At 66.1% G+C, this 113,656-nt stretch carries 98 protein-coding genes, 1 tRNA gene and 1 other annotated feature (2 of these 100 cut by a window edge); of the genes, 59 read left to right on the forward strand and 40 right to left on the reverse strand.

Going from position 1 to position 113,656, the window contains the following annotated elements; genetic code table 11:
• A protein-coding gene (locus C1O66_RS20905) for a YicC/YloC family endoribonuclease (RefSeq protein WP_102769956.1) crosses the window boundary here: on the reverse strand, positions 1 to 301 show its 5' end (the start). It extends 647 nt beyond the left edge of the window; 301 of the gene's 948 nt are visible here — the first part of the coding sequence; the start codon lies at positions 299 to 301; the stop codon falls past the left edge of the window.
• A gap of 30 nt (positions 302 to 331) precedes the next feature.
• On the opposite strand from C1O66_RS20905, the gene C1O66_RS20910 reads away from it, so the two are divergent.
• From C1O66_RS20910 to hemW, 5 genes are read left to right on the forward strand one after another with little or no spacing between them, the layout of a single operon-like run.
• Positions 332 to 1,300, forward strand: a complete 969-nt coding sequence (locus tag C1O66_RS20910) for a serine/threonine protein kinase (RefSeq protein ID WP_102769957.1) — start codon at positions 332 to 334, stop codon at positions 1,298 to 1,300.
• Between the two features lie 10 nt (positions 1,301 to 1,310).
• Positions 1,311 to 2,255, forward strand: a complete 945-nt coding sequence (locus tag C1O66_RS20915; RefSeq protein ID WP_102769958.1) for a PP2C family protein-serine/threonine phosphatase — start codon at positions 1,311 to 1,313, stop codon at positions 2,253 to 2,255.
• An 11-nt stretch (positions 2,256 to 2,266) separates the two neighbouring features.
• Positions 2,267 to 3,004, forward strand: a complete 738-nt coding sequence (rph, locus tag C1O66_RS20920; protein WP_102769959.1) for a ribonuclease PH — start codon at positions 2,267 to 2,269, stop codon at positions 3,002 to 3,004.
• Entirely contained in the window at positions 3,001 to 3,615 is a 615-nt protein-coding gene (rdgB, locus tag C1O66_RS20925) for an RdgB/HAM1 family non-canonical purine NTP pyrophosphatase (protein ID WP_102769960.1), read from the forward strand. The genes rph and rdgB overlap by 4 nt, the downstream gene beginning before the upstream one ends.
• A 13-nt stretch (positions 3,616 to 3,628) precedes the next feature.
• Positions 3,629 to 4,819: a radical SAM family heme chaperone HemW gene (gene hemW / locus C1O66_RS20930; RefSeq protein ID WP_165794754.1), complete on the forward strand. Its 1,191-nt coding sequence runs from the start codon at positions 3,629 to 3,631 to the stop codon at positions 4,817 to 4,819.
• A 35-nt stretch (positions 4,820 to 4,854) separates the two neighbouring features.
• On the opposite strand, the gene C1O66_RS20935 is transcribed toward hemW, so the two are convergent.
• The 4 genes from C1O66_RS20935 to C1O66_RS20950 form a co-directional block, all read right to left on the reverse strand.
• The gene (locus C1O66_RS20935) at positions 4,855 to 6,582 is read right to left on the reverse strand and encodes an EAL domain-containing protein (protein WP_165794722.1); all 1,728 of its coding nucleotides are present in this window, start codon (positions 6,580 to 6,582) and stop codon (positions 4,855 to 4,857) included.
• A gap of 223 nt (positions 6,583 to 6,805) precedes the next feature.
• Complete coding sequence (locus C1O66_RS20940; protein WP_102769963.1) at positions 6,806 to 7,924, reverse strand: protein-glutamate methylesterase/protein-glutamine glutaminase; 1,119 nt, start codon at positions 7,922 to 7,924, stop codon at positions 6,806 to 6,808.
• 27 nt (positions 7,925 to 7,951) lie between these two features.
• The gene (gene cheD, locus C1O66_RS20945; protein WP_223696846.1) at positions 7,952 to 8,584 is read right to left on the reverse strand and encodes a chemoreceptor glutamine deamidase CheD; all 633 of its coding nucleotides are present in this window, start codon (positions 8,582 to 8,584) and stop codon (positions 7,952 to 7,954) included.
• A gap of 95 nt (positions 8,585 to 8,679) precedes the next feature.
• On the reverse strand, positions 8,680 to 9,531 hold the full coding sequence (locus tag C1O66_RS20950; protein WP_102769965.1) for a CheR family methyltransferase: 852 nt from the start codon (positions 9,529 to 9,531) through the stop codon (positions 8,680 to 8,682).
• A 193-nt stretch (positions 9,532 to 9,724) separates the two neighbouring features.
• Here C1O66_RS20950 and C1O66_RS20955 point away from each other — a divergent pair, with 193 nt between their 5' ends.
• From C1O66_RS20955 to C1O66_RS20965, 3 genes are read left to right on the forward strand one after another with little or no spacing between them, the layout of a single operon-like run.
• Complete coding sequence (locus tag C1O66_RS20955) at positions 9,725 to 10,450, forward strand: GGDEF domain-containing protein (protein ID WP_243392908.1); 726 nt, start codon at positions 9,725 to 9,727, stop codon at positions 10,448 to 10,450.
• Positions 10,447 to 11,286, forward strand: a complete 840-nt coding sequence (locus C1O66_RS20960) for a MinD/ParA family protein (RefSeq protein WP_102769966.1) — start codon at positions 10,447 to 10,449, stop codon at positions 11,284 to 11,286. The genes C1O66_RS20955 and C1O66_RS20960 overlap by 4 nt, the downstream gene beginning before the upstream one ends.
• A complete protein-coding gene (locus C1O66_RS20965) occupies positions 11,283 to 11,726 on the forward strand; it encodes a group II truncated hemoglobin (protein ID WP_102769967.1) in 444 nt (147 codons plus the stop codon). Before C1O66_RS20960 ends, C1O66_RS20965 begins: the two co-directional genes overlap by 4 nt.
• A 141-nt stretch (positions 11,727 to 11,867) precedes the next feature.
• Here C1O66_RS20965 and C1O66_RS20970 read toward each other — a convergent pair whose 3' ends face one another.
• Together C1O66_RS20970 and radC are read right to left on the reverse strand one after the other, a co-directional pair.
• Positions 11,868 to 12,545 (reverse strand): Smr/MutS family protein, encoded by a 678-nt coding sequence (locus tag C1O66_RS20970; protein WP_102769968.1) that lies wholly within the window; start codon positions 12,543 to 12,545, stop codon positions 11,868 to 11,870.
• A 25-nt stretch (positions 12,546 to 12,570) separates the two neighbouring features.
• Entirely contained in the window at positions 12,571 to 13,245 is a 675-nt protein-coding gene (radC, locus tag C1O66_RS20975) for a RadC family protein (protein ID WP_102769969.1), read from the reverse strand.
• 128 nt (positions 13,246 to 13,373) lie between these two features.
• On the opposite strand from radC, the gene C1O66_RS20980 reads away from it, so the two are divergent.
• The 4 genes from C1O66_RS20980 (at position 13,374) to C1O66_RS20995 (ending at position 16,349) form a co-directional block, all read left to right on the forward strand.
• Positions 13,374 to 13,817: an FKBP-type peptidyl-prolyl cis-trans isomerase gene (locus tag C1O66_RS20980; protein ID WP_102769970.1), complete on the forward strand. Its 444-nt coding sequence runs from the start codon at positions 13,374 to 13,376 to the stop codon at positions 13,815 to 13,817.
• Position 13,818: 1 nt separating this feature from the next.
• Positions 13,819 to 14,796, forward strand: a complete 978-nt coding sequence (gene ispH, locus C1O66_RS20985) for a 4-hydroxy-3-methylbut-2-enyl diphosphate reductase (protein WP_102769971.1) — start codon at positions 13,819 to 13,821, stop codon at positions 14,794 to 14,796.
• A gap of 88 nt (positions 14,797 to 14,884) precedes the next feature.
• Positions 14,885 to 16,180: a serine--tRNA ligase gene (serS, locus tag C1O66_RS20990; protein ID WP_102769972.1), complete on the forward strand. Its 1,296-nt coding sequence runs from the start codon at positions 14,885 to 14,887 to the stop codon at positions 16,178 to 16,180.
• A gap of 81 nt (positions 16,181 to 16,261) precedes the next feature.
• Positions 16,262 to 16,349 (forward strand) — tRNA-Ser (locus tag C1O66_RS20995).
• Between the two features lie 864 nt (positions 16,350 to 17,213).
• Here C1O66_RS20995 and C1O66_RS21000 read toward each other — a convergent pair.
• The 6 genes from C1O66_RS21000 to C1O66_RS21025 all read right to left on the reverse strand — a co-directional run bounded on the left by C1O66_RS21000 (position 17,214) and on the right by C1O66_RS21025 (position 24,310).
• Positions 17,214 to 18,167, reverse strand: a complete 954-nt coding sequence (locus C1O66_RS21000; protein ID WP_102769973.1) for a CysB family HTH-type transcriptional regulator — start codon at positions 18,165 to 18,167, stop codon at positions 17,214 to 17,216.
• 3 nt (positions 18,168 to 18,170) lie between these two features.
• On the reverse strand, positions 18,171 to 19,268 hold the full coding sequence (locus tag C1O66_RS21005; RefSeq protein WP_102769974.1) for a sulfate/molybdate ABC transporter ATP-binding protein: 1,098 nt from the start codon (positions 19,266 to 19,268) through the stop codon (positions 18,171 to 18,173).
• On the reverse strand, positions 19,265 to 20,161 hold the full coding sequence (gene cysW / locus C1O66_RS21010; RefSeq protein ID WP_102769975.1) for a sulfate ABC transporter permease subunit CysW: 897 nt from the start codon (positions 20,159 to 20,161) through the stop codon (positions 19,265 to 19,267). Before cysW ends, C1O66_RS21005 begins: the two co-directional genes overlap by 4 nt.
• Positions 20,161 to 21,066, reverse strand: coding sequence for a sulfate ABC transporter permease subunit CysT (gene cysT / locus C1O66_RS21015; RefSeq protein WP_102769976.1), 906 nt, complete (start codon positions 21,064 to 21,066; stop codon positions 20,161 to 20,163). The genes cysW and cysT overlap by 1 nt, the downstream gene beginning before the upstream one ends.
• A 70-nt stretch (positions 21,067 to 21,136) precedes the next feature.
• Positions 21,137 to 22,165 (reverse strand): sulfate ABC transporter substrate-binding protein, encoded by a 1,029-nt coding sequence (locus C1O66_RS21020; protein ID WP_102769977.1) that lies wholly within the window; start codon positions 22,163 to 22,165, stop codon positions 21,137 to 21,139.
• Positions 22,166 to 22,726: 561 nt separating this feature from the next.
• Positions 22,727 to 24,310 (reverse strand): ABC transporter substrate-binding protein, encoded by a 1,584-nt coding sequence (locus C1O66_RS21025; protein WP_102769978.1) that lies wholly within the window; start codon positions 24,308 to 24,310, stop codon positions 22,727 to 22,729.
• A gap of 297 nt (positions 24,311 to 24,607) precedes the next feature.
• Between C1O66_RS21025 and C1O66_RS21030 the strand changes: the two genes are divergently transcribed.
• The 5 genes from C1O66_RS21030 (at position 24,608) to C1O66_RS21050 (ending at position 28,925) form a co-directional block, all read left to right on the forward strand.
• Positions 24,608 to 25,495: a dienelactone hydrolase family protein gene (locus tag C1O66_RS21030; protein ID WP_102769979.1), complete on the forward strand. Its 888-nt coding sequence runs from the start codon at positions 24,608 to 24,610 to the stop codon at positions 25,493 to 25,495.
• Between the two features lie 110 nt (positions 25,496 to 25,605).
• On the forward strand, positions 25,606 to 26,322 hold the full coding sequence (locus C1O66_RS21035) for a glutathione S-transferase N-terminal domain-containing protein (RefSeq protein ID WP_102769980.1): 717 nt from the start codon (positions 25,606 to 25,608) through the stop codon (positions 26,320 to 26,322).
• 112 nt (positions 26,323 to 26,434) lie between these two features.
• Complete coding sequence (locus tag C1O66_RS21040) at positions 26,435 to 26,683, forward strand: hypothetical protein (protein ID WP_102770411.1); 249 nt, start codon at positions 26,435 to 26,437, stop codon at positions 26,681 to 26,683.
• 146 nt (positions 26,684 to 26,829) lie between these two features.
• Positions 26,830 to 27,975, forward strand: coding sequence for a sensor histidine kinase (locus tag C1O66_RS21045; RefSeq protein ID WP_207796049.1), 1,146 nt, complete (start codon positions 26,830 to 26,832; stop codon positions 27,973 to 27,975).
• Positions 27,972 to 28,925, forward strand: a complete 954-nt coding sequence (locus C1O66_RS21050) for a LytR/AlgR family response regulator transcription factor (RefSeq protein WP_102769981.1) — start codon at positions 27,972 to 27,974, stop codon at positions 28,923 to 28,925. The genes C1O66_RS21045 and C1O66_RS21050 overlap by 4 nt, the downstream gene beginning before the upstream one ends.
• Before the next feature lie 35 nt (positions 28,926 to 28,960).
• Here the strand turns inward: C1O66_RS21050 and C1O66_RS21055 are convergent, their stop codons facing one another.
• The 7 genes from C1O66_RS21055 to kynB all read right to left on the reverse strand — a co-directional run bounded on the left by C1O66_RS21055 (position 28,961) and on the right by kynB (position 37,774).
• Positions 28,961 to 29,143, reverse strand: coding sequence for a hypothetical protein (locus tag C1O66_RS21055; RefSeq protein WP_102769982.1), 183 nt, complete (start codon positions 29,141 to 29,143; stop codon positions 28,961 to 28,963).
• Positions 29,144 to 29,326: 183 nt separating this feature from the next.
• Positions 29,327 to 31,135 carry an aminopeptidase P family protein gene (locus C1O66_RS21060; protein WP_102769983.1) on the reverse strand — a complete coding sequence of 603 codons (1,809 nt, stop codon included), beginning with the start codon at positions 31,133 to 31,135 and terminating at the stop codon, positions 29,327 to 29,329.
• A 170-nt stretch (positions 31,136 to 31,305) separates the two neighbouring features.
• A complete protein-coding gene (locus tag C1O66_RS21065) occupies positions 31,306 to 33,831 on the reverse strand; it encodes a sensor histidine kinase (protein WP_102769984.1) in 2,526 nt (841 codons plus the stop codon).
• 27 nt (positions 33,832 to 33,858) lie between these two features.
• Positions 33,859 to 34,602, reverse strand: coding sequence for an ABC transporter substrate-binding protein (locus tag C1O66_RS21070; RefSeq protein ID WP_223696827.1), 744 nt, complete (start codon positions 34,600 to 34,602; stop codon positions 33,859 to 33,861).
• A 262-nt stretch (positions 34,603 to 34,864) separates the two neighbouring features.
• Entirely contained in the window at positions 34,865 to 35,809 is a 945-nt protein-coding gene (gene kynA, locus C1O66_RS21075) for a tryptophan 2,3-dioxygenase (protein ID WP_102769986.1), read from the reverse strand.
• Positions 35,806 to 37,104, reverse strand: a complete 1,299-nt coding sequence (gene kynU / locus C1O66_RS21080) for a kynureninase (protein ID WP_102769987.1) — start codon at positions 37,102 to 37,104, stop codon at positions 35,806 to 35,808. The genes kynA and kynU overlap by 4 nt, the downstream gene beginning before the upstream one ends.
• Positions 37,105 to 37,144: 40 nt before the next feature.
• Positions 37,145 to 37,774 carry an arylformamidase gene (gene kynB / locus C1O66_RS21085; protein WP_102769988.1) on the reverse strand — a complete coding sequence of 210 codons (630 nt, stop codon included), beginning with the start codon at positions 37,772 to 37,774 and terminating at the stop codon, positions 37,145 to 37,147.
• Between the two features lie 286 nt (positions 37,775 to 38,060).
• Between kynB and C1O66_RS21090 the strand changes: the two genes are divergently transcribed.
• The 15 genes from C1O66_RS21090 (at position 38,061) to C1O66_RS21160 (ending at position 53,198) form a co-directional block, all read left to right on the forward strand.
• On the forward strand, positions 38,061 to 40,412 hold the full coding sequence (locus C1O66_RS21090; RefSeq protein WP_102769989.1) for a bifunctional salicylyl-CoA 5-hydroxylase/oxidoreductase: 2,352 nt from the start codon (positions 38,061 to 38,063) through the stop codon (positions 40,410 to 40,412).
• Positions 40,413 to 40,415: 3 nt separating this feature from the next.
• Positions 40,416 to 41,213, forward strand: a complete 798-nt coding sequence (locus C1O66_RS21095) for an SDR family NAD(P)-dependent oxidoreductase (protein WP_102769990.1) — start codon at positions 40,416 to 40,418, stop codon at positions 41,211 to 41,213.
• A 5-nt stretch (positions 41,214 to 41,218) separates the two neighbouring features.
• Positions 41,219 to 41,791 (forward strand): MarR family winged helix-turn-helix transcriptional regulator, encoded by a 573-nt coding sequence (locus C1O66_RS21100; protein WP_243392946.1) that lies wholly within the window; start codon positions 41,219 to 41,221, stop codon positions 41,789 to 41,791.
• A complete protein-coding gene (locus C1O66_RS21105) occupies positions 41,788 to 42,642 on the forward strand; it encodes an enoyl-CoA hydratase family protein (RefSeq protein WP_102769992.1) in 855 nt (284 codons plus the stop codon). Before C1O66_RS21100 ends, C1O66_RS21105 begins: the two co-directional genes overlap by 4 nt.
• 15 nt (positions 42,643 to 42,657) lie before the next feature.
• Positions 42,658 to 43,818 (forward strand): acyl-CoA dehydrogenase family protein, encoded by a 1,161-nt coding sequence (locus C1O66_RS21110; RefSeq protein WP_102770413.1) that lies wholly within the window; start codon positions 42,658 to 42,660, stop codon positions 43,816 to 43,818.
• Positions 43,819 to 43,841: 23 nt separating this feature from the next.
• Positions 43,842 to 45,497 (forward strand): AMP-binding protein, encoded by a 1,656-nt coding sequence (locus C1O66_RS21115; RefSeq protein ID WP_102770414.1) that lies wholly within the window; start codon positions 43,842 to 43,844, stop codon positions 45,495 to 45,497.
• A gap of 207 nt (positions 45,498 to 45,704) precedes the next feature.
• Entirely contained in the window at positions 45,705 to 46,913 is a 1,209-nt protein-coding gene (locus C1O66_RS21120; protein WP_394341046.1) for an ABC transporter substrate-binding protein, read from the forward strand.
• Between the two features lie 39 nt (positions 46,914 to 46,952).
• On the forward strand, positions 46,953 to 47,321 hold the full coding sequence (locus C1O66_RS21125; protein ID WP_279305050.1) for a four helix bundle protein: 369 nt from the start codon (positions 46,953 to 46,955) through the stop codon (positions 47,319 to 47,321).
• A 59-nt stretch (positions 47,322 to 47,380) separates the two neighbouring features.
• Positions 47,381 to 48,301, forward strand: coding sequence for a branched-chain amino acid ABC transporter permease (locus tag C1O66_RS21130; RefSeq protein WP_102769993.1), 921 nt, complete (start codon positions 47,381 to 47,383; stop codon positions 48,299 to 48,301).
• A 30-nt stretch (positions 48,302 to 48,331) separates the two neighbouring features.
• Positions 48,332 to 49,321, forward strand: a complete 990-nt coding sequence (locus C1O66_RS21135) for a branched-chain amino acid ABC transporter permease (RefSeq protein ID WP_102769994.1) — start codon at positions 48,332 to 48,334, stop codon at positions 49,319 to 49,321.
• Positions 49,318 to 50,115 carry an ABC transporter ATP-binding protein gene (locus C1O66_RS21140; RefSeq protein WP_102769995.1) on the forward strand — a complete coding sequence of 266 codons (798 nt, stop codon included), beginning with the start codon at positions 49,318 to 49,320 and terminating at the stop codon, positions 50,113 to 50,115. Before C1O66_RS21135 ends, C1O66_RS21140 begins: the two co-directional genes overlap by 4 nt.
• 41 nt (positions 50,116 to 50,156) lie before the next feature.
• The gene (locus tag C1O66_RS21145) at positions 50,157 to 50,855 is read left to right on the forward strand and encodes an ABC transporter ATP-binding protein (RefSeq protein WP_394341054.1); all 699 of its coding nucleotides are present in this window, start codon (positions 50,157 to 50,159) and stop codon (positions 50,853 to 50,855) included.
• A 15-nt stretch (positions 50,856 to 50,870) separates the two neighbouring features.
• Positions 50,871 to 51,392 carry an acyl-CoA thioesterase gene (locus tag C1O66_RS21150; RefSeq protein WP_102769996.1) on the forward strand — a complete coding sequence of 174 codons (522 nt, stop codon included), beginning with the start codon at positions 50,871 to 50,873 and terminating at the stop codon, positions 51,390 to 51,392.
• The gene (locus tag C1O66_RS21155; protein ID WP_102769997.1) at positions 51,389 to 51,817 is read left to right on the forward strand and encodes a RidA family protein; all 429 of its coding nucleotides are present in this window, start codon (positions 51,389 to 51,391) and stop codon (positions 51,815 to 51,817) included. The genes C1O66_RS21150 and C1O66_RS21155 overlap by 4 nt, the downstream gene beginning before the upstream one ends.
• A 187-nt stretch (positions 51,818 to 52,004) precedes the next feature.
• A complete protein-coding gene (locus tag C1O66_RS21160) occupies positions 52,005 to 53,198 on the forward strand; it encodes an acyl-CoA dehydrogenase (protein ID WP_102769998.1) in 1,194 nt (397 codons plus the stop codon).
• Positions 53,199 to 53,284: 86 nt separating this feature from the next.
• On the opposite strand, the gene C1O66_RS21165 is transcribed toward C1O66_RS21160, so the two are convergent.
• On the reverse strand, positions 53,285 to 54,346 hold the full coding sequence (locus C1O66_RS21165; protein WP_102769999.1) for an integron integrase: 1,062 nt from the start codon (positions 54,344 to 54,346) through the stop codon (positions 53,285 to 53,287).
• 380 nt (positions 54,347 to 54,726) lie between these two features.
• Here C1O66_RS21165 and C1O66_RS21170 point away from each other — a divergent pair, with 380 nt between their 5' ends.
• The 5 genes from C1O66_RS21170 to C1O66_RS21185 all read left to right on the forward strand — a co-directional run bounded on the left by C1O66_RS21170 (position 54,727) and on the right by C1O66_RS21185 (position 57,985).
• Positions 54,727 to 55,113 (forward strand): hypothetical protein, encoded by a 387-nt coding sequence (locus C1O66_RS21170; RefSeq protein ID WP_102770000.1) that lies wholly within the window; start codon positions 54,727 to 54,729, stop codon positions 55,111 to 55,113.
• Between the two features lie 68 nt (positions 55,114 to 55,181).
• Positions 55,182 to 55,538 (forward strand): hypothetical protein, encoded by a 357-nt coding sequence (locus C1O66_RS23800; RefSeq protein WP_133155318.1) that lies wholly within the window; start codon positions 55,182 to 55,184, stop codon positions 55,536 to 55,538.
• Between the two features lie 739 nt (positions 55,539 to 56,277).
• Entirely contained in the window at positions 56,278 to 56,577 is a 300-nt protein-coding gene (locus C1O66_RS24000; protein WP_165794723.1) for a hypothetical protein, read from the forward strand.
• Between the two features lie 78 nt (positions 56,578 to 56,655).
• Entirely contained in the window at positions 56,656 to 57,162 is a 507-nt protein-coding gene (locus C1O66_RS21180) for a hypothetical protein (RefSeq protein WP_133155320.1), read from the forward strand.
• Between the two features lie 436 nt (positions 57,163 to 57,598).
• Complete coding sequence (locus C1O66_RS21185) at positions 57,599 to 57,985, forward strand: hypothetical protein (RefSeq protein WP_133155321.1); 387 nt, start codon at positions 57,599 to 57,601, stop codon at positions 57,983 to 57,985.
• A 335-nt stretch (positions 57,986 to 58,320) separates the two neighbouring features.
• Here the strand turns inward: C1O66_RS21185 and C1O66_RS21190 are convergent, their stop codons facing one another.
• Positions 58,321 to 59,400: an IS110 family RNA-guided transposase gene (locus C1O66_RS21190; protein ID WP_102769460.1), complete on the reverse strand. Its 1,080-nt coding sequence runs from the start codon at positions 59,398 to 59,400 to the stop codon at positions 58,321 to 58,323.
• Between the two features lie 203 nt (positions 59,401 to 59,603).
• On the opposite strand from C1O66_RS21190, the gene C1O66_RS21195 reads away from it, so the two are divergent.
• The 3 genes from C1O66_RS21195 (at position 59,604) to C1O66_RS24750 (ending at position 60,952) form a co-directional block, all read left to right on the forward strand.
• Positions 59,604 to 59,966: a hypothetical protein gene (locus C1O66_RS21195; RefSeq protein WP_102766730.1), complete on the forward strand. Its 363-nt coding sequence runs from the start codon at positions 59,604 to 59,606 to the stop codon at positions 59,964 to 59,966.
• Positions 59,967 to 60,048: 82 nt separating this feature from the next.
• Positions 60,049 to 60,462 carry a hypothetical protein gene (locus C1O66_RS21200; RefSeq protein ID WP_102770004.1) on the forward strand — a complete coding sequence of 138 codons (414 nt, stop codon included), beginning with the start codon at positions 60,049 to 60,051 and terminating at the stop codon, positions 60,460 to 60,462.
• Positions 60,463 to 60,598: 136 nt separating this feature from the next.
• Complete coding sequence (locus tag C1O66_RS24750) at positions 60,599 to 60,952, forward strand: biopolymer transporter ExbD (RefSeq protein WP_102770005.1); 354 nt, start codon at positions 60,599 to 60,601, stop codon at positions 60,950 to 60,952.
• Between the two features lie 826 nt (positions 60,953 to 61,778).
• On the opposite strand, the gene C1O66_RS23805 is transcribed toward C1O66_RS24750, so the two are convergent.
• On the reverse strand, positions 61,779 to 62,087 hold the full coding sequence (locus C1O66_RS23805) for a hypothetical protein (RefSeq protein ID WP_133155322.1): 309 nt from the start codon (positions 62,085 to 62,087) through the stop codon (positions 61,779 to 61,781).
• Between the two features lie 57 nt (positions 62,088 to 62,144).
• Between C1O66_RS23805 and C1O66_RS21220 the strand changes: the two genes are divergently transcribed.
• Positions 62,145 to 63,364 (forward strand): IS3 family transposase gene (locus C1O66_RS21220; RefSeq protein WP_102767821.1). Its coding sequence is split into 2 segments (ribosomal slippage): positions 62,145 to 62,433 and positions 62,433 to 63,364, totalling 1,221 coding nucleotides; the frame shifts between segments, so codons are not numbered across the junction.
• Positions 62,423 to 62,539: a sequence feature (AL1L pseudoknot), on the forward strand. (Overlaps the previous gene by 117 nt.)
• A gap of 691 nt (positions 63,365 to 64,055) precedes the next feature.
• Here C1O66_RS21220 and C1O66_RS24520 read toward each other — a convergent pair.
• Positions 64,056 to 64,274 (reverse strand): transposase, encoded by a 219-nt coding sequence (locus tag C1O66_RS24520; protein ID WP_394341055.1) that lies wholly within the window; start codon positions 64,272 to 64,274, stop codon positions 64,056 to 64,058.
• Between the two features lie 78 nt (positions 64,275 to 64,352).
• A complete protein-coding gene (locus C1O66_RS21230) occupies positions 64,353 to 64,553 on the reverse strand; it encodes a hypothetical protein (protein ID WP_243392909.1) in 201 nt (66 codons plus the stop codon).
• A 220-nt stretch (positions 64,554 to 64,773) separates the two neighbouring features.
• On the opposite strand from C1O66_RS21230, the gene C1O66_RS21235 reads away from it, so the two are divergent.
• Both C1O66_RS21235 and gloA2 read left to right on the forward strand, forming a co-directional pair.
• Positions 64,774 to 65,538: an SDR family oxidoreductase gene (locus C1O66_RS21235; RefSeq protein ID WP_102770009.1), complete on the forward strand. Its 765-nt coding sequence runs from the start codon at positions 64,774 to 64,776 to the stop codon at positions 65,536 to 65,538.
• A gap of 231 nt (positions 65,539 to 65,769) precedes the next feature.
• Positions 65,770 to 66,192 (forward strand): SMU1112c/YaeR family gloxylase I-like metalloprotein, encoded by a 423-nt coding sequence (gene gloA2 / locus C1O66_RS21240; RefSeq protein WP_102770010.1) that lies wholly within the window; start codon positions 65,770 to 65,772, stop codon positions 66,190 to 66,192.
• 47 nt (positions 66,193 to 66,239) lie between these two features.
• On the opposite strand, the gene C1O66_RS24680 is transcribed toward gloA2, so the two are convergent.
• On the reverse strand, positions 66,240 to 66,875 hold the full coding sequence (locus C1O66_RS24680; RefSeq protein WP_341476790.1) for a DUF6172 family protein: 636 nt from the start codon (positions 66,873 to 66,875) through the stop codon (positions 66,240 to 66,242).
• Positions 66,876 to 67,013: 138 nt separating this feature from the next.
• On the opposite strand from C1O66_RS24680, the gene C1O66_RS21250 reads away from it, so the two are divergent.
• Complete coding sequence (locus C1O66_RS21250; RefSeq protein ID WP_133155323.1) at positions 67,014 to 69,077, forward strand: diguanylate cyclase domain-containing protein; 2,064 nt, start codon at positions 67,014 to 67,016, stop codon at positions 69,075 to 69,077.
• Positions 69,078 to 69,085: 8 nt separating this feature from the next.
• Positions 69,086 to 71,221: a tetratricopeptide repeat-containing diguanylate cyclase gene (locus C1O66_RS21255; protein ID WP_133155324.1), complete on the forward strand. Its 2,136-nt coding sequence runs from the start codon at positions 69,086 to 69,088 to the stop codon at positions 71,219 to 71,221.
• A gap of 9 nt (positions 71,222 to 71,230) precedes the next feature.
• Here C1O66_RS21255 and C1O66_RS21260 read toward each other — a convergent pair whose 3' ends face one another.
• From C1O66_RS21260 to C1O66_RS21275, 4 genes are all read right to left on the reverse strand, one after another.
• Complete coding sequence (locus C1O66_RS21260) at positions 71,231 to 72,697, reverse strand: sulfatase family protein (protein WP_102770014.1); 1,467 nt, start codon at positions 72,695 to 72,697, stop codon at positions 71,231 to 71,233.
• A 67-nt stretch (positions 72,698 to 72,764) separates the two neighbouring features.
• Positions 72,765 to 73,532 (reverse strand): substrate-binding periplasmic protein, encoded by a 768-nt coding sequence (locus C1O66_RS21265; RefSeq protein ID WP_102770015.1) that lies wholly within the window; start codon positions 73,530 to 73,532, stop codon positions 72,765 to 72,767.
• A gap of 80 nt (positions 73,533 to 73,612) precedes the next feature.
• Complete coding sequence (gene malZ / locus C1O66_RS21270; RefSeq protein ID WP_102770016.1) at positions 73,613 to 75,487, reverse strand: maltodextrin glucosidase; 1,875 nt, start codon at positions 75,485 to 75,487, stop codon at positions 73,613 to 73,615.
• A gap of 137 nt (positions 75,488 to 75,624) precedes the next feature.
• Positions 75,625 to 77,472: a helix-turn-helix transcriptional regulator gene (locus tag C1O66_RS21275; RefSeq protein ID WP_102770017.1), complete on the reverse strand. Its 1,848-nt coding sequence runs from the start codon at positions 77,470 to 77,472 to the stop codon at positions 75,625 to 75,627.
• Between the two features lie 244 nt (positions 77,473 to 77,716).
• Between C1O66_RS21275 and C1O66_RS21280 the strand changes: the two genes are divergently transcribed.
• The 4 genes from C1O66_RS21280 to C1O66_RS24525 all read left to right on the forward strand — a co-directional run bounded on the left by C1O66_RS21280 (position 77,717) and on the right by C1O66_RS24525 (position 83,263).
• Complete coding sequence (locus tag C1O66_RS21280; RefSeq protein WP_243392911.1) at positions 77,717 to 79,084, forward strand: MATE family efflux transporter; 1,368 nt, start codon at positions 77,717 to 77,719, stop codon at positions 79,082 to 79,084.
• 60 nt (positions 79,085 to 79,144) lie between these two features.
• Positions 79,145 to 81,202, forward strand: coding sequence for a TonB-dependent receptor plug domain-containing protein (locus C1O66_RS21285; RefSeq protein ID WP_102770018.1), 2,058 nt, complete (start codon positions 79,145 to 79,147; stop codon positions 81,200 to 81,202).
• Entirely contained in the window at positions 81,202 to 81,753 is a 552-nt protein-coding gene (locus tag C1O66_RS21290) for a YfiR family protein (RefSeq protein WP_102770019.1), read from the forward strand. Before C1O66_RS21285 ends, C1O66_RS21290 begins: the two co-directional genes overlap by 1 nt.
• 142 nt (positions 81,754 to 81,895) lie before the next feature.
• Positions 81,896 to 83,263, forward strand: coding sequence for an esterase-like activity of phytase family protein (locus tag C1O66_RS24525; protein ID WP_102770020.1), 1,368 nt, complete (start codon positions 81,896 to 81,898; stop codon positions 83,261 to 83,263).
• 90 nt (positions 83,264 to 83,353) lie between these two features.
• Here C1O66_RS24525 and C1O66_RS21300 read toward each other — a convergent pair whose 3' ends face one another.
• Positions 83,354 to 83,941, reverse strand: a complete 588-nt coding sequence (locus C1O66_RS21300) for a GGDEF domain-containing protein (protein WP_165794724.1) — start codon at positions 83,939 to 83,941, stop codon at positions 83,354 to 83,356.
• A gap of 114 nt (positions 83,942 to 84,055) precedes the next feature.
• Positions 84,056 to 85,975: a glucokinase gene (locus tag C1O66_RS21305; protein ID WP_243392912.1), complete on the reverse strand. Its 1,920-nt coding sequence runs from the start codon at positions 85,973 to 85,975 to the stop codon at positions 84,056 to 84,058.
• 499 nt (positions 85,976 to 86,474) lie between these two features.
• Between C1O66_RS21305 and glk the strand changes: the two genes are divergently transcribed.
• The 5 genes from glk (at position 86,475) to C1O66_RS21330 (ending at position 94,616) form a co-directional block, all read left to right on the forward strand.
• The gene (glk, locus tag C1O66_RS21310) at positions 86,475 to 87,521 is read left to right on the forward strand and encodes a glucokinase (protein WP_243392913.1); all 1,047 of its coding nucleotides are present in this window, start codon (positions 86,475 to 86,477) and stop codon (positions 87,519 to 87,521) included.
• Between the two features lie 314 nt (positions 87,522 to 87,835).
• Complete coding sequence (locus tag C1O66_RS21315) at positions 87,836 to 90,628, forward strand: TonB-dependent receptor (protein WP_102770023.1); 2,793 nt, start codon at positions 87,836 to 87,838, stop codon at positions 90,626 to 90,628.
• A gap of 100 nt (positions 90,629 to 90,728) precedes the next feature.
• Positions 90,729 to 92,837, forward strand: a complete 2,109-nt coding sequence (locus C1O66_RS21320; RefSeq protein WP_102770024.1) for an alpha/beta hydrolase family protein — start codon at positions 90,729 to 90,731, stop codon at positions 92,835 to 92,837.
• Between the two features lie 43 nt (positions 92,838 to 92,880).
• Positions 92,881 to 93,495 (forward strand): nitroreductase family protein, encoded by a 615-nt coding sequence (locus C1O66_RS21325; RefSeq protein ID WP_165794725.1) that lies wholly within the window; start codon positions 92,881 to 92,883, stop codon positions 93,493 to 93,495.
• Positions 93,496 to 93,698: 203 nt separating this feature from the next.
• Complete coding sequence (locus C1O66_RS21330) at positions 93,699 to 94,616, forward strand: sensor domain-containing diguanylate cyclase (RefSeq protein ID WP_102770026.1); 918 nt, start codon at positions 93,699 to 93,701, stop codon at positions 94,614 to 94,616.
• A gap of 70 nt (positions 94,617 to 94,686) precedes the next feature.
• Here C1O66_RS21330 and C1O66_RS21335 read toward each other — a convergent pair whose 3' ends face one another.
• The 8 genes from C1O66_RS21335 to C1O66_RS21370 all read right to left on the reverse strand — a co-directional run bounded on the left by C1O66_RS21335 (position 94,687) and on the right by C1O66_RS21370 (position 105,211).
• Positions 94,687 to 95,451, reverse strand: coding sequence for a LytR/AlgR family response regulator transcription factor (locus C1O66_RS21335; RefSeq protein ID WP_102770027.1), 765 nt, complete (start codon positions 95,449 to 95,451; stop codon positions 94,687 to 94,689).
• Positions 95,448 to 96,554: a histidine kinase gene (locus tag C1O66_RS21340; RefSeq protein WP_102770028.1), complete on the reverse strand. Its 1,107-nt coding sequence runs from the start codon at positions 96,552 to 96,554 to the stop codon at positions 95,448 to 95,450. Before C1O66_RS21340 ends, C1O66_RS21335 begins: the two co-directional genes overlap by 4 nt.
• Positions 96,551 to 97,753 carry a sensor histidine kinase gene (locus tag C1O66_RS21345; RefSeq protein WP_165794727.1) on the reverse strand — a complete coding sequence of 401 codons (1,203 nt, stop codon included), beginning with the start codon at positions 97,751 to 97,753 and terminating at the stop codon, positions 96,551 to 96,553. The genes C1O66_RS21340 and C1O66_RS21345 overlap by 4 nt, the downstream gene beginning before the upstream one ends.
• A 143-nt stretch (positions 97,754 to 97,896) precedes the next feature.
• Complete coding sequence (locus C1O66_RS21350) at positions 97,897 to 100,329, reverse strand: alpha-amylase family glycosyl hydrolase (protein ID WP_102770030.1); 2,433 nt, start codon at positions 100,327 to 100,329, stop codon at positions 97,897 to 97,899.
• A complete protein-coding gene (gene malG, locus C1O66_RS21355) occupies positions 100,329 to 101,219 on the reverse strand; it encodes a maltose ABC transporter permease MalG (protein WP_102770031.1) in 891 nt (296 codons plus the stop codon). The genes C1O66_RS21350 and malG overlap by 1 nt, the downstream gene beginning before the upstream one ends.
• A gap of 46 nt (positions 101,220 to 101,265) precedes the next feature.
• A complete protein-coding gene (gene malF, locus C1O66_RS21360; protein WP_102770032.1) occupies positions 101,266 to 102,897 on the reverse strand; it encodes a maltose ABC transporter permease MalF in 1,632 nt (543 codons plus the stop codon).
• A gap of 8 nt (positions 102,898 to 102,905) precedes the next feature.
• A complete protein-coding gene (malE, locus tag C1O66_RS21365) occupies positions 102,906 to 104,111 on the reverse strand; it encodes a maltose/maltodextrin ABC transporter substrate-binding protein MalE (RefSeq protein WP_102770033.1) in 1,206 nt (401 codons plus the stop codon).
• Positions 104,108 to 105,211, reverse strand: coding sequence for an ABC transporter ATP-binding protein (locus tag C1O66_RS21370; RefSeq protein ID WP_102770034.1), 1,104 nt, complete (start codon positions 105,209 to 105,211; stop codon positions 104,108 to 104,110). The genes malE and C1O66_RS21370 overlap by 4 nt, the downstream gene beginning before the upstream one ends.
• Before the next feature lie 503 nt (positions 105,212 to 105,714).
• Here C1O66_RS21370 and C1O66_RS21375 point away from each other — a divergent pair.
• The 5 genes in view from C1O66_RS21375 to malQ are tightly spaced (at most 31 nt apart) and all read left to right on the forward strand, a layout consistent with a single transcriptional unit that may run on beyond the window.
• Complete coding sequence (locus tag C1O66_RS21375; RefSeq protein ID WP_102770035.1) at positions 105,715 to 108,186, forward strand: glycogen/starch/alpha-glucan phosphorylase; 2,472 nt, start codon at positions 105,715 to 105,717, stop codon at positions 108,184 to 108,186.
• Between the two features lie 20 nt (positions 108,187 to 108,206).
• Positions 108,207 to 110,108, forward strand: coding sequence for a 1,4-alpha-glucan branching protein GlgB (gene glgB, locus C1O66_RS21380; RefSeq protein WP_102770036.1), 1,902 nt, complete (start codon positions 108,207 to 108,209; stop codon positions 110,106 to 110,108).
• Positions 110,105 to 111,058, forward strand: a complete 954-nt coding sequence (locus tag C1O66_RS21385) for an alpha/beta hydrolase (protein ID WP_207796052.1) — start codon at positions 110,105 to 110,107, stop codon at positions 111,056 to 111,058. The genes glgB and C1O66_RS21385 overlap by 4 nt, the downstream gene beginning before the upstream one ends.
• Before the next feature lie 17 nt (positions 111,059 to 111,075).
• Entirely contained in the window at positions 111,076 to 113,217 is a 2,142-nt protein-coding gene (gene glgX, locus C1O66_RS21390; RefSeq protein ID WP_102770037.1) for a glycogen debranching protein GlgX, read from the forward strand.
• A 31-nt stretch (positions 113,218 to 113,248) separates the two neighbouring features.
• Positions 113,249 to 113,656, forward strand: partial view of a 4-alpha-glucanotransferase gene (gene malQ, locus C1O66_RS21395; protein WP_102770038.1) — the start only. It continues 1,116 nt past the right edge of the window; only the first 408 of its 1,524 coding nucleotides appear in the window; the start codon lies at positions 113,249 to 113,251; the stop codon falls past the right edge of the window.

The raw sequence follows: 113,656 nt of genomic DNA on the forward strand, positions 1-113,656 counted from the left end.
GTGGCTGCGGCCAGTTGCCCTCGCTCTCGCGCTGGGTGTTGATGCGCAGCTCGACCTTGCCGCGCTTGAGCTTGGCCGTCAGCAGCTCGCGCAGGGCGGGTTCCAGGCCTCGCAAATCCTCGGGCATGCGAAAGCCCAGGTCCAGAAATCGGCCGTTGACCGAACGCAGCTCGACCGTCACGCTGGCGCCGCTGGGGCTGGCAGCTGCCGAGGATGTGGCATTGGGGGACCCGGTGTTTTCACTGGGTGCGGTGGGTTGCGAGCTGACGCTGGCATATCCCGTCATGCTGTAGACTGGCATCTAGCGTTCGGTGTGGAATAAAACTCGATTATGTCAAAGCCGAAACCGGCGCCCTTGCCTGCGGGAACGGTGGTTGGGGGCTACCAGATCATCAAGAGGTTGGCAGCAGGCGGATTCGGCGTGGTGTACCTGGCCGAAGACCCGGAACGCCACCTCGTCGCCCTCAAGGAATATCTGCCCTCCAGCCTGGCTGAACGCTCGCCCGGCGAGTTGACGCCGCGCGTCAAACCTGAGAAGCAGCCGCTTTACCGCCTGGGTCTCAAGAGCTTCTTCGAAGAAGGCCGATCGCTCGCGCAGATCTCGCACCCAAGCGTGGTGTCGGTGCTGAACTTCCTGCGCGAGAACGAAACCGTTTACATGGTGATGAACTATCTGCAGGGCGACACCCTGCAGGACTTCATCGTCACCGCGCGCGATATGAAGCGCGACAAGGTCTTCCGAGAATCCACCATCCGCAGTCTCTTCGACGAGATCCTGCGCGGCCTGCGCATCGTGCATCAGCACAAGATGCTGCATCTGGACATCAAGCCGGCCAATATCTTCATCACCAACGAAAACAAGGCGGTGCTGCTGGACTTCGGCGCCGCGCGCGAGGTGCTGAGCAAGGAAGGCAATTTCATCCGCCCCATGTACACGCCCGGTTTTGCCGCGCCCGAGATGTACCGGCGAGATGGTGCTTTAGGTCCATGGACCGACATCTACGCCATCGGCGCTTGCATCTACGCCTGCATGCAGGGCTATCCACCCAATGACGCGCCGCAGCGCCTCGAGAAAGATCGCCTGGCACTCAGCCTCTCGCGCCTGCGCAATGTCTATTCCGACAACCTGATCGAAGTGACCGAGTGGTGCATGTCCCTGGATCCGCTCTCGCGTCCGCAAAGCGTGTTTTCGCTGCAAAAAGAGCTGGCGCGCGAAACCGAGCGCCGCTACACCAAGCTCAGCTTCAGCGAGCGTCTCAAGCTGCAACTGGAGAACCTGAAGACCGGAGCCAAAGCGTGAGGGTTCCAGCGTGAGGTTCAACACCTTCCAGGTGAGCCGCCGCGGCCGGCGGGAGAAGAACGAAGACCGCATGGGTTATTGCTACACCCGCGAGGCCGGTTTGTTTGCTCTGGCCGACGGTTTGGGTGGGCACCCCGAGGGCGAGGTGGCCGCACAGATGGCGCTGCAGACCCTGGCCGCCTTGTTCCAGCGCGATGCCAAGCCGGCGCTAGAAGACCCGGCTGCCTTTTTGCAGGATGCGGTGTTGATTGCGCACCAGCAATTGATCCGTTATGCCGCCGAGAAGGGCATGAGCGACACGCCGCGCACCACCATCGTGGCCTGCGTGCTGCAGGGGCGCCGGGCCTTCTGGGCCCATTGCGGTGATTCGCGCCTCTACATGGTGCGTGCCGGCAAGCTGATCGCCCGCACGCGCGACCATTCCTATCTGGAGCTGCAGAACGCGCTCGGCCGGGTGCCCCAGGACGGCGAGACCTTCAACCGCAATGTGCTCCTGACCTGCCTGGGCAGCCCTGGCAAGCCCATGATCGACACCCATGGCCCCATGCTGCTGGAGGTGGGAGACCGCCTGCTGCTGTGCTCGGACGGGCTCTGGGGCACGGTGCCCGACGACTTCATCACCGAGCAGCTCTCGGCCAGCCCGGTGGCCGATGCGGTGCCGGATCTGGTGGAGCAGGCCCTGCGCAACGGTGGGCCGCGCTGCGACAATGTCACTGCGTTGGCGGTGGAGTGGGAAGGCGAGGCCGATGCCGACGAGGGCCACACCGAGGCCGGCATTTCCACCCGCAGCCTGTCCGATGACGGCTTTGCCACCACCATCCAGGCTGCCGCCCAAGACGGGCGCGGCGGTGCGGACGAGCTGGACGAAGCCGAGATCGAGCGCTCCGTGCGCGAGATCAACGAAGCCATACGCCGCGCCAACGAGCGCCAGACCGGCGTACTCAAGAAATCCTGAAGGACCCCATCATGACTGAAGCCAGCCAGACTCTGCGCGCCAGCGGCCGCGCAGCGGACGCACTCCGCCCGGTGCGGATCACCCGCCACTACACCCGCCATGCAGAGGGCTCGGTGCTGATCGAGTTCGGTGGCACCAAGGTGTTGTGCACCGCCTCGGTGGAAGAGAAAGTGCCGCCGCACAAGCGCGGCTCGGGCGAGGGCTGGGTGACGGCCGAGTACGGCATGCTGCCGCGCGCCACCCACACCCGCAGCGACCGTGAAGCGGCCAAGGGCAAGCAAAGCGGCCGCACGCAGGAGATCCAGCGCCTGATCGGCCGCTCGTTGCGCTGCGTCTTCGATCTCAAGCTGCTGGGCGAGCGCACCATCGCGCTGGACTGCGATGTGATCCAGGCCGATGGCGGCACTCGCACCGCGGCCATCACCGGCGCCTACGTGGCTGCGGCCGATGCGGTCAGCTGGCTGCTGGCTCAGGGCAAGATCAGCGCCAGCCCGATCCGCCAGGCGGTGGCGGCCATCTCGGTGGGCATCGTCGAGGGCACGCCCTTGCTGGACCTGGAATACACCGAAGACTCAGCCTGCGACACCGACATGAATGTGGTGATGACGGCCGACGGCGGCTTTGTCGAGCTGCAAGGCACGGCCGAGGGCGTGGCCTTCAGCCGCGTCGAGATGAATGCGCTGCTTGATCTGGCTGAGAAGGGCATTGGCGAGCTGCTGGCGGCGCAGAAAGCAGCCTTGTCGTCATGAAGATTGTTCTGGCCTCCAACAACGCCAAAAAGCTGCTCGAGCTGCAGGCCCTGTTCGAGCCCTTGGGGGTGGAGCTGGTCACGCAGGGCTCGCTCGGCATCCCCGAAGCCGAGGAGCCTTTTGGTACGTTTGCCGAGAACGCCCTGGCCAAGGCCCGCCACGCGGCCGAGGCCAGTGGCCTGCCTGCCCTGGCCGATGATTCCGGCCTGGCCGTGGAGGCCCTCGGGGGCGCGCCTGGCGTGCTGTCGGCGCGTTATGCCACGCTCTTCGGTCAGCCCAAGTCGGATGCCGACAACAACCGCGTGCTGCTGGAGCAACTGGCCGCCTTCCCGGCGCCCGAGCAGCGCGGCGCGCGCTTTGTCTGCGCCCTGGTGGCTGTGCGCAGCGCCGCTGACCCCGAGCCCTTGATTGCCATGGGGCGTTGGCAGGGTCAGATCTTGGCCGTCGCGCAGGGCGAGGCCGGCTTTGGCTATGACCCGCTGATGTTCATCCCGTCCCTGGGGCGCAGCGTGGCCGAGCTGAGCGCGGCCGAGAAGAATGTGCAGAGCCACCGGGCTTTGGCGGCCGTCCATCTGGCCGCGCAGCTGCGCGAGGTCTGGCATCTTGGCTGATGTCATTCGCCTGATGCGGCCGGGCACGCTGAGCCTGCCGGCGCTGCCGCCGCTGTCGCTCTACGTGCACCTGCCCTGGTGTCTGCGCAAGTGTCCATATTGCGATTTCAACAGCCATGAGTGGCGGGTGGACGGCGCCGCGCGCGAGCTGCCGGTGGACACCGCGCGCGCCTACCTGGCTGCGCTACGCGCCGATCTGGAAGCCTCGCTGCCGCTGATCTGGGGTCGGCCCGTGGTTAGCATCTTCATCGGCGGCGGCACGCCCAGCCTGTTTCCCCCGGAGCAAATCGCCGAGTTGATCTCGGACCTGCGCGCCCGCCTGCCGCTGGAGCCGGGCTGCGAGATCACGCTGGAGGCCAACCCGGGCACGTTTGAGCGCGACCGCTTCAAGGGCTTCCGAGAAGCCGGCGTCACGCGCCTGTCCATCGGCGTGCAGAGCTTTGACGATGCCAAGCTCAAAGCCCTGGGCCGGGTGCACAGCGGCGAGCAGGCGCGCGCTGCCATCGCCGAGGCCGCCCAGGCCTTCGACACCTTCAACATCGACCTGATGTACGCGCTGCCGGGCCAGAGCCTGGACGAGCTGGATCTGGAGCTGCGCACGGCCCTGGACTTTGCGCCGCCGCATCTGTCGGTTTACCACCTGACCATCGAGCCCAACACCCGCTTCGCCAGCGCACCGCCCGAAAACCTGCCCGACCCCGATCTGGCCAGCGAGATGCTGGACCTGATCACCGCCCGCACCGGCGCCGTGGGCATGGATCGTTATGAGGTGTCGGCCTACGCGCGCGCGGGGCACCGCTGCGCCCACAACCTGAACTACTGGCAGTTCGGCGATTACCTCGGCATCGGCGCTGGTGCGCACAGCAAAATTTCCTTTCCGCATCGCGTGCTACGCCAGGTGCGCTGGCGCGAACCGGCGGCTTATATGGCCAAGGCGGGCGAGGGCGCCGCGGTGTCGAACGAGAACGAGGTGGCGCGCAGCGAGCTGCCGTTCGAGTTCATGCTCAATGCCCTGCGTCTGCGCGAAGGCGTGGGCCTTCAGTCCTATCTGGAGCGCACCGGCCTGCCGCCCTCCAGCATCGCGCGGGCCATGGAGCAGGGGCGCCAGCGCGGCCTGCTGGAGGCCGATCTGGCGCGCATCGCGGCGACCGCCAAGGGCTTTGATTTCCTCAGCGACCTGCAGTCACTCTTCCTGGCTGACTGACTGACCGAGCATGGCCCGCACGGGGCCGCTGGCCTTCACAGCGCCATCACGTAAACGCTCAAGGCCTCGTGCTTGGCATGGCGCTTGGCCGTGGCCGCTGCGCTGGCCACCTCTTCGGCCCGGTGCAGGCTGCCGGGGCTGACCCGGACCGCGCCAATGCTGAGCGTGGTGCAGGGGTGGAAGCGCATATCGCCATGGCGGTCTTCGGCCATGATGCCGCCCGCTTGCAAGGCCGCGGCATCAAACAGATTGCGGGCCAGCTCATTGAAGCCCTGAACGATCTGCTCGCAGCGCTGCTCCCAGTCGGCGCTCTGGAACAGCATCACGAAATCATCGCCGCCGACATGGCCCAGGAAGTCGCGCTGGCTGTCGCAGTGGTTGCTGGCCACGCGCGCCACCAGGCGGATCATCTCGTCGCCGCGCCAGTAGCCGTACTCGTCGTTGAAGGGCTTGAAGTGGTTGAGGTCGGCGTAGGCGGCGACGAACTCGCGCCCGCTGGTCAGCAGACGGCCGATGTGCTGGCTGATCGGAATATTGCCGGGCAAGAAGGTCAGCGGGTTGGCGTGGCGCGCTGCTTCAATACGCGCCTCCGTCACCGAGCGCACCAGCTGCTCGCCGGTGCCCAGGCCGAGGTAGCGTCCCTCGCGCACGATGATGAAGCCCTCGCGCAGATAGCGCTGGTCGGCCGAGGTCAGCACGGTGGTCAAGGCCTCGATGCCGGTGTCGGCGTTGACGATCAGCGGCGTCGGGTTGGCGAACAGGGTGCAGGCATGGCGGCCGTACAGGTCCATGAAGAAGGGCTTGGCCCAGCGGTTGATGAACTGCGCCCGGTCGACCAGGGCCACCGGCTCTTGCCGGCTGTTGAGCACGGCGATGGCGTGCAGCTCCTCGTGTTCGTTGAAGACACGGAACAGCTGCTCGTGCGTGGTGTCCTCGTGCACGGTCACGGCTTCCATCATCAGACGCTCGGCGGTGACGCCGTTGCTGGAGGCGCGGCGCAACTCGGGCAGCACGGCGATTTCGCTGCTGGCCAGCACCTCGCGCGCGCCGGCCAGGGGCTCGCGCGCGCCGTCGGGTGTGGGGCGGCCGATCAGCCAGCCTTGGCCAAAGGCCACGCCGAGATCCCGCAGCACGCGCAGTTCCTCGGCGTTTTCGATGCCTTCGGCCACCAGCTGGGCGCCAAAGGTTTCCGCCAGCTGCAGCAGGGCGCGGAAGGTCTGCAGCTTCTCGGCATGGGCCGGCAGGTCGTGGGTGAAGTATTTGTCGATCTTGACCACATCCGGCTGGATCTCGGACCACAGGCGCAGTGAGGAGCGGCCGTCGCCAAAGTCGTCCAGCGCAATGCCCACGCCCTTGCGGCGCAGCACGCCGATGGCGCGGCGCAGGCCCTCGATATCAGCCACGCGCTCATGCTCGGTCAGCTCGATCATCAGCTGGCTGGCGCAGATGCCCAGGTCTTCGCAGATGAACAGCCGGTCCTGCTCCAGGCCCTGGGCCACGGCGCTGGCCAGCGCCGTGGCGCTCATGTTCAGCAGCAGGCGGCCGGGCAGCTTGAGCCGGCTCCACTCGGCCATGGCCAGCAGGGCGCAGTGCACCTCCAGCTCGGTGTTCAGGCCTTCGCGCCGACCGGCGGCGAACAACATATCGGGGTACTCGAGCGGGCTGCCGATCGGGCCACGCACCAGGGCTTCATGGCCGTAGACCAGGCCGCAGTCCAGCTGCACGATGGGCTGGAAGACCGTGCGCAGCTGGCGGCGGTCCATCAGGCGGCGAACCGTCAGTGGCGGAGCTTCATCACCCGGTCTGGAGCCTGTGGCGATCGGGGATGCGGGGGAGGAGGAGAGTGCGGCGCTGCTCATAGCGCCATGGTGCCCAGCGCCGATGACAGGGCCAAGAAAAGCAGGCTCCGTCAGCACAAAGGCCGCATCAGCGTGAGCTATTGCTCGGCTGTGCGGCCTCGGGGTGGGCGTGTTCTGGCGAGGGTGCTTACACGCGATTGAGTGACATGCCCGAGGTGCTGCGCAGTCGCTCGATCAGGCGCGGTGCGATCTGGTTCAGCGGCAGCACTTCGTCGGCGGCGCCGGCATTGATGGCCTCGCGCGGCATGCCGAAGACCACGCAGGTGGCCTCGTCCTGCACGAAGTTGTAGGCGCCGGCGTCCTTCATCACCTTCATGGCCTTGGCGCCATCGGCGCCCATGCCGGTCAGCATGATGCCCAGAGCGTTCGGGCCCACGACGCGCGCGGCCGAGTGAAACAGCACCTCGACCGAGGGCTTGTGGCGGTTCACCGGCTCACCGTCCTGCACGCGGGCGATGTAGTTGGCGCCCGAGCGCTCGACGCTCAGATGCAGGCCGCCCGGGGCGATATAGCCATGGCCCGGCAAGATGCGCTCGCCATCGCTGGCTTCCTTGATGCGGATGCGGCACAGGCCGTCCAGGCGCGCGGCGTAGCTCTTGGTGAAGCCGGGCGGCATGTGCTGGGTGATGACCACGGCCGGGCAGTCGGCCGGCAGATTGACCAGCACATCCTTGGTCGCCTCGGTGCCGCCGGTAGAGGCGCCGATGAAGATGATTTTCTCGGTCGACAGCCGACCCAGGCTGGCCATGGTGACCGGCTTGGCCGGCGCTGCGGGTGGGTGGCCTGCGTGGGCGGCCGCGCCCGTTGCGCCCGAGGCGGGCAGGGCAGCGTGGCTGCGACGGATGTGGGCCTTGGCGGCGATGCGGATCTTGTCGGTGATGTCATCGGCCAGCAGGCGGATGCCATCGGCCACGCCGATCTTGGGCTTGGCGACGAAATCGACAGCGCCCAGTTCCAGCGCCTTGAGCGTGACTTCAGCGCCGCGCTCGGTCAGGGTGGACACCATCACCACCGGCATGGGGCGCAGGCGCATCAGGCGGGACAGGAAATCCAGGCCGTCCATGCGGGGCATTTCAATGTCTAAGGTGATCACGTCCGGGTTTAATGAGCGGATCATTTCGCGGGCGAGCAGCGGGTCGGCGGCAGCGCCGATGCAGACCATATCGGGCTGGCGGTTGATGATCTCGCTCAGGATGCTGCGCACCAGAGCCGAGTCGTCGACCACCACCACAGTTGTCTTGGCCATGTCTTACTTCTCCTCTTGGGGGCGGGCTCAGAACAGATCGACAGAACCGCCGCTGGCCACCACGGGCTGGGCTTTTTGGGCTGCAGAACGGTCTTGTTGCACCAGGGCGTCGGTGTTGGTGGGGGCGAGGCGCTTGACCATGGCCTTGCCACTGAAGGGCAGGAAGCAAACCTTGCGGGGATAGATGTCCATCACGTCCTTGGAGACGATGGGGATGCGCTCGAGCTTGAGGAAGTCGATCACGAAGTTGGTATTGCGTTCGCCGACATTGATGGTGTTCATGCCGGCAATCACGGCGCCACCGCCGAAGATCTTGGCTTCCATGCGGCCTTTGGAGGCGCCGCGCTTCATCATCTCGTTGATCAAGAGTTCCATGGCGTAGGAACCGTAGCGGCCGGAGTCGCCGCTGCCTTCGGGCAGCATGAAATGGTTCATGCCGCCGATCTGGGCGTGGCGGTCCCAGAGGCAGGCGGCGATGCAGGAGCCCAGGGTCGTCATGACCAGCAGGTCCTCGTTGTCCACGAAGTACTCGCCGGGCAGGATCTTGACCGCCGCATTCTTGAAATGGGCGTCGTAGAAGAAGAACGATGCTTCACCAGGCTTGCGCGGCATGGCCTTGAGTTGCGCAACGCGGGCCGCTCCCGCGCCGCTGGTGAACATCGAGCCGGTGCCTGCACCGGAAGTGGGCGGGGGGGTGCTCATGTTTTTTTATCGGTCGCTGGACTGTGAACTTGAGGATTGCGTCGGAGCGGGGCTCAGACGCGCTCGTAAATCGTCTTTCCGCGCAGGCGGAACAGATCGCGCGAGTCGGTGAAGTTCTCCGAATGGCCGACGAAGAGCAGACCATGCGGGCGCATCACACGGTGGATGCGCTCCAGCACCTTGCGCTGGGTCGGCGGGTCGAAATAGATCATCACATTGCGGCAGAACACGATGTGGAAGGGCTCGCCCAGCGACCACTGCGTGTCCATCAGATTGAGCGACTTGAAATCGATCCAGCGCTGCAGCTCGGGCTTGACGCGGATGCGCCCTGAGTTGCCGCCGGTGCCGCGCATGAAGAAGTTCTTCAGCCGGGTTTGGTCCAGGCCTCGGGCATCGGCGTTGTAGACACCGCGGCGGGCCGTGTTCAGCACATTGGTGTCGATGTCGCTGGCGGTGATCTGCACCTGGGCACTGCTGCCCAGCGCTTCGCTGCAGGTGATGGCGATGGAGTAGGGCTCCTCGCCCGTGGAGGCTGCGCAACACCAGATGCGCACCGGCTTGCCAGCCAGCGGCTTCAGGTCGTCGGTCAGGGCGTGGAAATGGTGCTCTTCGCGGAAGAAGGAGGTCAGGTTGGTGGTCAGGCAGTTGACGAACTCCTGCCATTCCTGTGTGCCCTCTACCCCGGTGGCGTGTTCCAGCCACTGCAGGTAGGCGGCGAAAGACTTGTGGCCGGTCTCTCGCAGGCGGCGGGAGAGGCGGCTGTAGACCATGGCGTGCTTGCCATCGTGCAGGCTGATGCCTGCGTGCTTGTAGATCAGTTCCCGAACCCGGTCGAAATCCGCCCGGCTGAAGCTGAATTCATGGTCGATGGCTTCGGCGCCTGGTGCACTTGGAACAGCTGGCATAAGGTGAGCTCGGTTATGTCCCGGCTGCTGGCGCAGTCCAGGCTTTGATTTTGCGTCGTCTTGCAGTCTGGCGGTTCAAGCCTGTCCAGCATAGGCCAAACAAAGCCGCCAACAGGGGCCAGATCGCCAATTGAGCACGAAAACCCACTGCTAGACTGGCTGCGCACTTGCTCCTCCCCCCCTGCACACCATCTTGGATTCCTCAAGCCCCACACCCGCTTTGCTGGATGCCCGACGCCTGCGGCTGGACCTGGCCCTGCAGTTGCTGCAGCAGGCGGGCGCCTTGCTGCCCGAGGCCGAGCCTTACAGCGAGGCTTGGCTGCAAGGCATCATGGACGCGCTGTGCGACCTGTCCAGCAAGGACGCCTTGACCGGACTGGTCAACCGCCGCAGCTTCGAGATGGCGCTGGCCCGCGAAGTGGACCGCGTGGCGCGTTCGGGGGAACCGGCCTTGCTGCTGGTGCTGGACATCGACCATTTCAAGGCGGTCAACGACACCTACGGCCATGCGGCCGGTGACCTGGTGATCCAGGCTGTGGCCGGGGCGCTGAACCAGGTGGTTCGCCCCATGGACACCGTCGCCCGCGTGGGCGGCGAAGAATTTGCCATCGTGCTGCCCAAGTGCGCAGCCGGTTTTGGCGCCACCGTGGCCGAGCGCCTGCGCGAGCGGGTGGCCGAGCTGCGGATCGAGATTGCGTCCGGTCAGACGCTGGCGGTGACGGTCAGCCTGGGTGGTGCCTTTGCGCCGCAGTGGGTGCGTTCCTCGTCCCTGCTCTGGATGGAGCGGGCCGACCGTCAGCTCTACCGCGCCAAGGCCGAGGGCCGCAACCGGGCCTGCCTGGAGAACCAGGTCGATTCCCTGGTGAGCGCCGAGGAAAAAGGCATGTTGTTTGCAGTAACGCAACAGGAAAGTGAATGAGTACGACACCTGATCCTGCTGCATCGTCGCCGGCGTCCCCGCTGGGGGCCGCCCGTCCGGCGCCCAAGACGGGCAGCCGTGCCGGCGCCCGCACCTTGGCCGTCACCAGCGGCAAGGGCGGCGTGGGCAAGACTTTTGTGACGGCCAATCTGGCCGCCGCTCTGGCGCTGCGCGGCCAGCGTGTGCTGGTGCTGGATGCCGACCTGGGCCTGGCCAATCTCGATGTGGTGCTGAACCTGCACCCCAAGCTGACCCTGCACGATGTCTTCACCGAAAAGGCCACGCTGGACCAGGCCATCCTGCCGGCGCCCGGCGGCTTCTCGGTGCTGCTGGCGGGTTCGGGCATGGTGGAGTACTCGCGCCTGACGCCCGAGGTGCGCGACAAGCTGCTGCACATCGTCGAGATGGTGCGGCCACGTTTTGACTGGATCTTGTTCGACACCGGCGCCGGCATCTCCGATGTGGTGCTGTTCTCCATCTCCATGGCTGCCGATGTCCTGGTGGTGGCCACGCCCGAACCGACCTCGCTGACCGATGCCTACGCCACCATCAAGGTACTGGCCACCCAGCAAGACCGCCGCGAGGTGGGCCTGCTGGTTAACCAGGCCAACCGTGTGGGCGAAGGCAAGCTGATCTGCGGCCAGCTGCAGCAGGTGCTGCAGCGCTTTGTCGGCGCCCGCCCGGGCCAGAGCTTCAAGCTGGAGCTGCTGGGCGAGGTCAAGAACGATCTGACCGTGCGCCAGGCCGTGCTCAAGCGCCAGCTGGTGCTGGAACATTACCCCGGCAGCGATGCAGCCCAGGCCATCAAGGCTTTGGCCAATAAACTGCTGGGATGAGCAGTTCAGACACTTCTTCCGATTCTTCCCCTTCAACATCGTCCTCGTCCTCGCCCGAGGCCTCGCCCGCCACCGCCTTTGAGTGGGTGGGCGGCGAGGCGCGGGTGCGCGCCCTGGTCGATCGTTTCTACGATTTGATGGAGCTGGAACCCGCCTTCACCGAGTTGCGCTCGGCCCACGGCCCCAGCCTCGACAGCGCCCGCGACAAGCTGTTCTGGTTCCTCTGCGGCTGGCTGGGCGGCCCCAACCACTACATCGAACGCTTCGGCCACCCGCGTCTGCGCGCCCGCCACCTGCCCTTCAAGATCGGCATCGCCGAGCGCGACCAATGGGTCGCCTGCATGGGCATGGCCATGCAGGATGTGGCGCTGGACCCGGCGCTGCAGGAGCGCTTGCTGGAGAGCTTCATGGGGACGGCGGATTGGATGAGGAACAGTTAGCCCCTCGCCCGCGGGTACGCGGGCGGTCCCCCGGGGGGACTGGACTCAGCGGCCGGCGTGGGCCGGCGGCTGAGTCCTCAAGCCGGCCTTGGGGCGGCCCGGCGGTCGGCTTGAGTTGCAAGCACTGAGGTTGCTCCGAGGTTAAGTGCCGGCCAGCAGGACCATCAGGGCGCCGCTGCCGCCATCGCTGGCGCGGGCCTGCACGAAGGCCAGGACCTGGTTTTTCTGCACCAGCCAGCGGCGCACCCGGGCTTTGAGCACGGGTTCGCGGCCCGGTGAGCCATTGCCCTTGCCGTGGACCACGCGCACGCAGCGCAGGCCGCGGCGGGCGCTTTCCTGGATGAAGTGGCCCAGGGCCTCGCGGGCCTGATCGCGGCGCAGGCCGTGCAGGTCGAGCTGGGCCTGCAGGCTCCAATGGCCGCGGCGAAGCTTGCGCACCACCTCCTGGCTGATCTCGGGGCGGCGGAAGGACAGGCTCTCGTCGGTTTCCAGCAAGGTGTCGACATCGAAGTCGTCCGACAAGGCTTGCAGCAGCACCTGGCGCTCGTCGGCCTCCCGCTGCAAGGGCTCAGGAGCGGGGCGCTGGCGCTGGTGCAGCACTCGGGCCTGCTGGGCAGCCAGCCGTGTCACCGGGCCGACGCTGAGCTCGAAGATGCGCCGCTCCTGCTCGGCCAGGCGCGCGGCCGCCGCTTCGCGCTCGCGCCGCTCTTCCTCGGCGCGGCGCGCCAGGGCCAGCTCGCGCTGCAGCAGCTTGAGGTCTTGCAGGCTGTGGAGGGCGGCGGAGGGGCGCGAGCGTGGCGGGGAGGGCGGGGACGTCATAGCGGGGACTTCATGGCGGGCGCCATCATATTTGCCCGCGCTCCGCCATCGAGATCACCTCGCCCATGCCCACCACGAAATGGTCAAGTACCCGGATGTCGACCAGGTTCAGGGCCGACTGCAAAGCCTGGGTCAGCAACTCGTCGGCGCGCGAGGGTTCGGCCACACCGGAGGGGTGGTTGTGGGCCAGGATCACGGCGGCCGCACCCAGGGCCAGGCCGCGCTTGACCACCTCGCGCGGGTAGACGCTGGTTTGCGTCAGCGTGCCGCGGAACATCTCTTCCAGTGCAATCAGGCGGTGCTGGGCGTCGAGGAAGAGCACGGCAAAAACCTCATGGCCCAGCCCGCCGAGCTGCAGGCTGAGGTAGCGCCGCACGGCCTCGGGTGCGTCGAACACCGGCCGCTGCGCCAGCTCGCTGCGCAGCGAGCGCCGCGCGATTTCGAGCACGGCCGCGATCTCGGCCTGCTTGGCCGGGCCGAGGCCTTTGACACCTTTCAGATCGGCCACCCGGGCGTGGAGCAGGCCGTGCCAGCCCCCGAACTGATCAAGCAACTGCTGCGCCAGTTGCAAGACCGGTGTGCCCTGGATGCCGGTGCGCAGCAGCAGGGCCAGCAGTTCCGCATCGGCCAAGGCCTCCGGGCCGCGCGCCAGCAGCTTTTCTCGCGGGCGGGCTTCGGGCGGCAGGTCGTGCAGCGGCATGGGCTTCTCCGCAGGGCAGCAGGCAGTGGTGCAGGGCCGCAGGGGGCCGGGCAGGGCTTTCTGTCGTCGGTGGCCGGGAGAGGTGGGCTCAGGCCCTAAAATCCGGGCAACTTAGACCTTGCGCTCCCATGAATCTTATCCAAGCCGGTTCTTTCCTGACGCTGCACTACCGCCTCTCCGGGCCAGACGGCACGGACGTCATCAACACCTTCGATGACAAGCCGGCCACCCTGTCCCTGGGCACGGGCGAGCTGTCGCCCGCCATCGAGGCGCGCCTGATCGGCCTGGCCGAAGGCACACGCACCCAGTTCGAGCTGGCGGCCGGTGAGGCCTTTGGCGAGCGCAACGCCGAGATGATGCAACGCGTGAAGCTCAGCCTCTTGCGCCAGCTGGGCGATCCGGACGAGGAGTACCACGTCGGCGATGTGGTGCAGTTCCCCACGCCCGACGGCCAGGCCAGCTACGCCGGCCTGATCCGCGAGATCGGCGAAGACAGCGCCTTGTTCGATTTCAACCATCCGCTGGCCGGTCAGCCGGTGAGCTTTGAAGTGCAAGTGATCGGGGTGCTCTGAGATGCCGAATTCCATCCAGCCCCAGGAAGTGTTGCTGGCCGAGCCGCGCGGCTTTTGCGCCGGCGTGGACCGGGCGATCGAGATCGTCGAGCGCGCGCTGCTCAAGTTTGGCGCGCCCATTTATGTGCGCCATGAGATCGTGCACAACACCTATGTGGTCAACGATCTGAAGGCGCGTGGCGCCATCTTCATCGAGGATCTGGCCGAGGTGCCGCCGGGCGCCACGCTGGTGTTCAGCGCCCACGGCGTGAGCCAGGCGGTGCGCCAGGAGGCGGCACAGCGCGGTTTCCAGGTCTTCGATGCGACCTGCCCGCTGGTGACCAAGGTCCATGTCGAAGTGGCCAAGCTGCACCGCGAAGGTTATGAATTCATCATGATCGGCCACAAGGGACACCCCGAGGTCGAGGGCACCATGGGCCAGCTCAGCGAAGGCATCTACCTGGTCGAAGAGGCCAGCGATGTACCGCATGTGCGAGTCAAGGATCCGTCCAAACTGGCGGTGGTCACGCAGACCACGCTGAGCGTCGACGATGCCGCCGAGATCCTGGCCGCCGTGAAGACGCATTTCCCTCAGGTGCGCGAGCCCAAGAAGCAGGACATCTGCTACGCCACGCAAAACCGCCAGGACGCCGTCAAGGTGCTGGCGCCGCAGGTGGATGTGGTCATCGTCGTGGGCAGCCCGACCAGCTCCAACAGCAACCGCCTGCGTGAGCTGGCCGAGCGCCTGGGCACGCCGGGTTTTATGGTCGATGCGGCCGAGGACCTGCAGCCCGAGTGGCTTGATGGCCGCGCCCGGGTCGGCCTGACCGCCGGCGCCTCGGCCCCCGATGTGCTGGTGCAGGCCGTCATCAACCGTCTGCGCGAACTCGGCGCCACCACGGTGCGCAGCCTGCCGGGCGTGGAGGAGCATGTGCGCTTTCCTCTGCCCATGGGTCTGGGCGACAAGTCCATGGCCGAGGTGAGCAGCTCTCGATCCTGAAGCCGGCGCTCAGGCCTGCCGGCGGCGCCTGCTCTTGGCGCCGTTTTGCTTTCATAGAATCGACCGAATTCCAAGGACACCTCTTCAAATGCTAGACATCAATCTGTTGCGCAAGGACCTGGCCGCCGTGGTGGCCCGTCTGAACACCCGTAAGAACCCCCAAGCCTTCCTGGACGAAGCCCGTTACGCCGCGCTCGAGACCGAGCGCAAGGGCGTGCAGATGCGCACCGAGGAGCTGCAAAGCCGACGTAACAGCCTGTCCAAGCAGATCGGTATGCTGAAGGGCAAGGGCGAAGATGCCTCGGCCGTGATGGCCGAAGTGGGCGGCATCGGCGATGAGCTCAAGGCCGCGGCCGAACGCCTGGAAGCGATCCAGGCCGAGCTCAGCACCATGCTGATGAGCGTGCCCAATTTGCCCGACGAGAGCGTGCCTGTGGGCAGCGACGAAAGCGGCAATGTGGAAGTGCGCCGCTGGGGCACGCCGCGCAGCTTCGATTTCGAGGTGCGTGACCATGTGGACCTGGGTGCACCCTTGGGCCTGGACTTTGAAACCGGCGCCAAGCTCAGCGGCTCGCGCTTCTCTTTCCTGAAGGGCCCTGCGGCTCGCCTGCACCGTGCACTGGCCCAGTTCATGCTGGATGTGCAGACCGAGGAGCATGGCTACACCGAGTGCTACACGCCCTATATCGTCAACCGCGAGGTGCTGGAAGGCACGGGCCAGCTGCCCAAGTTCAAGGAAGACATGTTCTGGGTGCTGCGCGGTGGTGATGACCAGGCGCAAGAGCAGTACCTGATTTCCACCTCGGAAATCTCGCTGACCAACACCGTGCGCGAGCAGGTGCTGGACGCTTCGGCCCTGCCGATCAAGCTGACCGCCCACAGCCCTTGCTTCCGCTCGGAAGCCGGCAGTGCCGGCCGTGACACCCGCGGCCTGATCCGTCAGCATCAGTTCGACAAGGTCGAGATGGTGCGCATCGAGCATCCCGAGCGCAGCATGGCCGCGCTGGAAGAGATGACGCTGCACGCCGAGGCCATTCTGCAGAAGCTGGGCCTGCCTTACCGCACGGTGCTGCTGTGCACCGGCGATATGGGCTTCGGTGCAGCCAAGACCTATGACCTGGAAGTCTGGGTGCCAGCGCAGAACACTTACCGCGAGATCAGCTCCTGCTCGAATATGGGTGCCTTCCAGGCCCGCCGCATGCAAGCGCGTTTCAAGAACGAGCAGGGCAAGAACGACCTGGTCCACACCCTGAACGGCTCCGGCCTGGCGGTAGGCCGCACCCTGGTCGCGGTTCTGGAGAACTACCAGAACGCCGACGGCAGCATCACCGTGCCCGAAGCCCTGCGCCCCTACCTGCGCGGCGCAGAAATTTTGCGGGCCTGAGCGAAAAGTGCTGGCAAACTGAAAAAACCTCGCTATACTAGCGGGCTTACTCGCAGCAACCAACGCGAGCACCAGATTACCGGAGAGGTGGCAGAGTGGTTGAATGTACCTGACTCGAAATCAGGCGGACGGAAACGTCTCGGGGGTTCGAATCCCCCCCTCTCCTCCAAATAGCTTGCTCGGCAAGCACTGCAAAACGGGCCCTTGAGGCCCGTTTTGCTTGTGTGCTTACGAATCGTTGTTCCCAAGCCCTGGGGTTCGTGGGAACAAGAAAAGCTGGTGCAGTGCGATGCTTCAGTCCGGCAAGCCCATCAGCAAGTCACCACCGGCATACAGCCAGCTTTCCCAATCGCACGCTTCGTCATCCTGAAAGGGTGCAGGGGTAGCAGCACATACTGGCGAAAGAGGCTGAGAGCTGGCTTGCGGGCTTTGACGAAGGGCTTGCAGGCTGCGGCGACGTGCAGGGCGGGTAGCTTGAGCGGCAGGCTTGCGGTTCGCCGCGCGCAGCGAAGCCGGGGTGTCGAGACGCAAGACGTGGCTGTGAGGGCGGTGTGTGGACTGCATGGCTGAAGGGCTCCTGTCGATGGATGCAACTGTCCTCCGATGCAGATTGGCCAGATACCCCCGCCAAGGGGTGCCCTCCAATGGGGGGTGAGGGGTGGCTTGACTGCTGCTCCCGGTTTTGATTGTCGGAGCTGTGGGCGCGGGATGCGCAGGCGGCGTGAATCTCACCGGAAAGAGTGGGCACCTGAGCGGCCCTGCTCCGGTGAGCGGGCAAAAAAATGCCCCGGCAGGCATGAAAGCCTGCAGGGGCCGGTTCAATCGCCGAGGGCGGTAAACCAATCGATCGGGCATCCGATCGAGGAGACAAAACTGATTTGAGGGGCCGATTCAGCGCCTTTGGTGCGTCAGATCTGCCAGAAGGCACTCAAACTCGATGAATGCCACTATAAGACCAGTTTGGGTCCTTGGCTTCGAAGGATTCCGGCTTTCTATTGCCGTTTTTCGCAAGAATGAACGAAAGCCGGGGGGTTCAGAGTCCAGCCTGGCTGGCCGATTCATGGGCAGCGGCTTCGACGGCCTCGCGCGTCAGCGGTGCGGCAAAGGTCGACATGAAGGCGTAGACGTAGTCGCGCAGGTAAGCACCACGGCGCACGGCGAGGCGGGTCATGTTGTCGGCGAACAGGTGGCGGGCGTCGATGGCGACCAGGTGCTGGTCGCGTTCCTCGTCGTAAGCGATGGAGGCAACGATGCCCACGCCCAGGCCCAGTTCTACATAGGTCTTGATCACGTCGGCGTCCATGGCGGCCAGCACGATGTTGAGATCCAGGCCGGCCGTGCGGAAGGCATCGTCGATGTGCGAGCGGCCGGTGTAGCCGAGCTCGTAGGTGATGATGGGGAACTGGGACAGGCGCTCCAGGGTCAAGACCTGACCCTCGGCGGCTTCGCGGGCCAGTTCGTGGTCCGGCGGCACCACCACCGAGTGGGTCCAGCGGTAGCAGGGCAGGGCGATCAGCTCATCGAACTGGGCCAGGGCCTCGGTGGCAATGCCGACATCGGCCTCGCCATCGAGCAGCAGGCGTGCCACCTGCTGCGGCGAGCCCTGATGCAGGTGCAGGCTGACATCGGGGTGGGTGGCCCGGAAGTCGCGCACCACCGGCGGCAGGGCATAGCGCGCCTGGCTGTGGGTCGCCGCAATGCGCAGCGTGCCGGTGCCGGCGCGGGCGAAGTCATCGCCGGCGCGGCGCAGATTGTCGGCCTCGTGCAGCATGCGCTCGATGATGGGCAGCACTTGGCGGCCCGGCTCGGTCAGGCCGGTCAGGCGCTTGCCGGCGCGCATGAAGATCTCGATACCGAGCTCATCCTCCAGCTCGCGGATCTGCCGGCTCACGCCGGGCTGCGAGGTGTGCAGGGCATGGGCCACTTCGGTGAGGTTGAAGCCGCGGCGCTGGGCTTCGCGGATGGAGCGCAGTTGCTGGAAGTTCATGCCTCAGGCTGCCTTGGCGGTGCTGGCTGCACGCGGGGTTTCGGTGTTCTGGCCCGCTTCGAACAGGCTCAGGCGGCTGGCGGCCAGGTGCACACGCTGGCCGCTGTACAGGCTCAGGGCCTCGGCGCGTTCGCGGCTCAGCTCGGCCTCGAGGTGCTGGCCCTTGGGGCCGAGCAGCTCGACGCGGGCGCTGGCGCCAAAGCTCAGCACGCGCTCCACCGTGGCGGCCAGGCCTTGCGCATCGGCCGCGGTCAGGATCTGCAGCTCATGCGGGCGGGCATAGGCCTGCACCGGGCCGGTGGTGTTGAAGGTGGCGCCATGCTGCAGCTGGTGTTCGCCGATGTGGACCACGCCGTTCTCGGCATGGCCTTCGAAGCGGTTGACTGCGCCGAGGAAGCCGTAGACAAAGGGCGTGGCCGGCTTCTCGTAGACCTCTTGCGGCGTGCCGATCTGCTCGACGCGGCCATGGTCCATCAGCACCACGCGGTCGGCCACTTCCAGGGCTTCTTCCTGGTCGTGGGTGACGAAGACGCTGGTGATGTGCAGCTCGTCGTGCAGGCGGCGCAGCCAGCGGCGCAACTCCTTGCGCACCTTGGCGTCGAGGGCGCCGAAAGGCTCATCCAGCAGCAGCACGCGCGGCTCCACGGCCAGGGCGCGGGCCAGGGCGATGCGCTGGCGCTGGCCGCCGCTGAGTTGGGGCGGGAAGCGATCGGCCAGCCAGTCCAGCTGCACGAGATTGAGCAGCTCATGCACCTTCTTCTTGATGATGGACTCGCTGGGGCGCTCCTTGCGCGGCTTGACGCGCAGGCCGAAGGCCACGTTCTCGAACACCGTCATGTGGCGGAACAGGGCGTAGTGCTGGAACACAAAACCGACCTGGCGCTCGCGCACATGGGTGTCGGAGGCGTCTTCGCCGTCCAGCAAGACCTGACCCCGATCGGCCGTTTCCAGGCCGGCGATGATGCGCAGCAGCGTGGTCTTGCCGCAGCCCGAGGGGCCCAGCAGGGCCACCAGCTCGCCGGTGGGAAAGTCGAGGCTGACGTCGCCCAGGGCGGTGAAGGCGCCGAAGGACTTGTGGATGTTGCGGACTTGGATGCTCATGTCGATGCTTCCTTGAGGGATCGGTGGGCATTCCACTCGACGAATTGCTTGAGAACCAGAGTGACCAGGGCCAGCAGGGCCAGCAGGGAGGCCACAGCAAAGGCGGCTGCGAACTGGTACTCGTTGTAGAGAATTTCCACGTGCAGGGGCAGGGTGTTGGTGTAGCCGCGGATGTGGCCCGAGACCACCGAGACCGCGCCGAACTCACCCATGGCCCGCGCATTGCACAGGATCACGCCGTAGAGCAGGCCCCACTTCACATTGGGCAGGGTGACGCGCCAGAAGGTCTGCCAGCCCGAGGCGCCCAGCACCGTGGCCGCTTCTTCCTCATCGCGGCCTTGGGCCTGCATCAGCGGGATCAGCTCGCGTGCCACAAAGGGGAAGGTCACGAAGATGGTGGCCAGCACGATGCCGGGCACGGCAAAGATGATCTTCAAATCATGCGCTTGCAGCCAGGGGCCGAACCAGCCCTGGGCACCGAACAGCAGCACATAGACCAGGCCCGCCACCACCGGCGAGACCGAGAAGGGCAGGTCGATGAAGGTGATCAGGAGCTGCTTGCCACGGAAATCATGCTTGGCGATGGCCCAGGCTGCGCTGACGCCGAAGACCAGGTTCAGCGGCACTGAGATGGCAGCGGCGATCAGGGTCAGCTTGACTGCCGAGACCGCATCGGCCTCGACCAGGGAGGCAATGTAGACCTCCCAGCCCTTGCGCAGCGCCTCGTGGAAGACCGCCACCAGCGGCATGATCAGGAACAGGCCGAAGAAGGCCAGGCCCAGGGTCAGCAGGGTGATGCGCACCCAGGGCGCCTCGCGCGTGGCGGGGTTGCGCTCGTAGCGTCCGGCGTTGCCGCTTTGCGGTACGCCCAGGCTTGAAACGATGCCGGCCATTATTTGCGTCCTTCCAGACCGTTGCGGCGCGAGCTCCAGGCTTGCAGGCCATTGATCGCCAGCAGCAGCACGAAGCTGAACACCAGCATCACCGCAGCGATCGAGGTGGCGCCGACATAGTCGTACTGCTCCAGCTTGGAGATGATCATCAGCGGCGTGATTTCGCTGACCATGGGCAGGTTGCCAGCGATGAAGATCACCGAGCCGTATTCACCGACGGCGCGAGCGAAGGCCAGGGCAAAGCCGGTCAGCAGGGCCGGCGTCAGCGTCGGCAGCACCACCAGGCGGAAGGTCTGCCAGCGGTGCGCGCCCAGGGCGGCCGCGGCTTCCTCCAGCTCGGTTTCCATGTCTTCCAGCACCGGTTGCACCGTGCGCACGATGAAAGGCAGACCGATGAAGATCAGCGCCACCAGAATGCCCAGCGGCGTGAACGCCACCTTGATGCCCCAGGGGGCCAGCAGCGAACCCAGCCAGCCATTGCCTGCGTACAGCGCGGTCAGCGCAATGCCGGCCACGGCGGTGGGCAGGGCAAAGGGCAGATCGATCAAGGCATCGACCACCTTCTTGCCGAAGAACTCGTACCGCACCAGGCTCCAGGCCAGGATCAGGCCAAAGACCAGGTTGATGCTGGCCGCCAGCAGCGAGAGGCCAAAGCTCAGCTTGTAGGACGCCACCACCCGCGGCGAGCTGGCCGCGGCCCAGAAGGCCTCAAAGCCATGGCCGGCCGATTTGATGAACACCGCCGAAAGCGGGATCAACACGATCAGCGAGAGATAGAACAAGGTGAAGCCCAGGCTCGGGCCAAAGCCGGGCAGCACCCGGCGTTTGGCCCGGCGCGGGCCGGCATCCGCCGCTGGCAGCGCATGCGGCGCTGCGGCGGGCGAGGGGATCACATGGCTGGTCATGGCAAGGGGTCGGTGTGGAGCGCAGGCTGGAGGGTGGTCAGCGGGACGGGGTCAGTGAGCCAGTCGGGCCTCAGCGCTTGATGCCGGCCACGATCTGGTCGTACTGGCCCCCATCGGCGAAATGGGTCTTGCTGACCTTGGCCCAGCCGCCCAGCAATTGGTCGACGCTGAACAGCTTGATCGGCGCGAAGCGCTTCTCTTCGCGCTTGAACACGGCCGCATCACGCGGGCGGAAGTTGTGGCGGGCGATGATGGCCTGTGCTTCAGGGGTGTAGAGGAAGTCCAGATAGGCCTTGGCGGTGGCGGCGGAGCCCTTTTTGGCGACCACCTTGTCGTTGATGGCCACGGGTGCATCCGCTTCGATGGACACGCTGGGGTTGGCCACCTCGAACAAGCCCTTGCCGAACTCGTTCTCGATCAGCTCGGCTTCCGATTCAAAGGTCAGCAGCACATCGCCGATGCCGCGCTGGGTGAAAGTGGTGGTAGCGCCGCGGCCACCGCCGTCCAGCACCGGCACGTTGGCGAAAATCTTGCTGACCAACTCCTTGGCCTGAGCGTCATTGCCGCCCTTGGCCAGCACGCTGCCCCAGGCAGCCAGATAGCTGTAGCGGCCATTGCCCGTCACCTTGGGGTTGGGGATGATGACTTGCACGCCGGCACGGGCCAGATCGTTCCAGTCCTTGATGCCCTTGGGGTTGCCCTTGCGCACCAGGAACAGGATGGTGGAGCTGTAGGGCGCGGCATTGTTGGGGAAACGGCTGCGCCATTCAGTGGGCGTGAAGCCCTTGTCGGCCAGCACGTCCACATCGGTCGCCTGGTTCATGGTCACCACATCGGCCTCCAGGCCGCCGATCACGGAACCGATCTGTTTGCTGGAGCCGCCGTGCGATTGGTTGATCGTCAAGGCCTTGCCCGTCTTGGCTTGGTGCTGCTTGATGAAGGCCGGGTTGATCTCTTTGTACAGCTCGCGGCTCACGTCGTAGGAGACGTTGAGCAGGGTGTCGGCCGGGCTTTGCGCCATGGCGCTTGCAGGCATCAGGCTCCAGGCCAGCAGGGCAGTGGCGGCCAGGGCGACGGTGCGGCGAGAGGTCTTTTCCATGATGTCAGGCGGGGCAGGGCATGCCCGGTTGGAGAGTCAGGCTCGCACTGTGCCTGCCGCCTCTTATTCATGGAACAACAGTTTTTATATTTGTTTATCCGTGTTTTGAATAAGTGACCGTCTGGAAACGAAGCTTGGGTCATTCCAACCAATGCCAGGGGCGCGCTCGCTGAAGAATCGGTCCGGGCCGTGCGGGCGCTTGCTCACTTTCGCTTTCCCCATGCACCCCATCAGCAAGTGCGCACACGGCCCGGCCTATCCCCTGTGCACGCCGTCGACGCGGCGAGCTGGCTGGCAGCCCCCACGCGCGACCCAGTGGCACAGGTCACCGGTCTTTCCTGCTTCTTCCTCTTCGTCCCTCGGGCCGCGTCTTTGTCGCGGCCTTTTCCTCGTGACGATGTTTCTTGGTGTTCGCCGCCGACGGTTTGTTTGCCGTCCTTGGCGAAGCCCAGTCTAGGTGGCCGCCTGCGCCGCGCCCAAGAAGTTTTGCGCAGGAATATGTCTGCATAACGAATAAGTCAGGCAGCATGGCGCGCCCCGGCTTCGAGATGCCGGGCAGGCTCATTTGGGCCCGACCGTGATCCAGCGCCATTCCAGCCAGTTGTCCGGGCGGTGCACCACCTGGATATGGCTTCGGGCCGCCCAGGGGATGAACTGGCGGTGCAGGGGGATGTAGTGCACCTGCTCGGCCTGGCGCTTGAAGGCCTGCTTGATCAGTTGTTGGCGCTTGGCTTCATCGGGCTCCTTGCTGGAGGCGGCGACCAGGGCATCGAGCTCATCATCCTTGAAATTGCCGCGGTTGTACTCGCCCACGCCCTTCTCGCCGCGGTTGCGGAAATGCGAGGTGAAGATGCTCTCGGGGTCGGTGATGGAGCCGCCCCAGCCGAAGAGATAGGCCGAGGTGTCCAGCTGCTCCAGCTTGCTGAAGATCAGGCCTTTGGGCTGGGCGTTCACGCGGGTCTTGATGCCCAGCTTGGCCCATTGCGAGGCCAGGGTCATGCAGATGCGCTCGTCGTTGACGTAGCGGTTGTTGGGGCAGTCCAGCGTGAACTCGAAGCCATTGGCATAGCCGGCCTCGGCCAGCAGCTTCTTGGCGGCGGCCAGGTCGTAGGGCAGGCGGGCTTCCAGGGCCGGGTCGTTGAAGCTGCCCAGGGGCGAGGGCACCAAGGCACCGGTGGGCGCAGATTGGCCGTTCATCAGCTTGGTCTTGATCGATTCGATGTCGATCGCCTGGTAGAGCGCGCGCCGCACCCGCACATCCTTGAAGGGGTTCTTGCCCTTGACATTGCTGTAGAGCAGCTCGTCGCGGCCTTGGTCCAGGCCGATGAAGATGATGCGGTTCTCGGGGCCGTTGACGATCTTGACGCCGGGCGTGCGGGCCAAGTTCTCCAGGTCGCGCGGCGACGGGTCGAGCACGAAATCCACCTCGCCCGAGACCAGGGCCGCGGTGCGGGTGGCATCGCTCTTGATCGGGGTGTAGATCACCTCCTGCACATTGCCCTCGATCTGGCCCCAGTACTTGGGGTTGCGCTTGAACACCGTCTTGCTGTCGGGCGCGCGGCTGACCAGCATGAAGGGGCCGGTGCCATTGGCGTTGAAGGCGGCGTAGGACTCCTCCTTGGCCGAGAAGTCCTGGGTGCGCGTGGCCTTGTGGGCCTCGGCCCAGCCGCGGCTCATGATGTAGATCGTGGTCAGGTGCTGCAGAAAGATCGGGTTCACCTGGGGCAGGCTGAACTCCACCGTCAAATCGTCCACCTTGCGCGGCTCACCCACCGCATTGGCGTACATGGCGATCTGCGAGCTGGGCTGCTTGGCGCGCTGGATGGAAAAGACGACGTCATCGGCCGTGAAGGGCCGGCCGTCGTGGAACTTCACCCCCGGGCGCAGCTTCAGGCGCCAGCTCTGCGGGCCCAGCTGCTTCCACTCGGTGGCCAGCTGAGGCACCAGCTTGAGCTGCGGGTCACGGGTGACCAGGAACTCATAGATCTGGCCGTTGACGGTGTTGGTCAGGGTTTCATTCTGTGCATAGGGGTCCAGCGTCAGCGGATCACCGGCGCTGGCCCAGCGCAGGGTTTGGGCCTGGGCGGAGGGCAATGTCCAGGTCAGGGCGGCGCCCAACAGGCAGGCCAGCAGGGGCGATTTCATGAGGCAGACTCCGTACAACAAAGCGGGGCGGCCGGGACGGGCGCAGCGTGAGCCCGTCGCCAGCCAGAAAAGGGCGGCAGTGTACGCAAGCGGCGTCCGCGGCGCCTGCGCTCGGCGCAATGGTCGCAGCTTTGCCATTGCCATTGCGTCTATCGTCTTGCGAAAAGCTTCGTAGCCAAGGAGACTGCCTGCCGGCTTGAATGTGCCGCTGCGCCCGGCGTCGTGGCGCTGTTTTCTGCACGGACTACAGGCTGTGTGCCTCGTCACCTTGTCATCCACCTCTATTGGAGCCGCCTCATGACACGTTTGACCGCCCAGGATTTCTCGCCCGAGATCCTCCGGCTCTTTGACCACTATGTCCACGGAGGCCTCAGCCGTCGCGGCTTTCTCGACCAGGCGCAGCGTGCCCTGGGCAGCGCCGCGGCGGCCACGGCCACGCTGGCGGCCCTGTCGCCCCGCTTTGCCGCGGCGCAGCAGGTCAAGCCGGACGATGCGCGCATCAGCACCCGCTGGCTGGAGATCGATTCGCCCCAGGGCAATGGCCGCGTGCGCGGCTACCTGGCTCGGCCTGCCGGCGCCAAGGGCCGCTTGCCCTCGGTCCTGGTGGTGCATGAAAACCGCGGCCTGAACCCGCACATCGAGGACATCACCCGGCGCCTGGCGCTGGACGGCTTTCTCGCCTACGCGCCCGATGCGCTCTTCAACCTGGGCGGCTACCCCGGCGACGAAGACAAGGCGCGCGAGCTCTTCGGTAAGCTCGATGCGGGCAAGACCCGTGCCGATTTCGTGGCCGCAGCCCGTGCGCTGCAGGCCTTGCCCGAGGGCAACGGCCGTGTCGGCGTGGTGGGTTTCTGCTTCGGTGGTGGCATCGCCAACTACCTGGCCACCCAACTGCCCGACCTGGCTGCCGCCGTGCCTTTCTACGGCGGCCAGCCGCCGGTTGAAGAGGTGGCCAAGATCAAGGCCCCGCTCCTGATCCACTATGCCGCCCAGGATGAACGCATCAACGCCGGCTGGCCCAAGTACGAGGCCGCGCTCAAGGCCGCCGGCGTGCCCTTCGAGGCGCACATCTACGCCGGCACCCAGCATGGTTTCAACAACGACACCACGCCGCGATTCGATGCCGAGGCGGCCAAGCTGGCCTGGCAGCGCACCGTGGATTTCTTCAAGGCCAAGCTGGCTTGAGGGTTGGAGGCCCGCCGTGCCCCGGGCAAGAGCCCGGGCCGGCAAGGGCAATCCGCGGCGGCGATGATGCGTGCTCTTGAATCTTGAACGCCTTCTTGCCCACATTGCCCATGTCCGATCTGAGCTCCTTCGCCATCACCCGCAAATGGCCGGCCCGCCACCCCGAGCGTCTGCAGCTCTACTCCCTGCCCACGCCCAATGGCGTCAAGGTGTCGATCGCGCTGGAGGAGCTGGGCCTGCCTTACGAGGCGCATCGCGTCAGCTTTGACAGCCAGGACCAGTTCTCGCCCGAGTTCCTGTCCCTGAACCCCAACAACAAGATTCCGGCCATCCTCGACCCGCAGGGCCCGGGCGGCGTGCCTTTGGCGCTGTGGGAATCGGGCGCCATCCTGGTCTACCTGGCCGAGAAGCCGCAGGCGCAAGCGCTTCAGTTGCTGCCTGCCGATGCGGCTCTGCGTTACGAGACCCTGCAGTGGCTGATGTTCCAGATGGGCGGCGTCGGGCCGATGATGGGTCAGCTGGGTTTCTTCCACAAGTTTGCGGGCAAGGACTACGAGGACAAACGCCCGCGCGACCGCTACGCCGCCGAGACACGCCGCCTGCTGGGCGTGTTGAACCAGCGACTGAGCGGCCGCCGCTGGCTGATGGGCGACGCGTACACGATCGCAGACATCGCCGTCTTCCCCTGGATCAACAACCTCCTGAACTTCTACGGCGCCGGCGAGTTGGTCGGCATCGCCGAGTTCCCCGAAGTGGCGCGGGTGCTGCAGGCCTTTCTCGACCGCCCGGCGGTGCAGCGCGGATTGCAACAACCGGGCCTCGCCTGAGCGCCACCCCCTCCAAAGAGGGCCCTCTTTCGGGTTAGAGCGATTTCCTGTCTGGGCGCGCACAGTGCGCAGCAGCTCGCGGGCTTTTCCGCCGCCACAGCAGGAGATCCACATGCATTTCGAAGAAGTTGACGCCGGGGACTACCGTATCTACGCCGGCGCCATGAATCGCTTGCACAGCTATGGCTATGTGGCCGCCGTCGTGGTGATGCGGGTGCGAGGCGAACTGCCGCGCCAGGAAGCCTACCGGGATGAAGCCCTGGCCGGCGGTTTTGGCTGGTCCTCGCCGGCCGAGGCCCTGCGCTTTGCCATCAATGCCGGGCGCGATTTCGTCATGTGCCGCATCGGCGCCCCGGCCTGAGGCAGCCCTACCGTATGGGGCTTTGTGGCTGAAAAACGCCGCTGCGGGCCTGTTGGGGCAGCCGCCCGAGGTCGATAAACCGCTGTTCGTCGCGCGGCTTGCTTCAAAGCCTTGGAGTCGGGCTTGCCTGCGGCTACGCTGCCGGCATGTCGAAAGTTCCCCCATTGCTGGACGGTCCTGCCGCCAGCACCGGCCGCATGCCGTTTGCGCGGCAAGAGGCTGCAACCGTGTTGAGCCAGGCGGAAGCCTGGAGGGCCTTTCTGGTCTACCTGAATCCCAGCCGGGTGCTGTCCACCCTGGGCCTGGCGGCTTTCGCCGCCGTTCTGCTCTCGCCCATCTTCGCTGTCAGCTTTCCGGTTCTGCTGGGGCGCACCTTGTTTGTCGGCCTGCTGGGCCTGCTGGGCTTTGCCGTGGCCGGCCACTGGCCCCGGCGCTTGCCGCGTTGGCTGGCGCGCTGGTTGCTGCAGGTGCTGGCCGTGGTGGTGATGGTGCCGACGGCCACCCTGGTTGTGTACCTGGTGGCGGTGGGCGGCGATCTCTACCGCCTGCTCAACAGCGAAGGGCGCATGTTCGGCTTTCTCTGGATCGCCGGCTCGGGCCTGCTGGTGGCGCCGCTGCTGGCCATGGGCGCGCTGTACCGGCAGCGCGATGCCGAGGCACGCAGCCAGGCCTTGCGCTTCGAACTGGAGCGCAGCGAGCTGGAGCGCCAAGCCCTCGATGTGCGCCTGCGCCTGCTGCAAGCCCAGGTCGAGCCCCATTTCCTCTTCAACACCCTGGCCAATGTGCGCGCCCTGGTGGAAACCGGCAGCCCGCAAGCGGCACCGGTGCTGCGCAGCCTGATTGCCTATCTGCGCGCCGCCATGCCGCGCCTGCAGAGCGAGGTGGCAACCCTGGGCGACGAGCTGACCCTTGTGCGCGCCTATCTCGAGCTGATGCACCTGCGCATGCCGGACCGGCTCAGCTTTAGCATCCACATTCCGGCCGAGCTGGAGAACCTGCGCTTTCCGCCCATGGCCTTGCTGACCCTGGTGGAGAACGCGGTGCGCCATGGCATCGATCCCAGCGAGGAGGGTGGCCACATCGAGCTCGGTGCCGAGCGCAGCACAGCCGAGGGTGGGGTTCGCCTCTGGGTCAGCGACAGCGGCATGGGCCTGAGCCAGAGCGCGGGCTCGGGCACCGGCCTGCGCAATCTGCGCGAGCGGCTCAAGGTCTTCTACCCCGGCGGGGCCAGCCTGGCCCTGAGTGAGAATCAGCCGCACGGCCTGCGCGCCGAGATCCAGTTCCAGCCATGAGTTCAGACCTGCCCCAAATCGTCGCCTCCGCCGCCGTGCCTACAGCCGCGCCCACGGCCCTGGTCGCCGATGACGAACCTCTGTTGCGCGACAGCCTGGTGCGCGCGCTCGCGCAGGCCTGGCCGGAGCTGCAGGTGCTGGGCCAGGCGCGCAATGGCCGTGAGGCGGTCGAGAAGTTTGAGCAGCTGCGCCCGGACATCGTGTTTCTCGATGTGCACATGCCGGGCCTGAACGGGGTCGAGGCGGCGCGGCAGCTGGCGCGTCGAGCGCACATCGTCTTCGTCACCGCCTACGAGCAGTACGCCGTCCAGGCCTTTGAGCAGGGCGCCTTGGATTACCTGGTCAAGCCCGTCGATGAGGCCCGATTGGCAGACACGGTTGCGAGGCTGAAGCAGCGCCTGGTGGAGCAGCGCTCCGTGCAGGGGCACGCACCGGCGCTTGATCCTGCAGAGCATGCGGCGAGGGATGCCTCGCCTGTGCTGCCGCCAGCCGCGCTGGAGGCCGTGATTCAGCAGCTGTTGACGCGCCTGCAGCAAGCGCCCCGCGCCGAGCCCACGGTGGTGACCGCCGCGCCGGGCGCTTCGACTTTGCCGGCGGGATCAGCCGCCAGCGCCGCTCAGCCGGCCTATCTGCAGTGGATCCGTGCCTCGGTGGGCGCCAGCTTGAAGCTGATTCCGGTGGACGAGATCATCTATCTGCGTTCGGACGAGAAGTACACCCTGGTCGTCTGGCCCGAGGGCGAGGCCTTGATCCGCACGCCCATCCGCGAGCTGATGGAGCAGATCGACCCGCAGCGCTTTGCCCAGGTTCACCGCTCGGTGGTGGTCAATCTGCATGCCATCAGCCATGTCACCCGGGGTCCGAACGAGACCGCCGATGTGCACCTGAAGGAGCGGCCCGAGGTGCTGCCGGTCAGCCGCAGCTACCTGCACCTGTTCCGGCAGATGTAGGCCAAGCCCCGGGGCGGGCTCAGCGGCTCATCGGCTCAGCGGCTTGGCGCCGGCCCGCTGACCACCACCGGGTCCAGGCGCCACAGCACCGGCGTCTTGCCCTCGGGCGTGAAGAACCAGCTGTCGACCAGGCCAACGACGATCAGCAGCAGCAAGGCCGCGAGCAGGGCGCCATGCAAGCCACTTTCCGAAAACACATGGATGCTTTTGCGGGCCATGATGGACTCCTTCCTGGCTCATGAAAACAGCGGGGCGGTCCGAACAACTCTAGGCCGCCGTTCGTGTGAGTTCCAGTGCCGCGAGCCAGTGACAAGCATGAAAAAAGGCGGCCGAAGCCGCCTTGTTCTGGGTGGTCCTGAGACTGCTCAGGCGTTCACTCAAATCATCGCTCAAATATTTGCTCAGATGGCCTCGGTACGGGCCATCAGCCAGGCCAGGCCGGCGCCGCTGAGCAGAGGGGCCAGGCGGCGGCGCACCTCGGCGTGGTACTGGTTCAGCCAGGCGATCTCGTCCGCGCGCATCAGGCTCAGGTCGATGCAGCGGGTTTCGATCGGGCACAGGGTCAGGGTCTCGAAGCGCAGCATCTCGCCGAACTGGCCGCGCTCGGGCGTGTCCAGGCCGGTGTTGAGCACCAGGTTCTCGATGCGCACGCCCCATTGGCCCGGGCGGTAGAGACCCGGTTCGATCGAGGTGATCATGCCGTGCTCCATGGCCATGGTCGCGTCGGGCACAGCCTTGGAGATGCTTTGCGGGCCTTCATGGACGTTCATGAAGTAGCCGACGCCGTGGCCGGTGCCGTGGCTGTAGTCCAGGCCATGCTCCCACAGCGGGCTGCGTGCCAGGGCGTCGAGCATGGGGCTGAGCGTGCCGCGCGGGAAGCAGGCGCGTGAGAGGTTGATCGTGCCCTTGAGCACCAGGGTGTAGTCGCGCTTTTGCGCGGCGCTGACCTCGCCGATGCCCCAGACGCGGGTGATGTCGGTGGTGCCGCCCAGGTACTGGCCGCCCGAGTCGATCAGCAGCAGGCCGTTGCCCTCGATCACGCTGTGCGAAGCCGGCGTGGCGCGGTAGTGCGGCATGGCGCCGTTGGCATTGAAGCCGGCGATCGTGGGGAAGCTCAGGCCCTTGAAGCCGGGGCGGCGCGCGCGTGCGGCCGTCAGCTCCTCGTCGATGGTCAGCTCGGTGATGCGCTGCTGGCCCAGGGCGCTCTCCAGCCAGGCGTAGAACTCGCACATGGCGGCGCCGTCCTGCTCCATGGCCTCGCGCACGAAGGCGGCTTCGGCGGCGGTCTTGCGGCTCTTGGCCAGGGTGCTGGGGTTGATCGCTTCACGGATGCTGGCGCTGGCCGGCACGGCCTGGCGCAGGCCGAAGGTGACGCGCTTGGGGTCCATCAGAACGCGCGCATCGGCCGGCAGGGCGGCCAGGGCGGTGGCGGCCTCAGCGTAGGGGCGCAGGCTCACGCCGTCGGCGGCCAGGCGGGCCTGCAGGGCCGCGTCGATCTTGCCTTCGGCCACAAACAGGGTGGCCGCTTGCGCGTCCAGCAGCACATGGGCCATGAAGACCGGGTTGTAGTCCACGTCCGAGCCGCGCAGGTTCAGCAGCCAGGCCACATCGTCGACGCTGCTGATGAAATGGTGGCTGCAGCCCTGGGTGGCCACGGCGGCGCGGATGGCGGCCAGCTTGTCGGCGCGGCTGACCGTGGCCTGCGGAGCGGTGTGTTCCCAGACGGCGCTGTCGGGCAGACCCGGGCGCTCGGCCCAGACTTCGTCGACCAGGTCGATGTCGGTGCGCAGGGTGATGCGAGCTTCGGCCATGGCCGTGCTCAGCAGGCGGGCCAGGGCCAGGCCCAGCACCTGGCCGTCTACGGCCAGGGTCTGGCCGGCTTGCAGCTGGGCGGCGATCCAGGCGATGTAGTCGGTGGCCGCTCCGCTCATGACCTTGACCAGCTCGATGCCGGTGCCGGCCAGCTCGGTCTCGGCCTGGGTCCAGTAGCGGCTGTCGGCAAAGATGGCGGCGCGCTCGCGCGTCACCACCAGGGTGCCGACCGAGCCGGTGAAGCCCGACAGCCACTGGCGCGCCTGCCAGCGCTCGGGCAGGTATTCGGACAGATGCGGGTCGGCCGAGGGCACCAGCACGGCGTGGACGTCGTTGCGCTTCAGGGCATCGCGCATTTTCTCGATGCGCAGGGTCAGGGTGGATGTGCGAGCGTCCATGGCGGGGTCTCCGGGTCTGTGGTGCGTCTGCGCGGGTCGCGCGTGGGGCGCGGGTGTGCGCCTGAATCGTCTGAAACCGGGCGGAATTGTAGGTGGCTGTGGCCTGGCAGGTCGGCGCGCTGCGCTCGAAGCTGGCGCTTTGCGCCCGAATTTGGCGCGAGAGGTGAGCTTCAAGCCGGCGGCAGCCAGAACTCGAACAGGCAGCCGCCCTGGGCGTGGTTGTGGGCGTTCAGCGTGCCGCCATGGGCATGCATGATCTTGCGCGCGATGGTCAGGCCCAGGCCTGTGCCTCTGCTGCCGGGCTTGTGATTGCTGCCCTGTACAAAAGGCTGGAACACCGATTCCAGTTCGGCCTCCGGAATGCCCGGGCCTTGGTCATGGACAGAGATGCATAGACCGGCAGGCTCTCGTCGCACCTGCACGTCCACCGTGCTGCCGCTGGGGGCGAAGCGCAGGGCGTTGTCCAGCACATTGCGCAGCGCCTGTTGCAGGCGTGGCGGATTGATGGCAGCCATCAGCGGCTGCTCGGGCGGCAGTTGCAAAGCCAGCAGGACTTCGCGCGGCTGGGCCCGGCCCTGCATCTCCTTGTGCAGCTCCAGCAGCAGGGGCCGCAGGTCCTGGATTTCAAGCTTGAGCTGGCCCTGTGTGCTTTCGACATGGGACAGATCCAGCAGCGGATCCACCAGATCCTGCATGCGCTGGCCGGCGGTGTGGATGCGGGCAAACATGTCCTGCAGCTTGGGGTGCTCGCCGCTGCGATTCAGGCCCAGCTCGGAGAAGCCGATGATGCTTTGCAGCGGCGTGCGCAGTTCGTGGCTCATATTGGCGACGAATTCGCTCTTCATCTTGTTGGTGCGCTCGGCCGCGTCGCGCGCCTCGCGGATCTGGCGCTCGGCCTCGACAAAGCGGCTCACATCAATCGCGCTGCCCAGCACACCGGCCGTGCGGCCCTGGGCATCGGTGAACACGGTACGGTGGGTCAGGTAGTCACGGCCGCGCTCGTGGATCTCCAGCTGTTCGCTGCCGCCCTCGCGAAGCAGGCGCGCGTCCAGCTCCTCGGGCTTTCGTGCGACGCCGGCTGGGCGCAGCTCGCTGAGCTTGCGGCCCAGGGCCAGGTTCTTGTCCACGCCCGACATCTCGCTCCAGGCCTGGTTGACCATGACGAAGCGCAGTTGCTGGTCCTTGGCAAAGATGGGGATGGGGCAGACGTCGATCAGGCGGGCCGTGAAGTCGAGCTGGGCCTGCAGGCGTTGGCGGGCGTCCTCGCGTTCGGTCACGTCGATGGCAAAACCGACGAAGCCGTGAATCTGGCCGTTGTCCTGACGCACCGGCGTGACGGTCACCTCGAGCACCCGCTGCCGCCCCTGCTGGGGCAGCAGGCGCAGGGCGATGGGCAGGTTGAGAAAGCCGCTGCCGGTGTGAAAGAGGCTGCGCGCCCGGGCTTGGTCACGCGGGTCGATCAACTCGGAGAAGCGGCGTCCCAGCATCGGGGCTTGGTCCTTGCTGCTGAGGAAATCGGCATGGTTGACGAACTGCAGCAGGCCCTCCGGGTCGGTGCGGAACATCAGCTCCTGAACGTTGTGAATGAGCAGGCTTTGCTCGCGTTCCTTGGTCGCCAGGTGGCGGTGGGCGGTCTGCAGCTCACGCCGAGCGAGGTCGTAAGCGCCCAGGGCGCGCCAGGCCATGGCGCCCAGAGCCGCCATCACGGCCAGGCCGGCCGCCAGGCTCAGGCCGACGACCCGGGCGCTCTGAAACAGCTGGTTCATTAACAGGCTGCTGGGCAGCTCCACCACCACCACCCAGGGGTGGTCGCGGGCCAGTTCGAATGCACCCAGGGCAGGCGACGGGTCCAGCCCTTGCTCGCTCTCGTAGCTGGCGCGTTCACGCCCGGGCAGGTGATCGCGGAACACGGTGTGGCCGGCCAGCATGCTGCCGGGCTCGCGCACAGGCTGGACACGACTGGCGATCAGCTGGCCGCTCAGGCTCAACAGCGCGGCCTGGTGCTGGCCGCTGCCCAACTGGCGTTCAAATAGATTGGCGAAATAGTCCGGGTTCAGCGCTGCCACCAGATGCAGGGGCGCCCGATTGCCGACCAGACTCAGAGTCATGGGCACAAAGTAGCTTGAAGCTCTCGTGGCTGCCGTGATTCCGGGCTTGCCATCGGCCTGGCCGGCAGTCGGATGAGCGGGCAGCTCGTTCAGATCGCGGCCTTGCTGCACATCGCCGAGCCTGGCGCTGCCACTGATGATCTCGGGCTTGTGACTCAGGCGCAGCAGATCCAGTTGCAGGTCCAGATTGGCCGGATTGCTGCTGGCAATCACGCGGCCGTTCTCGTCCAGCAGCGAGAAGCTACGCACAAAGGGCAGGCCAGGCAAGGTCTGGCTCAGCAAGCGGCTGCTGGCCGCGCCCTCGGGGCTGGGCGAATCACTGGCGCCGAGGCTGCGGGCCAGGCCTTGCAGGGCCAAGTTGGCAGTTCCCAGGGTCTGGTTGGTCTGGGCCTCCAGCGTGCGGGCGTAGAGGGCGCAGTGTTCGATTTCGGTATGCCGGTTCTGGCGGTACTCCAGCCACAAGAAACCGCCGGCCAGTGCAAGCAGGGCCAGGCTCAGCAGGGCCGTGCCCCAAATCGCCATGCCGCCGTTGACCCAGGCCGGCAACTGGGCAGGGGGCGGCTGGAAGCCTGGGGCTTGATCGCTCATGGGTCGATCGATCGGCTCGCGGGCCGGTCAGCGCGGCAGCAGAATTTCACTCAGGCCGTGCTTCTTGGCCGCCGCCACCAGGCGGCCGTCTTTCTTGATGGCGGCCACAAAGGTGTTGAGCCGGCCCAGCCACTCCTCATCGCCGGGTTTGACGGCGTAGGCATAGGGCAGAACGGAAAACGGCGTCGGTGAGGACACCAGACGTGCCCAGTCGGCGTTGTCCAGCAGGCGGCGGCTGTAGGGGTAGTCGGTCATGAAGATGTCCACTCGGCCGGCTTCCAGCTCCTGCTCGCGGGTCTGCGGTGGGCGGATCACCACCACCTGGGCCTGTTTGAGCCAGGCGCTGACCACCGGCTCCATGAAGGTGCCGGCCTGCACGGCGACCTTGATGCCGGGCTTGTCGATGTCTGACCAGGCGCGGATGCTGCGGCTGCTGCGCGTGGTGATGCCGTAAATGTCGCTCTGCAGGTAGGGGCTGCTGAAACGCAGCTGCTGCTGGCGCTCCGCCGTCACGCCGATGGCGAACATGGCCACATCGCAGCGATCATGGCTCAGGTCTTCGATCAGCTTGGGAAAAGACGATTCGACATGCTGCAGTTTGACGCCCAGATCCTGGGCCAGGGCCGCGGACAGATCGATGTCGATGCCCTGCAGTTCGCCGGTGCGCGGGCTGCGGAAGGTGACGCCGTAGTAGCCGGGCCAGATGCAGACCTTGAGCTGCTGCTCGCGCTGCACGCGCTTGAGCACGTCGCCGGCCTGGGCCGGGGCCATGCCGGCCGCCAACAAGGTGAAAAGGGCAACACATCCCAGACGGGTCGCGGCAAGCGTCGACCGGCCCGGAATCCACATCAAACTGCGCATGACAAGGACCCCTGTGTGCGGCACGCTTCCTGGCACGATCAGGGGTCCGATCTGGACCCGGTGCTCCCATGGGCGGCCGTCGCAGCCGACTGTATAGCAAAGCCACGGGACTCAAACCGCAGGAATTGGCCGTTTGTACCGCCTTGTCCTGCAGTTTGAGGCTGGGGCGGGCTCAGAGCTCGGTGCGCAGCGCCCACAGCTCGGGGAAGAGCACCGTGTCCAGCATCTTGCGCAGGTAGGACACGCCCGAGGTGCCGCCCGTGCCGCGCTTGAAGCCGATCACCCGCTCGACCGTGGTGACATGGCGGAAGCGCCAGAGCCGGAAGGCATCCTCCAGGTCGACCAGTTCCTCGCCCATCTGGTAGAGGTCCCAGTGCTGCTCGGGGCTGCGGTAGACCTCCAGCCAGGCGGCCTTGACGCCTTCGCTGGCCGCATAGGGCTGGGTCCAGTCGCGTGCCAGCGCCTCGGCCGGCACGGCAATGCCGCGGCGCTGCATCAGGCGGATCGCCTCGTCGTAGAGCGAGGGCGCACGCCAGGCGGCTTCCACCTCGGCCAGCAGATCGGGCCGGTGGGCGTGCGGCTTGAGCATGGCCGCGTTCTTGTTGCCCAACATGAACTCGATGCGGCGGTACTGCGCGCTCTGGAAACCGCTGCTGTTCGAGAGGTAAGGCCGGATGGCCGTGTACTCGGGCGGCGTCATGGTGGCCAGCACATCCCAGGCATGGACCAGCTGCTCCATGATCTTGGACACCCGGGCCAGCATCTTGAAGGCCTCGGGCAAGCGGTCGGCCGCCACACAGGCCACGGCGGCCTGCATCTCATGCAGCATCAGCTTCATCCACAGCTCCGAGGTCTGGTGCTGGACGATGAAGAGCATCTCGTTGTGCTCGGGCGAGAGCGGATGCTGGGCGCTGAGGATCTGGTCGAGATGCAGGTAGTCGCCGTAGCTCATGTCTTTCGAGAAGTCGAGCTGCGCCCCGTGGAATGAAGCCCCCACGTCGCTGCGCTCCTGCCCCCCGAGGGGGCGCCCGCTGCCTTGGGGCGGCCCGGCGTCAGCGGCTTTCACAATCTGCTCGGTCCGACCCGCCTGGCCTTCGTGATGGTGCGGGCAGCTCATGTCACCGCTCCCTGGCGTGCGAACTCGGGGCGCTGCCACTCTTCGGTCTTGAGCACCTGGTAGAGGTGTTCCACGGCGGCATAGACGTCGGCAAAGCCGATGTAGAGCGGCGTGAAGCCGAAGCGCAGGATGTGGGGCACTTCGTCGAGTCGGGCCGGGTCACCGGCGCGGAAGTCGCCGATCACGCCGCGGGCGATCAGGGCCTGGATCACCGCATAGCCGGCATGCTGCAGCGGCGCGGCCAGGCTCAGGCAGACCTGGCTGCCGCGCCGCTCAGGATTGCGGGGCGAGGCCAGGCGCACGCCCAGGGCGCCGCAGCGTTCCTCGGCCAGCTCGATGAAGAGCTCCGTCAGCGCGATGCTCTTCTTGCGCAGCGCGGCCATGCCGCCCAGGCCCTCGGCCGCCAGCACCGTGTCGACCCCGCATTCCAGCGCTGCGGTGGACAGCATGGCCGGCGTGCCGCAGATATAGCGCTTGATGCCGGGGGCGGGCTGGTAGTCCGGCGTGAACTGGAAGGGTGCGGCATGGCCCAGCCAGCCCGAGAGCGGCTGCCAGAAGCGGTCGGCATGGCGCGGGTGGGCCCAGACAAAAGCCGGTGCGCCGGGGCCGCCGTTCAGGTATTTGTAGCCGCAGCCGACGGCGAAGTCGGCATCCGCGCCTTTCAAGTCCACCGGCACGGCGCCGGCCGAGTGGGCCAGGTCCCAGATCACCAGGGCGCCGGCCGCGTGGGCGGCGGCGGTCAAGGCCTTCATATCGTGCTTGTAGCCGGTGCGGTAGTTGACCTCGGTGATCATCAGCACGGCCAGATCGGCGTTCAGCGTGCCCGCGATCTCGTCCACGCTGTCCACCAGGTGCAGGCGCGCGCCATGCTGGCGGGCCAGGCTTTCGGCGATGTAGAGATCGGTCGGGAAGTTGCTGCGTTCGGACACGATCACCTTGCGCGCCGGGGCGTCCGCCTGAGCAATGCGCAAGGCAGCGGACAGCACCTTGTAGAGGTTCAGCGAGGTCGAGTCGGCCACCACCAGCTCGCCCGGGCCGGCGCCCACCAGGCGCGCGATCTTGTCGCCGATCTTGCCGGGCAGCTCCATCCAGCCGGCCGTGTTCCAGCTCTTGATCAGGTCCTGGCCCCATTCGCGCTGGATCACCTCCTGCACGCGGCCCAGGGTGGCGCGCGGCAGCACGCCCAGGGAATTGCCGTCCAGGTAGATGACGCCGGGCGGCAGGTCGAACTGCTGGCGCAGCTCGCGCAAGGGGTCCTCTTGATCGAGGACGTCGCAGTCTTGCAAGGTGGTCATGGTCGTGTCTCCAGGGGAAAGTCGAAATCAGTGGATTCGTTCAGAGCGCGCGCAGCACGGCGCGCACCGGCGAGGCGCAGGCGCCGGCCAGCTTCAGGGGCAGGGCGATCAGCTCGTAGTCGCCTTCGGGCACCTCGTCCAGCACCAGGTTCTCCAGCACGCGCAGGTCCAGGCGCAGCAGCTGCTGGTGGCTGTCCAGGCTCTTGCTGCTGGCCGGGTCCACCGAGGGTGTGTCCAGGCCGATCAGGCGCACGCCGCGCGCGGCCAGCCAGGCCACGGTCTCGGGCGCGAAGGCGCTGAACTCGGGGTTCCAGACCGTGTCGGCGCGCTCGCAGCATCGCACCAGCACGCGCGGCGGCAGGCCATCGGCCGCATGCTGCAAGTGCTCGATGCGGATCAGCGGCCCGCAGCCGATCGCATGGATCACGCGGCAGGGGCCTAGATAGGCGTCGAGCGCCACGCTGGCCGCGTCGGCGGCATTGTTGGCGTAGTGCAGGGGGGCATCGGCATGGGCGCCGACATGGGGCGACATGGTCAGCGCGCTCAGATTGACCGGGCATTCGGGCGAGAGCCGTGCCGTCCAGTTCAGGCGGTAGGGCTCGTCGCCGGGAAAGATCGGGGCCTCGGGTGAGACCGTGGGCGAGATGTCCCAGAGTGTCTTGGGCGGCATGTGTGGGGTGCTCTCAGTGAATCATCAACAGCTCAAACACTGCGGCCAGTCCCCGGGGGAGGGGGCCAAGCTCACAGCGGGCGAGACCTTAACAAGGCCTGAAAGCGCGTGGTGTCGGTTAATTCCAACAGCTTCGCACGCGCATAAGGCGCCCGGTTTGAAACGAAATCGGAAGCCAAATTGAACAGGGTATGTCCCGATTCGGCAAGCTCAGAATAATTGTTGACGCCTAAACTATCAAGGCCTAAAGTGCGTCGCAACACCACGGTTTCAGCGAGAGCCCAGCATGCGCATCACCTGTATCGGCGGCGGCCCAGCCGGCCTGTATTTCGCTCTGCTGATGAAGCAGCAAGACCCCAGCCATGAGATCACCGTGCTGGAGCGCAACCGCCCCGGTGACACCTTCGGCTGGGGCGTGGTCTTCTCCGACCAGACCCTGGGCGCCATGCGCGAAGCCGATGCGCCCACGGCCGAGGCCATCCTGACCGCCTTCAACCACTGGGACGATATCGATGTGCACATCGCCGGCCGCAGCATGCGCTCGGGCGGCCATGGTTTTTGCGGCATCGGCCGCATGAAGCTGCTGAACATCCTGCAGTCGCGCTGTGCCGAGCTGGGTGTGAAGCTGGTCTACGAACACGAGGTGCAAGACGATGAAGGCGTGGATGCCGACCTCATCATCGCCTGTGACGGCCTGAACAGCCGCATCCGCCAGAAGTACAGCGCCACCTACCAGCCCGATATCGATCTGCGCCAATGCCGCTTTGTCTGGCTGGGCACGACCAAGCTCTTTGACGCCTTCACCTTCGATTTTCAGAAGACCGAACATGGCTGGTTCCAGGCCCATGCCTACAAGTTTGACGAGACGCACTCGACCTTCATTGTCGAGACGCCCGAGTCGGTCTGGCAGGCCGCCGGCCTGGAGGCCATGAGCAAGGAAGAGGGCATTGCCTTCTGCGAGCGCCTGTTCGCCAAGGTGCTGGACGGCCACTCGCTCATCAGCAATGCCTCGCATCTGCGCGGCTCGGCGCAGTGGATCCGGTTCCCACGCGTCGTCTGCAAGAACTGGGTGCACCACAACGGCCGTGCGCCGGTGGTGCTGATGGGCGATGCCGCCCACACCGCGCACTTCTCCATCGGCTCCGGCACCAAACTCGCGCTGGAAGATGCGATCGCCCTGGCTCGCGATATCGGCGACGCCGGCGGTGATCTGACCCGCGCCCTGGAGGTCTACCAGGCCAGCCGCAGCATCGAGGTGCTGCGCATCCAGAACGCCGCGCGCAACTCCACCGAATGGTTTGAGAACGTGGAGCGCCACGCCCATCTGGCGCCCGAGCAGTTTGCCTATTCCCTGTTGACCCGCTCGCAGCGCATCTCGCATGAGAACCTGCGCCAGCGCGATGCCGGCTATGTGGGTCGCTTCGAGGCCTGGCTGGCGGCGCAGAGTGGCCTGCCCGAGCAGGCCGTGCCGCCCATGTTCACGCCCTTCCGCCTGCGCGGGCTGACGCTGAAGAACCGCGTCGTGGTCTCGCCCATGGCGCAGTACTCCTGTGTCGACGGCGTCGTCGGCGACTACCACCTGATGCACCTGGGCGCCCGTGCCACCGGCGGCGCCGGCCTGGTCTTTGCCGAGATGACTTGCCCCTCGGCCGATGGCCGCATCACGCCGGGCTGCCCCGGCCTCTACACCGATCTGCAGGGCCTGGCCTGGCAGCGCATCGTTGACTTCGTGCATACGCACAGCAGCGCCAAGATCGCCATGCAGCTGGGCCACGCCGGCGCCAAGGGCTCGACCCGGCGCGGCTGGGAGGGCATCGACCAGCCGCTGGAAACCGGCAACTGGCCCCTGATCTCGGCCTCGCCCCAGCAGTACCTGGCCGGCGTGAGCCAGACCTCGCGCGCCATGGACCGCGCCGATATGGACCGGGTGCGTGGTGACTTTGTCGCCGCCGCCCGCCGCGCGGCCGCGGCCGGATTCGACTGGCTGGAGCTGCACTGCGCCCACGGCTATCTGCTCTCCAGCTTCCTCTCGCCGCTGACCAACCACCGCGAGGACGAGTACGGCGGTTCGCTGGAGAACCGCCTGCGCTACCCGCTCGAGGTCTTCCGCGCCCTGCGTGCGGTCTGGCCGGAGGATCGGCCCATGTCGGTGCGCATCTCGGCTCATGACTGGGTGCCCGGCGGCAACACGCCGGAAGACGCGGTGCTGATCGCGGCAGCCTTCAAGGCGGCCGGCGCCGACCTGATTGATGTGTCCTCGGGCCAGGTCAGCAAGCAGGAAAAGCCCACCTACGGCCGCATGTGGCAAACCCCGTTCTCGGAAAGCATCCGCAACCGCGTCGGCATCGCCACCATGGCCGTGGGTGCCATCTCCGAGGCCGACCATGTCAACAGCATCATCGCGGCCGGCCGGGCTGACCTCTGCGCCATCGCCCGCCCGCATCTGGCCAACCCGGCCTGGACGCTCAGCGAAGCGGCGCGCATCGGCTACCAAGCCGGGCCGGGCCTCGACTGGCCGCGCGCCTATCTCTCGGCCAAGCCGCAGCTGGAAAAAGAGTTCGAGCGCCAGCGCGCGCAGGCCTCGGCCAGCGCGGGCTTGAGCGCGCAAGAGCAGGCCAACAAGGCCTTGGGGGTCTGAGCCATGGCCGGCAACTTTCCGCCTCTGGTTCAGCAACCTTTGCAAGGCCTGCATGCCGTGGTCACCGGCGGTGGCAGCGGCATTGGCGCGGCCATTGCGCAAAGCCTGCTGCAGGCCGGCGCCCGCGTCACCTTGATGGGCCGCAACCACGAGCGCCTGCAGGTGCAGCAGCTGGCCCTGGCGGCTCTGGGTGAGGTGGGGTTTCAGATCGTTGATGTCGGGGATGAGGTCAGTGTGCAGCGCGGCTTCGCCGCCGCCACGGCGCTGGCGCCGGTGGACATCCTGGTCAACAACGCCGGCCAAGTGGAAACCGCGCCGATCTCGCGCACCTCGCTGGAGCTCTGGCAGCGCATGCTGCAGGTCAATCTGACCGGCACCTTTTTGTGCAGCCGTGAGGTCCTGCCGGTGATGACGGCGCGCGGCTTCGGCCGCATCATCAATGTGGCCAGCACCGCCGCGCTGACCGGTTATGCCTATGTGGCGGCCTACTGCGCCGCCAAGCATGGCGTGCTGGGCCTGACCCGCGCCATGGCCCAGGAGACGGCCAAGAAAGGCGTCACCGTCAACGCCGTCTGCCCCGGCTACACCGAGACCGACATCGTCGACCGCGCGGTGCAGACCATCATGCAAAAGACCGGCCGCAGCGCCGATGAAGCCCGCGCCGAGCTGGCGGCAGGCAACCCGCTAGGTCGCCTGATCCAGCCGCAGGAAGTGGCGGCCACCGTGCTTTGGCTGGCGCGGCGCGACAGCGCGGCCATCAACGGCCAGGCGATCTCGGTCTGCGGGGGCGAGCTGCCATGACAAGCATGACATGCGCCCTCGGTCCCGCCGAGCTGGACCCGGGCCTGGATCTGGGGCCGGACCTGGAATCGCGGGTGATCGACGACCACCACCAGGCGCTCAAGCTCTGGCTGCGCCTGCTGGCCTGCACCAACCGGGTGGAGGGGGTGATCCGCAAGCGCCTGAGCCAGGATTTCGCCACCACCTTGCCGCGCTTCGACCTGCTGGCCCAGCTGGAGCGCCACCCCGAAGGCCTGGCCATGCGCGAGCTCTCCCAGCGCCTGATGGTGACCGGCGGCAACATCACCGGCATCACCGACCAGCTCGAATCCGAAGGCCTGGTGGTGCGCGAGGCCCACCCCAGCGACCGGCGCTCCTTCACCGTCAAGCTCACGCCGCAAGGCCGGCGCCAGTTCAAGCGCATGGCGGCCACGCATGAGCAATGGGTGGTGGAGCTGCTGGGCGGTTGGTCGGCCGAGCAGAAGACGGAGCTCTACGGCTTGATGGCCGTCTTGAAAAATCATCTGGGTGCGCTGGATGCTGCCTCAGCGGCGACCACCGGGGCCACCAGCCCCGCGAGCAAGGAGAAAAAGAAATGACGGAACGCGCCATGAGCGAACACCTGCGCGAGGGCAACCGCCAAAGCCTGCAGGGCTACACGCCCCAGCACTTTGGCTGGGCCCAGCACGGCGATGTGGGCCTGATCACCCTGAACCGGCCCGAACGCAAGAACCCGCTGACCTTCGAGAGCTATGCCGAGCTGCGCGATCTGTTCCGCCGCCTGAGCTATGTCGATGAGGTGCGCGCCATCGTCGTGCAGGGCGCCGGCGACAACTTCTGCAGCGGCGGCGATGTGCACGAGATCATCGGCCCGCTGACCACCATGAGCATGCCCGACCTGCTGGCCTTCACACGCATGACGGGCGATCTGGTCAAGGCCATGCGCGCCTGCCCGCAGCCGGTGATCGCCGCCATCGACGGCGTCTGTGCCGGTGCCGGTGCCATCATGGCCATGGCCTCGGACCTGCGCGTCGGCACGGCGCGCAGCAAGACGGCCTTCCTGTTCACCCGCGTCGGCCTGGCCGGCTGCGATATGGGCGCCTGCTCCATCCTGCCGCGCATCGTCGGCCAGGGCCGCGCCTCGGACCTGCTCTACAGCGGCCGCAGCTTGGGCGGCGAGGAGGGCTTGAGCTGGGGCTTCATGAACCGCCTGGTCGCGCCCGAGCGCCTGCTGCCCGAGGCCCTGGAATGGGCGCAGCAGATTGCCGGCGGCCCGGCCTTTGCCCACGCCATGACCAAGAAGATGCTGCATCAGGAATGGGCCATGGGCGTGGACGAGGCCATCGAGTCCGAAGCCCAGGCCCAGGCCATCTGCATGATGACGCAGGATTTTCATCGCGCGTATCACGCCTTCGTGGCCAAGCAACGGCCTGAGTTTCAGGGGGATTGAGCGATGAGTGAATCGATGGCGAACCCCGTGCTCAAGCACCTGGAGTGGCCGTTCTTCGAGCCGCGCCACCGCGAGCTGGCGGCACAGCTGGACGCCTGGTGCGCCGAGTTTCTGCACAGCGGCCACGGTGCCGATGTGGATGCCGAGTGCATCAGCCTGGTGCGCGCACTGGGGCAGGGTGGCTGGCTGCGCCATGCGGTGGCCGGCACGGCGCTCGGTGGTGCGGCCGAGGTGATCGACACCCGTGCCATCTGCCTGCTGCGCGAGACCCTGGCTCGCTACAACGGCCTGGCCGATTTCGCCTTTGCCATGCAAGGCCTGGGCTCGGGTGCGATCTCGCTGGCGGGCACGCCCGAGCAAAGAGAGCGTTATCTGCCGGCCGTGGCGCGCGGCGAGAAGCTGGCGGCTTTTGCCCTGTCCGAGCCGCAGGCCGGCTCCGATGTGGCGGCCCTGCAGTGCAGTGCGCGGCTGGAGGGTGACAGCTATGTCTTGAACGGCGAAAAGACCTGGATTTCCAACGGGGGCATCGCCGACTTCTATGTGGTGTTTGCTCGCACCGGCGAAGCGGCCGGTTCGCGCGGCATCAGCGCCTTCATCGTCGATGCCGGCACGCCGGGCTTCGAGATTGCCGAGCGCATCGAGGTGATCGCGCCTCATCCGCTGGCGCGGCTGAAGTTCACAGACTGCCGCATCCCGGCCATTCAACGCATCGGCGCGCCGGCCGAAGGCTTCAAGATCGCCATGCGAACGCTCGACGTCTTCCGCACCTCGGTGGCCGCTGCCGCCCTGGGCTTTGCGCGACGCGGCCTGCAAGAGGGCCTGGCCCAGGCCAGGAGCCGGGCCATGTTCGGCGCCCATCTGGCCGATCTGCCCCTGGCCCAGGCCAAGCTGGCCGAGATGGCCTGCACCGTGGACAGCTCGGCCCTGCTGGTCTACCGCGCCGCCTGGCAGCGCGACCAGGGCCAGACGGTCACGCGCGAGGCCGCCATGGCCAAGCTCATGGCCACCGAGGGCGCGCAGCAGGTGATCGACGCCGCGCTGCAACTGCATGGCGGCCGCGGCGTGCGCAGCGGCGAAATCGTGGAATCGCTGTACCGGGAAATCCGTGCCCTGCGCATTTACGAGGGCGCGAGCGAGGTGCAGCAGCTGATCATCGGACGGGACTTGTTGAAATGAACGCTTCTGCCTCCAGCACTGCCATGGCCTACACCTCGCATCAGGACCGCTTTGCGTTTGAGCACCTGCCGCCGCGCGAGCAGTGGCCCGAGCTGATCTTCGAGCTGCCCGAGCTGCAGTTCCCCGAACGCCTGAACTGCGCGCATGAGCTGCTGGACGCCTGGGTCGAGCGCGGCCAGGGCGATCGCCTCTGTGTGCAAGGCTTTGGCGTTGACGGCCAGCCGCTGCGCTGGAGCTATGCGCAGCTGCAGGCCGAGGCCAACCGCATCGCCCATGTGCTGGTCGATGAGCTGGGTGTGGTGCCGGGCAACCGCGTGCTGCTGCGTGGTGCCAACACGCCGGCCATGGCGGCCTGCTGGTTCGCGGTGATGAAGGTGGGGGCCATCGCCGTGGCCACCATGCCCCTGCTGCGCGCGGTGGAGCTGGAACAGATCATCCAGAAAGCCGAGATCCGCCACGCCCTGTGCGACGAGCGCCTGGCCGAGGAGCTGAGCCTGGCGCGCGAGCGCTGCCCGGGTCTGACACAGGCCCTGCTCTTCCACAGCGCGGCGCCTGAAGGCTTGGAGGCGCGCGCCGCGGCCAAGCCGGCGCAGTTCAGCACCGTGGACACCGCCGCTGAGGACTGCTGCATCATCGCCTTCACTTCGGGCACCACCGGGCAGCCCAAAGGCACCATGCATTTCCACCGCGATGTGATGGCCATCTGTCGCTGCTGGCCGCCGCATCTGCTGCGCCCGCAGGCCGACGATGTCTTCATCGGCAGCCCGCCGCTGGCCTTCACCTTTGGCCTGGGCGGCCTGCTGCTGTTCCCGATGACGGTGGGCGCCTCGACCGTGCTGCTGGAAAAAGCCTCGCCCGAGGCCTTGCTGCCGGCCGTGGCCCGCTACGGCGCCAGCGTCATGTTCACCGCGCCCACCTCCTACCGGGTGATGGCCCCGCTGCTGGATCAGCATGATCTGAGCAGCCTGCGCAAATGCGTCAGCGCCGGCGAGGCCTTGCCCGCTGCCACGCGCCAGCTCTGGAAAGAAGCGACCCGCGGCCGCACGGCAGCGGGCGAGGGCGGCATCGAGCTGATCGACGGCATCGGTGCCACCGAGCTGCTGCATATTTTCATTTCGCACGACGAGGCCACGGCCCGGCCCGGTGCCACCGGTCGGCCGGTGCCGGGTTACCGCGCCTGTGTGCTGGGCGAGGAGGGTCAGGTCTTGCCTCCCGGTCAGGTGGGTCGTCTGGCCGTCAAGGGCCCGACCGGCTGCCGCTACCTGGCCGACGAGCGCCAGAAGAACTATGTGCTGAACGGCTGGAACCTGACCGGCGACGCCTACCTCGTCGATGAGAAGGGTTTCTTCGTCTACCAGGCGCGCACCGACGACATGATCATCTCCGGCGGCTACAACATCGCCGGCCCCGAGGTGGAAGCGGCCCTGTTGCTGCATCCGGCCGTGGCCGAGTGCGGGGTGGTGGGGCAGGCCGATGAAGAACGCGGCCAGATCGTCAAGGCCGTGGTGGTGCTGCGGCCCGGCTTCGAGGCCGGGCCCGAGCTGAGCAAGACCTTGCAGGATTTCGTCAAGGCCACCATCGCCCCCTACAAATACCCGCGCGCCATCGAGTTCCGCGAGCGCCTGCCGCGTACTGAGACCGGCAAGCTGCAACGCTTCCGCCTGCGCCAGCCCGCCTAGAGCTTGTGAATTTTCTACTGCGCGACTGCCATGCGTCGTTGGTCCGGTGCTCGGAATCCTCACGTACAGGAAGTACGTTCCGGGTCCTGCGCTCCGTCCGCCTAGCCTGACAGCCGCTCGCTACGAAAATTCCCAAGCTAACAGTTCCATTCCTCGTGTTGTGATTTGTTGATTGCCCCATTCACCCCCGCCCTGGAGACCCTTGCCATGAAGACCAAGCGCTCAATGATGAAGAAGCTCGTGCCCGCCGCCTTGAACTCAGCTGCGATGGCTTGCGTGTTGCTCGGCGCCAGCGGCTCCGCTTTGGCGGCCGACAAGGTCAAGGTCGGCCTGCTCAGCACCTTGTCCGGCCCCGGCGCTGGCCTGGGCGTGGACATCCGCGATGGCTTTCAGCTGGGGCTCAAGCATGCGGGTGGCAAGTTCGGCGGCCTGCCGGTCGAGCTGATCACGGCGGACGACCAGCAGAACCCCGAGGTCGCCAAGCAGACCTCGGACCGCCTGATCAAGCGTGACAAGGTCGACTTCATGACCGGCATCGTGTTTTCCAATCTGATGCTCGCCGTGGGCCCCAGCGTGTTCGAAAGCAAGACGCCTTACATCAGCGCCAATGCCGGCCCCTCGCAATACGCCGGTGAGCAGTGCAACCCCTATTTCTTCAACGTGGCCTGGCAGAACGACAACCTGCACGAGGCCGTGGGCAAGACGGTGATGGACAAGGGCTTCAAGAAGCTGGTGCTGCTGGCGCCGAACTACCCGGCCGGCAAGGATGCGCTGACCGGCTTCAAGCGCTTCTACAAGGGCGCGGTGGTCGAGGAGATCTACACCAAGCTCGGCCAGCTGGACTACGCCGCCGAGCTGGCGCAGGCGCGCGCCGCCAAGCCCGATGCCATGTACATCTTCCTGCCCGGCGGCATGGGCATCAACTTCATCAAGCAGTTTGTCGGCGCCGGCCTGTCCAAGGACGTGACCCTGTTCGGCCCCGGCTTCTCGGCCGACGAGGATGTGATCAAGGCCGTGGGCGAGCCCATGCTGGGCATGTTCAACAGCTCGCACTGGGCGCATGACATGGACAACGCCGCCAACAAGAAGTTCGTGGCGGACTTCCAGAAAGACTACGGCCGCCTGCCTTCGCTCTACGCCAGCCAGGGCTATGACGCGGCCTTGCTGATGAACGCCGCGGTGCGCGATGTGAAGGGCAAGATCGAAGACAAGGACGCGCTGCTCAAGGCCATCAAGGCCGCCAAGTTCGAGTCCGTGCGCGGCGCTTTCAAGTTCAACAACAACCAATACCCGATCCAGGACTACTACCTGCGCGTGATCGGCAAGGACGCCCAGGGCCGCGTCACCAACAAGACCCTGGGCAAGATCTTCAGCAACCATGCGGATGCCTACGCGGCGTCGTGCAAGATGAAGTGAGATGCAAGTGAACAGGTGAACAGGTGAACAGGTGAACAGGTGAAGCGGGCGCATCGGGACTTGGCGGCGTGGCAGGAGGCCATGAATTTGGTCGCCGCCGTGTACGCCTCGACCGAGTGCTTGCCGAAAGAAGAACGCTACGGTTTGGTCGGGCAAATGCGCCGCGCTGCTGTTTCGATTCCTTCCAATATTGCTGAAGGTGCCGCCAAGGGCAGCACACGCGAGTTGTTCCGGTCTTTGAACATCGCCAGCGGATCTCTAGCAGAACTCGATACGCAGCTTGATCTTGCCGAGCGATTGTTTGACTTGGATGTCGCCACAACCCGCGCTCAACTCGACCGTGTTCACAAACTCTTGACTGCGCTCTTATCGTCCATCCGCGCCAAGCTGAACCCACCCGAAACCTGAGCCCCATTCACCCGTTCACCTGTTCACCTGTTCACCTGTTCACCAGTACCTCCCCACCCATGTCCCCCATCCTCCTCGCAGAACAAGCCCTCAACGGCCTGCAGTTCGGACTCATGCTGTTTTTGCTGGCCGCCGGGCTGACCCTGGTGTTCGGCATCATGGACATGATCAATCTGGCCCATGGCTCGCTGTACATGGTGGGCGCCTATCTGGCGGCTGCCGTGGCGCAGGCCACGGGTTCCTTCGGCCTGGCGGTGCTGGGTTCGCTCTTGGGCACGGCGGTGTTCGGCATGCTGCTTGAGATGAGCGTGCTGCGCCGGCTCTATGCGCGCGACCATCTGTCCCAGGTGCTGGCGACCTTTGCCCTGATCCTGATCTGCAACGAGGGCGTGCGCATGATCTGGGGCGAGCAGCCGGTGATGCTGAACACGCCGGCTGCTCTGTCCGGGCCGGTGGAGCTGCTGCCGGGCCTCTACTACCCGGCTTACCGCCTGCTCATCATCGGCGTCGGCTTGGCGGTCGCGCTGTTGCTCTACGTGCTGGTGACGCGCAGCCGCATCGGCATGTGGGTGCGGGCCGGGGCCTCGAACCGGCCCATGGCCACGGCCTTGGGCGTGAACATCCGCTGGTTGTTCACGGCGGTGTTCGGCTTCGGCGCGGCGCTGTGCGCGCTGGCCGGCTCGCTGCTGGGCCCGTTGCTGGCGGTGCAGGTGGGCATGGGCGAGAGCATCCTGATCCTGGCCTTTGTGGTGGTGGTGATCGGCGGCATCGGCTCCATCCGCGGCGCCCTGGTCGGCGCGCTCTTGGTGGGCGTGGTGGACACCTGCAGCCGCAGCCTGCTGCCTGCCGCCTTGCGCCAACTGGCCTCGCCCGAACTGGCCGCCAATCTGGGCCCGGCGCTGGCCTCCATCCTGATTTACGTCTTGATGGCGGCCGTGCTGTTCTGGAAACCGCAGGGCCTGTTCCCTGCGCGTGGTTGAGATGCGATGCGGACCCACGAACACACATCCATGAAGCACAACAGCACCGACACCGCAGCGCCCGCGCTCAGCCGGCTGGACCATCGTGGCTTCGGGCTCTGGGCCTGGCCGTTGCTGGCGGCCCTGGCCGCCTTGCCGCCCTTGCTCACAGCCCTGGGCCTGGAGTTCTACACCGGCGTGGCCAGCCGCGCGCTGATCTTTGTGATCGCAGCGTCCAGCCTGAACCTGATCCTCGGTTTCGGCGGCATGGTCAGCTTTGGCCATGCGGCCTTTGTGGGCCTGGGTGCGTACACCGTGGGCATCTTGATGGACGCGGGCATCAGCTCGGCCTGGATCGCCTGGCCGGTGGCCATGTTGGTCAGCGGCCTGGCGGCGGGCTTGATTGGCGCCATCAGCCTGCGCACACGCGGGGTCTACTTCATCATGATCACGCTGGCCTTTGCGCAGATGTTCTATTACCTGGCCGTGTCCTTGAAGGCCTACGGCGGCGAGGACGGCTTGCCGCTGCTGCAGCGCTCGCAGCTCAGCGGCCTGGTCAATTTGCAGAACGATGCGCAGATGTACTGGCTGCTGCTGGCCTTGGCGGCGGCGGTGATGTGGGGCTTGCAGCGCCTGATCAACTCGCCCTTTGGCCACCTGCTGCAGGGCATCAAGGAGAACGAGGCGCGCATGCATGCCCTGGGCGCGCGGGTGTTCGCCCTGCAGTGGCAGGCCTTTGTGCTGGCGGGGGCGATCGCCGGCCTGGCCGGTGCGCTGCTGGCGAACCTGAGCGGCCTGGTCACGCCGCACACCTTGCACTGGTCGCAGTCGGGCCAGCTGATGATCATGGTCATCATCGGCGGCGCCGGCTCGCTCTGGGGCGGGGCCCTGGGTGCCGTGGTGCTCTTGCTGCTGGAGGAACTGCTCAGCGGCTACACCTTGCATTGGCAGATGGTCCTGGGCCTGTTGCTGCTGGCCGTGGTGATGCTGGCGCCGCAAGGCCTGGCCGGCTTGGCCGCGCGCTGGAGGGCACGGGCATGAGCGCGGCACTTCAGAACACCGGGCCCATGCTGCAGGTTGAGCGCCTGTGCAAGCGCTTCGGCGCCCTGGCCGCCACGGACGAGGCCAGCTTTGCCCTGCACCGCGGCGAGATCCATGCCTTGATCGGCCCCAATGGCGCCGGCAAGACCACGCTGATCCACCAGCTCTCGGGCGCGCTGCGGCCGGACAGCGGCCGGGTGCTGCTCGATGGGCAAGACCTGACCCCGCTGGGCATGGCCGGCCGCGTTGCCGCCGGCCTGGTGCGCTCCTTCCAGATCACCAGCATCTTCAAACGCCTGAGCGTGCGCGACAACATCGCCCTGGGCTTGCAGGCGCGTCGGCCCGGCTTGCCCAATCTCTGGCGCCGGGCCTCGGCCGAGCGGGCCTTGCAGGAGCAGGCTGAAGCTTTGCTGGAGCTGTGCGGCCTGGCGGCTCGGGCCGACGAACTGGCGGGCAGCCTGGCCCATGGCGAGCAGCGGCAGCTGGAGGTGGGCCTGGCCCTGGCGGCGCAGCCGCGCCTGCTGTTGCTGGACGAGCCCATGGCCGGCATGGGCCCCGATGAATCCGAGCGCATGGTGCTGCTGCTGCAGCGCCTGCGCGCCGAGCAAGGCCTGACCTTGCTGCTGGTGGAGCATGACATGGACGCGGTGTTCCGCCTGGCCGACCGCATCTCTACCCTGGTGTTCGGCCGCATCATCGCCAGCGGCACGCCGCAGGAGATTCGCGAGCACCCCGAGGTGCGCCGCGCCTATCTGGGCGACGAGGCCAGTGACGAAATGGAGGCCGCGCTGTGAGCACAGGAACTGGCGTGCAAAGCTCGGGCGGCGAAGCGCTCTTGGAAGTGAGTGGTCTGCAGGCCGCTTACGGCAGCAGCCAGGTGCTGTTCGGCCTGGATCTGCGTTTGCAGGCCGGCGAGGTGCTGACCCTGCTGGGCCGCAATGGCATGGGCAAGAGCACCACACTGCGCTGCTTGTGCGGCTGGATGGCGCCCACGGCCGGGCGCATTCGCTTCTGTGGCGAAGACGTGTCCGGCTGGTCGGCCGACCGCATCGCCCGCCTGGGCCTGGGCCTGGTGCCGGAAGGGCGGCAGATCTTCCCCAACCTCAGCGTGCGCGAGAACCTGACGGCCTTTGCCGCCAACCGCTGCGCCGCGCGCGAACCCTGGACCGAGGAGCGGGTGTTCCAGCTGTTCCCGCGCCTGCAAGAGCGCGCCGCCAATATGGGCAACCAGCTCTCGGGCGGCGAGCAGCAGATGCTGGCGATTGCCCGCGCCCTGATGGGCAACCCGCGCCTCTTGGTGCTGGACGAGGCCAGCGAGGGCCTGGCGCCCCTGGTGCGCGAGGAGATCTGGCGCTGCCTCGACCATTTGCGTGCGGCGGGTCAGACGATTCTGGTGGTGGACAAATACGTGCGGCGCCTGATCCGCTTGGCCGACCGGCACCACATCCTGGAGCGCGGCCGCATGGTCTGGTCGGGCGACTCGGCCGAGCTGGCCGCGCAGCCCGAGCTCTGGCAGCGTTATCTGGGGGTGTGATTGGTGAGCACGAATATGAACGCAAACATGAATCTCAGCGAGCCCGCGCCCCGCTGGGTGTTCGAGCGCCGCGAGCGGGTGCGTTTCGGCCATTGCGACCCGGCCGGCATCGTCTTCTACCCGCGCTATTTCGAGATGCTCAACGCCTTGATCGAAGACTGGGTCAGCGAGGGCCTGGGCGTCGATTTTTCGCAGCTGCTGGGCCCTCGCCGCGTGGGCCTGCCGACCGTGCACCTGGAGACCGATTTCCGGCGCATCAGCCGCATGGGCGACACTCTGATCCAGCGCATCGCCATCGCCCGGCTGGGCCGCAGCTCGCTGGGGCTGACGGTGCATTTTGAGGGGGAGGGCGATGAGGGCAGGGCGCCTGAGTCGAGTGAGCCCCATCCTGGCCCTCGCGTGGTGTTTCAGCAGGTGCTGGTCTGCACCTCGCTGGACAGCCACCGCCCCCAAGCCTTTCCCGACGATTTGCGCGCAGCCTTGCAAGCAGCGCTTGACCGGCCTGCCCCGCAGGCCCGAGGAGTGAGTTCCCCATGAGCAGTACCCCCCAAGGCTCGATTGCCGATCACAAACAAATCCTGCAACCGGCCGGCTGGGCCGCGCCACGCGGCTATGCCAATGGCGTGGCGGCCACGGGTCGCCAGGTCTTTGTGGCCGGCCAGATCGGCTGGAACGCGCAGTGCCAGTTCGAGAGCGATGACTTCATCGCCCAGGTGCGCCAGTCGCTGATCAACATCAAGGCCGTGCTGGCCGAAGCCGGCGCCACCCCTGCCCACATCACCCGCATGACCTGGTACCTGCTGGACAAGCGCGAATACCTGGCCCGTGGCCGCGAGGTGGGCCAGGCCTACCGCGAGGTGCTGGGGCATGAGTACCAGATCGCCATGTCGGCGGTGCAGGTGGCGGGTCTGATGGAAGACCGGGCCAAGGTCGAGATCGAGGTCACCGCCGTCATACCTTGAACGCCAACCCGGACTTTGCGCTGCCTCAGCCGGGCTGAGCTGCCTGCTGGTTACAGTGGCGTTACGAAGTGGCGATTGGTCCGAGAGCCTGGACCCCAGGCCGCGATGAGATCCACAAGCGCGGCTGGTGCCAAGCAGCCGCACTTTCAGAGACCACGAACGAAGAAAACAGATCGAGAGACACACCATGAGCAAAAGCAACAAGGCACCTTCTCCTTCATTCCACTGGGACGACCCCCTGCTGCTGAACGAGCAGCTCAGTGACGACGAGCGCATGGTGCGCGACGCCGCGGCGGCCTACTGCCAGGAGCGGCTGGCGCCGCGCGTGCTCGAGGCCTTCCGCCATGAGCGCACCGATCTGGCCATCTTCCGCGAGATGGGCGAAATCGGCCTCTTGGGCCCTACCATCGCGCCCGAGTACGGCGGCCCGGGCCTCAACTACGTGGCCTACGGCCTGATCGCCCGCGAGGTGGAGCGCGTGGATTCGGGCTACCGCTCGATGATGAGCGTGCAGAGCTCGCTGGTCATGGTGCCGATCAACGACTTCGGCAACGAAGCCACCAAGCAGAAATACCTGCCCAAGCTGGCCACCGGCGAATGGATCGGCTGTTTCGGCCTGACCGAACCCAACCACGGCTCCGACCCCGGCTCCATGGTCACCCGTGCCAAGAAGGTGGACGGCGGCTACAGCCTCACCGGCTCCAAGATGTGGATCACCAACAGCCCGGTGGCCGATGTCTTCGTGGTCTGGGCCAAGGACGATGAGGGTGCCATCCGCGGCTTCGTGCTGGAGAAGGGCTGGAAGGGCCTGAGCGCCCCGGCCATCCACGGCAAGGTGGGCCTGCGTGCGTCCATCACCGGCGAAATCGTCATGGACGGCGTGTTCTGCCCGGAAGAAAACGCATTCCCCGAAGTGCGCGGCCTGAAAGGCCCGTTTACCTGCCTGAACAGCGCCCGCTACGGCATCGCCTGGGGCGCGCTGGGCGCGGCCGAAGACTGCTGGCACACCGCCCGCCAGTACGTGCTGGACCGCCAGCAATTCGGCAAGCCCCTGGCCGCCAACCAGCTGATCCAGAAGAAGCTGGCCGATATGCAGACCGAGATCACCCTGGGCCTGCAAGGCTGCTTGCGCCTGGGCCGCATGAAGGACGAAGGCACGGCGGCGGTGGAGATCACCTCCATCATGAAGCGCAACAGCTGCGGCAAGAGCCTGGACATCGCCCGCATGGCCCGTGACATGCTGGGCGGCAACGGCATCAGCGATGAATTCGGCATCGCCCGCCATCTGGTGAACCTGGAGGTGGTCAACACCTATGAAGGCACCCACGACATCCATGCGCTGATCCTGGGCCGGGCGCAGACGGGGATTGCGGCGTTCTGAAGCCTGCGCCTGCGTGGCTTGCGATCTGGCTGGGCTGCGCGATCACACAGCTTGTCGAGCTGCGCCCGCTGCGGTTCGCGGCTGTTTCAGTGCAGCAGGGCAAACTGGTCGTGTCCGATGCCCCTGTGTAGGTTGGACCGCAGTACCACTCTGTAGAGTGGCTGCGGCTCCCGCAGCTGGCGTGGCAGGCAGTCCATCGGGCTGCGCACGGCGCCCCCTCCCAGCTTGAGCACATGGGTGTAGATCATGGTGGTGGCCACGTCCGCGTGCCCCAGCAACTCTTGCACCGTGCGGATGTCGTAGCCGGTTTGCAGCAAATGCGTTGCGAAGCAATGGCGCAGGGTGTGCGGTGTGGCGGGCTTGCTGATGCGGGCGGCTTTGATTGCTCGCTTGAAGGCGCGCTGAAAGGTCTCGGCATACAGGTGGTGGCGCCGGATCACGCCGCTGCGGGGATCGGTGGACAGTTGCGCTTGCGGAAAGACCCAGAACCAGGCCCAGCTGCTGCCGGCGCGCGGGTACTTGCGCTCCAGGGCGTAGGGCAAATCCACGCCGGCCTGCCCGGCTTCCACATCGCCCCACCAGATGGGCCGAATGCGGGCCAGTTGATCGCGCAGCGCCGCAGCCAGTGAGGTCGGCAGCATGACCACCCGGTCCTTGGCACCTTTGCCCTGACGCACGTAGATCGCGCCTTGGGCGAAATCCAGATCCTTGACCCGCAGGCCCAGCGCCTCGGAAATGCGCATGCCCGTGCCATACAAAAGCTGGGCCAGGAGTTGATGTTCGCCCTCCATGGCCTGCAGCACCGAGGAGACTTCACCCATGCTCAGCACCACCGGCAAGCGTCGTTTGGGCACAGGCCGGCCAATGTCTTTCATCCAGGGCAGTTGCAGGCCCAAGACCTGCCCGTAGAGAAAGAGCAGGGCGGACAGTGCCTGTCGGTGGCTGGAGGGTGCCAAACCGCGATCTGAAGCCAGATGCGTCAGGTAGGCCTCCACCTCCGCCCCACCCATCTCGCGGGGATGCCGCATCCCATGGAAGCGGATGAAGGCGCGCGACCAGTACACATATGCCTGTTCGGTGCTGCGGCTGTAATGGAGCAAACGCACCCGTTCGCGCAACTGATCGAGCAGTTTGATGGGGCGAGGCATTGGCGTAGCCGGATGCTCCGCCGCTGCGGGTTGTTGTGGCTGCGGCCTCAGTTCGGGCGCCTGGGACGGCAACGGCAAACCAGGTCCTGCGAGGGCGTCTGAATGCTCGGCGTCTGACCATGGAGGCGGACGCAACAACCCGCGATTTGATGGCAACATGCTGACCTGCCTCACTCCTGACGGCACCGCGCGAACCGGTCAGGCACTTTGTAAGCAGCGCGGCTTTTGTCATGAAATTTAATACTGTATGAAAAAACAGTCAATCGATGAAAAAAGTCAGCGCCGACAAGCCCTTGCGCGGCCGTTCTGCCCTACGGTTATTGCGACACCAGCCGTGATAAGCGGCGGGTGGGTGCGATATACAACACGTTAAGCATCAGATGCGGCAGTTGAGCGTCCAGCAGCAAAATCTTGCGACCGAGGAAGGTATTCGGCGGGAGGTGACCTATTGGCGCACTCACCCGCTGCCTCGGGCTCTCGTTGAAGTGGCGTCGGCGCGAGGCGTCGACTGCAAGTCCGCCATCATGCTAAAACTCGAGATTGACTTTCCGGGTATGCCGAGGTTGTTTGGGACCTTGGTTACTGCGGAAGGAAAGTTCGTGGATTTCGAAATAGAAACCGACGAGAGCCACTCTCAAGTCGAGGACGTAGCGGTTTGGATGGACTCGACGGATGAACAGGATTTCGGCTTGCACAATCGCGGCACGGGAGTAGGTGCCGGCGCTCTTGCCCTGAAAGTACTGCGCGAGATCAATGCTGATGCTTAACCTCTCATTGCAGCGGACCTGCGCCAGCTACGCTGGCTGGTCCGCTGAATTCAAACGTTAGGCAAAACATGAGCACTTTTGCGTTTTCCGAAAACTGGATAGAGACTTCATGGAGGGAAATGGGGCAGCAATTCTGCAAAGAGAAAATCCCAGCCGCTCGTTATGCCAAGCTTGCGGTTGACGATCTCGCGTTCCCCATTAAGAACAAACCATCCCAAACTTGGATGCTTGATTCTGGCAAACTTTTGTCTTCGTCTACCGAAATTAGAATCACAAGAATTCCGTTCATCGCATTTTCCATTGATGAAGACGCAAATACGCTAAACATCCAAGTTCACTGGGCGCCTAGATGCGGTTATGGCTTTGAAGTTCAATTTGATCAATCTGGGTTGGTTATAAGTCAAAAAATGCGTTGGGTTTCGTAGTGAAAACATTGCCTAACAACTCCATCGAGTTCATGCTTGCTTTCAGCAAGCATCGGACGTCGCTACGCGACGCCGCTCATGTCGAACGTTAAACATGAACAACCGCCGCATTGCATTTGCGCTGGCATTGACGACGGCAGTCGGGGCTGGAACGGCTAATGCGGTCCCTGAGGGTTGGCTGCAGTACTGCTTCTGGGGTACAGCGCTGGCGGTCCTGGTTTTCGGGTCTTTGGCTGCGGCAAGCGCTCGGGAGGTGGCTGAGTCGAATACCGGCCCTGCAGCCAGGCTCCTCCTGTGGCTCGTGATCGGAACTGATCGGCCGGCAGCGCACATCAAGGACATGGGAGCACTAGTGTGCTTCTATGGAGCCGTGGCGTTCCTGGCTGGTTTGACGCTTGGAGCCTTTGGAGCAGTCCATGTTTAACCTGTCGCTCAACCAGACCCGCAACGGCACGCCGCCTTCGGGCCTCATTTCATTCTGGCCCTGCGGCGCCCTGCCGTCGCGGGCCGGTTAGCTCGAACGTTGGGCAGCATGAACATGCACGTGGCGAATTCTGCAGATTCATGGCTGGACCTAGTGGGTTCTGCTACTGCTGTGCTCGGCCCATCGAGAGGGCACATACCGGACCTCGGTGCTTTCCGTATCGCATACATGCACCTAACTCCCGCGCACTTGTGGCTCTACGGATCCGTCACGGGTCTCCCATCGGGCATCGGGTACGGGAATGCAAGTGCGAGCGTGGAGAAATTCAATCTGGCGCTTGATGTCTCCCTAAAGCGGTTGATCAAGATTTCTGGGCAGCCCGAGCTCGATTCCGAACTCGATGATTCGATGCACAGCTTCCAGTTGGCAAAGCCTGTCGCCGTTAACATTCGCCAAGTCGATGAATTGGTCTGGCCCGATGCACAACATCGCGTGCTCCACATTACTGGAGAGTCCTCGCACTTTGGTTTCGAGCTCTTCGCAAACTTTGTCAGTGCATTCGGCGGCAAGCATGCGAAGACCCGATTTCTTCAATCGTTGTCTGTTCGAGACTAAGTAGCTGCCCAACCCTTCATTGCAGCCGACCTGCGCCAGCTCCGCTGGCTAGTCGGCTGAATTCAAACGTTGGGCAGCATGAACATGCACGTGGCGAATTCTGCAGATTCATGGCTGGACCTAGTGGGTTCTGCTACTGCTGTGCTCGGCCCATCGAGAGGGCACATACCGGACCTCGGTGCTTTCCGTATCGCATACATGCACCTAACTCCCGCGCACTTGTGGCTCTACGGATCCGTCACGGGTCTCCCATCTGGCATCGGGTACGGGAATGCAAGTGCGAGCGTGGAGAAATTCAATCTGGCGCTTGATGTCTCCCTAAAGCGGTTGATCAAGATTTCTGGGCAGCCCGAGCTCGATTCCGAACTCGATGATTCGATGCACAGCTTCCAGTTGGCAAAGCCTGTCGTCGTTAACATTCGTCAAGTCGATGAATTGGTCTGGCCCGATGCACAACATCGCGTGCTCCACATTACTGGAGAGTCCTCGCACTTTGGTTTCGAGCTCTTCGCAAACTTTGTCAGTGCATTCGGCGGCAAGCATGCGAAGACCCGATTTCTTCAATCGTTGTCTGTTCGAGACTAAGTAGCTGCCCAACCCTTCATTGCAGCCGACCTGCGCCAGCTCCGCTGGCTAGTCGGCTGAATTCAAACGCTATGCAGCAGGCTAAGATATCTTCGACGATCCGTTCTGGGTTGCGCGTTCGCGGCGATCACGCGGCGAAACGGGCCGAGGCTTTCTCGTGTTCGGGCTGGGCGCAAGCAGCCCCAGCTTTTGGTCGCCGTGATCTTGCCGGTTCAAACCAAGCTAGTCGTTCGCTTTCCCCGGATCGCCGCCTGCCGCATGGCACCGACGCAGCCTGTCGCCTCAGCCGACTGCCGCGTGGGTACAGCTTCGGTATGCTTTCGGCCACTTCCATCGCAGTGCCTCCGAAGGTGGCTCTGCATAGCCGGTCGTTGCAGCGGACCGCCTGCGGCGTCCGCTGACCTTTACGTTAGGCCTCACACGACACGTTTGATTCATGCATTCCGCACCCTCACCAGTCACGCCCACGCTGCCTCCGGTTCAATCGACGACGATCAGGATCGCGGGGAATGGCGTTGTTCTGCTGTGCTGCATGCTCCTTCTGTTGGGTGCTTTCTTCTTTGGAATAGCCTCGTGTGGAGGATATGTCTGGCACAAGGAGCTTTTTCGTGTCGTGAGCATCGCGATGTGGCTGCTCGCCGTCCTAGTTCCAAGTACGCTGCTGTCCTCGTGGAAGAGGAAACTGGGCTTTGCTGCCGCTATGCCAGTAGCCTATGCCGTCTTTGAGTCGGCCGTATCGACCTTCTATCCTGGTCCGCCTGCTTCGATTGCTGAGTTCGGTGAGTTTTTCTTGCAGGCAATGGAGTACGGACCATGCAGGTGAGGCCTAACCGGTTACAGGGACTTCCCACCGCGTCAACACCGTCTCATTGAATCCCCCCGCAAGACCTGACCCCGATTGATCTGGATTGCACACGCCGACTCGGACGAAGGGCTGAACAGAGAACAGACTGCCACTCTACAGACGGCCTTGTTGCAGTCGCTGGCAGGTGCCCTGGCGCTGCGGACCCAGATACGAACCGCTCAGCAGGGCTCCATTCCATTCGCGTGGACTGGGTCCGAAGACCGCGCGCCACCACTGGTTAGTCGAGCTTGCCTGCTGCCGGTCTGACCTGTCAGTGCATCTTCTGTGTGTCGTCGTGCATGGAAGTTGGAGACTCAGCTCGGCATGGTGGCGCCGGGCTTGAGGCTGATGTGATGGGGATCGAAGCGCTCGCCGCGGGTCATGACGGCCCAGAGGATGCGGGCGTTCTTGTTGGCCAGGGCGACGACCGCCTTCTGCCAGCCCGAGCGCTCCTTGAGGGCCAAGACCCAACGCGAGATCGGATCGCTACGCGTGTGGGCGGTGTTGACCACGGATTTGGCGCCCTGGATCAGCAAGGTCCTCAGATAGGCATCGCCGCGCTTGGTGATGGTGCCCAGGTGAGGCTTGCCACCGCTGGAGTGCTGCTTGGGCACTAGACCCAGCCAGGCGCTGAACTGGGCTCCACTCTTGAATTGTCTGAAGTCCCCGACTGTGGCGACGGCCGCTGATGCGCCAACGGGGCCGATGCCCATGAGCTGCCCGGCGCGACGCACCTCCGGGTTCTCCTGCTCATGCGCGGCCAGTCGCTCGTCGCACCAGGCTAGGTGCTCGTCCAGCTCACGCCACTGCGCCTGCGCCCGGCGAAGCGTCATGCGGGCCAAGCCATTCATCTCGTTGGCGCCGTCCTCCAGCAGCTCGTCCAGCACCAGGCGCAGGGCTCTGGATCCATTGGGCACGGCGACACCGAACTCCAGCAGCAGGCCGCGAATGCGATTGATGCAGGCCGTGCGGTCCGCCTTGAGGCCTTCGCGCAAGCGATGCACGCACAGCAAGCTCTGCTGCTCGACGCTCTTGACCGGAACAAAGCGCATGTGAGGGCGGCTCGCCGCCTCGCAGATGGCCGCAGCGTCGTTGGCGTCGTTCTTGCCGCAGTGGCCCTCGGCGCGATAGGGGGCGGCCAGGTGAGCCGAGATGATGCGAGCATCCAGCCCCATCGCGCGCAGGGCCCGGGCCCAGTGATGTGCGCTGGAGCTGACCTCCATCACCACCATGCAGCCGACCTGCAACAGCGCACACCAAGCCAGGAACTTGTCGCGGGCCAGCGCCCGGTTCGTCAGCACGCGGCCACCGCCGTCAACGGCGTGCACTTGGATGACTCGCTTAGAGAGATCCACGCCTACGCGCACCGCTGGAACTTGGGTATTCTTGTCCATGGACTTCCCCTTTCGAAATGGCTGCAGATTGATGACCAACACCACCAATCTTGGCGCCTTGACGCCGTTGCCTGAAGGTGGGAAGTCCCTTCGCATTCCGCTCGAGTGGACCTCCGCCAGCTGGCCGCGCTGCGCTGCCTGCATATTTTCAGCTCCGCGCGGCCAGCTGGCTGCGGCCCCTCAGCTCGAACGTTAGAGATCACATGCCGCGCACTTGGCCAACCGTCAGCTACTTCAACTCAGGCACTGCCGCGGCCAGAGAGGTGATGGGCGAGCTTGAGCTGCTCGATCGCAAGAACTGGTACGAACTCTATCGCCGGATCGAAGATGGAACACACTGGCGGCTTGACACTGAAGACAAGTTTCAGCAGCGCTACCTCGTCCAAATTGATGACACTGGCAGCTGGGATTCATTCGACTCTTCCGCGCTCGAAAAGGAGCTTCTACTGGAGCGCCGTGGCGGCGTCGGGGCCGAAGAATGTATCTGTGCTGGTTGCTCGGCCCCGGTGCTTCTTAAGTCGGCCTTTTGTCTCAATCACACCTATGAGCGCGGGGTGCGAAAGTGAACTCTAACCATTCGCTCGAGCCGACTCGCGTCGGCGGGCCGCCGCTCGCGGCTCAGCTTCAACGTTAGGTCTCACCGTCACCATGTCCTACCAGTTCTCTGGGTTCCTCGTTGCGATGCCACTACGCCGCCCGGTTGAATTGCCGGCGGGTGCAGTGTGGCGAGAGATTTCGCTCCCGTTCCGCGGCATTGGCGTTCTGCTTCCGCATACGATCGGCGAGATCCTCAAGGCCGACCAAATCGCAGACTTTGCCCGCTATCTTGGAATTGCAAACGGCGCCCCCTGGCTGTTCATGCAGTACGACACTTGGGGCGGCGAGATTGACTTCGTTTTTGGCATGGGCGCCACATCTGCGGGAGCGTTCGGTCCGGTTGAAGAGTCCGCGCGGGGTCAAGTCGAAGCTGTATACCTAGATCTCATGGCTCGGCTTGGTGTTGGTGCCGATGATGCTCTTGCGTTTAAACCCTTTGAGCGTGGCTACTGGGGCGAGCAATGAGACCTAACCCATCGCTCAACCGGATCCGCGACGGCATGCCGCTTTCGGGCCTCATTTCATTCTGGCCCTGCAGCGCCATGCCGTCGCGGGCCGGTTAGCTCAAACGTTAGGCCGCACAAGAACGCGATCCTTGCCTATGACCCAAGAATCCTTGCGCCACGAGCGTTGCTGGCTCAATCCGCTACGACTCATAGTCACAGCTTTCGCAGTCGTTCTGAGCCTGCTTTCTGCTTCCTGTGGCGAAAGTAAGCCGGTTAAATCGTCCGCTCTTCACGTCGACTCTGAAGGCAGGTACACGCTGGACGGAACGAAGGTCGAGCCCTCAAACCTGAAAGACGCGCTTAGTTCTCTAGGTAAGTCCGGAAACACCGTCGAGCTTCGCATTCACACCAGAGCCAACAGTAACTATCAGGCGGTCGGACGCGCAGTACAGGCAGCTCAGGAAGCCCGCATAGACATAGTTGTCTTCGTTGAGGAGCCACTCAAGTGAAGCTATCAAGCGCGGTGCGGCCTAACCCTTCAATCGAGATGACAAACACCGGCAAGCCGGTGTTTGCCTCTCATCTCAAACGTTAGGCCTCGCCGTGCCGACGCTCTTCAAGTACCTGCCTTCCAAATTCCTAGACGCATTCGTAGGTCAGGGCGAGATCCTTTTCCGCTCTCTTTCCTACTTTCGCAACTACGAAGAGATCAAGGTTCGGGGCGATAGACATGAAGGACGACGGTTGTACCAGCCGTCGCAAGGCCTGGAGATCACCAAAGTCGATACGGGCGAAAAGTCCCTTCTCCCTTGGGCATTCGAGTCCAGCGTCAAAGATCGAGAGATCTTTGTCTTCTGCCTAAGTACAAAGTTCTCGGAGGGCTTGGCCAAGGAATTCGGGGCTGATGCATGCGTCTCGATCCACGATCCCGTCGCACTCATTGCCCGCATAAGAGCTGCTCTAACGCTTCGCAGATGGGTAAAGCATGCTCGCCTGCTGCATCAGCCGGTGGACTACTACTCTCCGAGTGAAGCCCCGTTGGCGGAGTGGGCAGTGCCAGAGCGAATGGTTATGCGGAAGACAACCGAATACAGCTATCAAAACGAGTACCGTCTCGCCTTTGCCCGTGGAAACGCACTGCAAGTAAACAACGTCGACGCGTTGATAGCGGCAACTCCGGGATCCTCCGAGCCAACGCTAACGAGCCATCCTGAACAGAAACTCCGAGTTGGAAGCCTAGCGAGAATATGCACAGTTCAAACATTCGCCTAGCGAGGCCTAACCCTTCCATCGAGAGGGACGCCCAAAGGCTAGCGCCTTTGGTCGCCCCTCATGTCAAACGTTGGGCGTCAACAGATGCACATCACTGAACTCGAACCGCTGCGGAAGAAGGTCATAGTCCTTCGCGGGAATACTTCCACCCGCGACATCGCTGCCTTCGTCGAGGAACTCGTTGAGCGGGCCAATACGCCAGCAATGGCTCAAAGTGCCTGCGACAGAGTCATCAGCATGTGTAACCCAAAGGCTTGGGGCGACAGGCTTGTCGAAGGGTTTGGTGATGATTTCCTTGCTTGGCAATCGTTCTTGGGCGAACTCAGTGATCTTGCCAAGCAGTGCGGGCAAGCCATCTACGACAACAGGCATAGGGCATAGTGAATCGCCCCGGGTTTTGAGGAGGCTCCAACTCTGGAGAATGGAGCCATGAAGAAGTCCCCGAAGTTTTCGCCCGAGGTGCGTGAGCGTGCCGTGCGCATGGTGCTGGAGCACCGAGCAGAACATCCGTCGCAGTGGGCGGCCATCGAATCCATCGCCGACAAGATCGGCTGCGTGCCGCAGACCTTGCACACCTGGGTCAAGCAGCACGAGGTCGATGCCGGCCAGCGAGACGGTGTCTCGACTGCGGAGGCTCAGCGCATCAAGGAACTGGAACGAGAGGTGCGCGAGCTGCGCAAGGCCAACGAGATTCTGAAGCTGGCCAGCGCGTTTTTCGCCCAGGCGGAGCTCGACCGCCGCATCAAGTCCTGAAGGCGTTCATCGACCAGCACCGCCAGCAGCTTGGGGTCGAGCCGATCTGCCGCGTCCTGCAGATTGCCCCATCGGCTTACTGGCGCCACGTCGCTTGTCAGCGCAGCCCGGCCTTGCGCTCTTTGCGAGCCCAGCGCGATGTGCAACTGCTACCGCAGGTGCAGCGCGTCTGGCAGGCCAACCATCAGGTCTACGGCGCCGAGAAGGTCTGGCGCCAGCTCAACCGCGAAGGCGTCGCCGTGGCGCGCTGCACCGTCGAGCGGCTGATGCGCCAGCTCGGGCTGCAGGGTGTGCGCCGAGGCAAGGCCGTGCGCACCACCATTCCCGATCCCAAGGCGCCATGCCCGTTGGACCGCGTCAATCGGCAGTTCCGGGCCGAGCGGCCGAACCAGCTGTGGGTCTCGGACTTCACCTATGTCTCAACCTGGCAGGGCTGGGTGTATGTAGCGTTCGTCATCGACGTGTTCAGCCGGCGCATCGTGGGTTGGCGTCAGAGCAGTTCGATGCACACCGAGTTCGTACTCGACGCATTGGAGCAGGCGCTGTACGACCGCAAGCCGTCCGATGGCCTGGTGCATCACTCCGACCGTGGGTCGCAATACGTGTCTATCCGCTACAGCGAGCGGTTGGCCGAGGCCGGAATCGAGCCCTCAGTGGGTTCCAAGGGCGACAGCTACGACAACGCACTGGCCGAGACCATCAACGGGCTGTACAAGGCCGAGGTCATTCACCGGCGCGGGCCTTGGAAGACCAAGCAGGCGGTGGAACTGGCAACACTGGAATGGGTCGCCTGGTTCAACCATCACCGGCTGATGGGGCCGCTGGGCCATGTGCCGCCTGCTGAGTTCGAAGCCAATTACCATCGTCACCGCGCTGGTCAGGCCGCGACCGCCTGACTTAAACCAACAGGCCTCCTCGGAACCCGGGGCGATTCATTACTCTCGGTGGCCGCTATCGTAAATGAACCGTTAGTGAAAAGCTCAAGACCCATCGGTTCGGTACCGCGTCTAACAAAGGATCAGATTCAAAAGGGCGTTGCGGATGGCGCGCTCTGCGTGGATGCCAAGGGCTTGGCAAATTCTCGTGGAGCCCTTATCAACCACGACGGGAAGATGTATCGCTGCGTCAAGGCTTACGGTGAAAGCTTTAGTGAGCGTAAGGCATTGGTTTGGGTTGAGGTACTGCTTAGAGACGGTAAGGTTGCAGTCGCCGACTAACCTCATGAGGCCTACCTACTTTCTCAACCGAACCCGTGACGGCATGACATCTTCGGGGCTCATTTCGTTCTGGCCCTGTGGCGTCCTGCCGTCGTGGGCTGGTTAGATCAAACGTTAGGTGTCATGAATGGCAAAAGTTTCAATCGTCTGCCTATTCAGGGGCGCATGCTCTTGGTGTTGTTCGTCTGTATCGCGTGCTACGCGCTCTTGGAGTTGAAGGGCGGGTTTGACTTCTCTTCGCTAGCTGAATCAACCTGCAAGATGCTCGGAATGCGTGATGGGCATCAGGCTGGTAGCAGCGCCTGGGTCGCAGGCAGCTTGCACTGAGGAACAGGCGGCACATGCGCGGGGTCGTAGTCGATGCCCCGCGTCAGCACCGCCCACTGAATGCGGGCGTTCTTGTTGGCCAACGCCAACAGAGCTTTCTGCCACTGGAGTTCTGGCTCGGAACCAAGCCCACCCAGACGCTGAACTGGCGCGCACTTTTGAACTGGCGCATGTCACCGACGGCGGTCACCAAGGCTGAAGCGGTGAGATCGCTTACACCGTGCAACTGCGCGGTACGAGCGGAGGCCTGATCGGCACGCACATGCTGCTTGATCTGTTGGTTACACCAGGCGATTTCATCGTGCAGCCCGCGCCAATGCGCCTGTGCTCGCTGCAATGCCTAGCGCATCACGCCGGGCAGATCGTTGCTGGCGTCTTCCAGCACATCGTTGAGTACACGACGCAAGGCATCAGGGCTTTGCAGGAAGACCAGCCCAAACTCAGCCAGCCAGTGCGTTCGTGCTTGCTTCAACGGCAGCAGCATCAGGCCGGGTAATTTGCTGCTGAATTCTTCCGGCACGTCGCTGGGCACATGTTCCATCCGATCTGCTTACGGCGCCGCGTTTCGACTCGCTTCGCTTCGCAAGAAGCGGGTCGCAAGTTTCCAGACCGTCCTCCACAGTCCAGGTCTCGCATTGCATCGCATCGCACTGAATCGCGTTGCTTCGCATCACCCTTCGTCGCCTTGCCTGGTGTGGGCGCAGGAGCAGGGCTGGTGCGTGGATGCAAATTTTCACAGGATCTAGGAGGCTTCATTCAGTATGGCGGCTTTGATGAACAAGGTGGCGATCGTCACCGGGGCGAGTTCGGGGATTGGGCGCGCGGCGGCGCTGTTGTTCGCGCGAGAAGGGGCGAGGGTGCTGGTGGCGGCGCGGCGAGAGGAGCCGCTTCAAGCCCTGGTCGAGGAGATTGCGAGCGCAGGCGGTCAGGCAGTGGCGATGGCAGGGGATGTGAGTGACGAAGCCGTGGCGCGCGAGCTGGTGGCGCGTGCGTGCGCCCAGTTCGGCGGGCTGGATGTGGCCTTCAACAATGCGGGGATTCTGGGTGAGATGGCGGCGGCGCCGGATTTGCCTCTTTCCGCTTGGGAAGCCACTTTACGGACCAATCTGACGAGCGCGTTTTTGGCGGCCAAGTTCCAACTGCCGGCGCTGGCGGCGCGTGGCGGCGGTTCGCTGATCTTCACATCGAGTTTTGTCGGCCACACCGTGGGCTTTCCAGGCATGTCGGCCTATGCGGCCAGCAAGTCAGGACTGATCGGGCTGACGCAGTGCCTGGCCAGCGAATGGGGAGCACAGGGCATTCGGGTCAACGCCTTGTTGCCGGGCGGCACGGACACGCCCATGGGCCGACATGTGGCCAACACGCCAGAGGCCATGGCCCAGGTGCAGGGCCTGCACGCGCTGCGGCGCCTGGCCCATCCGGACGAGGTGGCCCGTTCGGCGCTGTACTTGGCTTCGGACGCTTCGCGCTTCACCACGGGCACTGCTTTGCTGGTGGACGGGGGCGTGTCGATTCACCGGGGTTGAGAGCGGGGGGATGGAGCGGCATCCGGCCCATGAGAGAGACCGGGGTGGCTGTTTGCGAGGCCCATCTTCAGCCGGCGTGTCTGGCTTTATGCTCGTCGGGGCGACGTGCGCGGCGCGTTCGTCTGGAGGCCACCCTCGATCGTTTTGAGTTTTTGCTTTTTGTTTTTCGGTACCGGGCTCTCGCCGCGCCTACGGATCGCCAGTCATTTTTGCTCTTTCCCTTTCAAGCCCATGCTCTTGCGCATCCATCACGTCGCCATCATTTGCTCGGATTACGCCGTGTCCAAGCGCTTCTATACCGAAGTGCTGGGGCTGCGGGTGCTGGCCGAGCAGTACCGGGCGGAGCGACAGTCTTACAAACTCGATCTGGCGTTGCCGGATGGGGGGCAGATCGAGCTGTTCTCGTTTCCAGGCGCGCCCGCGCGGCCCTCATATCCTGAGGCGCAGGGTTTGCGCCATCTTGCGTTTGAGGTTGAGGATGTGCATGCCTGCTGCGCAGCCTTGCGGGCGCAAGGTGTGGCTGTCGAACCGATCCGTTTGGACGCCCACACGCAGCGGCGTTTCAGCTTCTTTGCGGACCCGGACGGGCTGCCTCTGGAGCTGTATGAGCGCTCGGTCCGGGAGGAAGTGGAGCCGGGCCAGCCCAGCGCCTGAGGGCGCGGATGCTCTGGTGAGCGATGGGAGGGCGGGGCGGCGGGCGCTCAGTCTTCGTGATGTTCGTCACCGCTTGCGGGGCTGGCTGCGCGTGGTTTGCGCACGCCGGGCTTGGCAATCAGTTCGACGTAAAAGCTCTCCGCCTTCTCCGCGGCATAGGCATTGATGCGCTCGGTCAGCGCGCCTGGGTGGATGGACTCGGCCGTGGCGGCGCTGCTGCCGAACTTGCAGTCGAAATCCCAAAAGTCCACGCCAGCGGGGCGGGGCTTGTTCTGCTCGCGCTTGATGTATTTACGGATCTCGTGCTTGGTGGCTTCGAGCAGGCGGTCGGGGTGCTTGCCTTCGACGTGGAGGGGGTAGGTTTTTTTCAAGTGGGCTTTCTGGGCAAGTAGTGCCGGCCCGGGCGATGAGCGCACGGCGATGGCGAAACAGGGCGCGATTATCCCCTGGAGGCGCCCGCCAGTCGTCATGGAGCTTTTGCGCCGGGCTTGCCCTTCGATTCGGCGCTTCGGTGCCGGGGTTTGGGTCGATACTGGACTCAGAATAGCGCCAGCCGCCTTGGCCGAGGACGTATGGGGTTCCCCGTGGCGCCCGGCGCGGCGATGGCAGCGCCGGTTCATCAAGGCATCATCATCGGCAACTTCTTTTTCTATCTCCAGGACGAGCAGCAGCAGATGGCGCACGACAGGCTGGGGGCCATGCGGGCCGGGGCACAGAGGACAGGGGGCATGCGCCGCGGCGCAGGTCTGTGTCCGCCTGGTGTGACGCTGCTCTTGGGCCTTGCGTTGCTGCCGGGCTTGGCGCAATCACAGCCCGGGCACATGTCGGCCAGCCAGGTGGCGCCGCCTGGAAGCGCCGGTTCAGCAGCCAGTTCCGCGCTGCGCAGTTCGCACAGCGAAGTGCCCGATCTCTGGACGCAGTTGGAGCGGGTCGAGCGCGGCGGCACGGCCCGAGCCGCCCTCAATCTGCCGGTGCTGGCAGCCTTGGAGGGGCGCGCGGCGCCGGGCAGCCTGGAGCTCTTGGAGTTGCTGGCCCTGCGTGGTTCGGCCCTGGTGGAAACCAAGGACACGGTGGCCCTGCAGCCATTGCTGGATCGCCTGAAAGCCTGGCCCGACAGTCGCCAACACGCTGCGGCCCAACTGGCCGAGGCCTGGGTGCGTGCGCAGCAACTCAATCGCGAGGGTAAGTCGGATCAGGCGCTCAAAGCCATGTCGACCTTGCCCACCGAATGGACGCCCGATATCCCTCTGAGCCTGATGGTGCGTTTTCTGAGTCAGCTTTGCATCGCCGAATCCGAAGCTGGGCGGGTCGAGCAGGCGATTGCCCATGCCAATCAGGCCTTGCAGCTGGCCGAGCGCTCGCGGGCGTCCTGGCGCCGCGCGGCTGGGCTGTCCAGCCTGGCCTATGCCTTGCTGCGTGCCCAGCAGTTTGAGCGGGCTGCCTCGGTCATCGAAGAGGCGCTGCAGGAGGCCGGGCGCGACCCCGACCCCATGTTGCTCTACCGCGTGCACAACACACGCGCCATCATCCTGAGCCAGCTCAAGCGCTTTGACCTGGCCCAGGCCTCCATGCAGATGGCCTTGAGCGCCGCACGCGACAGCGGCTCGCTGACCTTGCAGTCGCTGGCCCTGGCCAACTTCGGCGATTTCTACCTGCGCCAAGGCAATTTCGCCAAGGCCCGCCAGTATTCCGAGGAAGGCCTGGCCCTGGCCCGCCGCAACGAAGACAGCAGCAACGAAGCCTTGGCCCTGCACAACCTCGGCATCGCCCTGATTCAGCTGCGCCAGGTGGAGCAGGGCAAGGGCTATGTCATGCAGTCCATCACCGTCAGCCAGGCCCAGGGCTTGAATGGCCAGGTGGCCGACAGCCTGCACGAGCTGGGCGATGCGCTGGAGCGCATGGGGGATCTGGGCGGCGCCGCCCATGCCTTTCAGCAGCACCGGCGCATGATCGACCAGCAGCTGCGCGAAGAGACCCGCAGCGCCGTGCTCGAGTTGCAAGCCCAGTACGACGACGACCGCCGTGCCAAGGAAATGGCCCTGCTCAACCGCGACCACAGCCTCAAGCTGGAGCAGCTACGCGCCCGCGATCTGCAGCTGCAGCTCTGGGCGGCGGTGGGGGCGTGCGTGGTGCTGTCGGCCGTGCTCCTGGGCCTGGCCTACCAGCGCATCCGCAAGACCAATCTCGCGCTGGCGCACAGCAATGCAGCACTCAAGGTGCAGGGTGAGCGTGATCCACTCACCGGCCTGGCCAACCGGCGCCATTTTCAGACGGCCATCCGTCGCCTGGCCGAGCATGGCCAGCTGCGCGCCTCGGTGTTTTTGATCGACATCGATCATTTCAAACGCATCAACGACAGCCATGGTCACGCGGTCGGTGACGCGGTGTTGATCGAGGTGGCCGAGCGCCTGCGCAGCTGCCTGCGCGACGAGGACTTGCTGGTGCGCTGGGGCGGCGAGGAGTTCCTGATCGTCATCGATGCGCGCCAGCCGGCGCAGATTGAGCACCTGGCCCAGCGGCTCTTGAACCAGATTGCCCAGGCCCCGGTGCGCTTCGGCCCGGGCCTGGCCCAGCTGCTGCCCATCAGCGCGTCCATGGGCTTTGCCAGCTTCCCGGTGGCGCCCCACGACTGGACGGTGGACTGGGAGCGCGCCATCGCCCTGGTGGACACCTTGATGTACATGGCCAAGGCCCATGGCCGCAACCGCGCCTTCGGCCTGCAAAGCCTGGGCGCCGGGCAGGCCTCGCTCGATGCTGCTGGCTGCCTGGCGCTGAGCGAGCGCATGGAGGAGGCCTGGCAGCAAGGCGAGCTGGCCCTCTTGCAGCTGCAAGGTCCAAGTTTGCCCGCCAGCCCGTCCGCGGTGCCGAGCGAGGGTGGGTCATGAGTCGGTCCATGCCCTCGCACCGGGTTCAGAGGGCCGCCCGAGCCGCGGTGCTGCTGGCCTCATGGCTGTCGCTGTCACCGCTGGCGGCCCAGGACACTCGGCCACCCGAGGCTGCCATGTCGGGGGCGGCGCCCGCGGCCAGCGCCGCGCGCTTGACGCCGACCGCCTGGCCCTACGAGCGCAGCTTCGACGATTCGCTGGAGCTGTTGCTGCGCCAGGGTTTCGATCGACCCGAGCAAGCCCTGCAGCGCGTGCGTGCGATGCAAAAGGACCGGGCCATGGCCCGCCACAGCCTGCCTCTGTTGCTGGCTGAAGGCCGGCTGCTGGTGCTGGCGGGTGAGTTCACGCCGGCCCAGGCCTTGGCCGATCGATTGGCGCAGCACCCCGAGGCGCGTGACGCCGCTCTGCTTTTGCAAGCCGAGTGGGCGGATCGCCAAGGCCAGGGCATTCGTGCCACAGCCCTGGCTCGCCAGGCTTTGGCCGGTTTGAGCTTGCACTGTCCCAGCTCGGCCAGCCTGCAAAGCGTCCAGGCCTCGGGGGCGGGTGGGCGCTCGGCCTTGCCGGCCGCCTGCGATTTCCGCCTCAGCTGGTCGGCCCTGCGCCTGATCGAGCGCAACCAGATCCGCTCGGGCACCTTGCCCTTGGCCGAGGCCACGGTGCAGTGGGCCTTGGCTCTGGCACAGGCCGGTGGCGACCGTCATCTGGCGGCCAACAGCATGGGCACCCTGGCCATGTTGGCGCAGATGCAGGATCAGGCTGAGCAAGCCAAGCGCTGGCTGGTCCAGGCCCGGCAGCTGGCCCAGGGCGATGCACTGGCGCTGTTCAAGGTCAAGAACTACGAGGCCTTCGTGGCCAGCCATCGCCAGGACCACGCGGCCAAGCTGCGCGCGCTGGAAGAGTGCGTGGAGCTGGCGCGTCAGGCCGACGCACCACGCTGGCTTGCACAGGCGCAAAGCAATCTGGCAGATGCCTACCTACAGCTCAAGCAGCCGGCCCGGGCGCTGGAGGTGGCGCGCCAGGCCTTGCCTTTGTTCGAGCAGCGTGGCGACATCCGCATCCAGCGCACCATTCGTCACAATATGGCGGTGGCCTATGTGCAGCTGGGCGACTACGAGCAGGCCAAGCGCGAGGTGGCGCGCATCGAGGCCATGAGCCAGGGCCTGGTGGACCAGGGCCTGCGTGTACAGGAACTGCGCGAGCTCGGCGAGGCCTGGACCGAAGCCGGCCAGTTCAAGGAAGGCCTGGCCGCCTACCACCTGGAGCGGCGCCTGAGTGCCGAGTTGGTCGAGATGAATCGCGCCAGCGCCTTGCAGCAGCTGCAGCTCAAGTACGACAGCGAGCGCAAGCAGCGCGATCTGGAGCTGTTGCAGCGCGACCAGGCTCTGGTGGACCATCAGCTCGCCAACCGCCAGCGGGTGCAGCAAGTGGGCGTGGCCGTGGCCCTGCTCTTGGGTCTGTCGCTCATTCTGGTGGCGGCCATGGTGCAGCGGGTACGGGCTGCCCACAAGCGCCTGCGCGCCAACGAGCAACTGCTCAAGGCTCAGAGCGAACGCGACCCGCTGACCGACCTGGCCAACCGCCGCCATTTCCTGGCCGTGATGCAGGAGCATGCGCGGCGCGAGTTCCACGGTGCCTTGCTGATGGTGGACATCGACCACTTCAAGCATGTCAACGACCAGCATGGCCATGGGGTCGGCGATGTGGTGATCTGCGAGGTGGCCCGGCGCCTGAGCCTGGCCGTGCGGGCCGAAGACCTGGTGGTGCGCTGGGGCGGCGAGGAGTTTCTGGTCTTTGCGCCGGGTATTGCGCCCGAGGACTTGCTGCCTCTGGCCCAGCGCGTGCTGCAAGGCATTGGCGGTGAGCCGGTGGCCAGCAGCGAGGGGCCGCTGCGCATCACCGTGTCCATCGGCTGCGCGCATTTCCCGCTCCAGCCCAGCGGCCTGCCGCAGCATTGGGAGCAGGCGGTCAACTGGGCCGATATGGCGCTCTACACCGCCAAATCACGCGGCCGCAACCGGGCCGCCGCCATCGTCACTGTCAAGGCCGGCGACCGCCAGGCCTTGCAACAGATCGAGGCCGATTTTGACGCCGCCTGCTCCAGCGAGCGGGTGCAGCTGCAGCAGGTGCTGGGCCCCGGGGCCTGATCCCGGATCTCAGTCCTTGCCGGCCGGCGCTTCCGGCGCGTTGACGCCGTAGCGGTCGGCCTGGCGATCGCCGCGCACCCAGTGGGTGTAGACATCGGGCGTGATGGGCAGCATCTCGGCGTTCCATTGCTCCCACAGGGCGCGCATCGTCGCCAGGCGATCTGCTTGAGCCGATGCCAGATTGGCGCGCTCGCGCGGATCGCGGCTGAGGTCGAACAGGAATTCATGCTGGCGGATGCGCAGGTACTTCATCGTGCCCTCGCGCAGCGCCCGCTGGCCCTGGGCCTTGTAACGCCAGAACAAGCGGCGCGCCTGGAGCGGCTCTCGGCCTTGCAACACAGGCAGCAAGTCGATGCCGTCGCTGGCCAGAGCGGGCGCTGGCGCGCTGGCGGCGGCCAGCAAGGAGGGCAGCATGTCCATGCTGATGGCGGTTTGTTCACTGACGCCAGCCTGCAGCCGCGCCGGCCAGCGCAGGATCAGGGGCACGCGGATGCCGCCTTCCAGCAGCTCGGTTTTCTGGCCGCTGAAGGGCCAGGTGCGCGAGAAGCGTTCGCCGCCGTTGTCGCTGGTGAAGACCACCAGGGTGTTGTCCTCCAGCCCTTGCTCGCGCAAGGCTTGCAGCACCCGGCCGATGCCTCGGTCCATGGCCTGCACCATGCGGCCGTAGGTCTCCAGGCTGCCGCCGTCGTGGTGCAGCAGGCTCTTGAGCTGCCCGGCCAGGGCGGCATCCTCCGGGCCTTCCCAGGGCCAGTGCGGGGCGGTGTAGTGCAGGCTCAGGAACAGGGGGCGAGGGTCGGTCTTGCAGGCCTGGATCACTTCGACCGCCCGGCTGCTCAGCAGGTCGGTGTAGTAGCCCTGGGTGTCGAGCAGGCGCTCGCCGTCCCAGAAATCGACCTGCGCTTTGGGCCCGGTGCTGTCCTTGTGGTTGAAGTAGTCGATGCCGCCGCCGAGATTGCCGTAGAAACTTTCGTAGCCGCTTTTCAGCGGGCCGAAGGCCGGCGGGTGGCCGAGATGCCATTTGCCGACCAGGGTCGTGCGGTAGCCGGCCGCGCGCAGCTGGCCCGGCAGGGTGGGGTGATCGGGAGGCAGGCCGTGGGGCGAGTCGCGGCTGGGAATAGGCTCTTCCAGGCCCACGCGCAGGCGGTACTGGTAGCGGCCGGTGATCAGCGCCGTGCGCGTGGCCGAGCAGACCGGTGAATTGGCATAGGCCTGGGTCAGGCGCTGGCCTTGCGCGGCCATGCGGTCCAGCACCGGGGTGCTGAAATCGGTCTGACCATAGCAGCCGAGATCACCCCAGCCCAGGTCATCGGCCATGATGAAGACGATGTGGGGCGCGGCGCCGGCCGGCTTGGCGGTATCAGCCGCCAGGGCCGAGGCCGAGCCGGCCCCCAGGCCCAAACCGGCCGCGGCGCCCAGGCTGCGCTCCAGCCAGTCGCGTCGGCTCCAGTGGCCTCGGTGGGTGGGTGAATCGCTCATGCCGGTCTCCGCGGGGATGCAAAGCCGGGCATGCTAGCGCCGGCATCGGGCCCAGCCCCCCGGGGATTCACTGGTAGCTGCGCAGAATGGCGTTCAGCCGGCCTGATTTCTGCAGCTGCTCCATGGCCCGGCGCAGGGCGCGCAGCGTCTCTTCCGGCAGGTCGCGGCGGGCGTACAGGCTGTAGTTCTTTTCGTTGACGACAAAGGGCGGCGCGAAGCTGGCGCGATCGATGCCGGTCTGGCGCAGGGCGTAGCTGAGCAGGTAGTCGGAGGAGATCACGGCGTCGAGCCGCTCCAGGGCCAGCATGCGCACGCCCTGGAAGGGGTCGGCCATGGGGAACTTCTGGATCGCTTCGTCGTTGTTGATGCTCTCGTCGTAGAAGGCCCCGCGGGCCACGCCCAGCAGGCGGCCGCGCAGCTGGCTGACCTGGCTGATGCCGGCGGCTTTGCGCGTCAGCACCACGAACTTGAAGCTGTGAAAGGGCACGACCCGCTGGGCCAGCGCGTCCAGCTCCGGACCGTCGACGCCCACCACCAGATCGGCGCTGCCGTCCTTCAGCCCCAGGGCCAGGCGCACGTAGACGGCGGAGTTGATGCTGACGGCGAGCTCGGCCTGCTGGGCCAGGGCATTCATGATCTCGATGTGCATGCCGGGCCGTTGGGCCTCGCCGCGCAGGGTGTAGGGCGCCACATCGTTGATCAGCACGCGCAGCGGCGCTGGCGGCAGGGCCGGCGCAGCGGCCACGGCGCCTTGTGCCGCCGCAGGGCGGCCGGACCACAGCAAGCACAGCGCCAGCAGCGCTGCCCGGCAGGAAGGGCGCAATTCAACAAGCATGCGGCAGTTTAGTGCCGCTCTTTCTTCGCCTTGCGCTGACCTGGCACCGACCTGGCGCCCAGATGGCGCTCAGATGGCGCCTACTCGCTCAGCAGCAGCACACTGGCGCAGGCCGGCAGTTGCAGGCGCACGCGGTGTCCGCCATCGAGCAGCTCCAGCGCCACCGGACCCGCATGCCCCGGCTGCACGCCGCGCCACTGGCGCACCTGCAGGGGCAGCTGCCAGACGGGGATCTCCAGGCTCAGGGCTTGATCACCGCGGTTCACGGCCACGACCGTGGCTTCCCAATCGGTGTGGCGCGCAAACACCAGGGCCTCGTCGCTCACCGCCAGGGTCTGCACCGCGCCGTGGCGCCATTCGCCGCGGTTCTGGCGCAGCTGGATCAGCGCGCGGTAGTGCTGGAACAGGGGCAGGTTCCATTGCGCGCGGTCCCAGGGGAAAGGCCGGCGGCAGTCAGGGTCCTGGCCGCCGGGCAGGCCGATCTCGTCACCGTAGTAGACACAGGGCGCGCCCGGGCTGGTGAAGAGCAGGGTGGCGGCCAGGGCCATGCGGGCCGTGTCTTCGCCCAGCAGGGTGAAGAAGCGCGAGGTGTCGTGGCTGTCCAGCAGATTCAGCTGGGCCAGCTGGTTGGCATAGGGGATGGTGGCGCGGCCGCGCGCCAGCCAGCGCTCGAAGGCCACGGTGCTCAGGCGAATCGGCTGGTAGGCCACGTCCAGGCCGGCCAGCCAGGCGCGCACCGGGTGGGCGAAGCCGTAGTAGTTCATGGCCCCGTCTTCCTGCTCGCCCTGCAGCCAGCGCGTGGCCTCGGCGAAATGCTCGCCCAGCACATAGGCTTGGCCGTTCTCCTGCTTGATGGCCTGGCGGAACTCGCGCACAAACTGGGCGTTGTTGCGCGCCCCCGGGCCTTCGCCCAGCATGTGGATCACGTCGAGGCGCCAGCCGTCCACAGCATAGGGCGGGCGCAGCCAGTGGCGCAGCACGGCGTCGGGCCCGGCGTAGATGGCCTGGCGCAGCGCGGCCGAGCTGAAATCCAGCACCGGCAGGGAGTCATAACCCTTCCAGCCCAGCGGCCGGCCCTGGCCGTCGAAGGCATAGAAGCTGCGGTAGGGCGAATGGATCGACTGCGCCGCGCCCAGCTCCGCATGCACACCGGTCTGGTTGAACCAGGGGTGGTTGACGCCGGTGTGGTTGACCACCGCATCCAGCACCAGCCTCATGCCGCGCGCGGCGGTGGCCTCGCGCAGCTCGACCAGGGCGCGGTTGCCGCCCAGCTGTGCGTCGACCTGGAAGTAGTCGTCGCAGTCGTATTTGTGGTTGCTGCCCGAGCTGAAGATAGGGTTCAGGTAGAGGGCGCTGATGCCCAGCTCCTGCTGCAGATAGTCGAGCTTTTCGACGATGCCAGGCAGGTCGCCGCCGTAAAAGTTGTTGGCCGCATGGGCCGGGTCCACCGGCTCATGCCAGGCCGGCTCCACCACCGCGCGCCCGGCCTGGCCGGGCAAGACCTGACCCTGGCGGCTGGGTGGCCGCGGGCTGTGCTCGGCGGCATGAAAGCGATCGGGAAAGATTTGATAGAAGACCTGTTCGCGCACCCAGTCGGGCGGCTGGTGCTGGCGATTCAGGCGGAAATGCAGGCTTTCGGGCGGCAGGTGCTCATGTGCGCCATCGGCCGCCAGCCAATGCTGCGTGCCATCGACCAGCACCTTGAAGGCATAGAGCGTCAGCGCATCGCCATGGTTCCAGGGCAGCCAGGCCTGCCAGCGGTGCAGCTGGCCCTGGCGCCCGACGTAGTGCATGGGGATCAGCTGCTCTTCGTTGTCGGGCTGGCTGCGCAGATAGACCTGGTCCAGCTGTTCGCGTTCGCTGAGCAGGCTGATCTTGCAACCCTCGGGGCTGCGCTGTACCCAGGGGCTGATCTGCGGATGGACCAGGAGCAGCGGATGGGAATCAAGCAGCATGGGCAGGTCTTTCGGGTTCTCGGTCTTGGGGCGGCCAGGGCAGGCCGATCCGGGCCGGCATTCTGCGCAGAGCCCGGCCCCTGATGCGTCCGCCCCGGGGGTGGAATCTGGGGTGGAGGCAAGGCGAGGGCCGGCTCTCAGCGCGGCACGGTGCGGGCCCGCTGCATGGCTTCTTCGCGCGAGCTGATGTGCAGTTTGGCGTAAAGCCGGTTGATGTGGGTCTTGACCGTGGTGACCGAGACGAAAAGCTGGGCGGCGATCTGCTCGTTGCTGAGCTCGCTGCCGATCAGCTGCAGCACCTGCCACTCGCGCCGGGTCAGGCCGAAGGGCGGCGGGTTGGTGTGCTCATCGGCGCGGCTCGCGGGCTGATCGTGCGGGCGAGGGGTGTTGCGCTGGGTCTCGGGCATGAGCGAGGCTTGAGTCGGCCCGCCGCGCAAGACCTGCAGCCAGTGGCGCGCGTTCTGGCGCGCCAGCGGGTGGTGGACGATGGCCGGCTGGGCCAGCAAGGCGGCCAGCGGCCCGACCAGCTTGGGCGCCAGCAGGCGCACGCGGTTCAGCGTCTCGTTCAGCTGCTGGGCGCTGCGCAGGGCCTGCAGGCAATCTCGCAGGGCGTCCAGCCCGGCGCCGCCGGCTGGCTGGCTCAGCGCCCGCAGCAGCGCCTGCTGCCAGGCCAGTCGCTGCAGCCCGCGGGCCTGCATGGCCTCGGCCCAGGCCGCGAGGCGCGCATCCGGCCAAGGGCGGGCCGCCAGCAAGGCCGCGCAGCCCTGCAGCCAGGCGCGCTCGAAATCGAACAGCGAGGCCGCCGTGGGCACGAGGGCGGCGGCGCTGTCTTCGCCCGGGTCCAGTGCCGCCCAGTGCAGCAGGCGCGGCATCTGATGTTGCAGCGAGGCGAGGTGGATCTGCGCCTGCAGCAGGCGGTTGCGCCAGCGCTTGCAGTAAAAGGTGTGGCTGTCGCGCTGGCTCAGGGCCTCGATCTGTCGCGCAGCCGCCTCGACCTCGCCGCTGTTCAAGCCGGCCTGCGCCTGGTCCACCAGGCGCGGGAAGGCGAAATAGTCCTCGGCCGGCAGCGGGCCGTCCAGCAAGCCCAGTTGCTGCCGCAGGGCCTGGGCCTGCGCGGCGAAGAAACGGGCGCTCTCGCCGGGCTCGGCCCCGGCCTCGTCGTCCAGCTCCAGATGCACCTCGGCCAGGGCTTCCAGGGCTTCGATCTGCAGCAGGCTGCAGTCGTCACGACGCGCGCCCTTGAGTGCCGCCGTCAGCGGCGCCAGGGCGGCGCGCGGCTGCCCGGCCGCCAGCCAGGCGCGGCCCAGGGTGGCCCGGGCCATCAGGGCCGGCAGGATCAGGTCGTTGGGGAAGGCCGCGATGGCCGCTTGGGCCTCGGCCACGGCCCGGCTGCTCTGGTCAAACGCCAGGGCGACGCGGGCTTGCAAGGTGGCGCGCAAGCCTTCGCTCAGCCCTTCAGCCGCCGGCAGCAGGCGTTCCACCGTGTGGGGCTCGCCCAAGGCTTCGATGGTCCAGGCCAGGCGCAGGCCCAACAGCTCGCCGCGCTGCAGCGCGGGCTGCAGCAGATTGGGTTTCAGCAAGCGGCCCGCCAGCTCCTGCTGCGGGCTCAGCAGCAGGGCCCAGCCGGCGCGCTCCAGCACCTGCAGCTGCAGGCCGGCCCAGCCGTGCTCCAGCGCCAGGCGCGCCGCCAGCAGGGGCTGGGGGCTGCGCAGCAAAAGTTCCACCGCGCGGCTCAGCATGGCGTCGAAGCTGGCGGGCTCCCGCTCGCGCCAGCGCTGCACGGCGCTCAGGCCCTCGGCCACCTGGTCCGCGCCGCCGGCGGTCAGGGGCGGCAGCTCGCGCGGAGCACAGGCCAGCGCGGCAGCCAGCAGGGCCGGGTCCTGCGCGCCGGGCTCACCGCCGAGCAGGGCCTGCAAGGCCAGGCGCCGGCTGGCCAGGTCCAGGCTGGGCGGGAGGGCCGTGGCGGTGACAGAGGGGCTCAGCAAGGGGCGGGCAGGGGGCTGGGGTGGTGTGAGTGAAGCCGGGGCCGCCAGCGTGCGAGGCCTCGGGCGGTGTGCTCGCCGCACCGGGATCGACAAGTTCCACTCCGGGGGTGGATGCCGGGCCGCGGCGCAGTGGCAACAATGCGCTGGCGCAAAGTCTACGTTCAATCGGCGCTGGGGCTTTGCGACCTGGCCGTACGCTGCTTCCTCAGCCGGCCTGTTTCACCGTTCTTGCTGCCCTCTCGCCTTGTCGTCTGCCTCCACCCCGCATCCCCAGCCCCGCCTGCTCAGCCTGGCCTGGCCCTTGTTCACCGAGCTGGGCCTGGGCATCGCCATCGGCCTGCTGGGCACGGCCCTGGCCGCCGCCATCTCGGACACGGCCGGCGCGGCCTTCGCCCTGGCCAACCATGTCTCGGCCATGCTGTTCATCCTGTTTCGCATCATCGGTGCCGGGGTCAGCGTGGTCCTGACCCAAAGCCTGGGGGCCGGCCGGCGCGATGCCGCCGATGCGGTGGCGCGCGCGGTGCTGGGCGCCAGCAGCTGGATCGGCGCCTTCAGCGCCTCGGTGGCCTTGCTGTTCGCCGGGCCGCTGCTGCGCCTGCTCAATGCCCCGCCCGAGGTGCTGCCTCTGGCCCAGCCGTTCTTGCAGGCCCTGGCGCCGGCGCTGCTGCTCGATGCCTGGAATGCCTCGATGAGCAGCGTGATGCGCGCGCACCTGCGCAGCCGCGAAGCGCTGGCCGTGGTGGTGGTGATGCATTCGGTGCACCTGATGCTGGCCTGGCCGCTGATGCAGGGCTGGGGGCCCTTGCCTGCGCTGGGCCTGCCTGGCTTTGCCGTGGCACTTGGACTGAGCCGGGCGGTGGGCTTGAGCCTGCATCTGATGTTGTGGCGGGCGCGCCTGGATCTGCGGCCGCAGCGCAGCGATTGGTGGCGGCTGCCGCGCCGGGAGCTGTCGGCGGTCTTGCACATCGGCCTGCCCGGCGCGGCCGAGAACATCGCTTACCGCCTGGCCTTCATGGTCAGCGTGGCGGTGGCCGCGCTCTGGGGCGCCGGGGCCCTGGCCACCCATGCGTACGTGTCGCAGCTGATGTACGGCATCTTGCTTTTCGGCCTGGCCACCGGTTTTGCGGTCGAGATCGTGGTGGGGCATTTGATTGGCGCGGGGCAGCTGCACGCGGCCAACCGCATCGTGCGGCGGGCGCTGGCGCGCGGCCTGGTGGTCAGCGTGGGGGTGGCTTTGAGTGCGGCCCTGGCCGGGCCCTGGCTGCTGGGTTTGTTCACGACGGACGCGGCCATCATTCGAGCCGGCAGCGTGCTGCTGTGGCTGACCGTGCTGCTGGAGCCGGGGCGCACCTTCAATCTGGTGGTGATCAACGCCCTGCGCGCGGCCGGGGACGCCCGCTATCCGGTGATGGCGGGGGCGGCATCCATGCTGCTGGTGCTGGCGGGCGGCGCCTGGTTCTTGGGCGCGTTTTGCGGCCTGGGCCTGCCTGGGGTGTGGCTGGCTTATGTGCTGGACGAGTGGATTCGCGGCCTCCTGATGTGGCGCCGCTGGAACACTTTGGCCTGGGTGCCCATGGCGCGGGCTGCACACAGGCGCTTGCGCTCGGCATGATTTGGCAGCGCGGCACACTTCGCCGTGCGTCGCGTCCGGCCCGCTGCGATACTGGTGGGGATGAGCCTGAAGCCCGAATTCCGCGTTTTGTTCCACGGTTTCCTGGCGGTCCTCTGGCTGGCCGTCAGCGGTCTGCCAGCGCAGGCGCAGGCATCCGAGCACGAAGCCCCAGCTGCGGCACCCGTGCCTGCGGCTTCGGCTGCCTCGGCCGTGCGGCTGCAGCCGGGCTCCGACGAACCCGATCTTGAAGAGCTGCTGCGCCAGGAATTGCGCGAAGTGCCGCGCGAGGTCGAGGTTTCGGCTGCTTCCCGCTTCGCCCAGAGCGCCGCGCAGGCCCCAGCCGTCACCTATGTGGTCACGGCGGCCGAGATCCAGCGCTACGGCATGCGCAGCCTGGCCGACATCCTGCGCGCCATGCCGGGCATCCACATCAGTTTTGATGGCGGCTTCAGCTACATCGGTGCCCGCGGCCTGGGCCGGCCGGCCGATTTCAACAGCCGTTTGCTGGTGCTGCTGGACGGCATGCGGGTCAATGAGAACATCTACGACGCGGCCCTGATCGACGGCGACTTCTTTGCCGATGTTGACCTGATCGACCGGGTCGAGTACGCGCCTGGGCCGGGTTCTGCGGTCTACGGCAACAATGCCTTCCTGGGCGTGGTCAATGTGATCACCAAGCGGGTGGACAAGCTGCGTGGCTTCCAGCTGCGCAGCAGCCTCGACTCCGAGGGACAAAAGCGCCTGCGTGCCAGCTGGGGCTGGCGTGGCGAGTCGGGCTGGGAGGGCTGGCTTTCGAGCAGCCAGATGCAGCACAGCCGCCGCTCGCTCATGAACGAGTACCCGCCCGAACATGAGCCGGCCCTGCGCGCGCTCAAGTGGGCGCGTGATCAGCGCGTGCTGGGTGGTGTGCGGGGGGACGGCATCAGCCTGCAGGCTGGCTTCAGCAGCGTGCGCGAGGGCCTGCCGTATTTTTTGACCGAGGACACCTGGGATCTGGGCCAGTACAACAGCCGCGGGGTCAACACTTTTTACGCCCTCGACTACGAGCGCAGTCTTGGAGCTCACTGGGATCTGTCCTTGCATCTCTCGGGCAAGCGGGTGGATTTCCAGAAGCACTCGCCCTTTCTCGATGGCCCGGACACGGTGTCGTTCTACAACGAGCGCAGTCTGGGGCGCTGGATCAACGGTGATCTGCGCCTGAGTACCCAGCTGTGGGCGGGGCACAAGCTGATGTTCGGCTTGGAGTACCAGCGCGACCTGGTTCAGCGCGTCTCTGCTGGTGCCGACGCTTACGGGGATCTCTTTGTCTTCGAAGGCGGCAACCGCCGCAACGGTCTGTTTGTGCAGGATGAATGGCGGCTCAATGATGCGCATCTGCTGGTCCTGGGCCTGCGCCAGGACCGGGCCCGCATTGGCGGCAGCAGCTGGAATCCGCGTCTGGCCTGGATCTGGCGGGCCCGGCCCGATGCCAGCTTCAAGCTGCTTTACGGCAGCGCCTTCCGGGCCGCCAATCTGTTCGAGTTCCAGGTCAACGAGCCGCGTGCCTTGCCGACACCGGAACCCGAGCGCGTGCGCAGCCTGGAGGCCGCCTGGGATCAGGCGCTCAGCCCGCAGCTGCAACTGCGGGCGTCGGCCTTTGTGTCGCGCTTGCGAAACCTGATCAGTCTCGATGATTCGCCCCAGCCTTACTTCATCAACAGCCCGCGCCTGCGCACCGAGGGGCTGGAGCTCGGCCTGGAAAAACGTTGGGACCAGGGCGCGCAGCTGCGAGCCTCGCTGTCGCTGCAGCGCACCCGCGACCCGCAAGGTCAGGGCCTGAGCAACTCGCCCCACGCCTTGCTCAAGCTGCACTACAGCCGGCCGCTGCTGGGCGACCGGCTGCAGCTCGGGTGGCAGCTGCAAGCCACCAGTCGGCGCCATACCGACGGCGAGGATTTGCCGGGTTATGTCGTGCAGAACCTGAACCTGCTCTGGCGGCCGGCGTCCGGTCATGAGCTGAGCCTCGGCCTCTACAACCTGACCCAGACTCGCTATTTCGATCAGCCCGTGGTGCAAGGCTACCCCTTGCCCCAGCCGCGGCGGAGCGCTCAGCTGAGCTGGACCTGGAGCTTCGAGTGATGACGAAGCGCCTGCCTGCCGCGACCCTGCAGCGCCGACGCCGCCAGGCGCTGGCCCTGCTGGCGCTGCTCGCCTCGGCCCTGAGCCCGGTGCGCGCCGGCCTGGGCCTCGACGATGCGCAGCTCAAGGCCGCCTTCATTTACCGCTTCGCCCAGTTCACCCAGTGGCCCGGGCCGCCGCCGCAGGAATTCAGCTACTGCGTGGCGAGCGCACCGGCGCTGCGCGAGGCCATGTCCGGCCTGCCGCAGAAGCCCCATGCCGTGGCGACGGTCAAGGTGCGCAGCGTCAGCGAACCGCAGCAGGCCCTGGGCTGCCAGGTGCTGGTGCTGGGCTTGAGCGAGCGGGCCGATCTGCTGCGTTGGCAGCAGGCCTTGGGGGGCGAGCCGGTGCTGGTGGTGGGCGACAGCGCCGAGGCTTTTCGTGCCGGCGTGTCGATCGCCTTGCTGGTGGAGCCCAATGGCCTGGCCTTTCGTATCAACCACAGCGAAGCCAAGCGCCGCGGCCTGAGCCTGAGCTCGCAGATGCTCAAGCTGGCGCGCGAGGTGAAGTAGCACCGGGCGCCGATTGCGCGGGTCGTGTCGGCCGCATGGTCCGTTTGCACCGGGCCTGCTTCACCGCCTTGTCACCCCTGACTTGAAGAATGCGCCGCGTACGCAGGCCCCTGCTCCTGCGCCCCACGGAGCCTTCTTCCTCATGATCACCAATACTTTCGCCCGCGCCCCGGGCGCCCTGAATACGCTGGTTCTGGCCCTGACCCTGGCGGCCGCTGCCACCTCGGCCCAAGCCCAAAGCAACACCCTGATCGGCTGGGCCAAGATGCCCGCCAACACCTTCTCGGACGGCCCGACCTCGGGCCAGTTCGCCTCGGGCGCCGGCGGCAACCCGCTGCCCTTGCTGAACAAGCAGCCGGTGCAAGGCTTCTCGGCCGTGCTGAATGGCCCGAGCGCCGGCAGCTACCTCTTCATGCCCGACAACGGCTTCGGCACCCAAGGCAACTCGGCCGACACCTTGCTGCGCATGTACGCCGTGACGCCCGACTTCAAGACCATCTCGGGCGGCAGCGGCACGATCTCGGCTGCCAGCTACCAGACCGGCGCCAGCCTGCCGGCCTTCAATGCCGACAGTCGCATCACCCTGGCCGACCCGGACCGCAAGCTGGGCTTCAAGATCCAGGCCGACTACACCAACTATTACAACAACGCTGCCAACCCCCTGGTCGATGCCAGCATCCGCTCGGGCCGATTGCTGACCGGCGCTGACTTCGACATCGAGTCGGTGCGCAAGGACAAGAACGGCAATCTCTGGTTCGGCGACGAGTTCGGCCCCTTTCTGGTCAAGGCCGATGCCACGGGCAAGGTGCTGCGCACCGAAGTCGGCCTGCCAGGCGTGATGGCACCGCAGAACCCGCACCTCAACGGCGGCGTGGCCAATCTGCCGGGCTCGGGTGGCTTCGAAGGCATGGCCATCAACCCGGCCGGCGACAAGCTCTACACCTTGATGGAAAAGAGCGTGGCCGGCGACGCAGCCGGCACCCTGCGCATCAATGAGTTCAGCATCGACAGCGAGAGCTACACCGGCGCCAGCTTCCGCTACAAGCTCGATGCTGCGGGCGTGGCCATCGGCGACATGACGGCGCTGAACGACCATGAGTTCATCGTCATCGAACGCAACAACGCCACCGCCACCGCTGGCGGCACCCCCTTCAAGAAGCTGTTCCGCATCGACATCAATCGCGTCGATGCCCAGGGTTATGTCAGCAAGACCGAACTGGTCGATCTGATGAACATTGCCGATCCGAACGATCTCAACGGAGACGGCAAGACCACCTTCACCTTCCCCTTTGTCACCATCGAAAGCGTGTTGGTGCTGGATCAGAACACCTTGCTGATCGCCAACGACAACAACTACCCCGGCACGGGTGGCCGTGATCTGGGTTCGGACCCGACCGAGTTTCTGAAGATCCAGCTGGCCAACCCGGTGCCGGAGCCCAGCAGCTACGCCATGTTGCTGGGTGGTCTGGGTTTGATGGGCGCCTGGCTGCGCCGCCGCAAGCTGGCCTGAGCGGACCCAGCAAGGAGGGAGGGGGGGGGCTGGCGCCCCGAACCAAGAAAAACAGGCCGGTCATCCGGCCTGTTTTTTTGCTCGCCCGCTTCAGGCTGGCTGCAGATCAAGATTGGGCCATTGTTCGGCCTGAATTTCGAAGCGGTGGTACCAGTCGGACGGCAGGGTACCGGCCCAGACCCGGTTGTGGTGGGGCTGCAGGCGTTTCTTGCCGAAGGTCAGCCGGGCTTCGGCCAGGGCCAGCAGGCTGTTGGCATTCCAGTCGCCACCGGCCGGGCTGGCCGCGGCGCCGAGCGAAATGGTCAAGGGCGCCGGACCGTCCAGATCGGCGCAAGCCGCTTGCACGGCGGCGCGCAGCGCTTCAGCCTTCTCGTGGGCGGCCGCCAGATCGGTGGCCGGTAACAGCATCACGAATTCATCGCCGCCGAGATGCACCAGGCTGCCGCCCGCCGGTTGTTGGGCTTTGAGCAGTTCGGCCACACGCAGCAGCACGGCTTGCGCCTGGGCCTGGCCCTGGTCTTCCAGATAGGCTTTGAAATGGTCGAGGTCCATGGTCAGCACCGCCAGCGGCTGGCCCGCAGCGCGTGCGGCCGCGGCCGCCTGATCCAGATGACCTTGCAGGGCCGTGCGGTCCAGCAAGCCGTTCAACTCCAGTGTGTCGGCAATGAGATTGGGCATATCAGCGCTCTCCGGTCTAAGGAACGACCCCATCCTAAGCAGGGGGCCGAACCCGGAGCATGCTCCTTTTCCCGTGGGTCGCCAGCGGCCGGTGCGCCCTTTTCTTGCGCCAGATCAGCGGCTGTGCGAGGTCAGCCGGGCCAAGGGCGAGGCCAAGCTGACGCCGGGCGCAGCCCGCCGTGCGCCGCCGCGCGCCGGGCTGGCTTCTGCGCTGGATTCTTCCAACCGGTCTTGCGGGCTGGCCGCGATCAGGCCGGCCGGGTCGCGCTGCATGGCCACGCCGACCGCCAGGATGTCGATCACCAGCAGGTGCAGGATGCGGCTGACCATGGGCAGGTGGGTGGAGACGTCCTCGACATGGTCGATGATCAGGGCGACATCGGCCTTTCGCGCCAGCGGCGACTGGCCGGCCGTGATGGCCACCACATAGGCGCCGCGCGCCTTGGCTTTTTCCACCACTTCCAGCAGCTCGGGCAGGCGGCCGCTGTTGCTGATGACCACGGCCACATCGCCGGGTTTGAGCACATTGGCGGCCAGCAGCTGCAGGCGCGGGTCGGTGTAGGAGCAGCTGGACATGCCAAAGCGCAGGAACTTGAATTCCGCATCCTGCGCCACCACGCCGTAGTGGCCGACGGCATAGAACTCGATGCGCCCGGCCTTGAGCAGCAGGGCGACCGCCCGGTCGATCATGTCTCGGTTGAGCTGGCTGCGTACCTGCAGGATGGCCGAGGCCGTGTTGCCCAGCACCTTGGCGCCCAGCTCCAGCATGGAGTCGTCGCCCTTGACCTGGGTGTGGGTGACGGGCACGGTGCCGGTCAGGCCCGAGGCCAGGCGCAGCTTGAAGTCCGACAGGCCTTCGCAGCCCAGGGTGCGGCAGAAGCGGATGACGGTGGGCTGGCTGACGTTGGCGGCGCGGGCGATCTCGACAATGGGGTCGTTCAGGGCCGAGCGCGGGTGGGCCAGCACATGGTCGGCCACGCGGGCCTCGGCCGGTGACAAGCCCGGGCGGGCGCGGCGGATCTGGCCCAGCAGGCCGGCGCCGGGCGCTTCTTCCAGCGTGGCCAGCTGGGCTTGCAGAATCGCCGAGGCGCCCTTGAAGGTGGCGTGCTCGGCGGTGATGACAAAGGTCGGGATGCCGGCCACATAGTCGCTGAAGCGGCCCTTGTCTTCGAAGCGGGCGCGGAAGCTGGAGCGGTCGAAAGCCTCACCCAGGCGCGGCACGATGCCGCCGCCGATGTAGACGCCGCCCAGGGCGCCCAGGGTGACGGCCAGATTGGAGGCGGCCGTGCCCAGCAGGCCGCAGAAGACTTCCAGGGTCTCGACGCACAAGGCGTCGCTGGCATCCAGAGCGCGCTGGGTGATCTTGGGCGCGTCCAGCTCCTCGGCCTCCTGGCCGGCATGCTCGGCCAGGGCGCGATAGATCAGTTCCAGGCCGGGGCCGGAGAGCAGGCGCTCAAAAGACACATGGTCGTACTGCTTCCAGGCGTGGCGCAGGATGGCGATCTCGCGCTCGTCGCGCGGCGCGAAATTGGTGTGGCCGCCCTCGGTGCCCAGGGCGATCCAGCCGTCACCGGCCGGGATCAGGCCCGACACGCCCAGGCCCGAGCCCGAGCCCAGCAGGCCGATCACGCTGGGCATGCGCGCCTCGCCGCCGCCCACCTGGCGCACATCGGCGGGTGAGAGCCGCGGCAAGGCCATGGCCAGGGCGGTGAAGTCATTGACCACGACCAGGGTGTCGAAACCCAGGCGCTGGCGCATCTCTTCGATCGAGAACTGCCAGTGGTAGTTGGTCATGCGCACCTGGTCGCCCTCGACCGGGTTGGCGATGGCGATGGCGGCGTGGGCGATATGGGGGGTGTCGGCCAAGCCCTTGAGATAGGCGCTGACGGCCGCATGGAAATCGGCGTGCTCGGCGCAGCGCAGGGAGGCGATCCGGCTGAACTCGCCCGGCGACGTCTCCAGAGCGAAGCGCGCGTAAGTGCCGCCAATGTCGGCAATCAGGCGGGGGACGTCAAACGGAGGCAGAGAGGACATCGGCGTGGGCATCCAGGCAAGGGGCAGGGCGACTGCGCATTATCAGGGCCGCTCCTGGGCGGGGTAAGCCGGGCAGTCCCTGCCATGCCAGCAGCCCGGCGGTTCTGGTGTGCGCAGGGCGCCCGCAGGCTTGCGGCGGCAAGCACATATGGGGGTGATTCTGACCTGAAGTTGTAGCTTCACTACTTTTTGAGAAGGCGGTCAGTCTGGCTTGTTGGCCGTGTTTTGTGCGGATTACTCGGTATTCAATGGGCTTCTGGCCTGGGAATCGCCTCGCGGGTGGCGAGTATTTGCCATGCTTCGGGTAGTCGCTCTTGCTATGTGAATGTAGTTTTGCTACCTTTTGCCTGTGCGAGGAGTGGGCTCAAGGGGCTGGCCGCGCAAGAACATGAGACGCAGCCGCCTTCTGGGTGGTCTGCCGCAAACGGGGACCGAGGATGCAGCGAGTAGATGTGATGGGCGTGGTTCTGGGGCTGAGGCCGGATCAGGGTGCGTGCGCATGAGTGCGATGGCGCCGCGTGCATCGGCTGCTGAGGCGCCGGCCTACCCGAGTCTGGTGGCGGATGTCGGTGGCACCAATGCCCGTTTCGGCTGGCTGGCGCAGGCCGGCGCTGCGGTGACGGACGTGCAGGTGCTGCCGGTGCGTGAGCATCGCAGCCCTTTGTCGGCCGTGCAGGCCTATCTGGCGCTGCAGCAGGCGCGCCTGGGCGCGGACTATCAGGCGCCACGCCGGCTGGCGTTTGCTCTGGCCACCTCGGTCGGGGGTGATCGTCTGGAGCTGACCAATGCGCACTGGAGCTTTTCGCGCAGTGAGCTGCAGGCGCAGCTGGGGCTGTCCAGCCTTCTGGTGCTCAATGATTTCGAGGCTCTGGCCTTGTCGCTGCCGCGCTTGTCGGCGGCGCAGCTGCGCCAGTGGGGTGGTGCGCGGGTGCTGCCGGGTGAGGATCTGGGGGCGGCAGGTGCCTTGGCCGTGATTGGTCCGGGCACCGGCCTCGGCGTGGCCGGTGTGCTGCCTTCGCGCCACGGCTGGATGGCCTTGCCGGGTGAGGGCGGTCATATGACGCTGGCGCCGGCCGATGGCTTTGAGAGCGAGTTGCTGGCCCAGGTGCGCACCGAGTTTGCGCATGTCTCTGCCGAGCGCCTGCTCTCGGGCATCGGTCTGCCGGTGTTGCATCAGGCGGTGCGGGCGGTCTTGGGCGCGCCGCTTGCCGAGGCGCTGAGCACCGAGCAGATCGTCGAGCGCGGCTTGACCGGCGCGGATGCCTTTTGCGAGCGCAGCCTGGCCACCTTCTGTGCCTTGCTGGGCGGCTTCGCCGGCAATGTGGCGCTGGCGCTGGGTGCGCGTGGTGGGGTCTATATCGGTGGCGGCATCGTGCCGCGCCTTGGGGACTACTTCTTTGCCTCGCAGTTTCGTGAGCGCTTTGAAGCCAAGGGGCGCTTCCGTGCCTATCTGGAGGAGATTCCGGTGGCCTTGATCTCCGACACCCTGGCGGCGCTCAGTGGTGCAGCCCTGGCCTTGGAGCAGCAAGATGCGGTGCGCCTGTAGTTTCATGTAGTTGAATTACAAGCTGCATGACTTTCAGCCTCAGTGATGACCCTAATCTGGACTGAAAGTGGTATTGAAAACGCGTTAAATCAGCCGTTTTTTCAGAAACAAGCGTCTAAAAAATGGTTGCTTGGACGCAAAACTAGGGTTTACGTTTGTTGGTCTGAAAATCTAGTTTTGATACAAACTAGCTCAGACATCAGGTTCAAAGTCATGGCATCCGGCGCACCAGCGGCGGGGCAGGGCGGCGAAGGGTTCGTTGGTTCGGTCGTTGTTGAGTACGTAGCAAGCAGTCGAGATTCAGGAGACAAAAGATGAGTACTTCCGCAGAGAAGCGCAAGCAGGCCCTGGCAGTGCAGCGCGAGATTTTCAAAATCAACCCGGTGGCCGTGGGCTGCAGCCTGTTGATGTTGGCCACGGGTGCGTTTGCCCAACAATCGCCGGCCAAACTGGACACTGTGCAGGTGACCGGCATCCGCAAGGGCATCGAAGACGCCATCTCGGTCAAGAAGAACAGCGACTCCATCGTCGAGTCGATTTCTTCCGAGGACATCGGCAAGCTGCCTGACAACAGCATTGCCGAGTCTCTGGCTCGCCTGCCGGGTCTCTCGGCCCAGCGCGTGGCCGGCCGGGCTCAGGTGATCAGCGTGCGCGGCCTGTCGCCCGATTTCGCCACCAGCCTGCTCAACGGCCGTGAACTGGTCAGCACCGGTGACAACCGCAGCGTCGAGTTCGACCAATACCCCTCGGAGCTGCTCAGCGGCGTGACCGTGTACAAGACCCCGGACGCCGGTCTGATCGGCCAAGGTCTGTCGGGCACCCTGGACATGCAGACCGTGCGTCCGCTGAACTTCGGCAGCCGTGTCGTGGCCCTGAACGCTCGCGGCCAGCGCAATTCGCTGGGCGCCGCCGGCAATGCCAAGGCCACCGGCAACCGCTTCAGCGCCAGCTACATCGACCAGTACGCCGATCGCACGGTCGGTCTGGTGCTGGGCTATTCGCACCAGGAAACGCCGATCCAGGAAAACCAGGTGGGCCTGTACGAGCCCTGGGAAGCCGTGGGCAATGGCTGGCGTCCGGGCGTGGCGGCAGGCACCTTCTATTCGAACGGGATCAAGGCCCTGCGCCGCACCGGCTTCACCAAGCGTGACGCCTTGATGGCGACCCTGGAAGTCCGCGCCTCCAAGGCCTGGACCAGCGTGCTGGACGTGTTCCACACCACGGCCAAGCAGGAAGACACGGCCAACCAGTTCGAAGTGAACCTGGGTGACTACAACGGCACCAACGGCGCTTACCGCATCGACATCAGCAACGCACAGGTCAACGGCAACGGCACTTTCATCGGTGGCTCGGCGGCCAATCTGTTCCCGCTGGTGCGCGGCATGTACAACAAGCGCGAGGACAAGATCGACGCCGCTGGCTGGAACAACAAGTTCAGCTTCGGCGATGTGAAGGTCATCGCCGATGTCAGCTATTCCAAGGCCAAGCGCGATGAGCTGAACCTAGAGAACAACACCCAGCTGGCGCCGGTCGGTGCGACCTCGGCCTGGCTGGATACCTTGAAGCTCAACTATGCGACCGGTGGCTTCTCCACCCTGGCGCCCACGCTGAGCTATGCCGATCCGACCAAGCTGCTGCTGCGCGGCACGATTTACGGCTCGGGCTACGGCAAGGTGCCCAGCGTGGAAGACGAGCTCAAGAGCTTCAAGCTGGCCGCCACCATGCCGGCGCCGTCCCTGCTGAGCGGCATCTTCTCGGATGTCGAGGTCGGCCTGAACTATGCCGATCGCTCCAAGAAGAAGCGCCAGCCGGAAGGCAATATCAATCTGGGCAAGCAGGGCGAGACCGCCATCGGCTCTGAATTCCAGTACGGTCTGGTGGACCTGGGCTTTGCCGGCATTGGCAACATCCCGGCTTGGAACGTGCCGGGTGCGGTGGCCAAGTACATGACTTTCGAGCCCAGCTCGACGGCCGCGAACTACCTGATCGCCAAGTCCTGGGATGTCAACGAGAAGATCACCACCGGCTTCCTGAAGGGCTTCATTGACTCCAAGTGGGGCGGTGTGGATGTGCGCGGCAATGTCGGCTTGCAGCTCCAGCGCGTGGACCAGTCCTCGGACGCCATCCGTCTGACCGGCGGCGAGAACCCCAAGCCGGTTCACGACGGCAAGACCTACACCGACGCTCTGCCCAGCATGAACCTGGCCTTCGGTCTGAGCAATGACCAGACCGTGCGTGTCGGCCTGGCCAAGCAAGTGGCCCGCCCGCGTGTGGATCAGCTGCGCTCGGCCATCGAGTTTGGCGTGGGTGACACCGTGAACTCGCAAGGCTTCCGCGAGCCCGGCGCCAGCGGTGGCAATGCCAAGGTCGACCCCTGGCGCGCCGTGGCCTTCGACCTGTCCTACGAGAAGTACTTCGGCAACAAGGCTTACGTCGCTGCCGCCTACTTCTACAAGGACCTGAAGAGCTACATCTACACCCAGAAGATCTCGAACTACGACTTCTCGGCCTACCTGCCCGATGTCAAGCCGATCCTGGGTCCCGATGGCAAGCCTCTGCCGATCCAGCCCACGGGCACCTACACCGCGCCGGAGAACGGCAAGGGCGGCCGCCTCTCGGGTGTGGAGCTCTCGGCCTCACTGCCCCTGTCCTTGCTGACGCCGGCTTTGAGCGGCTTCGGCATCCAGGCCAGCGCCAGCTTCACCAGCAGCGGCATCAAGATCCGTGATCCGGAAAGCGCCTCCAGCGTGGGCAGCGGCGACATCACCCTGCCGGGTCTGTCCAAGCGCGTCACCAACCTGACGGCCTACTATGAGAAAGACGGCTTCGAGTTCCGCATCAGCAACCGCCGCCGCTCGGACTTCATCGGTGAAATCGGCAACTTCAATGGCGCTCGCACCCTGCGTTATGTCGTGGGTGAGAACATCACCGACGCACAGATCGGCTACAGCTTCAACGATGGCGCCTTCAAGGGCCTGGGCTTGACACTGCAGGTGAACAACCTCGGTGATGCCGCTTACCAGACCTATGCCGGCAGCAAGGATCGCCCGCTTGAGTACATCAAGTGGGGCCGCAGCTGGTTGGTGGGCGCAAGCTACAAGTTCTGAACCCTGCCTTGACCGCAACCCCTGCCGGCCGCCCAGCCCGCAGGGGTTTTTACTTTTGGGTAGGCCCAAGCCTCGGGCCCACAGGACCAGGAAACGCTGAATGAACGACGACCACTGCACCGCATCCGCTGCTCCCGCTTGGCGCCGACGCCATCTGCTCCAGGCGGCTGGCGCCGCTGCGGCCGCGTCGGCGGCTTCGGTCTGGCCCGGGTCGAGTGCCTGGGCGGCGGAACTGCCGGACGCCGGCCGCTTCATCCGGCCGGCGCAGATGACCGGCGCCGCGCTCTCGCCCGATGGCCAGCGCCTCGCCCTGCGTACGACCGGCCCGCATGGCCGCTGGATGCTCAGCGTCCTGCTGCTGGACACCTTGGCGCCCACCGTGGTCTACAGCAGCGAAGGCGCTGATGTGGGCCGCTTTCTCTGGGTCAACAAGGAGCGCCTGGTCTTTGATTTGCAAGATCGCGAAACGCCCGAGGGCCGGCAGGATGCGGCGCCCGGTCTGTTTGCTGTCGATCACGATGGCAGCCGCTTTCGGCAGCTGGTCGAGCGCCAGCGGGTGCTGGTTCGCAGCGGCAACGAAGTCCGCAGCCTGGAGCCCTGGAACACCTTTCTGCTCCATGGTGACACTCAGCGCCGAGGCGATGAGGTGCTGGTGGTGCGCCCCGAGGCTTACACCGACAAGGAGCTGGGGCATTTCAAGCTCCTGCGCCTGAACACGGTGACGGGTCGCAGCCGGGAGATCGACAGCTTGCCGCAGGCGCAGAGCTGGTGGTTCGATGCTGCTGGCCATCTGCGCCTGCAGCGCACGCTGGAGGCCTCTGCTGCCGCCGCAGGCGAGCGCGTCGCGGCCCCGCGCGGGCGCTACCTCTGGCGTGAGTTGGGCAGCGCTTCCGACAAGGAGGCCTGGCGCCCGATCGCCGAGTTCAACCCCATCACCGGCGAAGGTGATTTCCGCGTGCGCCACCTCGGCGTCGACGGCAAGCTCTACGTCAGCGCCCGCCGCCAGGGCGCCGACAAGCTGGCCTGCTGGTTGCTCGACCCGGCCAGCGGCCAATGGTCAGAGGCCCCGCTGGCCCAGCACGGGCAGTTCGACATCGATGCCGAGGTGATTGCGCGTCAGGACCGGGTGCTGGGGTTGCGTTTCAGCATCGACGCTGAAATCACGCAGTGGCTGGATGCGGACATGCAAGCCGTGCAGGCCCAGGTCGACAAGGTGCTGCCGCGCACCGCCAACCGCCTGTCCGTGCCTTGGAGCGGTGATGCGCCCTGGGTCTTGATCGAAGCCTCGGCCGACATCCAGCCCACGCTCTATTTCCTCTACAACCGTCAGACCCGCAAGTACACCCGCCTGGGCAGCGAGCGGCCTGATGTCGAGGCCAAGCAGATGGCCGCCATGGACCTGCACCGCCCCAAGGCGCGTGACGGCCTGGAGCTGCCGGCCTGGCTGACTCTGCCCAAGGGCAAGAACCTGGCCGACAAGCCGCGCCTGCCCCTGGTGATGCTGATCCACGGTGGCCCCTGGGTGCGCGGCCCGGCCTGGGCCTGGGACCCCTATGTGCAGTTCCTGGCCGCGCGTGGTTATGCCGTGCTGCAGCCTCAGTTCCGCGGCACCTTGGGGCTGGGTCAGAAGCACGAGCGCGCCAGCTGGAAACAGTGGGGCCAGGCCATGCAGGACGACATCAGCGATGCCACCCGCTGGGCGATTGAGCAGGGCGTGGCCGACCCCGCGCGCATCGCCCTGATGGGTGCCAGCTACGGCGGCTATTCGGCCCTGATGGGCCTGGTGCGCGAGCCGGGCTTGTACCGCTGCGCCGTGGCCTGGGTGGGCGTGACCGATCTGAATCTGCTCTACAGCGTCAGCTGGAGCGACACCTCGGATGCCATCAAGCAGCATGGCATGCCTGTGCTGCTGGGCGATCCGGTCAAGGACGCGGCCCTGCTGCGCGCCCAGTCGCCGCTCAGCCATGCGGCCGCGATTCGCCATCCGCTCTTGCTGGCCTACGGTGAGAAAGACCGGCGCGTGCCCCTGATCCACGGCGAGGCCTTCCGCAAGGCCTTGCAGGCCGCGCCCGGCCGCGCGCCCGACAGCCTGGAGTGGCAGGTCTATGCCGACGAAGGCCATGGCTGGCGCCTGCCCGCCAATGACATCGACTTCTGGAACCGCGCCGCGCACTTTCTCGATCGCCACCTGGCGGAGGTTCGCAGCTGAGCCTTCCGCCAAAAGCTTTTTCAGAACGCTCTACAGTCCGGCCATGAGCATCGATTCCTCCGCCCTGGCGGCCCTGGCCGGCCGCTACTCTCAAGGCCCGAAGTACATGACTGCGCCGGCGCCGAGCCGGGCGCAGTGGCAGCAGGCGGCCGAGCTGGCCTTGCGGGCGCCCGACCATGGTGGCTTGCGGCCGTTTCGCTTTGTGCTGGTGTCCGAGGATCAGCGTGCGTTGCTGGCCGAACTCTTTGTCAATGCCGCTCGGCGCTGGGGCCAGAGCGAGGCCGAAGATCTGCAGCGCGCCCACGACCGCGCCTGGAACGGGCCCGGCCTGGCCGCCTTGATCGTGCGCCTGCGCGAAGGCGAGCCCGAGGTGCCGGCCCATGAGCAGCTGCTTTGTGCCGGGGCGGGTTTGATGAACTTCCTCAATGCCCTGCATTTGATGGGTTATGCCGCCAAGACCTTAAGCGGTGCCGCTCTGCGCGACCCGGCGCTGCAGGCGGCCTTCTGCCAACCCGGCGAGCAACTGCTGGCCTGGGTGCTGGCCGGCACGCCGCTGAAGCCGGCGGTGGCGCGTGCCAAGCCACGTGGGGACGTGGCGCACGCCCTGGCTGGGGAGGCAGACGAGCTCTGCGCTGACTGGGAGCCGCCGGTCTTCTGAGCGGGTTCGATCATCGTTGCAGCTTCGATTGACTCGGGACCCGCTGGATCCACACCGGACCGGGCTGCGTCTGAATACATCGAGATTGAGGAGTCGGTGCTGTTTGTGTAATCTTGCAAACACAGGGAACAGCGCATCGCCTGCCTGCGCCAAGACATGGGAGTTGTTGAGCTGCATAGGCTCTTTTCAGGAAAGAAGTACCGATGACGACCCATTTCCAAGACTTGTTCATGAAGCTGCCGATTCCGCTGTGCTGGGTGGCTTCCGATGGTGTGGTCCTGCAGATGAACAAGCGCTTCGAGTCGGTGTTTGGTTATTCCAAGAAGGACATGCCGATTCTTGACTGCTGGTGGCCCTTGGCCTACCCCGACACCAGCTATCGCGATTGGGTACGTCGCACCTGGAATGAGGCTTTGGCCTTGGCCGAGGCCGAGAAGCGCGACATCATTCCGATTGAGTATCGGGTCCGTTGCAAAAACCAGCAGACGGTGACCATGGAGATCTCGGGTATCACATTGGGCGATGGCTTCTTGGCGACTTTCATTGATGTCACCGAGCGCAACGCAGCGCAAGAACGGGTCCAGCATCTGGCCTTTTACGACTCGCTGACCGATCTTCCTAACCGCCGCTTGCTGGCCACACGCCTGGAGCACTTGATGGCCAAGCTCAAGCGCAGTCAGCGCTGTGCGGCCTTGATGGTTGTGGATTTGGACAATTTCAAACCTCTCAATGACCGCTGGGGTCATGCAGCCGGTGATCAGGTGTTGGTGGAGGCGGCTCGGCGCATGGTGAATGTGGTGCGAGCCGTGGACACCGTGTCTCGCGCAGGGGGAGATGAGTTCGTGGTCTTGCTGGACGAGATCGATGCCGATGCAGAGCATGCCGCCCGCGTCGCGATGGACATCGCGCGGCGGCTCCAGACCAGCCTGTCGGCGGAGTTTGAGTTGTCCTTGGACAATTTGCTTGCACGAGGCGCCTGTCATCGGGGCAGCGCCAGCATCGGTGTGGTGCTGTTCGATGGCCGTGTTGCGCGGACGGAGTCCTTGTTCGCTTGCGCCGACACGGCCATGTACGAGGTCAAGCGACAGGGGCGCAACGGTGTGCTGATGACTCGGGTTTGAGTGCTGGTTCTGTCGGCAGTGATCCGTCTGGACCCGTGAGCCGGACGGAGATGCGGCCCGTGGGAAGGGATCACATCTGCTTGAACAAATGGTTGTAGGCCTCGGCCACGGGCAGAATGTCTGCGTGGTCCTTGAGCCGGACCTGCAGGCGGCCGCGGAAGTCGCGGATGACGCTGGCCACGGCCGCCACATTGAGCAGGGTGGAGCGGTGGATCTGCCAGAACTGCTGCGGATCGAGTTCTTCGACCAGCTCCTTCAGCGGCTTGCGGATCAGGGCCTCGGAATCGCGTAGGACCAGGCGCGTGTACTTGCTGTCGGACTGGAAGTACAGCACCTCGTCCACCGTGATCAGGTGCAGGGTTTGACCCACCGAGGCGTTGATCCAGCGCAGCGGCGTGCGTGGGGCGCTGGGCTCGGCGGAGGCCGCAGGCTGCCAGGCACGCTCCTGACCCGTCGCCGGACTGGCGAGCCGGGCCTTGAGCCGGCCGATGGCGGTGAACAGCCGGCTGGGTTCCAGAGGCTTGAGCAAGTAGTCCACCGCGCCATGATCGAAGGCGGCGATGGCATGCTCGTCAAAGGCGGTGATGAACACCACATGGCTGCGCGTACCCACCTGTCGCGCCACATCGAGACCATTGGCGCCGGGCATTTGGATGTCCAGGAACAGCACATCGGGCGCATGCAGATCCAGCAAGCGCAGGGCTTCGATGCCATCGGCGGCCTCGCCCACGATGCTCAGCTCGGGCCAGAGCTGGGCCAGGCGCTCGACCAGCTCCTGGCGCAAGGTGTGCTCATCTTCGGCGACCACGGCGGTCGGTGCGCTCAGGGATCTCATGGGGGCAGTTCCAGGGTGAAGTGGGTATGGCCGGCCGTGCTGTGACAGCGCAGGCGCGCGAGCCCGGCGCTGCAGTCGCGCAAGCGGGCCGCCAGTTCTTGCAAGCTGGCGTCGTCGCCGCAGAGGCCCGGCAAGGACAGCTTCAGCGTCAGGCTCAGGCCTTGCTCGCCTGCGCCGAAGCCGCGCGCCGCCAGCTCGGCCTGCGTGGGCAGGCTGTGTTGGCGCTGCCACGCCAGGCGCAGGGCGCGTTGCAGCAAGGGCAGCAGCAGCATGGGCGGCAGCGTCCGTTGGCGCAGTGCCTCGGGCCAGTCGGTGCTGAACTGTACCGGGCTGCGGTGGCGGTCGGACATGACGGCGAGGTAACTGTCCAGCAGTTCGGTCTCGATCTCGAGGCGGCTGCCGCTTTCACGCAGGCGGGGCAGGGCCACGCGCAGGTGGCGGATCAGACGCTCCAGCCGCGCGGGAGCTTCGGCGCTGCTGTCCTGGTAGGCCTGCTCGACATCAACCAGGGTATCGAACAGCAGCTCCGGTTCTACCTGGGCTTGCAAGGCGGCCAGACGGCTGGCCAGGGCCTGGCGGGCCATGGCGCTGTGGCGCAGCAGCAGCTGGTCCAGCTGTGCCTGTGCCTGGGTCTGGCGCCGCTGCATCTCGGTCAGCGCGACCAGCAGGCCACAAGGGATCAGGGCGTACAGCGCGCCGCTGAGCCATTGCTGCCAGCCGAGCGGTGGCCGTGTCATCCCCTTGCGTTGCCAGAGCAGGGCTTCGTAATCGGGCCAGGCCAGCCCATGAATCACGCCCTGCGCCAGGCCTTGTCCCAACAGAGCGCCGGCCACGGTGGCCGCCACCAGCAGCCAGATCCGGCGCCCGCCCTCAAGCTGGCTGCGCAGCACCGGCAGCCAGGTCAGCAGCAAGCCCAGCAGCACCAGCTGTGGTTTCAGCAGCTCGCGTGCCACCGCCAGCTGCCAGCCCGGCACATCGCTGACATGCACCAGCTCGGGCAGGTCGATCAGGCCGTAGAGCAGGGCCAGCAACAGGCCTGACAGGGCTTCGCGTGGCGTCAACGAGCGCCATGCGGCCCAGGTCCGGGAGGCCAGGCGGCTCATGCCGGCAGGCCCGGGCGGGTCGCCGTAACCGGATGTGACCGGTGGGCGGATGGAGGCGCCTGCTGGATCATGTTCGAGGCCATGCTTGAGCCCCTGTTCAGGGGCAGTTGCAAGCGCACCCGCACGCCGCGCGGTTCGGCGGCTTCCAGCACCAGGGCGGCGCGATCCCCGAACAGGGCGCTCAGGCGCGCCCGCGTGTTGGCCAGGCCGACGCCGGAGCCGCCTTGGCCGCTGAAGCCTCGGCCGTCGTCCAGCACCTGCACACAGAGCTGCTCGCCCTCGGCCTCGGCGCTGATGTGGATGCTGCCGCCCTCGGGCAGGGGAGCGAGGCCATGTTTGATGGCGTTCTCCACCAAGGTGGGCAGCACCAGCGTGGGCAGGCTGGCGTCGCGCAGCCCAGGCTCGACCGAGACCGTGAAGCGCAGTCGCTCACCCATTCTCATCTGCAGCACGCTCAGATAGTTGCAGACCAGATCCAGCTCCTGACCCAGGGTCGACTCGCTGCGGCGCATGGCGGGCAGGGCGGCACGCAGATAGGCGATCAGTGCTTGCAGCATGTCACGGCCGCGTTCCGGTGCGGTCTCGTACAGGCGTTTGACATGGGCCAGGGTGTTGAACAGGAAATGAGGTTCGATCTGCGCCTGCAAGGCGCTCAGCTGGGCCTCCAGCTGTTGCCCCCTCAGACGCTCTTGTTCGCGGGCATTGGCGGCCAGTTGTTGGTGCAAAGCCTGGTGCCTGCGGGTGAAGAGCAGCAGGGCATAGGCCGCCCCGCCGATCATGATCCAGAGCAGGGAGGTGGAAAACACCCAGCTCCATTTGAAGACGGCCTCCGGGTTGTCCAGGCGACCGATGACATGGCGCAGCAGCACGCTGACCGGCGCGGCCAGGCCCAGGGCCAGGCCGCGCCAGCGCAGGGCGGGGCCGGCGTGCTTGCGGTGCTGCAGCCAGGCTTCCACCAGGGCAATGGCCAGCAGCAGGGTGAAGCCGGTGATCAGGTTCTGTCGGGTGAAGCGCACCCAGAGATGCACCCAGCTTTCCAGTGAATCCTCCGGCTTGTACCAATGCAGGGCGCGCGAGGTGGCGACCAGCAAGCACAGGTAGTAGACGGCGGCCACCACCCGCAGCTGGACGATTTGCAGAAAAACCTGGCGGCCGCTTTTCGGGCCGGCGCTGCGGGTGTCGTTGAAGGCCATGGACATGGCTGGCATTCTCGCGGCTGGACAAGACCGCTGCTGTGGCATGCGACGAATGCTGCCCTGCGCGGACCAAAGGCGGTTTTTTGCGGCGCGGCGGCGCCCGGTCTGCCGCCGTTGGCGGCGCCGCGAGCGCCTCGCGCCCGGTCTCAGCGGCTGATCAGCACCCGCCCGCCGTGAGCGGGCAGGGTCAGCGTCAGCCTCGCGCCCTCGGCCCGCGGCGCCACGCGTGCGGTTCCGGTGTTCAGCGCCTCTCGCCAGGCGCGGCCTTGCAGAGCGGTCGGCAGCGTCAGCTGGACACGGCGCGGCCTGGCCGCATTGTTCATGGCCGTGAGGGCCCAGGTTTCGCCGTCCTGTCGCGCCAGCACGATGACATTGGCATCCAGGTGCAGCGGTGCGCTGAGGCTGCCGTGGCGCAGCACGGGCTCGGCATGGCGCAGGGCGGTCACTCGCTTGAAGTCGGCCAGCAGGGCCAGGTCCGGCCGGCCGCCTTCGTCGGCCCAGGGGTAGGGCGCGCGGTTGTAGGGGTCCTCACCGCCGCCCAGGCCGACTTCGTCGCCGTAGTAAATCGTCGGTGCGCCGGGGAAGACCATCTGGAAGAACACCGCCAGGCGCAGGCGCTGCTTGGCCAGGCTCAGGGCTTGGGCGCTGCGCTGCGGGGCGCTGGCGCCGGGCTCATCCGAATAGCCAAAGTGGTGCAGGGCGCGGGCCTTGTCGTGGCTGGAGAGCAGGTTCATCAGCGCGTAGAAGGCCTGCGGCGGGTAGGCCTCGCGCATCAGCTCGATCTGGGCGTAGAGCTTTCTCGCATCGCCGCCGGCCGCGTACTCGAGCACGGCATTGCGGAAGATGTAGTTCATCGTCGAGTCGAACATATCGCCGAGGAAATACTTGCTGGCATCGAACCAGGTCTCGGCCACGGTCAGCGCATCGGGCTGCGTCGCCTTCACCACCTGGCGCCATTCGCGCCAGAAGTCGTCGGGCACCCAGGGCGCCACATCCATGCGCCAGCCGGCGGCGCCGAAGTCCAGCCATTGCCGGGTCACCGAATCGGGCGCACGGTAGGCAAACTCGCGAAAAGCGGGCGAGTTCTTGTCCAGCTCGGGCAGGTCTTTCACCCCCGTCCAGCCCTGGTACTGGTCCTCGGGCTTGGCCTGGCTGGGGTCGAGCTTGAACCAGCTGGCGTAGATCGAGTCGGGGTTGAGCCGGCCGCCGTCGAAGGCGCCGCCGGGCTTGAAATTCCCAAAGCGGTTGAAGTAGGGCGAGTCGCTGCCGACGTGGTTGAGCGAGGTGTCCGGGATGACGCGGATGCCGCGCTTGGCGGCCTCCAGCGTCAGGCGCTTGAAGTCCTCGTTGCTGCCAAAAGCCGGGTCGATCTGCTTGTAGTCGCCGGTGTCGTACTTGTGGTTGCTGGCCGCGCGGAAGACCGGCGTCATGTAGATCGTGTTGGCCCCGAGCTCGCGGATGTAGTCGAGCTTTTCGATGATGCCGGCCAGGTCGCCGCCGAAGAAATCGTTGTTGTAGACGCCGTCCGACCCGTCGCCGCTGCCCGGTTTGTAGGGTTTGCTCAGCCAGCGGCTGTGCCGCTCCACGCCTTGGTTTTGGTAATGCTCGCGGCCCGGCTGCGGGTCGTTGCTGCGGTCGCCGTTGCGGAAGCGCTCGGGGAAGATGGAGTAGTAGACGATGTCGCGCGCCCAGTCGGGCACTTTGAAGTCGGCGGCGTAGACGGTCTGGCGGTAGCGGCGGATCTGACGCGGGTTCTCGGGCAGCGGGTCCACGCTGCCAGCGCCCATGCTGCCTTTTTCGCGGGTCCAGAACACCGGGTCGCGGTTGTTGTGGAACACATAGTTCTTGCCGGAGATCTCCACCTCGAAGTGGTAGCCGTAGATGGCCGGCTCGGCCAGCACCACCGTGCCGCTCCAGCGCTCGCGGCCCGCTTCGGTTCCGCTTTCCTTTTGCAGAGGCAGGCGCTGCACCTCGCTGTACTCGAGCAGCTCCTGATTGCCCTCGAGCCGCCGCTTGGCGACCACGAGGCTGGCGCGCTGCACACCGGGCAGGGCGCTCAGGCTCAGGCGCAGCGGCGTGCCGGGCGTGACGGCGCCAAACGGTGCTTTGTGCTGCAGATCGCGCGAATCAAAGCGCAGGCTCAGGGCCACCGGGTCTGTGACGCTGGGCGTGCTGCTGAGCTGGGGCGGTTTGCCGGCAAAGGGCTGGATGGCCAGGCTGCCGCTCTTGTCCGTCAGGCGCAGCACCAGTTTGTGCATGCCGCCCTTGAAGCGCTGGTTCAGTGACGGACCTTTGAGCTGCAGCTGTGCGGCCGGGCCGCCGAAGTCGGCGTCGGCCGACCAGTCTTCGTCGGCGATCTTGAAGCTCTGCTCGCCTTGCAGCTTCAGGTAGAGCTCATAACGGTCACAGACATAGACCAAGCGATGGGCGTCGCTCGCACTCCAGTTGTTGAAGCTGCCGCGCAGGAAGAGCTCGCGTGTGCCCAGGGGGCTGGGCGTGCAGCTTGAGCTGGCTTGGGCCGGGCTGGGGATCAGAGGCAGGGCGAGCAGCGCAGCCAGCAGCATCAGCGCGCCACGCATCAGCCCTTCACCCCACCGGCCGTCAGGCCCGAAACGATCCAGCGCTGGGCCAGCAGGAAGACTGCGGTGATCGGCAGGCCCGAAAGCACGGCCGCGGCGGCGAAATCGCCCCAGAGGAAACGCTGGTCATGCAAAAAGTATTTGGAGCCCACGGCCAGGGTCAGATTGCCCTCTTCGCGCAGCAGCACCGAGGCGACCGGGTACTCGATGATGGTGCCGATGAAGGCCAGCACAAAGACCACCATCAGGATGGGCAGGGCCATGGGTAGCAGCACCATGCGGAAGGCCTGCCAGTGCGTGGCGCCATCAACCTTGGCGCATTCCTCGATCTCGACCGGGATGGTTTCGAAATAGCCCTTGATGGTCCAGATGTGGGTGGCCACGCCGCCGAGGTAGGCCAGCACCAGGCCGCCGTGGGTCTCCAGGCCCAGGGCCGGCACGAAGTTGCCCAGGGTTTCAAAGATCGCGTAGATCGCCACCAGGGCCAGCACCGGCGGGAACATCTGCAGCAGCAGCATGCTGTTGAGAATGGGCGTTTTGAAACGGAACTGCAGGCGGGCAAAGCCAAAGGCCGCGGTGGTGGAAATCGCCACGATCAGAAAGGCCGAGATGGTCGCCACCTTGACCGAATTCCACAGCCAGGTCAGCACCGGGAAGGGCGGCTGGACCAGGCTGCCATCGGCCGCCTGGTAGGGGATGCCCAGAGCCAGCTTCCAGTGCTCCAGGCTGATCTCGCTGGGGATCAGCTGGCCGGTCGCGAAATTGCCCGGGCGCAGCGAGATGCTGACGATGGCCAGCAGCGGGAACAGGGTCAGGGCCAGAAAGACCCACATCAAGCCATGCGCGGCCCAGACCTGCCAGCGCGCCTTTTTGCCTCGAACGATGGCCATCAGCGGCTCCCCCAGACGACGGGTGTGTTTGTCATCATCATGATCATCATGAATTGGCTTTGCGCATCAGGCGCAGATTGATCAGGGACATGGCCGCCACCAGGAAGAAGATCAGGGTGGAGATGGCCGCGGCCAAGCCGAAGTCCGAGCCCGAGTCCTTGAAGGCGATGCGGTAGGTGTAGGACACCAGGATGTCGGTCTGCCCGGCCGGGATCTTGGTCGAGAGGAAATCGGGCCGGCCGTCCGTCAACAGCGCGATCAGCACGAAGTTGTTGAAGTTGAAGGCAAAGGCGCTGACCAGCAGGGGCGCCAGCGGCTTGATGACCAGGGGCGCGGTGATCTTGAAGAAGTTGGTCAGCGGGCCGGCGCCGGCAATCGCCGAGGCTTCGTACAAATCGGCCGGAATGCTCTTCAGCAGGCCGGCGCAGAGAATCATGATGTAGGGGTAGCCCAGCCAGACGTTGACGATCAGCAGCATGACCTTGGCCAGCAGCGGGTCGGCAAACCAGGCCGGCTTGATGCCAAGCAATGCATCGAGGATGGCGTTGATCTCGCCGAAGTTCTGGTTGAACAGGCCCTTGAACACCAGGATGGAGATGAAGCCCGGCACCGCGTAGGGCAGGAAGAGCAGGGTGCGGTAGGTGCCGCGGAACTTGAGGTCGTCCCAGTTCAAGAGCACGGCCAGCAGCATGCCGATGGCGGTGGCGCAGATCACGGTCAGGGCCGAGAACAAGACGGTCCAGCTGAAGATGGCGAGGAAAGGCCCGCGGAACTCCGCGTCCATCACCATGCGCGTGTAGTTGCGCCAGCCCACCACGACCTTGAAGCCGGGTTGCTGCACCTCGCCGCTGGCGCTTTCGAAATAGCCGGTTTGCAGATTCGGGCTGAAGCGGGTCTGGTCGGCCAGGCGCAGCAGGCTGCCATCTTCCTTAGCCTGCCAATGGCGGCTGATGGCGCCGAACTCGCGCAGGCCCAGATAACGCAGCTCCTGCGCGGCGCCGGGCAGGCGCAGCTTGAGCTGCATCAGGGCCTCGCGGTGCTCGATCAGCTCGCGCAGGGGCAGGGCTTGCTGCAGCGGCGCGGTCAGGGGTTGCTGGGCGGACTGCGCGGGCAGCATGTCCACGCTCAGTTCCTGGCGGGTGGTCTTCAGGGCCAGGGCCGGGGAAACCCAGCTCGGGCTGCCATCCTCGGCGCGCAGCACCAGGCGGAACTCCGGCCCATCGGCATGCAGGGTGAAGGCCTGGGTCTGGCCGGGCACGGCCTCGTGCTGATCGAGCAGGTACTCACGCACCCGCTCCTGGCTCAGCAAATGCGCCGAGGAGTAGTTGGTGAAGCCGATCTGCGCCGTGTAAATCAGCGGGAAGGCGATGAAGATCAGCATGCCGGCGATGCCGGGGAAGAGGTAGCGCAGGGCGAACGCCGCCTGGCTGATGTAGATGTAGAACACCAGGACGAAGAAGCCCAGGGCGCCCAGGGCCAGCCAGGTCTGGCCGGCGGCATGCATCAGGAACACCAGGTAGAGCGAGGCCAGGCCGGCCGCGCCGGTCAGCGGCCAGCGCAGGCGCTGGGCCAGGCGCTCCAGGCGGCTGGGCGGCAGGCGGGTGTAAACGCCGCGGCCCGGGTTGGAGGCGTGCGCAGGAGCTGCGTCCGAAGGCGAGAGGCTGGCGGGCGGATTCATGGACGGGTTCACTTGGTGTTCAGCAACATGCGGCCCGCGGCGCCGTCGAGGGCGTCCTTGGGCGACTGCAGGCCATTGGTGATGGCTTCCAGTGCGGCGTCCATGGCGGTCCAGAAGCGGCCGACTTCGGGGATGTTGGGGATGGCTTCGCCCAGGCGGGCGTTCTCCATGCTGGCGCGGATCAGCGGGTTGACCGCCAGCTCCGCATAAAACGCCTTGTTGGCCGGCACGCCGATGGGCACATCGGAATCGAGCACCTTGAGCGCCTCGGGCCGCATCAGGTGGTTTTCGATGAACTCGCGCGCCAGGTCTTTCTGGCGCGAGGGCGCGGCAATCATGCAGCCCAGCACGCCGACAAAGGGCTTGGAATACTGGCCGGCCTTCACGCCGGGAATCGGCGCCACGCCGAAGTCGACCTTGGCCCGGCGCGCGTTGTCCCAGGCCCAGGGGCCGGAGATCATCATGGCCACCTCGCCGCGGGCGAAGCCGCTTTCCATCTCGGCGTAGCGGGCGCCCTTGGGCATCTGGCCTTCGCGCAGCAGGCGCGCGATCATCTCGGCGCCGGCCAGGGCGCCGGCATTGTTGACGCCGACCTTGCTGCTGTCGAACTCACCTTGGGCATCGCGGGCAAAGATCTGCCCGCCCGCGCCGGCCAGCAGCGACCAGCTGAAGAAGCTCTTGTTGTAGTCCCAGAGGATGGCGTGCTTGCGGCCGCCGGATTCGGCCTGCAGGCGCTTGTCCAGGGCGATCACCTCGTCGAAGGTCTTGGGCGGTGTCGGCACCAGGGCCTTGTTGTAGATCAGGCCGGTGGTTTCGATGGCGATGGGATAGCCCCAGAACTTGCCCTGGTAGGCGAAGGCCTTCCAGGCGCTGTCTTCCACCTCGTCGTAGAGCTTCTTGCTCGGGCGCAGCGGGGTCAGCAGGCCCGATTTGGCCCATTCACCGACCCGGTCATGCGGCCAGCAGAACACATCGGGGCCCTTGCCGGCGCCGGCGGCTTGCTGGAACTTGTCGGTGGCGTCCACCGGGTGCTCGACCACGACTTTGACGCCGGAGGCCTTCTCGAAGGCATCGCCGACTTTTTGCAGGCCGTTGTAGGCCTTGTCGCCATTGATCCAGACCAGCAGCTTGTGGTTCTTGGCCGCCAGCGCGGGCTGGGTGGCCAGCAAGGCCGCGGCCAGCAGCAAGAGTTGCGGTGCGCGCGTGCTGCTCATGTCGGCGATCCGCTCAGGCGTTGGAAGGCCTGGCCCTGGGCATCGAAGAGATAGCAGGCCTCGGGCGGCAGGCCCAGGCGGATGTCCTGGCCCGATTTGATGCGGGTGCGTCCGTCGAACTCACAGGTCAGCGCGTCCTCGACACCGGGGTAGGCGCAGTAGGCATGGGTGGCGCTGCCCAGCGATTCGACAAAAGTGACCGTGGACTGGATGGCGTTGTCCTCGCCGCCGACCACAAAGTGCTCGGGCCGCAGGCCCAGGGTCAGCTTGTCGCCTGGTTTGGCGCGGGAGGCGTCGACGGTGGCGCGGATGTGGGTGCCGGAGGCGAGGCGGACGAGAGCTTCTGAATTGGTCCCCCGGACCAGTTCAGCCTCCAGGAAGTTCATCTTGGGCGAGCCGATGAAGCCGGCGACGAAGAGATTGCGCGGGTGTTCGTAGAGCTCCAGCGGTGTGCCCACCTGTTCGATCTTGCCGGCCGAAAGCACGACGATGCGGTCGGCCAGGGTCATGGCCTCCACCTGGTCGTGGGTCACGTAGACCATGGTGGTCTTGAGGTCCTCGTGCAGCTTGGCGAACTCGTAGCGCATGCGCACGCGCAGGGCGGCGTCGAGGTTGGACAGGGGCTCGTCGAACAGGAAGACCTCGGGCTTGCGCACGATGGCGCGGCCGATGGCCACGCGCTGGCGTTGGCCACCGCTCAAGTCCTTGGGCTTGCGGTCCAGCAGGTGCTCGATGTGCAGGATGCGCGCGGCGTTCTTGACGGCGGCGTCGATCTCGGCCGGCGGCACCTTGGCCAGCTTGAGGCCGAAGGCCATGTTGTCGTAGAGATTCATATGCGGGTAAAGCGCATAACTCTGGAACACCATGGCAATGCCGCGCTCGGCCGGCGGCACCTCGTTGACCAAGCGGCCGCCGATGCGCAGCTCGCCGCCGGTGATCTCTTCCAGGCCGGCGATGGTGCGCAGCAGGGTCGATTTGCCGCAGCCCGAGGGGCCGACAAAGACCATGAACTCGCCGTCGCGGATTTCCAGATCAATGCCGTGCAGGATCTTGATGCTGCCGTAGGCCTTGCTCACGCCGCTGAGTTGAACGTCCGCCACTTGCTGTCTCCGGGGTGCTGCCCTGTTCAGGGCGGCGCCGCTGTGTCTTGTATGTGCTTGTGTGTTCCTGTCCGGCAAGCGCTTGCCGTTTCAGGCCTGATTTGTAGACAATATACAGCGTCAAAACTACTTGAACAACCGCGGTAACCCGATTGAATCAAGTTCAAAACAAGTAAAATCAACGACTTGCGTTGATCATCGGGATAACCCGATGTAGTGAAACTACACAAAACTACGGGCGTCGGCGATACTTTTGCCAACGCGACGCCGGATGCCGCCGCAGCCGGCCGTGTGGTGGCCAGAGGAAGGCCCTCTGGCGGCCTCGCATTCTTGCTCTGTCGCCCCTGTGGCGCACTGATGAACACCCTTTGATGAACACCGGCGGTCGCGGGCGCGTTTCACGCCTGCTTGCAGCCAGTCCGCCCCTTCAACCGATCGCCGCCATGTCTCAGCCCGCCACCCTTGTTTCATCCCCGCTGACCTCGCTTGCGAAAGCCGTGCCCATGAACGACTCTGCCTCCAGCGCCCTGACTTCCTCGGCCTCCCCCGAGCTGCGCGCCGCCTTTGCCGCCGCCTACCGGGAGGCGCAGCGCCAGAACCTGGGCCAAAGCTCGGCTGCGCTGGCCTTGCGTGCGGCGGCCACGGCCTGCCGCCAGGTCCTGGCCGAGCGCTGGGCGCAGACTCAAGCGCAGGATGCGCAACGCCCAGCCAGTGGCGAGGCCGTGCGCCGCGTGCACTACCTGTCCATGGAGTTCCTGATGGGCCGGGCGCTGAGCAATGCTCTGGCCGCCCTGGGCCTGCAAGGCGATCTGCAAGCGCTGTTGGCCGCCGAAGGCCTGAGCCTGGGTGAGGTGCTGGAGCGCGAGCCCGATGCGGCGCTCGGCAATGGCGGCCTGGGTCGCCTGGCCGCCTGCTTCCTCGATTCCTTTGCCGAGCTGGGTCTGCCGTCCTTCGGCTACGGCCTGCGCTACCAGTACGGCATGTTTGCCCAGGCCATCCAGGACGGCCGCCAGGTCGAGGCACCGGACGATTGGATGCGTCTCGGCGCACCCTGGGAAGTGCGCCGCGAGCAGGTCCGCTACCGCGTCGGCTTCGGTGGCCGGGTCGAGCTGGACGCAGGTGGCCAGCGCCGCTGGCTGCCGGCCGAGCTGCTGGAGGCCCAGGCTTTTGACTTCATCGTGCCGGCCCACCACAGCGAGCGCGTGTCCACCCTGCGCCAGTGGCAGGCCAGCGCCGTGGCGCCCATCGACTTCAAGGCCTTCTGCCAGGGTGACTACGCCGCAGCCGCGCGTCACCGTGTCGCCGCCGATGCCCTGAACTGGGTGCTCTACCCGGATGACAGCAGCGAATCCGGCCGCGAGCTGCGCCTCAAGCAAGAGGCTTTCTTGGTCAGTGCCTCGCTGCAGGACTTGCTGGCCCGCCATCTGACCGAAGGCGCGCCCCTGCATGAGCTGGGCCGCCGCAATGCCATCCATCTGAACGACACCCACCCCGCGCTGGCGCCTGCCGAGCTGATGCGCTTGCTGCTGGACGAGCAGGGCCTGGGCTGGGACGAGGCCTGGGCCATCACCCGCCAGGCGGTCTCCTACACCAACCACACCTTGATGCCCGAGGCGCTGGAGACCTGGCCGGTGCGTATGTTCGAGGCCTTGCTGCCGCGTCACCTCGAGATCATCTACGAGATCAACCACCGCTTCCTGAGCGAGCTGCGCCAGCGCTTCCCCGGCGACGAGGGCTTGCTGGCCCGGGTCTCGCTGATCGACGAAGGCAGCCCCTTCGGCGGTGAGCGCCGCGTGCGCATGGCGGCCCTGTCCATCGTCGCCTCGCACCGCGTCAACGGGGTGGCGGCCCTGCATTCCGAGCTGATGGTACAGACCATTTTTGCGGACTACGCGGCCATCTTCCCCGAGCGTTTTCACAACGTCACCAACGGCGTCACGCCGCGCCGCTGGTTGCAGCAGGCCAACCCGGCGCTGTCTGCCTTGATCGATGGCCGCATCGGCAGCGCCTGGCGCCAAGACCTGGCTGGCCTGGCGCAGCTGAAGCCGGCCGCCGATGACGCTGAATTTGGCCGTCAGTTCATGGCCGTCAAGCGCGCCAACAAGCAGCGCCTGGCCGAGCGGGTGCGCGCCGAGCTGGGCCTGGTGATCAACCCGGACAGCCTCTTCGATGTGCAGATCAAGCGCATCCACGAGTACAAGCGCCAGCTGCTCAACATCCTGCATGTGATCGCGCGCTACCAGGCCATCATTGCCAATCCGCAAGCCAACTGGACCCCGCGCACGGTGCTGATCGCCGGCAAGGCTGCATCGGCCTATGTGGCGGCCAAGTCCATCATCCAGCTGGCCCATGATGTCGGCCGCGTGGTCAACAGCGACCCGCGTGTGGGCGACAAACTCAAGCTCGTGTTCCTGCCCAATTACGGCGTTTCGCTGGCCGAGACCATCATTCCGGCGGCCGATTTGTCCGAGCAGATTTCCACCGCCGGCACCGAGGCTTCGGGCACTGGCAATATGAAGTTCGCCCTCAACGGCGCGCTGACCATCGGCACCTGGGACGGCGCCAATATCGAGATGGCCGAGGCCTTCGGCCCCGAGAACATGTTCTGCTTCGGCCTGCGCACCGAAGCCGTGGCGCAGATGAAGGCCCTGGGCTACGACCCGCGCCTTTTCGTCGAAGAAAACCGCCAACTGGCCCAGGTGATGGAAGCCATCGCCAGCGGCGCCTTCAGCGGCGGTGACCGCGAGCGCTACCGCGCTCTGGTCGACAGCCTGCTGGGCCGCGATGTCTATATGCTGATGGCCGACTTCAAGGACTATGTGGCCACCCAAGCCCGTGTCGACGCCTTGTTCGCCCAGCCCGAGGCCTGGGCCCGCCAGGCGGTGCTCAATGTGGCCGGCATGGGCTGGTTCTCGGCCGACCGCACGATCACCGAGTACGTCGATCGCGTCTGGTCGGTCAAGAGCTTGGGCTGAGCCTCCGTCAGCGCTTGGCCATGGCACTGATCTCCGCGCAAGACCTGGCCCTGCTGACCCGTGGTGAACACCCGCGGCCGCAGGAGTTGCTGGGTGCCCATGTCGGGCGCCTGGGGCGCAAGCACGGCGTGCGCTTTGCCGTCTGGGCGCCCAATGCCAGCCGGGTCAGCGTGGTCGGCAGTTTCAACCGCTGGGACGGCGAGGCCGATCCCCTCGTCAAGGATGAGGCCTCGGGCGTGTGGCAGGGCTTTGCCACCGCCGCGCGCATGGGCGATCTCTACAAATTCGAGATTCATGACCGCGCGGGGCAACTGCTGCCGCTGAAGGCCGACCCCTTCGCGCGTGCGGCCGAGCTGCGCCCGGCCACGGCCAGCATCGTGGCACCGGCGCTGCCACTGCTCAAAACCCGGCCGCGCCTGAGCCCGGAGCGCGCGATGGCCAATGCGCGGCAGGCGCCGGTGGCGATCTACGAGGTCCATGCCGCCTCCTGGCGCCGGGGCAATGGGGCCTTCCCGAGCTGGGACGAGCTGGCCGCGCAGCTGCCGGCCTATGCCGCCGGTCTGGGTTTCACCCACATCGAGCTGATGCCCATCAGCGAGCATCCCTTCGATGGCAGCTGGGGCTACCAGACCCTGGGCCTGTTCGCACCCAGCGCGCGCTTCGGCCCGCCCGAGGGCTTTGCCCGTTTTGTCGAGGCCTGCCATGCGCAGGGCCTGGGCCTGCTGCTCGACTGGGTGCCGGCGCATTTCCCCATGGACCCGCATGGCCTGGCGCAGTTCGACGGCACGGCGCTGTTTGAGTACAGCGACCCGCGCGAAGGTTTCCACCGCGACTGGAACACCGCCATCTACAACTTCGGCCGCTACGAGGTGCGCCAGTTCCTGGCCGGCAATGCGCTCTACTGGATGGAGCGCTGGGGCGTGGACGGCCTGCGCGTCGATGCGGTGGCCTCCATGCTTTACCGCGACTACTCCCGCCCGGCGGGCGAGTGGCTGCCCAATGTGGACGGCGGGCGCGAGAACCTGGAGGCCATCAGCCTGTTCAAGCGCATCAACGAGCTGCTCGGCCAGGAGGCGCCCGGCGCCATCACCGTGGCCGAGGAGTCGACCAGCTTTCCCGGTGTCAGCGCACCGACCTATGCCGGCGGCCTGGGCTTTCACTACAAATGGAATATGGGTTGGATGAACGACTGCCTGCGCTATATACAGGAAGATCCCATCCACCGCCGCTGGCACCACGACAAGCTGACCTTCGGCCTGGTCTACGCCTTCAGCGAGAACTTTGTGCTGCCGATCTCGCACGACGAGGTGGTGCATGGCAAGGGCTCGATGTTGGGCAAGATGCCCGGCGACGCCTGGCAGAAGTTCGCCAATCTGCGCGCCTTCTATGGTTTCATGTGGGGCCATCCGGGCAAGAAGCTGCTCTTCATGGGCCAGGAGTTCGCTCAAGCTAGCGAGTGGAACCATGACGCCGAGTTGCCCTGGCATCTCCTGGACGATGCGCAGGGCCACCACGCCGGCATGCAGCGCCTGGTGCGCGACCTGAATCTGCTCTACCGCCGCGAGCCGCCCCTGCACCGCCTGGATTGCGAGGCCCGTGGTTTCGAGTGGCTGCAGGCCGAGGACCGCGAGCAGTCGGTGCTGGCCTGGGCGCGGCATGATGAAATTGAAGAGGGCGAGCGCCGCACGGTGCTGGTGGTCTGCAATTTCACGCCGGTGCCGCGGCCTGGCTATCGCCTAAAGCTGCCGCCGGCCCTGGCCACAGCTGGCGTCTGGCGCGAGCTGCTCAACACCGATTCCGCCCACTACGGCGGCAGCAATCTGGGCAATCTCGATGCCGGCTTGCAGGCCGAGGCCGATGGCAGCCTGCGGCTGACCTTGCCGCCGCTGTCGGTGCTGTTCCTGGGGCAGGAGAAGTCATGACGCTGGGTTTGAATCGACGCGAGGCCCTGATGAAGACGGGGGCGGTCTTGAGCGGCGCGGTCTTGGGTTCTGCCGCGTCGGCCGAGCCGATTCAGGCAAGCCCTCCGGCCCAGGTTCTGCTGGGTCGGCTGGAGCGCTGGGCGCCGTTCCCCTCGCGTGCCGTGCCGCCGCGCCCGGTCGAAGTCTGGCTGCCGCCAGGCTACGACGGCCGCCGCCCGCATGCGGTGCTCTATATGCACGACGGCCAGATGCTGTTCGACCCGCGCAGCACCTGGAACGGCCAGGCCTGGAAGGTGGACCAGGTGGCCGCGCCCCTGATCGCCACGGGCCAGCTTCGTGACTTCATCGTCGTCGGCATTTGGAACCGGCCCGAGTTTCGCCACGCCGAGTTCTTCCCGCAGGCCTATGACCACGCCTTGCAGGACTCGCCCACGGCCCAGCGCTACCGCGCCGAGCGCATCAAGCATCCGGTGATGTCGGATGCCTACTTGCGTTTCATCGTCGAGGAGCTAATGCCCGCCGTGGATGCGCGCTATGCCACCGCACCCGGCCGCGAGTCCACGTTCCTGATGGGCTCCAGCATGGGCGGCATGATCAGCGTCTACGGCCTGTGCGAATACCCCCAGGTCTTTGGCGCCGCGGCCGCGCTGAGCACGCACTGGATCGGCAGCTTCGAGCGCAACCGCGAGATCCCCGCGGCCGCGCTGGCCTATCTGCGCCGCAAGCTGCCGCCCCCGGGCCAGCTGCGCCTCTACATGGACCGCGGCACCGTGGATCTGGATGCGCAGTACGACACTGCGCAAGCCCAGGTCGATGCGCTGATGGCCGAGCTGGGCCACCGCGCGCCGCAGCTGCAATCGCGGGTGTTTGAGGGCCAAGGCCACAATGAACAGGCCTGGTCGGCCCGCTTGGCCCAGCCCCTGAGTTTTCTACTGGGCGCCAGCGCCTGAGCGTGACGACGATAAAGATGATGACGACGACGAGCACCGCTTCCCGTTTGCCCGAGGCCCTGGAGCCCGGCCGCCACGAGCCCTTGGGCGCCCAGGTGCGCGATGGCGGCGTCAACTTCGCCGTGTTCTCCGAGCATGCGCAGGCCATCGAGCTTTGCGTCTTCGATGCCGCCGGCCAGCGCGAGCTGCGCCGCTACCGGCTGCAGGGCCCGCAGGACGGCATCTTCCAGGGCTTTCTCCCCGGCCTCGGTGCCGGCCTGGTTTACGGCCTGCGCGCCCACGGCCCGTACCAGCCCGAGGCCGGCCACCGCTTCAATGCCCACAAGCTGCTGCTCGACCCCTATGCCCGCGAGATCGTCGGTCACTTTGGCTGGCATGCCGAACACCATGGTTATGAGCTGGGCCACCCCGATGGCGCGCGCTCCTTCGACCGCCGTGACAACGCCGCCCAGGCGCTGAAAGCGCGCGTGCCCGCGCCGCTGGCCGGGCCCAGCCCGCGCAGCTCAGCGCCGCGCCATGCCTTGCAGGATGTGGTGTTGTACGAGGTCCATGTCAAAGGCTTCTCGCAGCAGATGGCCGAGATCCCGGCCGCGCTGCGTGGCAGTTATGCCGCCCTGGCGCATCCGGCGGCGATTGCGCATTTCAAGGCTCTTGGCGTGACGACTCTGTCCTTGCTGCCGGTGCACTACGCGCTGGACGAGCCGCATCTGGCCGGCACCGGCCTGCGCAACTACTGGGGCTACAACTCCCTGGGCTTTTTCGCACCCGACCCGCGCCTGGCCCAGCCGGCCCACCGCGAGGACGCCAGCGCCGTGGCGGCCGAGTTCCGCGCCATGGTGCAGGCCTTGCACGAGGCGGGGCTGGAGGTGGTGCTGGACGTGGTCTACAACCACACGCCCGAGGGCAATGAGTTCGGCCCGACGATTTCCTTCCGCGGCCTCGATCACAAGAGCTACTACCGCCTGGTGGCCGAAGACCTGAGCCGCTGCGAGAACCATAGCGCCTGCGGCAACACCCTCAACACCGCGCACCCGCGCGTGGCGCAGCTGGTGCTCGATTCCCTGCGCTTCTGGGTGCAGGAGATGGGGGTGGATGGCTTACGCTTCGATCTGGCCCCGGTGCTGGGCCGCACCCGCCATGGTTTCGATGGCAACGCCGCCTTCTTCATGGCCCTGCGCCAGGACCCGGTGCTGGCCGGCGTACACCTGATCGCCGAGCCCTGGGATGCGGGTTATGACGGCTACCAGCTGGGCCGTTTTCCGGGCCGCTTCCTCGAGTGGAACGACAAGTTCCGCGATGCCGTGCGGGGGTACTGGCTGGGCGCCGGCGGAGCCGGTGGCACGGGCCGGGGCGAGTTCGCGCGCCGCTTCACCGCCTCCAGCGATGTCTTTCACCATGGCCAGCGCAGCCCGCTCGCTTCGGTCAACTTTGTGGCCTGCCACGACGGCTACACGCTCAACGATCTGGTCAGCTACTCGCGCAAGCACAACGAGGCCAATTGCGAGAACAATCGCGATGGCCGCGACGGCGAACTCTGCGCCAACTTCGGCGTCGAAGGGCCGAGCGACGATGCCAGCATCCGGCGCCGCCGCGAGCGCGCCCGCCGCGCCATGCTGGCCAGCTTGCTGCTGGCCCAGGGCACGCCCATGCTCAATGCCGGCGACGAGATCGCCAACAGCCAGGGCGGCAACAACAACGCCTACTGCCAGGACAACGCCCTGGGCTGGCTGGACTGGCCGCAGGCCGACCGCAGCCTGGCGGCCTTTGTCGGCCGCCTCACGGCCTTGCGCCGCGCCCACCCGCTGCTGCGCCAGCCGCATTGGTTCGGCGAGGCCGCTGCTACTTCTGGCACATCCGGCGCGGCCAGCCTGCGCTGGCTGAGCCCGCACGGCCATGCCATGCAGGTGCAAGACTGGCACCACGGCGGCGAGCTCGCCTTTGCCGGCCTGCTGCAGGGTGAAGCATCCGAGCCCTTGCTGCTCCTGCTCTTCAACCCGGCCGATGCTTTGCAGGCTTTCGCCTTGCCGCCCGGGCCGTGGCGCTTGGCTCTGGACAGCAGCGGCGAGCTGGCCGAGCATGGCGAGCATCGCAGCACGCTGGCCGCGCCGGCCTGCAGCCTGCTGGTGCTGAGCCAGGCGCCGGAAGCCCCGCGTTCCTAACCCTCTTTGTTTCCCCACGAGAACCCACCCCATGGACCTCACCCAACGCAGCGCTGGTGTGCTGCTGCACATCACCTCCTTGCCCGGCCCGCATGGCATGGGTGATTTCGGCCCCGATGCGTACGCTTACGTCGACTGGCTGGCCAGCGCCGGCCAGCGCCTCTGGCAGCTGCTGCCGACCACACCCATCGGCCCCGGCGATTCGCCCTACCAAGGCGTGTCGGCCTTTGCCGGCTGCCCCTGGATGGTGGCGTTCGAGCCCCTGGTGGCCAAGGGTTGGCTGGCCGCGCCGCAGCTGCCCGAGGGTGGCTTTGAGGCCCACAAGGTGGACTACGGCCGCGTCCTGCCCTGGCGCGAGCAGCAGCTGCGCCTGGCAGCCCAGGGCTTCTTCGCCCGCGCCAGCGCCGAGGACCGCGCCGCTTTTGCCGCCTGGTGCGCA

The sequence above is a fragment of the Paucibacter aquatile genome, assembly GCF_002885975.1.
Classification (GTDB): Bacteria; Pseudomonadota; Gammaproteobacteria; order Burkholderiales; family Burkholderiaceae_C; genus Paucibacter_A; species Paucibacter_A aquatilis.

Coding starts and splice junctions, on each gene's coding strand:
- C1O66_RS21065 (WP_102769984.1), bottom strand. CDS start 33,831: ATGAGCGATCAAGCCCCAGGCTTCCAGCCGCCCCCTGCCCAGTTGCCG.
- C1O66_RS21050 (WP_102769981.1), top strand. CDS start 27,972: ATGAGTTCAGACCTGCCCCAAATCGTCGCCTCCGCCGCCGTGCCTACA.
- C1O66_RS21095 (WP_102769990.1), top strand. CDS start 40,416: ATGGCCGGCAACTTTCCGCCTCTGGTTCAGCAACCTTTGCAAGGCCTG.
- C1O66_RS21070 (WP_223696827.1), bottom strand. CDS start 34,602: ATGGCCCCGGCCCAGGCCGGCGACGTGCTCAAGCGCGTGCAGCGCGAG.
- C1O66_RS21300 (WP_165794724.1), bottom strand. CDS start 83,941: ATGCCCAATCTCATTGCCGACACACTGGAGTTGAACGGCTTGCTGGAC.
- C1O66_RS21340 (WP_102770028.1), bottom strand. CDS start 96,554: ATGAGCCGCCTGGCCTCCCGGACCTGGGCCGCATGGCGCTCGTTGACG.
- hemW (WP_165794754.1), top strand. CDS start 3,629: ATGCGGCCGGGCACGCTGAGCCTGCCGGCGCTGCCGCCGCTGTCGCTC.
- kynB (WP_102769988.1), bottom strand. CDS start 37,774: ATGCCGCCCAAGACACTCTGGGACATCTCGCCCACGGTCTCACCCGAG.
- malF (WP_102770032.1), bottom strand. CDS start 102,897: ATGAATCCGCCCGCCAGCCTCTCGCCTTCGGACGCAGCTCCTGCGCAC.
- C1O66_RS20940 (WP_102769963.1), bottom strand. CDS start 7,924: ATGGCCAAGACAACTGTGGTGGTGGTCGACGACTCGGCTCTGGTGCGC.
- radC (WP_102769969.1), bottom strand. CDS start 13,245: ATGCCGCTGCACGACCTGCCGCCCGAAGCCCGCCCGCGAGAAAAGCTG.
- C1O66_RS21325 (WP_165794725.1), top strand. CDS start 92,881: ATGAGCATCGATTCCTCCGCCCTGGCGGCCCTGGCCGGCCGCTACTCT.
- C1O66_RS21335 (WP_102770027.1), bottom strand. CDS start 95,451: ATGAGATCCCTGAGCGCACCGACCGCCGTGGTCGCCGAAGATGAGCAC.
- C1O66_RS21305 (WP_243392912.1), bottom strand. CDS start 85,975: ATGTCCTCTCTGCCTCCGTTTGACGTCCCCCGCCTGATTGCCGACATT.
- C1O66_RS21005 (WP_102769974.1), bottom strand. CDS start 19,268: ATGAGCATCCAAGTCCGCAACATCCACAAGTCCTTCGGCGCCTTCACC.
- C1O66_RS21100 (WP_243392946.1), top strand. CDS start 41,219: ATGACATGCGCCCTCGGTCCCGCCGAGCTGGACCCGGGCCTGGATCTG.
- C1O66_RS21160 (WP_102769998.1), top strand. CDS start 52,005: ATGAGCAAAAGCAACAAGGCACCTTCTCCTTCATTCCACTGGGACGAC.
- C1O66_RS21320 (WP_102770024.1), top strand. CDS start 90,729: ATGAACGACGACCACTGCACCGCATCCGCTGCTCCCGCTTGGCGCCGA.
- C1O66_RS20980 (WP_102769970.1), top strand. CDS start 13,374: ATGAATCTTATCCAAGCCGGTTCTTTCCTGACGCTGCACTACCGCCTC.
- C1O66_RS21200 (WP_102770004.1), top strand. CDS start 60,049: ATGTCCTACCAGTTCTCTGGGTTCCTCGTTGCGATGCCACTACGCCGC.
- glk (WP_243392913.1), top strand. CDS start 86,475: ATGAGTGCGATGGCGCCGCGTGCATCGGCTGCTGAGGCGCCGGCCTAC.
- C1O66_RS21250 (WP_133155323.1), top strand. CDS start 67,014: ATGTCGGCCAGCCAGGTGGCGCCGCCTGGAAGCGCCGGTTCAGCAGCC.
- C1O66_RS21260 (WP_102770014.1), bottom strand. CDS start 72,697: ATGAGCGATTCACCCACCCACCGAGGCCACTGGAGCCGACGCGACTGG.
- C1O66_RS21330 (WP_102770026.1), top strand. CDS start 93,699: ATGACGACCCATTTCCAAGACTTGTTCATGAAGCTGCCGATTCCGCTG.
- kynA (WP_102769986.1), bottom strand. CDS start 35,809: ATGAGCTGCCCGCACCATCACGAAGGCCAGGCGGGTCGGACCGAGCAG.
- C1O66_RS21265 (WP_102770015.1), bottom strand. CDS start 73,532: ATGCTTGTTGAATTGCGCCCTTCCTGCCGGGCAGCGCTGCTGGCGCTG.
- C1O66_RS21135 (WP_102769994.1), top strand. CDS start 48,332: ATGAAGCACAACAGCACCGACACCGCAGCGCCCGCGCTCAGCCGGCTG.
- C1O66_RS21020 (WP_102769977.1), bottom strand. CDS start 22,165: ATGGAAAAGACCTCTCGCCGCACCGTCGCCCTGGCCGCCACTGCCCTG.
- rph (WP_102769959.1), top strand. CDS start 2,267: ATGACTGAAGCCAGCCAGACTCTGCGCGCCAGCGGCCGCGCAGCGGAC.
- malZ (WP_102770016.1), bottom strand. CDS start 75,487: ATGCTGCTTGATTCCCATCCGCTGCTCCTGGTCCATCCGCAGATCAGC.
- C1O66_RS21385 (WP_207796052.1), top strand. CDS start 110,105: ATGACGCTGGGTTTGAATCGACGCGAGGCCCTGATGAAGACGGGGGCG.
- C1O66_RS21290 (WP_102770019.1), top strand. CDS start 81,202: ATGACGAAGCGCCTGCCTGCCGCGACCCTGCAGCGCCGACGCCGCCAG.
- C1O66_RS20935 (WP_165794722.1), bottom strand. CDS start 6,582: ATGGACCGCCGCCAGCTGCGCACGGTCTTCCAGCCCATCGTGCAGCTG.
- C1O66_RS21350 (WP_102770030.1), bottom strand. CDS start 100,329: ATGCGTGGCGCGCTGATGCTGCTGGCTGCGCTGCTCGCCCTGCCTCTG.
- C1O66_RS21045 (WP_207796049.1), top strand. CDS start 26,830: ATGTCGAAAGTTCCCCCATTGCTGGACGGTCCTGCCGCCAGCACCGGC.
- C1O66_RS21375 (WP_102770035.1), top strand. CDS start 105,715: ATGAACGACTCTGCCTCCAGCGCCCTGACTTCCTCGGCCTCCCCCGAG.
- C1O66_RS21110 (WP_102770413.1), top strand. CDS start 42,658: ATGGCGAACCCCGTGCTCAAGCACCTGGAGTGGCCGTTCTTCGAGCCG.
- rdgB (WP_102769960.1), top strand. CDS start 3,001: ATGAAGATTGTTCTGGCCTCCAACAACGCCAAAAAGCTGCTCGAGCTG.
- C1O66_RS21115 (WP_102770414.1), top strand. CDS start 43,842: ATGGCCTACACCTCGCATCAGGACCGCTTTGCGTTTGAGCACCTGCCG.
- C1O66_RS20965 (WP_102769967.1), top strand. CDS start 11,283: ATGAGCAGTTCAGACACTTCTTCCGATTCTTCCCCTTCAACATCGTCC.
- serS (WP_102769972.1), top strand. CDS start 14,885: ATGCTAGACATCAATCTGTTGCGCAAGGACCTGGCCGCCGTGGTGGCC.
- glgB (WP_102770036.1), top strand. CDS start 108,207: ATGGCACTGATCTCCGCGCAAGACCTGGCCCTGCTGACCCGTGGTGAA.
- cysT (WP_102769976.1), bottom strand. CDS start 21,066: ATGACCAGCCATGTGATCCCCTCGCCCGCCGCAGCGCCGCATGCGCTG.
- C1O66_RS21345 (WP_165794727.1), bottom strand. CDS start 97,753: ATGTCCATGGCCTTCAACGACACCCGCAGCGCCGGCCCGAAAAGCGGC.
- C1O66_RS21055 (WP_102769982.1), bottom strand. CDS start 29,143: ATGGCCCGCAAAAGCATCCATGTGTTTTCGGAAAGTGGCTTGCATGGC.
- glgX (WP_102770037.1), top strand. CDS start 111,076: ATGATGACGACGACGAGCACCGCTTCCCGTTTGCCCGAGGCCCTGGAG.
- C1O66_RS21000 (WP_102769973.1), bottom strand. CDS start 18,167: ATGAACTTCCAGCAACTGCGCTCCATCCGCGAAGCCCAGCGCCGCGGC.
- C1O66_RS20950 (WP_102769965.1), bottom strand. CDS start 9,531: ATGCCAGCTGTTCCAAGTGCACCAGGCGCCGAAGCCATCGACCATGAA.
- C1O66_RS21030 (WP_102769979.1), top strand. CDS start 24,608: ATGACACGTTTGACCGCCCAGGATTTCTCGCCCGAGATCCTCCGGCTC.
- C1O66_RS21150 (WP_102769996.1), top strand. CDS start 50,871: ATGAACGCAAACATGAATCTCAGCGAGCCCGCGCCCCGCTGGGTGTTC.
- C1O66_RS23805 (WP_133155322.1), bottom strand. CDS start 62,087: ATGCCTGTTGTCGTAGATGGCTTGCCCGCACTGCTTGGCAAGATCACT.
- kynU (WP_102769987.1), bottom strand. CDS start 37,104: ATGACCACCTTGCAAGACTGCGACGTCCTCGATCAAGAGGACCCCTTG.
- C1O66_RS20970 (WP_102769968.1), bottom strand. CDS start 12,545: ATGACGTCCCCGCCCTCCCCGCCACGCTCGCGCCCCTCCGCCGCCCTC.
- C1O66_RS21285 (WP_102770018.1), top strand. CDS start 79,145: ATGAGCCTGAAGCCCGAATTCCGCGTTTTGTTCCACGGTTTCCTGGCG.
- C1O66_RS21190 (WP_102769460.1), bottom strand. CDS start 59,400: ATGGACAAGAATACCCAAGTTCCAGCGGTGCGCGTAGGCGTGGATCTC.
- C1O66_RS20910 (WP_102769957.1), top strand. CDS start 332: ATGTCAAAGCCGAAACCGGCGCCCTTGCCTGCGGGAACGGTGGTTGGG.
- cheD (WP_223696846.1), bottom strand. CDS start 8,584: ATGTTCACCAGCGGCGCGGGAGCGGCCCGCGTTGCGCAACTCAAGGCC.
- gloA2 (WP_102770010.1), top strand. CDS start 65,770: ATGCTCTTGCGCATCCATCACGTCGCCATCATTTGCTCGGATTACGCC.
- C1O66_RS23800 (WP_133155318.1), top strand. CDS start 55,182: ATGAGCACTTTTGCGTTTTCCGAAAACTGGATAGAGACTTCATGGAGG.
- C1O66_RS21105 (WP_102769992.1), top strand. CDS start 41,788: ATGACGGAACGCGCCATGAGCGAACACCTGCGCGAGGGCAACCGCCAA.
- C1O66_RS21235 (WP_102770009.1), top strand. CDS start 64,774: ATGGCGGCTTTGATGAACAAGGTGGCGATCGTCACCGGGGCGAGTTCG.
- C1O66_RS21120 (WP_394341046.1), top strand. CDS start 45,705: ATGAAGACCAAGCGCTCAATGATGAAGAAGCTCGTGCCCGCCGCCTTG.
- C1O66_RS21090 (WP_102769989.1), top strand. CDS start 38,061: ATGCGCATCACCTGTATCGGCGGCGGCCCAGCCGGCCTGTATTTCGCT.
- cysW (WP_102769975.1), bottom strand. CDS start 20,161: ATGGCCGGCATCGTTTCAAGCCTGGGCGTACCGCAAAGCGGCAACGCC.
- C1O66_RS21195 (WP_102766730.1), top strand. CDS start 59,604: ATGCCGCGCACTTGGCCAACCGTCAGCTACTTCAACTCAGGCACTGCC.
- C1O66_RS21040 (WP_102770411.1), top strand. CDS start 26,435: ATGCATTTCGAAGAAGTTGACGCCGGGGACTACCGTATCTACGCCGGC.
- C1O66_RS21255 (WP_133155324.1), top strand. CDS start 69,086: ATGCCCTCGCACCGGGTTCAGAGGGCCGCCCGAGCCGCGGTGCTGCTG.
- C1O66_RS24525 (WP_102770020.1), top strand. CDS start 81,896: ATGATCACCAATACTTTCGCCCGCGCCCCGGGCGCCCTGAATACGCTG.
- C1O66_RS21155 (WP_102769997.1), top strand. CDS start 51,389: ATGAGCAGTACCCCCCAAGGCTCGATTGCCGATCACAAACAAATCCTG.
- C1O66_RS21230 (WP_243392909.1), bottom strand. CDS start 64,553: ATGGAACATGTGCCCAGCGACGTGCCGGAAGAATTCAGCAGCAAATTA.
- C1O66_RS21130 (WP_102769993.1), top strand. CDS start 47,381: ATGTCCCCCATCCTCCTCGCAGAACAAGCCCTCAACGGCCTGCAGTTC.
- C1O66_RS21170 (WP_102770000.1), top strand. CDS start 54,727: ATGCGGCAGTTGAGCGTCCAGCAGCAAAATCTTGCGACCGAGGAAGGT.
- C1O66_RS21165 (WP_102769999.1), bottom strand. CDS start 54,346: ATGCCTCGCCCCATCAAACTGCTCGATCAGTTGCGCGAACGGGTGCGT.
- malG (WP_102770031.1), bottom strand. CDS start 101,219: ATGGCCATCGTTCGAGGCAAAAAGGCGCGCTGGCAGGTCTGGGCCGCG.
- ispH (WP_102769971.1), top strand. CDS start 13,819: ATGCCGAATTCCATCCAGCCCCAGGAAGTGTTGCTGGCCGAGCCGCGC.
- C1O66_RS21060 (WP_102769983.1), bottom strand. CDS start 31,135: ATGGACGCTCGCACATCCACCCTGACCCTGCGCATCGAGAAAATGCGC.
- C1O66_RS21140 (WP_102769995.1), top strand. CDS start 49,318: ATGAGCGCGGCACTTCAGAACACCGGGCCCATGCTGCAGGTTGAGCGC.
- malE (WP_102770033.1), bottom strand. CDS start 104,111: ATGAGCAGCACGCGCGCACCGCAACTCTTGCTGCTGGCCGCGGCCTTG.
- C1O66_RS21035 (WP_102769980.1), top strand. CDS start 25,606: ATGTCCGATCTGAGCTCCTTCGCCATCACCCGCAAATGGCCGGCCCGC.
- C1O66_RS21315 (WP_102770023.1), top strand. CDS start 87,836: ATGAGTACTTCCGCAGAGAAGCGCAAGCAGGCCCTGGCAGTGCAGCGC.
- C1O66_RS21180 (WP_133155320.1), top strand. CDS start 56,656: ATGAACATGCACGTGGCGAATTCTGCAGATTCATGGCTGGACCTAGTG.
- C1O66_RS20960 (WP_102769966.1), top strand. CDS start 10,447: ATGAGTACGACACCTGATCCTGCTGCATCGTCGCCGGCGTCCCCGCTG.
- C1O66_RS21025 (WP_102769978.1), bottom strand. CDS start 24,310: ATGAAATCGCCCCTGCTGGCCTGCCTGTTGGGCGCCGCCCTGACCTGG.
- C1O66_RS24750 (WP_102770005.1), top strand. CDS start 60,599: ATGACCCAAGAATCCTTGCGCCACGAGCGTTGCTGGCTCAATCCGCTA.
- C1O66_RS21185 (WP_133155321.1), top strand. CDS start 57,599: ATGCATTCCGCACCCTCACCAGTCACGCCCACGCTGCCTCCGGTTCAA.